102 protein-coding genes, 3 tRNA genes and 3 pseudogenes (1 of these 108 only partly in view) are annotated in these 114633 nt (G+C 67.2%); 58 read left to right on the top strand and 50 right to left on the bottom strand.

The genetic code is table 11. The features are described 5' to 3' along the window. The 5 genes from gyrA to CYU59_RS18725 form a co-directional block, all read left to right on the top strand. Positions 1–1316, top strand: partial view of an intein-containing DNA gyrase subunit A gene (gyrA, locus tag CYU59_RS18745; protein WP_293001396.1) — the 3' portion only. The gene continues 2455 nt to the left of window position 1, outside the view; 1316 of the gene's 3771 nt are visible here — the last part of the coding sequence; its start codon lies off the left edge, out of view; its stop codon occupies positions 1314–1316. Between the two features lie 50 nt (positions 1317–1366). Further along, complete coding sequence (locus CYU59_RS18740; RefSeq protein WP_293001394.1) at positions 1367–2140, top strand: DUF3566 domain-containing protein; 774 nt, start codon at positions 1367–1369, stop codon at positions 2138–2140. A 58-nt stretch (positions 2141–2198) separates the two neighbouring features. Beyond that, a tRNA-Ile gene (locus CYU59_RS18735) sits at positions 2199–2272 on the top strand. 154 nt (positions 2273–2426) lie between these two features. After that, positions 2427–2499 (top strand) — tRNA-Ala (locus CYU59_RS18730). A 104-nt stretch (positions 2500–2603) separates the two neighbouring features. Continuing rightward, a complete protein-coding gene (locus CYU59_RS18725) occupies positions 2604–3767 on the top strand; it encodes a GGDEF domain-containing protein (RefSeq protein ID WP_293001392.1) in 1164 nt (387 codons plus the stop codon). A gap of 39 nt (positions 3768–3806) precedes the next feature. Here the strand turns inward: CYU59_RS18725 and CYU59_RS18720 are convergent, their stop codons facing one another. Next, positions 3807–4016, bottom strand: coding sequence for a hypothetical protein (locus CYU59_RS18720; RefSeq protein ID WP_293001390.1), 210 nt, complete (start codon positions 4014–4016; stop codon positions 3807–3809). A gap of 6 nt (positions 4017–4022) precedes the next feature. Next, positions 4023–4448, bottom strand: coding sequence for a cell wall synthesis protein CwsA (gene cwsA / locus CYU59_RS18715; RefSeq protein WP_293001388.1), 426 nt, complete (start codon positions 4446–4448; stop codon positions 4023–4025). Between the two features lie 76 nt (positions 4449–4524). Here cwsA and CYU59_RS18710 point away from each other — a divergent pair, with 76 nt between their 5' ends. Beyond that, entirely contained in the window at positions 4525–5073 is a 549-nt protein-coding gene (locus CYU59_RS18710) for a peptidylprolyl isomerase (RefSeq protein WP_293001386.1), read from the top strand. A 66-nt stretch (positions 5074–5139) separates the two neighbouring features. On the opposite strand, the gene CYU59_RS18705 is transcribed toward CYU59_RS18710, so the two are convergent. Both CYU59_RS18705 and crgA read right to left on the bottom strand, forming a co-directional pair. Then, on the bottom strand, positions 5140–5553 hold the full coding sequence (locus CYU59_RS18705; protein ID WP_293001384.1) for a PH domain-containing protein: 414 nt from the start codon (positions 5551–5553) through the stop codon (positions 5140–5142). A gap of 143 nt (positions 5554–5696) precedes the next feature. Further along, on the bottom strand, positions 5697–5978 hold the full coding sequence (gene crgA / locus CYU59_RS18700; RefSeq protein WP_293001382.1) for a cell division protein CrgA: 282 nt from the start codon (positions 5976–5978) through the stop codon (positions 5697–5699). 89 nt (positions 5979–6067) lie between these two features. Between crgA and CYU59_RS18695 the strand changes: the two genes are divergently transcribed. Both CYU59_RS18695 and CYU59_RS18690 read left to right on the top strand, forming a co-directional pair. Next, positions 6068–6847: a DUF881 domain-containing protein gene (locus CYU59_RS18695; protein WP_293001380.1), complete on the top strand. Its 780-nt coding sequence runs from the start codon at positions 6068–6070 to the stop codon at positions 6845–6847. A gap of 29 nt (positions 6848–6876) precedes the next feature. Next, positions 6877–7560 (top strand): aminodeoxychorismate/anthranilate synthase component II, encoded by a 684-nt coding sequence (locus CYU59_RS18690; RefSeq protein WP_293001378.1) that lies wholly within the window; start codon positions 6877–6879, stop codon positions 7558–7560. On the opposite strand, the gene pknB is transcribed toward CYU59_RS18690, so the two are convergent. The 7 genes from pknB to CYU59_RS18655 form a co-directional block, all read right to left on the bottom strand. Beyond that, positions 7538–9418: a Stk1 family PASTA domain-containing Ser/Thr kinase gene (gene pknB / locus CYU59_RS18685; RefSeq protein ID WP_293001376.1), complete on the bottom strand. Its 1881-nt coding sequence runs from the start codon at positions 9416–9418 to the stop codon at positions 7538–7540. The genes CYU59_RS18690 and pknB overlap by 23 nt on opposite strands. Beyond that, complete coding sequence (locus CYU59_RS18680; protein ID WP_293001374.1) at positions 9415–10725, bottom strand: serine/threonine-protein kinase; 1311 nt, start codon at positions 10723–10725, stop codon at positions 9415–9417. Before CYU59_RS18680 ends, pknB begins: the two co-directional genes overlap by 4 nt. Further along, on the bottom strand, positions 10722–12197 hold the full coding sequence (gene pbpA / locus CYU59_RS18675) for a D,D-transpeptidase PbpA (RefSeq protein WP_293001372.1): 1476 nt from the start codon (positions 12195–12197) through the stop codon (positions 10722–10724). The genes CYU59_RS18680 and pbpA overlap by 4 nt, the downstream gene beginning before the upstream one ends. Beyond that, positions 12194–13603 carry an FtsW/RodA/SpoVE family cell cycle protein gene (locus CYU59_RS18670; protein WP_293001370.1) on the bottom strand — a complete coding sequence of 470 codons (1410 nt, stop codon included), beginning with the start codon at positions 13601–13603 and terminating at the stop codon, positions 12194–12196. The genes pbpA and CYU59_RS18670 overlap by 4 nt, the downstream gene beginning before the upstream one ends. After that, positions 13600–15066 (bottom strand): PP2C family serine/threonine-protein phosphatase, encoded by a 1467-nt coding sequence (locus CYU59_RS18665; RefSeq protein ID WP_293001368.1) that lies wholly within the window; start codon positions 15064–15066, stop codon positions 13600–13602. Before CYU59_RS18665 ends, CYU59_RS18670 begins: the two co-directional genes overlap by 4 nt. Beyond that, positions 15063–15530, bottom strand: a complete 468-nt coding sequence (locus CYU59_RS18660) for an FHA domain-containing protein (RefSeq protein WP_293001366.1) — start codon at positions 15528–15530, stop codon at positions 15063–15065. The genes CYU59_RS18665 and CYU59_RS18660 overlap by 4 nt, the downstream gene beginning before the upstream one ends. Positions 15531–15647: 117 nt before the next feature. Then, positions 15648–17168, bottom strand: coding sequence for an FhaA domain-containing protein (locus CYU59_RS18655; RefSeq protein WP_293001364.1), 1521 nt, complete (start codon positions 17166–17168; stop codon positions 15648–15650). Positions 17169–17369: 201 nt separating this feature from the next. On the opposite strand from CYU59_RS18655, the gene CYU59_RS18650 reads away from it, so the two are divergent. From CYU59_RS18650 to CYU59_RS18640, 3 genes are all read left to right on the top strand, one after another. Then, positions 17370–17452 (top strand) — tRNA-Leu (locus tag CYU59_RS18650). Positions 17453–17630: 178 nt separating this feature from the next. Then, positions 17631–20390 (top strand): TrlF family AAA-like ATPase, encoded by a 2760-nt coding sequence (locus tag CYU59_RS18645; RefSeq protein ID WP_293001362.1) that lies wholly within the window; start codon positions 17631–17633, stop codon positions 20388–20390. 253 nt (positions 20391–20643) lie between these two features. Next, complete coding sequence (locus CYU59_RS18640) at positions 20644–21402, top strand: DUF6308 family protein (protein WP_293001360.1); 759 nt, start codon at positions 20644–20646, stop codon at positions 21400–21402. Positions 21403–21590: 188 nt separating this feature from the next. Here the strand turns inward: CYU59_RS18640 and fadD32 (CYU59_RS18635) are convergent, their stop codons facing one another. Further along, positions 21591–23483: a long-chain-fatty-acid--AMP ligase FadD32 gene (fadD32, locus tag CYU59_RS18635; protein ID WP_293001358.1), complete on the bottom strand. Its 1893-nt coding sequence runs from the start codon at positions 23481–23483 to the stop codon at positions 21591–21593. Between the two features lie 265 nt (positions 23484–23748). Then, the gene (locus CYU59_RS18630) at positions 23749–24387 is read right to left on the bottom strand and encodes a hypothetical protein (protein ID WP_293001356.1); all 639 of its coding nucleotides are present in this window, start codon (positions 24385–24387) and stop codon (positions 23749–23751) included. Positions 24388–24504: 117 nt separating this feature from the next. Here CYU59_RS18630 and CYU59_RS18625 point away from each other — a divergent pair, with 117 nt between their 5' ends. Beyond that, on the top strand, positions 24505–25386 hold the full coding sequence (locus CYU59_RS18625) for a TIGR03854 family LLM class F420-dependent oxidoreductase (protein WP_293001354.1): 882 nt from the start codon (positions 24505–24507) through the stop codon (positions 25384–25386). Between the two features lies 1 nt (position 25387). On the opposite strand, the gene CYU59_RS18620 is transcribed toward CYU59_RS18625, so the two are convergent. From CYU59_RS18620 to CYU59_RS18610, 3 genes are all read right to left on the bottom strand, one after another. Continuing rightward, positions 25388–25720, bottom strand: coding sequence for a GNAT family N-acetyltransferase (locus CYU59_RS18620; RefSeq protein ID WP_293001352.1), 333 nt, complete (start codon positions 25718–25720; stop codon positions 25388–25390). A gap of 10 nt (positions 25721–25730) precedes the next feature. Next, positions 25731–27113 carry an acyl-CoA dehydrogenase family protein gene (locus CYU59_RS18615; RefSeq protein ID WP_293001350.1) on the bottom strand — a complete coding sequence of 461 codons (1383 nt, stop codon included), beginning with the start codon at positions 27111–27113 and terminating at the stop codon, positions 25731–25733. Positions 27114–27186: 73 nt separating this feature from the next. Beyond that, a complete protein-coding gene (locus CYU59_RS18610) occupies positions 27187–27606 on the bottom strand; it encodes a WhiB family transcriptional regulator (RefSeq protein WP_293001348.1) in 420 nt (139 codons plus the stop codon). 142 nt (positions 27607–27748) lie between these two features. Between CYU59_RS18610 and CYU59_RS18605 the strand changes: the two genes are divergently transcribed. From CYU59_RS18605 to CYU59_RS18580, 6 genes are all read left to right on the top strand, one after another. Then, positions 27749–28516 (top strand): helix-turn-helix domain-containing protein, encoded by a 768-nt coding sequence (locus tag CYU59_RS18605; protein ID WP_293001345.1) that lies wholly within the window; start codon positions 27749–27751, stop codon positions 28514–28516. After that, complete coding sequence (locus CYU59_RS18600; RefSeq protein WP_293001343.1) at positions 28503–29327, top strand: C40 family peptidase; 825 nt, start codon at positions 28503–28505, stop codon at positions 29325–29327. The genes CYU59_RS18605 and CYU59_RS18600 overlap by 14 nt, the downstream gene beginning before the upstream one ends. Positions 29328–29332: 5 nt before the next feature. After that, the gene (locus CYU59_RS18595) at positions 29333–29719 is read left to right on the top strand and encodes a DUF4226 domain-containing protein (protein WP_293001341.1); all 387 of its coding nucleotides are present in this window, start codon (positions 29333–29335) and stop codon (positions 29717–29719) included. A gap of 109 nt (positions 29720–29828) precedes the next feature. After that, positions 29829–30995: a DUF4226 domain-containing protein gene (locus CYU59_RS18590; protein WP_293001339.1), complete on the top strand. Its 1167-nt coding sequence runs from the start codon at positions 29829–29831 to the stop codon at positions 30993–30995. Positions 30996–31038: 43 nt separating this feature from the next. After that, the gene (locus CYU59_RS18585; RefSeq protein WP_293001337.1) at positions 31039–31356 is read left to right on the top strand and encodes an ESX-1 secretion-associated protein; all 318 of its coding nucleotides are present in this window, start codon (positions 31039–31041) and stop codon (positions 31354–31356) included. Beyond that, positions 31353–31670: a DUF2694 family protein gene (locus CYU59_RS18580; protein ID WP_293001335.1), complete on the top strand. Its 318-nt coding sequence runs from the start codon at positions 31353–31355 to the stop codon at positions 31668–31670. The genes CYU59_RS18585 and CYU59_RS18580 overlap by 4 nt, the downstream gene beginning before the upstream one ends. On the opposite strand, the gene CYU59_RS18575 is transcribed toward CYU59_RS18580, so the two are convergent. After that, the gene (locus CYU59_RS18575; protein WP_293001333.1) at positions 31667–31810 is read right to left on the bottom strand and encodes a hypothetical protein; all 144 of its coding nucleotides are present in this window, start codon (positions 31808–31810) and stop codon (positions 31667–31669) included. The two genes, CYU59_RS18580 and CYU59_RS18575, sit on opposite strands and share 4 nt — an antisense overlap. Positions 31811–31912: 102 nt before the next feature. Between CYU59_RS18575 and CYU59_RS29020 the strand changes: the two are divergent. From CYU59_RS29020 to CYU59_RS18560, 4 genes and pseudogenes are all read left to right on the top strand, one after another. After that, positions 31913–32281: pseudogene (locus CYU59_RS29020) on the top strand (hypothetical protein); the annotation flags it as partial. Beyond that, the gene (locus CYU59_RS18570; protein ID WP_363114971.1) at positions 32258–33532 is read left to right on the top strand and encodes a DUF5631 domain-containing protein; all 1275 of its coding nucleotides are present in this window, start codon (positions 32258–32260) and stop codon (positions 33530–33532) included. The pseudogene CYU59_RS29020 and the gene CYU59_RS18570, both read left to right, overlap by 24 nt. A gap of 65 nt (positions 33533–33597) precedes the next feature. Continuing rightward, positions 33598–33684 (top strand): annotated as a pseudogene (locus tag CYU59_RS18565) (DUF2710 domain-containing protein); the annotation flags it as partial. Positions 33685–33690: 6 nt separating this feature from the next. Continuing rightward, a pseudogene (locus CYU59_RS18560) lies at positions 33691–34239 on the top strand (type VII secretion AAA-ATPase EccA); the annotation flags it as partial. On the opposite strand, the gene CYU59_RS18555 reads toward CYU59_RS18560, so the two are convergent. Together CYU59_RS18555 and CYU59_RS18550 are read right to left on the bottom strand one after the other, a co-directional pair. Beyond that, positions 34230–34682, bottom strand: a complete 453-nt coding sequence (locus CYU59_RS18555; RefSeq protein ID WP_293001329.1) for a nitroreductase family deazaflavin-dependent oxidoreductase — start codon at positions 34680–34682, stop codon at positions 34230–34232. The pseudogene CYU59_RS18560 and the gene CYU59_RS18555 sit on opposite strands and share 10 nt — an antisense overlap. A 15-nt stretch (positions 34683–34697) precedes the next feature. Then, the gene (locus tag CYU59_RS18550) at positions 34698–35534 is read right to left on the bottom strand and encodes an NAD(P)H-binding protein (RefSeq protein ID WP_293001327.1); all 837 of its coding nucleotides are present in this window, start codon (positions 35532–35534) and stop codon (positions 34698–34700) included. A gap of 107 nt (positions 35535–35641) precedes the next feature. Here CYU59_RS18550 and sigI point away from each other — a divergent pair, with 107 nt between their 5' ends. After that, positions 35642–36505, top strand: coding sequence for an RNA polymerase sigma factor SigI (sigI, locus tag CYU59_RS18545; protein ID WP_293001325.1), 864 nt, complete (start codon positions 35642–35644; stop codon positions 36503–36505). On the opposite strand, the gene CYU59_RS18540 is transcribed toward sigI, so the two are convergent. Beyond that, positions 36502–37665, bottom strand: a complete 1164-nt coding sequence (locus tag CYU59_RS18540; protein WP_293001323.1) for a MinD/ParA family protein — start codon at positions 37663–37665, stop codon at positions 36502–36504. The two genes, sigI and CYU59_RS18540, sit on opposite strands and share 4 nt — an antisense overlap. Further along, the gene (locus CYU59_RS18535) at positions 37662–37802 is read right to left on the bottom strand and encodes a hypothetical protein (protein WP_293001321.1); all 141 of its coding nucleotides are present in this window, start codon (positions 37800–37802) and stop codon (positions 37662–37664) included. The genes CYU59_RS18540 and CYU59_RS18535 overlap by 4 nt, the downstream gene beginning before the upstream one ends. 666 nt (positions 37803–38468) lie before the next feature. Between CYU59_RS18535 and gltB the strand changes: the two genes are divergently transcribed. From gltB to CYU59_RS18520, 3 genes are all read left to right on the top strand, one after another. Next, positions 38469–43052, top strand: coding sequence for a glutamate synthase large subunit (gene gltB, locus CYU59_RS18530; protein WP_293001319.1), 4584 nt, complete (start codon positions 38469–38471; stop codon positions 43050–43052). Continuing rightward, the gene (locus tag CYU59_RS18525; RefSeq protein WP_293001317.1) at positions 43045–44496 is read left to right on the top strand and encodes a glutamate synthase subunit beta; all 1452 of its coding nucleotides are present in this window, start codon (positions 43045–43047) and stop codon (positions 44494–44496) included. Before gltB ends, CYU59_RS18525 begins: the two co-directional genes overlap by 8 nt. 560 nt (positions 44497–45056) lie before the next feature. Next, positions 45057–45671 carry an RDD family protein gene (locus CYU59_RS18520; RefSeq protein WP_293001315.1) on the top strand — a complete coding sequence of 205 codons (615 nt, stop codon included), beginning with the start codon at positions 45057–45059 and terminating at the stop codon, positions 45669–45671. On the opposite strand, the gene CYU59_RS18515 is transcribed toward CYU59_RS18520, so the two are convergent. Beyond that, positions 45668–46519 (bottom strand): LLM class F420-dependent oxidoreductase, encoded by an 852-nt coding sequence (locus tag CYU59_RS18515; RefSeq protein WP_293001313.1) that lies wholly within the window; start codon positions 46517–46519, stop codon positions 45668–45670. The two genes, CYU59_RS18520 and CYU59_RS18515, sit on opposite strands and share 4 nt — an antisense overlap. Between CYU59_RS18515 and CYU59_RS18510 the strand changes: the two genes are divergently transcribed. From CYU59_RS18510 to CYU59_RS18500, 3 genes are all read left to right on the top strand, one after another. After that, positions 46518–46997 (top strand): hypothetical protein, encoded by a 480-nt coding sequence (locus CYU59_RS18510; RefSeq protein WP_293001311.1) that lies wholly within the window; start codon positions 46518–46520, stop codon positions 46995–46997. The two genes, CYU59_RS18515 and CYU59_RS18510, sit on opposite strands and share 2 nt — an antisense overlap. Positions 46998–47121: 124 nt before the next feature. Continuing rightward, positions 47122–48129: a PHP domain-containing protein gene (locus CYU59_RS18505; RefSeq protein WP_293001309.1), complete on the top strand. Its 1008-nt coding sequence runs from the start codon at positions 47122–47124 to the stop codon at positions 48127–48129. Positions 48130–48167: 38 nt separating this feature from the next. Beyond that, positions 48168–48701 carry a hypothetical protein gene (locus CYU59_RS18500; RefSeq protein ID WP_293001307.1) on the top strand — a complete coding sequence of 178 codons (534 nt, stop codon included), beginning with the start codon at positions 48168–48170 and terminating at the stop codon, positions 48699–48701. 19 nt (positions 48702–48720) lie between these two features. Here the strand turns inward: CYU59_RS18500 and dinB are convergent, their stop codons facing one another. Both dinB and CYU59_RS18490 read right to left on the bottom strand, forming a co-directional pair. Continuing rightward, a complete protein-coding gene (gene dinB / locus CYU59_RS18495; protein WP_293001305.1) occupies positions 48721–49935 on the bottom strand; it encodes a DNA polymerase IV in 1215 nt (404 codons plus the stop codon). A gap of 26 nt (positions 49936–49961) precedes the next feature. Beyond that, the gene (locus CYU59_RS18490) at positions 49962–50600 is read right to left on the bottom strand and encodes a TetR/AcrR family transcriptional regulator (protein WP_293001303.1); all 639 of its coding nucleotides are present in this window, start codon (positions 50598–50600) and stop codon (positions 49962–49964) included. Positions 50601–50676: 76 nt separating this feature from the next. Between CYU59_RS18490 and CYU59_RS18485 the strand changes: the two genes are divergently transcribed. After that, positions 50677–52146: an NAD(P)/FAD-dependent oxidoreductase gene (locus tag CYU59_RS18485; RefSeq protein WP_293001301.1), complete on the top strand. Its 1470-nt coding sequence runs from the start codon at positions 50677–50679 to the stop codon at positions 52144–52146. Here the strand turns inward: CYU59_RS18485 and rraA are convergent. The 8 genes from rraA to CYU59_RS18445 all read right to left on the bottom strand — a co-directional run bounded on the left by rraA (position 52143) and on the right by CYU59_RS18445 (position 57468). Further along, entirely contained in the window at positions 52143–52631 is a 489-nt protein-coding gene (gene rraA / locus CYU59_RS18480) for a ribonuclease E activity regulator RraA (RefSeq protein ID WP_293001299.1), read from the bottom strand. The genes CYU59_RS18485 and rraA overlap by 4 nt on opposite strands. 19 nt (positions 52632–52650) lie before the next feature. After that, on the bottom strand, positions 52651–53160 hold the full coding sequence (locus CYU59_RS18475) for a nucleoid-structuring protein H-NS (RefSeq protein ID WP_293001297.1): 510 nt from the start codon (positions 53158–53160) through the stop codon (positions 52651–52653). 101 nt (positions 53161–53261) lie between these two features. Continuing rightward, positions 53262–53741 (bottom strand): copper resistance CopC family protein, encoded by a 480-nt coding sequence (locus tag CYU59_RS18470; RefSeq protein WP_293001472.1) that lies wholly within the window; start codon positions 53739–53741, stop codon positions 53262–53264. A gap of 32 nt (positions 53742–53773) precedes the next feature. After that, positions 53774–54463 carry a DUF1775 domain-containing protein gene (locus CYU59_RS18465; protein WP_293001295.1) on the bottom strand — a complete coding sequence of 230 codons (690 nt, stop codon included), beginning with the start codon at positions 54461–54463 and terminating at the stop codon, positions 53774–53776. A gap of 36 nt (positions 54464–54499) precedes the next feature. Beyond that, positions 54500–55156 (bottom strand): DUF6474 family protein, encoded by a 657-nt coding sequence (locus CYU59_RS18460; RefSeq protein ID WP_293001293.1) that lies wholly within the window; start codon positions 55154–55156, stop codon positions 54500–54502. A 94-nt stretch (positions 55157–55250) separates the two neighbouring features. Beyond that, on the bottom strand, positions 55251–55649 hold the full coding sequence (locus CYU59_RS18455) for a transcriptional regulator (RefSeq protein WP_293001291.1): 399 nt from the start codon (positions 55647–55649) through the stop codon (positions 55251–55253). A gap of 470 nt (positions 55650–56119) precedes the next feature. Continuing rightward, entirely contained in the window at positions 56120–56653 is a 534-nt protein-coding gene (locus CYU59_RS18450; RefSeq protein ID WP_293001289.1) for a peptidase, read from the bottom strand. 191 nt (positions 56654–56844) lie between these two features. Continuing rightward, positions 56845–57468, bottom strand: a complete 624-nt coding sequence (locus tag CYU59_RS18445) for a superoxide dismutase (protein WP_293001287.1) — start codon at positions 57466–57468, stop codon at positions 56845–56847. A gap of 793 nt (positions 57469–58261) precedes the next feature. Here CYU59_RS18445 and CYU59_RS18440 point away from each other — a divergent pair. The 3 genes from CYU59_RS18440 (at position 58262) to CYU59_RS18430 (ending at position 60695) form a co-directional block, all read left to right on the top strand. Beyond that, the gene (locus CYU59_RS18440) at positions 58262–58606 is read left to right on the top strand and encodes a rhodanese-like domain-containing protein (protein ID WP_293001285.1); all 345 of its coding nucleotides are present in this window, start codon (positions 58262–58264) and stop codon (positions 58604–58606) included. A gap of 123 nt (positions 58607–58729) precedes the next feature. Next, positions 58730–59866 (top strand): DUF4328 domain-containing protein, encoded by a 1137-nt coding sequence (locus CYU59_RS18435; RefSeq protein WP_293001282.1) that lies wholly within the window; start codon positions 58730–58732, stop codon positions 59864–59866. Positions 59867–59870: 4 nt separating this feature from the next. Beyond that, positions 59871–60695, top strand: coding sequence for a glycerophosphodiester phosphodiesterase (locus CYU59_RS18430; RefSeq protein ID WP_293001280.1), 825 nt, complete (start codon positions 59871–59873; stop codon positions 60693–60695). A gap of 15 nt (positions 60696–60710) precedes the next feature. Here the strand turns inward: CYU59_RS18430 and CYU59_RS18425 are convergent, their stop codons facing one another. From CYU59_RS18425 to CYU59_RS18410, 4 genes are all read right to left on the bottom strand, one after another. Further along, positions 60711–61256 carry a ferritin gene (locus CYU59_RS18425; RefSeq protein WP_293001278.1) on the bottom strand — a complete coding sequence of 182 codons (546 nt, stop codon included), beginning with the start codon at positions 61254–61256 and terminating at the stop codon, positions 60711–60713. Positions 61257–61388: 132 nt separating this feature from the next. After that, a complete protein-coding gene (locus CYU59_RS18420; protein ID WP_293001276.1) occupies positions 61389–62516 on the bottom strand; it encodes an LCP family protein in 1128 nt (375 codons plus the stop codon). Continuing rightward, positions 62513–63301: a type II CAAX endopeptidase family protein gene (locus CYU59_RS18415; RefSeq protein WP_293001274.1), complete on the bottom strand. Its 789-nt coding sequence runs from the start codon at positions 63299–63301 to the stop codon at positions 62513–62515. The genes CYU59_RS18420 and CYU59_RS18415 overlap by 4 nt, the downstream gene beginning before the upstream one ends. Before the next feature lie 30 nt (positions 63302–63331). After that, positions 63332–64144, bottom strand: coding sequence for a DUF2470 domain-containing protein (locus CYU59_RS18410; protein ID WP_293001272.1), 813 nt, complete (start codon positions 64142–64144; stop codon positions 63332–63334). An 88-nt stretch (positions 64145–64232) separates the two neighbouring features. Between CYU59_RS18410 and pheA the strand changes: the two genes are divergently transcribed. Together pheA and CYU59_RS18400 are read left to right on the top strand one after the other, a co-directional pair. Continuing rightward, on the top strand, positions 64233–65159 hold the full coding sequence (gene pheA / locus CYU59_RS18405) for a prephenate dehydratase (RefSeq protein ID WP_293001270.1): 927 nt from the start codon (positions 64233–64235) through the stop codon (positions 65157–65159). Next, positions 65156–65827: a histidine phosphatase family protein gene (locus tag CYU59_RS18400; RefSeq protein ID WP_293001268.1), complete on the top strand. Its 672-nt coding sequence runs from the start codon at positions 65156–65158 to the stop codon at positions 65825–65827. Before pheA ends, CYU59_RS18400 begins: the two co-directional genes overlap by 4 nt. 4 nt (positions 65828–65831) lie before the next feature. Here CYU59_RS18400 and CYU59_RS18395 read toward each other — a convergent pair whose 3' ends face one another. From CYU59_RS18395 to CYU59_RS18385, 3 genes are all read right to left on the bottom strand, one after another. Beyond that, complete coding sequence (locus tag CYU59_RS18395; RefSeq protein ID WP_293001484.1) at positions 65832–66134, bottom strand: hypothetical protein; 303 nt, start codon at positions 66132–66134, stop codon at positions 65832–65834. Between the two features lie 62 nt (positions 66135–66196). Beyond that, complete coding sequence (locus tag CYU59_RS18390; protein ID WP_293001266.1) at positions 66197–66547, bottom strand: metallopeptidase family protein; 351 nt, start codon at positions 66545–66547, stop codon at positions 66197–66199. A gap of 4 nt (positions 66548–66551) precedes the next feature. Then, positions 66552–67991: a septum formation family protein gene (locus CYU59_RS18385; RefSeq protein ID WP_293001264.1), complete on the bottom strand. Its 1440-nt coding sequence runs from the start codon at positions 67989–67991 to the stop codon at positions 66552–66554. A 97-nt stretch (positions 67992–68088) separates the two neighbouring features. On the opposite strand from CYU59_RS18385, the gene serS reads away from it, so the two are divergent. Both serS and CYU59_RS18375 read left to right on the top strand, forming a co-directional pair. Further along, entirely contained in the window at positions 68089–69345 is a 1257-nt protein-coding gene (gene serS / locus CYU59_RS18380) for a serine--tRNA ligase (protein ID WP_293001262.1), read from the top strand. A gap of 121 nt (positions 69346–69466) precedes the next feature. After that, positions 69467–70600, top strand: coding sequence for a GGDEF domain-containing protein (locus tag CYU59_RS18375; protein WP_293001259.1), 1134 nt, complete (start codon positions 69467–69469; stop codon positions 70598–70600). Here CYU59_RS18375 and CYU59_RS18370 read toward each other — a convergent pair. After that, positions 70597–71082, bottom strand: coding sequence for a DUF2834 domain-containing protein (locus CYU59_RS18370; RefSeq protein ID WP_293001256.1), 486 nt, complete (start codon positions 71080–71082; stop codon positions 70597–70599). The two genes, CYU59_RS18375 and CYU59_RS18370, sit on opposite strands and share 4 nt — an antisense overlap. A gap of 71 nt (positions 71083–71153) precedes the next feature. Here CYU59_RS18370 and CYU59_RS18365 point away from each other — a divergent pair, with 71 nt between their 5' ends. Both CYU59_RS18365 and CYU59_RS18360 read left to right on the top strand, forming a co-directional pair. Next, positions 71154–71777 carry a TetR/AcrR family transcriptional regulator gene (locus tag CYU59_RS18365; protein ID WP_293001254.1) on the top strand — a complete coding sequence of 208 codons (624 nt, stop codon included), beginning with the start codon at positions 71154–71156 and terminating at the stop codon, positions 71775–71777. Between the two features lie 54 nt (positions 71778–71831). Beyond that, positions 71832–73394, top strand: coding sequence for an NAD(P)/FAD-dependent oxidoreductase (locus CYU59_RS18360; RefSeq protein ID WP_293001252.1), 1563 nt, complete (start codon positions 71832–71834; stop codon positions 73392–73394). Positions 73395–73488: 94 nt separating this feature from the next. On the opposite strand, the gene CYU59_RS18355 is transcribed toward CYU59_RS18360, so the two are convergent. Genes CYU59_RS18355 through CYU59_RS18345 form a run of 3 tightly spaced genes read right to left on the bottom strand, consistent with a single transcriptional unit; the run spans position 73489 to position 76146 of the window. Beyond that, entirely contained in the window at positions 73489–73824 is a 336-nt protein-coding gene (locus CYU59_RS18355; protein WP_293001250.1) for a hypothetical protein, read from the bottom strand. Further along, the gene (locus CYU59_RS18350; RefSeq protein WP_293001248.1) at positions 73821–75371 is read right to left on the bottom strand and encodes a Rieske 2Fe-2S domain-containing protein; all 1551 of its coding nucleotides are present in this window, start codon (positions 75369–75371) and stop codon (positions 73821–73823) included. Before CYU59_RS18350 ends, CYU59_RS18355 begins: the two co-directional genes overlap by 4 nt. Positions 75372–75420: 49 nt before the next feature. After that, a complete protein-coding gene (locus CYU59_RS18345) occupies positions 75421–76146 on the bottom strand; it encodes an aminoglycoside 3'-phosphotransferase (RefSeq protein WP_293001245.1) in 726 nt (241 codons plus the stop codon). Between the two features lie 65 nt (positions 76147–76211). Between CYU59_RS18345 and CYU59_RS18340 the strand changes: the two genes are divergently transcribed. From CYU59_RS18340 to CYU59_RS18325, 4 genes are all read left to right on the top strand, one after another. Further along, positions 76212–76982 carry a 1-acyl-sn-glycerol-3-phosphate acyltransferase gene (locus CYU59_RS18340; RefSeq protein ID WP_293001243.1) on the top strand — a complete coding sequence of 257 codons (771 nt, stop codon included), beginning with the start codon at positions 76212–76214 and terminating at the stop codon, positions 76980–76982. A 204-nt stretch (positions 76983–77186) separates the two neighbouring features. Further along, the gene (locus CYU59_RS18335; protein ID WP_293001241.1) at positions 77187–77972 is read left to right on the top strand and encodes a lysophospholipid acyltransferase family protein; all 786 of its coding nucleotides are present in this window, start codon (positions 77187–77189) and stop codon (positions 77970–77972) included. A 7-nt stretch (positions 77973–77979) separates the two neighbouring features. Next, positions 77980–78795 carry an HAD family hydrolase gene (locus CYU59_RS18330; protein ID WP_293001239.1) on the top strand — a complete coding sequence of 272 codons (816 nt, stop codon included), beginning with the start codon at positions 77980–77982 and terminating at the stop codon, positions 78793–78795. A gap of 222 nt (positions 78796–79017) precedes the next feature. Then, positions 79018–80043 (top strand): hypothetical protein, encoded by a 1026-nt coding sequence (locus CYU59_RS18325; RefSeq protein ID WP_293001237.1) that lies wholly within the window; start codon positions 79018–79020, stop codon positions 80041–80043. Between the two features lie 12 nt (positions 80044–80055). Here CYU59_RS18325 and CYU59_RS18320 read toward each other — a convergent pair whose 3' ends face one another. After that, positions 80056–81675, bottom strand: coding sequence for an N-acetylmuramoyl-L-alanine amidase (locus CYU59_RS18320; RefSeq protein ID WP_293001235.1), 1620 nt, complete (start codon positions 81673–81675; stop codon positions 80056–80058). Positions 81676–81919: 244 nt separating this feature from the next. Continuing rightward, a complete protein-coding gene (locus tag CYU59_RS18315; protein ID WP_293001233.1) occupies positions 81920–82768 on the bottom strand; it encodes a hypothetical protein in 849 nt (282 codons plus the stop codon). Between the two features lie 275 nt (positions 82769–83043). Between CYU59_RS18315 and glf the strand changes: the two genes are divergently transcribed. The 11 genes from glf to CYU59_RS18260 all read left to right on the top strand — a co-directional run bounded on the left by glf (position 83044) and on the right by CYU59_RS18260 (position 102418). Next, positions 83044–84249: a UDP-galactopyranose mutase gene (gene glf / locus CYU59_RS18310; protein WP_293001231.1), complete on the top strand. Its 1206-nt coding sequence runs from the start codon at positions 83044–83046 to the stop codon at positions 84247–84249. Then, positions 84246–86207: a glycosyltransferase gene (locus CYU59_RS18305; RefSeq protein ID WP_293001229.1), complete on the top strand. Its 1962-nt coding sequence runs from the start codon at positions 84246–84248 to the stop codon at positions 86205–86207. The genes glf and CYU59_RS18305 overlap by 4 nt, the downstream gene beginning before the upstream one ends. Continuing rightward, positions 86188–86748, top strand: coding sequence for a phosphatase PAP2 family protein (locus CYU59_RS18300; protein WP_293001227.1), 561 nt, complete (start codon positions 86188–86190; stop codon positions 86746–86748). Before CYU59_RS18305 ends, CYU59_RS18300 begins: the two co-directional genes overlap by 20 nt. Beyond that, positions 86745–87671, top strand: a complete 927-nt coding sequence (locus tag CYU59_RS18295; RefSeq protein ID WP_293001225.1) for a decaprenyl-phosphate phosphoribosyltransferase — start codon at positions 86745–86747, stop codon at positions 87669–87671. Before CYU59_RS18300 ends, CYU59_RS18295 begins: the two co-directional genes overlap by 4 nt. A 25-nt stretch (positions 87672–87696) precedes the next feature. Next, a complete protein-coding gene (zomB, locus tag CYU59_RS18290) occupies positions 87697–89652 on the top strand; it encodes a flagellar motor control protein ZomB (RefSeq protein ID WP_293001470.1) in 1956 nt (651 codons plus the stop codon). 424 nt (positions 89653–90076) lie between these two features. Continuing rightward, a complete protein-coding gene (locus tag CYU59_RS18285; RefSeq protein ID WP_293001223.1) occupies positions 90077–91117 on the top strand; it encodes an alpha/beta hydrolase family protein in 1041 nt (346 codons plus the stop codon). A 157-nt stretch (positions 91118–91274) separates the two neighbouring features. Further along, the gene (locus CYU59_RS18280; RefSeq protein ID WP_293001221.1) at positions 91275–92174 is read left to right on the top strand and encodes an alpha/beta hydrolase family protein; all 900 of its coding nucleotides are present in this window, start codon (positions 91275–91277) and stop codon (positions 92172–92174) included. A gap of 103 nt (positions 92175–92277) precedes the next feature. Continuing rightward, complete coding sequence (locus tag CYU59_RS18275; protein ID WP_293001219.1) at positions 92278–93294, top strand: cutinase family protein; 1017 nt, start codon at positions 92278–92280, stop codon at positions 93292–93294. A 320-nt stretch (positions 93295–93614) separates the two neighbouring features. Then, complete coding sequence (gene fadD32 / locus CYU59_RS18270) at positions 93615–95507, top strand: long-chain-fatty-acid--AMP ligase FadD32 (RefSeq protein ID WP_293001216.1); 1893 nt, start codon at positions 93615–93617, stop codon at positions 95505–95507. Positions 95508–95593: 86 nt separating this feature from the next. Further along, positions 95594–100864, top strand: coding sequence for a polyketide synthase Pks13 (gene pks13 / locus CYU59_RS18265; protein ID WP_293001468.1), 5271 nt, complete (start codon positions 95594–95596; stop codon positions 100862–100864). Next, a complete protein-coding gene (locus CYU59_RS18260; protein ID WP_293001214.1) occupies positions 100865–102418 on the top strand; it encodes an acyl-CoA carboxylase subunit beta in 1554 nt (517 codons plus the stop codon). On the opposite strand, the gene CYU59_RS18255 is transcribed toward CYU59_RS18260, so the two are convergent. Together CYU59_RS18255 and CYU59_RS18250 are read right to left on the bottom strand one after the other, a co-directional pair. Beyond that, on the bottom strand, positions 102415–102903 hold the full coding sequence (locus CYU59_RS18255; protein WP_293001212.1) for a hypothetical protein: 489 nt from the start codon (positions 102901–102903) through the stop codon (positions 102415–102417). The genes CYU59_RS18260 and CYU59_RS18255 overlap by 4 nt on opposite strands. A 100-nt stretch (positions 102904–103003) precedes the next feature. Continuing rightward, positions 103004–103135 carry a hypothetical protein gene (locus CYU59_RS18250; RefSeq protein ID WP_293001210.1) on the bottom strand — a complete coding sequence of 44 codons (132 nt, stop codon included), beginning with the start codon at positions 103133–103135 and terminating at the stop codon, positions 103004–103006. Between the two features lie 121 nt (positions 103136–103256). Between CYU59_RS18250 and CYU59_RS18245 the strand changes: the two genes are divergently transcribed. Next, positions 103257–104549 carry a lipase family protein gene (locus CYU59_RS18245; RefSeq protein ID WP_293001208.1) on the top strand — a complete coding sequence of 431 codons (1293 nt, stop codon included), beginning with the start codon at positions 103257–103259 and terminating at the stop codon, positions 104547–104549. A 69-nt stretch (positions 104550–104618) separates the two neighbouring features. After that, positions 104619–105194, top strand: coding sequence for a TetR family transcriptional regulator (locus tag CYU59_RS18240; protein ID WP_293001206.1), 576 nt, complete (start codon positions 104619–104621; stop codon positions 105192–105194). Between the two features lie 67 nt (positions 105195–105261). On the opposite strand, the gene CYU59_RS18235 is transcribed toward CYU59_RS18240, so the two are convergent. From CYU59_RS18235 to CYU59_RS18225, 3 genes are all read right to left on the bottom strand, one after another. Beyond that, positions 105262–105489, bottom strand: a complete 228-nt coding sequence (locus CYU59_RS18235) for a CsbD family protein (protein ID WP_293001204.1) — start codon at positions 105487–105489, stop codon at positions 105262–105264. A 102-nt stretch (positions 105490–105591) separates the two neighbouring features. Continuing rightward, entirely contained in the window at positions 105592–108807 is a 3216-nt protein-coding gene (locus tag CYU59_RS18230) for an arabinosyltransferase domain-containing protein (RefSeq protein WP_293001202.1), read from the bottom strand. Continuing rightward, positions 108804–112067, bottom strand: coding sequence for an arabinosyltransferase domain-containing protein (locus CYU59_RS18225; protein ID WP_293001200.1), 3264 nt, complete (start codon positions 112065–112067; stop codon positions 108804–108806). The genes CYU59_RS18230 and CYU59_RS18225 overlap by 4 nt, the downstream gene beginning before the upstream one ends. 384 nt (positions 112068–112451) lie before the next feature. On the opposite strand from CYU59_RS18225, the gene CYU59_RS18220 reads away from it, so the two are divergent. After that, the gene (locus CYU59_RS18220; protein WP_293001197.1) at positions 112452–113864 is read left to right on the top strand and encodes an MFS transporter; all 1413 of its coding nucleotides are present in this window, start codon (positions 112452–112454) and stop codon (positions 113862–113864) included. Positions 113865–113939: 75 nt separating this feature from the next. Next, on the top strand, positions 113940–114633 hold a 694-nt coding region (locus tag CYU59_RS18215; protein ID WP_293001195.1), incomplete at its 3' end, for a DUF222 domain-containing protein.

Below are 114633 nucleotides of genomic sequence, written 5' to 3'. Positions count from 1 at the left end.
TTGACGCACTTGACGAAGTGATCGCGTTGATACGCGCGTCGGAGACCGTCGACATCGCCCGCAGCGGCCTGATCGAGTTGCTGGACATCGACGAAATCCAGGCCCAGGCCATCCTGGACATGCAGCTGCGCCGCCTGGCCGCCCTGGAGCGTCAGCGCATCGTCGACGATCTGGCCAAGATCGAGGCCGAGATCGCCGACCTCGAGGACATTCTGGCCAAGCCGGAGCGGCAACGCGCGATCGTGCACGACGAGCTCAAGGAGCTCGCCGACAAGTACGGCGACGACCGCCGGACCCGGATCATCGCCGCCGACGGTGACGTCGCCGACGAAGATTTGATCGCCCGCGAAGACGTCGTGGTCACCATCACCGAGACCGGCTATGCGAAGCGGACCAAGACCGACCTGTACCGCAGCCAGAAGCGCGGCGGTAAGGGAGTTCAGGGCGCCGGGCTGAAGCAGGACGACATCGTGCGGCACTTCTTCGTCTGCTCGACGCACGACTGGATCCTGTTCTTCACCACCCAGGGCCGGGTGTACCGCGCCAAGGCCTACGACCTGCCGGAAGCGTCGCGCACCGCGCGCGGCCAGCACGTCGCGAACCTGCTGGCCTTCCAGCCGGAGGAGCGGATCGCGCAGGTCATCCAGATCAAGAGCTACGAGGACGCGCCCTATCTGGTGCTAGCCACCCGCAAGGGTCTGGTCAAGAAGACCAAGCTGACCGACTTCGACTCCAACCGCTCCGGCGGCATCGTCGCGGTCAACCTGCGCGACGGCGACGAGCTGGTCGGCGCCGTGCTGTGCTCCGCGGAGGAGGATCTGCTGTTGGTCTCGGCCAACGGACAGTCGATCCGGTTCTCCGCCACCGACGAGGCGTTGCGGCCGATGGGCCGGGCCACCTCGGGTGTGCAGGGCATGCGGTTCAACACCGACGACTACCTGTTGTCGCTGAACGTGGTCAGCGAGGGCACATTCCTGCTGGTGGCGACGTCCGGTGGGTACGCCAAGCGGACCGCGATCGAGGAGTACACCGCGCAGGGACGCGGCGGTAAAGGCATTCTGACGATCCAGTACGACACCCGTCGTGGCAAGCTCGTGGGAGCGCTGATCGTCGACGACGACAGCGAGGTGTTCGCGATCACCTCCGGCGGCGGAGTGATCCGGACGAGGGCCCAGCAGGTCCGTAAGGCCGGGCGGCAGACCAAGGGCGTTCGCTTGATGAACTTGGGCGATGGCGACACACTGTTAGCCATCGCACGCAACGCCGAAGAGGCTGATGTCGTCGACGAGGAGTCCGACGGCGAAGCCGAGGAGTAGGCGGTCGCCGGCCGCTAGGGCGGCCGGTGGCACAGTTAGGAGCTGTGGGAGTGACCTCACCGAACGAGCCGGTTCGTCCCGGAGCGGGCGATGGCCCGAACGGGTCCGGCGGTAACGCGGCCGCGGCCCCACGGAAGCGTCCGCCCGCCCGCCCGTCGCCTCCGCAGCAGCGCCAACCGACCCGCGGAGCCGCAGCACCGAGCGCCGAGGCACGGCTGAACCGGTTCATCTCCGGCACCGCCGCGCCCGGCGGCACCAAGACCCCATCGACCGAGGCAGAGCCGGCCCCGGCTCCCCCGCAGAACGAGAGCCGGGATACCGATGCTTACGCCAGCGAACTGCCCGACCTGTCCGGCCCGATTCCCCGTGGCGGACAACGGAAGTCGAGCGTCGACCGGACGGACGAGCCGATGACCGCGCCGGTCCGGTCGGAGGGCCGCATCCAGGTTTCGTCGCGGACGCCGGGTCCGCTTCGGGCCAGCATGCAGATTCGCCGAGTCGATCCGTGGAGCACTTTGAAGGTGTCGGCGGTGTTGTCGGTGGCGCTGTTCTTCGTCTGGATGATCGCGGTCGCATTCCTGTATCTCGTGCTCGGCGGCATGGGCGTGTGGAGCAAGCTGAACAGCAACGTCGGCGACCTCCTCAACAACAGCGGGGGCAGCGCCGAGCTGGTGTCCAGCGGCACGATCTTCGGTGGCGCCATCTTGATCGGCCTGGTGAACATCGTGCTGCTCACCGCCGCGGCGACAATCGGCGCGTTCATCTACAACTTGACCACCGACCTGATCGGCGGAGTAGAGGTGACGCTGGCCGACCGAGACTGACGTTTTGGGCGCAGACGCTCGGGTGCGGTAATCTCGTCGCTCGTCCGTGTGCGCGTGCGGGCCTATAGCTCAGGTGGTTAGAGCGCTTCGCTGATAACGAAGAGGTCGGAGGTTCGAGTCCTCCTAGGCCCACAACCATGTGTTCGCCAAGACGTTTCGTGAGACTGGCGTTGCCGCTGGCAGCGATCGCGTTGCTGGCGGTGGCGATCCGGTCTCGGGACAGCGTCGAGGTCTGGCACGTGGCCGCCGACCAGATCGATGGCCGGTTCCCTACTGATCAACATCAGGGGCCTTAGCTCAGTTGGTAGAGCGCTGCCTTTGCAAGGCAGATGTCAGGAGTTCGAATCTCCTAGGCTCCACAATTCAACCTTCTTCGCAGGAAATGGTGAGCATTCAGCGCCAGACCCCGAATACAGCGGCATCCGGCGTTAGGGTTCCCGTCATGCGAGGTGGGCGCTCGAGCATGACCGCTGCCTTGTACGGACCGCGCGGTTCGCGTACCTGCGGCGCGGCGTCGTCGCGCGGCGAGCCGGCGGATTCGGTGGATCCGCGAAAGCGCCGAGGATGGGGTCGGGCCGAGTACGAGTCGGCCACGTTAGGGATACGCGATACCGGCCATCTCTCAGCGCTCAAAGTCATCATCGGCGCGATGTGCATGTCCCTGGTGGTACTCGGGGTCATCGTGCAGCTCCATCCGCAGGCCCCGCACGGTCTCGCTCGGCGACTGGTCCATGGCGCCGTGCTGCTCTCGGCAGCAGCGGTCGGCATGCACTGGATCCTCCGACCGTGGCCGAGTTACCGTGGCGCACTTGCCTTCGTCATCTGGGCCGACCTGTCGATCGCGACCTGCGCCACCGTGATGGCCGGGCCCGCAGCTCAACTGAACACCACCATCCACATGGGCATGGTGGGGGTGTTCACCGCCTTCCTGTTGGGCTGGCAGGTCTCGGCCGCCCACTGCGCCTTCGCCTCTGCGGTCATAGCAGGTCTCACCGCGTCGGCCGTCATACGCGGGGACGCCACCTTGCTCGATCTCTACATCTACTACGACCCCGCCCTTGCCTCGGTGGTGGTGCTGCCGGTGATCATTCAGGCGGTCATCGAAGGTGGGCGACGATCGATCGGTAGAGCCAACCGACACGCTGTCCGAGACCCCCTCACCGGCCTGTTCAACCGACGAGGTATGCAGATAACAGTGCAGGCCGCCTTGACCACGCTGGTCACCTCGACGGTCATCGCGGTCGCGGTGTTGGACGTCGACCGCTTCAAAGCACTCAACGACTCCCGTGGCCACGACGCCGGCGACGCCGCGCTTCAGGAACTTGCCCGGCAGCTTCGTGGGACTGTGCGTCACGACGGCGATCTCGTCGCCCGCACCGGCGGGGATGAGTTCGCGATCATCGCGTACCTGAACACCCGCGACGAGCTGGATGATTTCATCGACCGCTGCGCCCAGTTGCACGCCGGCAACGCGGTGGTCAGCACCAGCATCGGCATCGCCTGGCAGGCGACCGGGGACGGGCACCTCAACCTCGACGCCTTGCTTCATCAGGCCGACACCGCGATGTATCGCGCGAAGCGCGGTGGGGGCAACAGCGTCGTTGTCCATGAGCCCGCAGCGGGGTAGCCGGCGTCCGCCTCAGCCGCCGCCGATCAGTTGCCGGCGCTAGGCACCTTCGCCGTCGTCGGCCAGGTACGTCACGTCATACCAGCGCCGCGACTCTTCGTAGCTCTCGGTCCCGGCAGCCGCCTCGAGCCGCACGTCGCACAGATGCGAATTGGACAGCCGGATGTAGCTTTCCAGTTCGGTGTCGCGCTCCTCGCCGGTCAGGGCGCGGTTGGCGAGTGCCCGGCCGTCGTAGCGGTGCCAGCTCACGGGCGATCAGGGTCGATGGTCGACGTCGACGCTGGGCGGCAGCGACGAGGTGTCCCGCTGCGACGAGCGGCGGATGACCGAGAACGCCACGGCACCGACCGCGAGCACACCCGCGGCGGCGCCGGCCAGCAGCCACGGCCGCGGCTTGCGCCGCTGGGAGCGACGCGCCTGGGCGAGAGCTTCGGGCAGACCGCTGACGACTTCCTGGGCGGCGGCCAACTCCTGGGCCAACGCCTCCTGCGCGTTGCGGAGGTCGCGGGCCAGCCGGCCTTGCTGGTAGCGGCGGCGCAGGCTGGACGCGCCGGCTTGCGCGGAGTGCACGCTCAGACCGACCACGCCGCGGGTCACGTCGACCGGGCCGACCGCCGTATAGGTCAACCCCCGGCCCAGTCGCTCCCGCGGGGTCAACCGGATGTCGTTCTTGGCGCCCATTTCTCACCCTTTCGCAAGACCCCCTGGGAATACGTCAGAGGCTACCGGCACCGGATGTCCGGCGGGGCGGACGGTGATGGCAGACTGTGATCCCGTGACTTCCAGCCAGATTCAGACCGCCACCGCCACGCTGCACACCAACCGCGGCGACATCAAGATCGCCTTGTTCGGAAACCACGCCCCCAAGACCGTCGCCAACTTCGTCGGCCTGGCCCAGGGCACCAAGGAGTACTCGACCGAGAACGCCTCCGGAGGAAGCTCCGGCCCGTTCTACGACGGGGCCGTGTTCCACCGAGTGATCAACGGCTTCATGATCCAGGGCGGCGACCCGACCGGCACCGGCCGCGGCGGCCCGGGCTACAAGTTCGCCGACGAGTTCCACCCCGAGCTCCAGTTCGACAAGCCGTACCTGTTGGCGATGGCCAACGCCGGACCGGGCACCAACGGCTCGCAGTTCTTCATCACGGTCGGCCAGACCCCGCACCTGAACCGCAAGCACACCATCTTCGGTGAGGTCGTCGACGGGGATTCGCAGGGCGTCGTGGACGCGATCGCCACCACGGCGACCGGCCCGGGCGACCGGCCCAGCGAGCCCGTCGTCATCGAGTCGATCACGATCTCCTAGCCGCAAAACAGAAGCCAGGGTCGTGTCGCGGAGGCGATCACGACCCTGGCTTACGTTTCGCGGACGCTAGCCCGCGTAGCCGCGGGCGGTCAGCGCGTCGAGCACGTCGATCGGGTCGGTGCCGAGATCCCATCGGGAGAACACGAACAGGCGACCGTCGTGGGCGTCCATCTCGAGCAGCCTGGTTTTGCGTCCGATCCGGCGGAACTCGGTGATTCGGATCAGCTTGATGTCGGAGCGTCGCAGCTGCTGCGCTCGTATCCAGCCGCCCACGCGCAGGCCGTCGTCGGTGATTGCCAGCTTCGGGCGGGCGCGCCAGGTCCCGGCAGCAAACAGGATCAGTCCGGCCGCCGAAATACCCAGCAAAAGCCGGCCCGGGGCGTCTGTGACAACGGTCACACACGTGGTAGCCATCACAATTCCGACAAGCCCACACGCTGCGGTTCCCGCCGCAGACGGCGCCCACTGTGTTTGCTGCACGAGGCTCCTAAGAGGTCTACCACCACCGACGCGGTTATCCACAAGCGCTATGCACAATGGGGATGAATCACACGCGTGTGATCTGTTCTCTCATCCGTTGCTGGCATCACGACAGCGCCCGGTGAGAGCACGTTGAGTCAGGCCTACCGCCACCGCATCGTGAGCAACAACCCACTGATCATGAAAGCAAAGGCGACGGCGTAGTTCCACGGCCCGAGGTCGGCCATCCAGTTCAGCATCGACGGTGCGTCGGCGCCGGTGGCCGCCAACTGGAAGACCATCAGCCAGATCAAGCCGATCAGCATCAGGCCGCAGAACAGCACCACGAACCACACGCTGGACGGGCCGGCCTTGACTTTGACCGGGGTGCGGCTCACCGCGTGTGCGGTGAAGTCGGTCTTCTTGCGAACCTTGGACTTGGGCATTTCTACCTCGGGTATACCTCGGAGCTACGGTAGGCAGAGCGTGTGCAACGACGAGCCTAACGCACTCACCAGCGGTGGACGGAGAGCCGATGCCCAGACGGATCCCGCGGCCGCTGCCCGCGCGCGACGGCGGCAAGCGGCCGTCGCCCTGGCGGGTGGGTGTCCCGGTGGTGTGCCTGCTGGCCGGGCTGATGATCGGCGCCACGCACGGGGTGTCGCGCGGCGGTGAGATCCGGCGCAGCGACGCACCCCGGCTGGTCGACCTGGTCCGCAGCGAACAGTCCGCCGTCGACCGACTGACCAGCGAGCGCGATCGGCTGGACAACACCCTCGATTCCACCCACGGCCGATCCGCCGACGCCGCTCTGGCGGCGATGCTGCGACGGTCGGCGGAGTTGGCCGGGGAAGCCGGACTGGAGCCGGTGCACGGACCGGGGCTGACCGTCACGCTCAACGACGCCCAGCGCGACGCCAACGGCCGCTTCCCCCGCGACGCCTCCCCCGACGATCTCGTCGTGCACCAGCAGGACATCCAGGCCGTCATGAACGCGTTGTGGAGCGCGGGCGCGGAGGCCATCCAGATGCAGGATCAGCGGATCATCGCCACCTCAGTGGCCCGCTGCGTGGGCAACACCCTGCTGCTCAACGGGCGGACCTACAGCCCGCCGTACACCATCACCGCGATCGGCGACGCGACCGCGATGCAGGCCGCACTGGCCGCCGCTCCCCTGGTGATCCTCTACAAGCAGTACGTGGTGCGGTTCGGCCTGGGCTACACCGAGCACACCACCGCCGACGCCCACGTCGTCGGGCACAGCGAGCCGGTGCGGATGCACTTCGCCGAGGCCGCCGGCCCGGTCAGTTACTGAGCTCAACTGCGATTCAGTAGCCTGGCACCGTGCAGATCTTGGTCGTCGACAACTACGACAGCTTCGTCTTCAACCTGGTGCAATACCTGGGCCAGTTGGGTGTCGAAGCGACGGTCTGGCGCAATGACGACGCGCGGTTGTCCGACCCGGCGGCAACGGCGGCGGAAGTCGACGGGATCCTGCTGAGCCCCGGCCCGGGCACCCCGGAGCGGGCCGGAGCGTCCATCGATCTGGTCCGGGCCTGCGCGGCGGCGCGCACTCCGCTGCTGGGCGTCTGCCTCGGCCACCAGGCCATCGGGGTGGCGTTCGGCGCGACCGTCGACCGCGCCCCGGAGCTGCTGCACGGCAAGACCAGCAGCGTCCACCACACGAATACCGGTGTGCTGCAAGGGCTTCCAGACCCTTTCACCGCAACCAGGTATCACTCGCTGACGATCATGCCGGAGACGCTGCCCGCCGAACTCGAGGTGACCGCCCGTACCGACAGCGGCGTGATCATGGGCGTGCGGCACGCCGACCTGCCGATCCACGGTGTCCAGTTCCACCCGGAGTCGATCCTGACCGAGGGCGGCCACCGGATGCTGGCCAACTGGCTGGCCGACTGCGGCCAGACCCGTGACGAGGGTCTGGTGGACAAGCTGGAAAGCGAACTGGTGGACAGTCTTGCCACCGTGCGTCAGTACGACCCGGCTACTGACCGAACTTCAGCGTGATGCTGCCGTCCCGGGTGGCACCCTGACCCGCGCTCGGGCTCTGGTACACCACCCGGTTGTGCTGCGAACCGCCGGCGTCGACGTCGGGTCCCCGGTCCAGTACCCCCACCCAGCCCATCGCGCGTAACCGCGGTTCGGCGTCGGTCCAGAACATCCCGGTGATGTCGGGCATCACGAACTGGTTGCCCTTGGAAACCTGCAACTCGATCACCGTGTCGACCGGAACGTTGCTTCCCGCAGGCGGATTGGTGCCGATGACGGCGCCGGCGGGCTTGGGACTGTCGATCGCGGCCTGGGCGAACTTGGAGAAGCCGTAGACGGTCAGGTTCTTCTGGGCCTCGTCGGCGGTCTGCCCGGCGACGTCGGGAATCTGCTTGCTGGACGGGCCCGACCCGATGATGACCGCGATCTCGTTGGTGATCGCCGAGGTCTGGTTGGCCGGCGGATTGGTGCCGACCACCTTGTCCTTGGTCTCCGGGGTCGACGGCGAATGCACCTGCTTGAAGCGGGTGAATCCGGCGGCCTTGAGCTTCTTGATCGCCGCCGAGTAGCTCAGCGACGACACGTCGGGCACCTCACGCTGCTCGGGACCGGTCGACACGTTGACCGTGATCAGCTCGCCGGCACCGACTTTGGTGTTGGCACCCGGGTCGGTGCTGATCACATGGTCCGGCGGAACCGTCGAGTCGGGCTGCTGTTGGGTGCGGGTCTTGAAGCCGTGGTTCTGCAGCGCCGCGATCGCGTCGGCGGATGCCTGGCTGCGGACGTCGGGCACCTGCACGTTGCGCATGCCGCCGCCCAGGGTGTTGATCAGCACGGTGACCACCACGGTCAGCACGGCCAGCGCCGCGACGGCGATCACCCAGCGGCTCACCGACCCGGGATTGCGCGGGCGGACGAAGTCCAGCTGCTGGCGCGGCAACGGATTGGTCTGGGTGCCCGCCGAATCCGACGAGTGCGGCGAGGACATCAGCGACGAGCGATCGGCCTCGGTCAGGATCTTGGGCGCTTCCGGCGGTTCGCCGTTGTGCACCCGGACCAGGTCGGCGCGCATCTCGGCAGCGGTCTGATAGCGGTTCTCGGGGTTCTTGGCCAGTGCCTTGAGCACGACCGCGTCCAAGTCCGCGGAGATGCCCTCGTAGCGCTGCGACGGCGGAACCGGGTCTTCGCGGACATGCTGATAGGCCACCGCGACCGGCGAGTCACCGACGAAAGGTGGTTCGCCGGTGAGCATTTCGTAGAGCACGCAGCCCAGCGAGTACACGTCGGAGCGGGCGTCGACGGTGTCACCGCGGGCCTGCTCGGGCGAAAGGTATTGCGCGGTACCGATCACCGCGGCGGTCTGGGTGACGCTGTTGCCGCTGTCGGACAGCGCCCGTGCGATGCCGAAATCCATCACCTTGACCGCGTTGGTGTGCGAGATCATGATGTTGGCCGGCTTGACGTCGCGGTGGATGATGCCGTGCTGGTGCGAGAAGTTCAGGGCCTGGCAGGCGTCGGCGATCACCTCGATGGCCCGGGTGGGTGTCATCGGCCCGTCGGTGTGGACGATGTCGCGCAGCGTCACGCCGTTGACGTACTCCATCACGATGTAGGGGAGCGGGCCGGCCGCGGTCTCGGCCTCGCCGGTGTCGTACACCGCGACGATCGCCGGATGGTTCAGCGCGGCAGCGTTCTGCGCCTCCCGGCGGAAGCGCAAGTAGAAGCTGGGGTCGCGAGCCAGGTCGGCGCGCAGCACCTTGACCGCCACATCTCGGGAGAGCCGGACATCCCGGGCCAGGTGGACCTCGGACATGCCACCGAAGCCAAGGATCTCACCGAGTTCGTAGCGGTCGGACAGGTGCTGCGGGGTGGTCATCGCGGTTTCTCGTGTTGGGACGTCATCACGCAGGACAACGTCTGCGCGGACGCCCATTGGGGTGTGGGCAGCATGCATTGCCCTCCAGGATTACCCGTATGCACCCGATACGTCCAATTTGTTGGATTCGCCGGCGCCGTTTCGGACTTGCTGGGCGGGGCTCCGGTGTCGGTCACGGTGGGTGCCGAGGGTTGCTGCTGCGAATTGTTGCCGTGCGAGTTCATCACGATGAGGATCGCGATGATGATGGCCAGGGCGCCCAGCACCCCGGCGGCCCACAACAGTGCCCGCTGACCGGAAGAAAACGTCCGCCGCGGCGGCGGGGTGCGATGACCGCCGGTGGCCGGCTTCGTGCGCCGGGCGGCCGGTGCCCGGGTGGTGGCGGCGGTCGAGGCCCGGGTCTGCGTTCCGGACGGGATGGCCGCCGGGGTGGCGCGCCCTCCCCCTGCGGCCTGGTTGGGCCGGGGCGGGCGGCGGCCGGCCCGAACCGCGGCCACGGCGTCGGCGAACGGTCCCCCGCTGCGGTAGCGCATGCCCGGGTTCTTCACCAGGGTGATCTCGATCAGCTCGCGCACGTTGGGCGGCAGATCCGACGGCAGTGGTGGCGGGGCCTCTTTGATGTGCTTCATCGCGACGGTCAGGGCGCCGTCACCGGTGAAGGGGCGCTTGCCCGAAACCGCTTCGTAGCCAACGACTCCCAGCGCGTACACGTCGCTCGACGGCGTCGCGTCGTGACCCAGCGCCTGCTCGGGAGCGATGTACTGGGCGGTGCCCATCACCATGCCGGTCTGCGTCACCGGCGCCGCGTCGACGGCCTTGGCGATACCGAAGTCGGTGATCTTCACCTGACCGGTCGGGGTGATCAGAATGTTCCCCGGTTTGACGTCGCGGTGCACCAGCCCGGCGGCGTGCGCCACCTGCAGCGCCCGGCCGGTCTGCTCGAGCATGTCCAGGGTGTGGCGCAGCGACAGTCGTCCGGTCCGCTTGAGCACCGAGTTGAGCGGCTCACCGTTGACGAGTTCCATCACCAGGTACGCGGTGCGACCCTCGCCGTCCATCTGCGTCTCGCCGTAGTCGTGCACGCTGGCGATGCCGGGGTGGTTGAGCATCGCGGTCGTGCGCGCCTCGACGCGGAACCGCTCGATGAACTCAGAGTCTTGGGAGAACTCCGCCTTCAGCACCTTGACCGCGACGCGCCTGCCCAGGCGGCTGTCGACGGCCTCCCACACCTGCCCCATGCCGCCGGTGGCAATCAGTCGCTGCAGGCGATAGCGGCCAGACAGCGTCACACCTACTCGCGGGCTCATGGTCCTCCCTGGAGCGCGGCCTCGATGACGGCGCGCCCGATGGGTGCGGCAAGAGCACCCCCGGTCGCCGACAACCGGTCCGCGCCGTCTTCCACCAGCACCGCGACGGCCACCTTCGGAGCTTTCGCGGGCGCGAAAGCGATGTACCACGCGTGCGGTGGTGTGTGGCGCGGGTCGGTGCCGTGCTCTGCCGTACCAGTCTTGGATGCGATCTGCACGCCGGGGATCGCCCCTTTCTGCTGTGTCACATTCTCGGCGCCGACCATCAACTCAGTCAGCTTAGCCGCGACCTGCGGGGACACCGCACGGCGCTGTTGGTGCGGCGCAGTCGTGCTGATGTTGGCCAGGTCAGGTCCCTGCAGGCTGTTGACCAGGAAGGGCTGCATGGTGATCCCGGCATTGGCGATGGTAGCGGCAACCACCGCATTTTCCAGCGGCGTCACCGCCACATCCTTCTGCCCGATGCTCGACATCCCCAGCGCCGCGGCGTCGGGGATCGGGCCGATGGTCGATTCGGCGACCTGCAGCGGCGTCGGGTCTGGGACGGAGTCCAAACCGAACGACTGAGCCATCCCGCGGATGGCGTCGGTGCCGGTGAGCAGGCCCAGCTGGACGAAGGCGGTGTTGCAGGAGTGGGCGAACGCTTCACGCAGCGTCACGGTCTCGGCGTTGACGCACGCCTGGCCACCGTAGTTCTCCAGGCTGGCGGTGCTGTCCGGCAGCGGAATCGACGCCGCCGCGGTGAGCTCGTCGTCCTCGGTGGCGCCGTTCTGCAGCGCCGCCGCGGTGGTGATCACCTTGAACGTCGAGCCGGGCGGGTAGGTCTGCGAGATCGCGCGGTTGATCAGCGGCGAGTGCGGATCGTCACGAAGGCTCTGCCACGTCCTGGCCTGTTGCTCCGGGTCGTGCGAGGCCAGCTGGTTGACGTCGAACGACGGCGAGGACACCATCGCCAGGATCCTGCCGGTCGACGGCTCCAGTGCCACGACCGCGCCACGGCACGGCCCGCTGCAGCCCTGCTGCATCGCGTCCCAGCCGGCCTGCTGGATGCGGGGGCTGATGGTGGTGTCGACGGTGCCGCCGCGCGGATCGCGGCCGGTGAAGAAGTCGGCCATGCGCCGGCCGAACAGCCGCTGGTCGGAGCCGTTGAGCAACGGGTCCTCGGCCCGCTCCAGGCCGCTGCTGGAATAGCGCAGCGAGTAGAAGCCGGTCACCGGCGCGTAGACCGCGGCGTTGGGATACACCCGCAGGAAGCGGAAGCGGCTGTCGGTGGCCACCGAATAGGCCAGCAGTTGGCCGTCGGCGGTGATCTGCCCGCGTTGCCGGGAGTACTCGTCGAGCAGCACCCGCTGGTTGCGCGGATCCGACCGCAGGCCGTCGGCGTTCAACACCTGAGTGAGCGTGGCGTTGAGCAACAACAGAACGATCAGCGCCATCACGGTCATCGAGATCCGGCGTAGAGAGGTGTTCATACCCGCTCGATCACCTCGGTGTTGGAGCTGGCGATCGGCGCGGTGCTGCGCTCCGGCGAACGGAACGGGCGACGCGCCGAATGCGAGATGCGCACCAGGATGGCCAGCAGCACATAGTTGGCCACCAGCGAGGAGCCGCCATACGACAGCCACGGGGTGGTCAGCCCGGTCAGCGGAATGAGATTGGTGACGCCGCCGACGACGATGAACAACTGGATGGCCAGCGTGGACGCCAGGCCCGCGGCCAGCAGCTTGCCGAAGCTGTCCCGCACCGCGATCGCGGTGCGCATCCCCCGCACGATCACGATCGTGTAGAGCATCAACAGGCCCGCCAGCCCGACCAAACCGAGCTCCTCGCCGAACGCCGCGGTGATGAAATCCGTTGCCGCAGCGGGCACCGTGTCCGGTTGACCGTTGCCCAGCCCGGTGCCGAACACTCCCCCGGTCGCGAAGCTGAACAACGACTGCACGATCTGATAACCGGCGCCGTCAGGGTCGGCGAACGGGTCCAGCCAGGTCTGGACCCGGACCCGGACATGGCTGAAGGCGAAGTAGGCCAGCACACTTCCGAAGGCGAACAGCGCCAGGCCGAGCACCACCCAGCTGAATCGCTGGGTGGCCAGGTACACCACCACCAGAAACGAGGCGTACAGCAAAAGTGAAGTGCCCAAGTCTTTTTCGAAGACCATGACGCCGATCGACGCCGTCCAGGCCCCGAGCAGCGGTGCAAGGTCGCGTGGCCGGGGCAGGTCCATCCCCAGCACGTGTTTGCCGGCGCTGGTGAACAGACCGCGCTTGGCGACCAGGACGGCCGAGAAGAAGATCAGCAGCAGGATCTTGGAGAACTCCGCGGGCTGAATCGAGAAGCCGGGAAGGCGAATCCAGATCTTTGCGCCGTTCTGCTCGGACAGCGACTTCGGCAGCAGCCCGGGGATGGCCAGGATGATCAACCCGGACAGCCCGCATACGTAGCCGTAGCGCGCGAGTTGGCGGTGGTCCTTGAGCAGGATCACCACCGCGGCGAAGGCGCCGAGGCCGACCAGCGTCCAGAGGATCTGCGGGTTGGTGACGGCGCGGCCACTTCCCTCGGCCAGCCGCTCGTCGAGGTCGAGCCGGTGAATCATCACCAGGCCCAAGCCATTCAGTAGCGCCACGACCGGCAGCAGCAGCGGATCCGCGTAGGGCGCATAGCGTCTGATCGCCAGGTGCGCGACGGCGAACACCGCGAAAAAGCCGGCCGCGTAGTTGAACAGCTGCCAGCTGAGCCCACGTTCCTGATCGGCCTGCACGATGGCGAAAGCCGCGGCGGTGATCACTGTCGCGAAGCCCACCAGCAGCAGCTCGGCATTGCGCCGATTCGGCAACGAGGGTGTGACAGTGACGGGCGCCTGCGGCTGCGTCGTCATTCCGGAGTCCGGCAGTCGGTGCCCGGCTGAGGTGGCGGTGGCGACAACGCTGTGACGGTGGGCGATGCCGGCAGCGCCGTCAGCGGCGGGCCCGGCGAAGGCTCTTGTGTCGCTGAGCTTTCCGCACTCGGCGGAGGTGGAGGCGTCGCGGACGGAGCAGGCGCCGGGGCCGGCGATTGAGCCCGGGCCAGCGGACACAGCGGTAGCAGTGATTCGGTGGCCAGCTGCCGCAGTTGGGCGTTGGCCTGCTCGAGCGTGCCGACCGGCAAGCCGGCAGCCACTTGCGCACGAGGCGACTCGGCGAGATCCGACGGCTTCATCAACCGGCAGCCCTTGTCGGCAGGCGTGCCGATTCGGATCACGGACAGCTGGTTTCGGTTGTTCAAGCAGCCTTGCGAATACGGCTGATGCAACGGCATTCCCAGGATCGACACTTGGATGCCCTGCATGATCGACACCGCGCCGTTGTAGTCGGTGACGTAGTAGTAGCTGCGGATCACCTGCCGTCCGACGGCGAGGGCGGCGAGCACCAACAGAAGGGCCAACACGGCGCCGATCAACAACCGCCGCCGCGACCGTCGCGGCGGTGGGGACGTATCTATCTGCGCCGGAACACGTTTGGCGACATCTTTGCGCGGGTTGAGCGCAGATGCGCGGCCCGCGGAGGTATTCGGCCGGGTCAGCGGGTCGCGGACGTCGGTGTCACCGGACACCGCGCCGGCGATGATCGGCTGGGTGGGGCCGTAGTCGTAGTCGACGACGTCGGCGACCACCACGGTCACGTTGTCGGGGCCGCCGCCGCGCAACGCCAACTCGATGAGCCGGTCGGCGCTGTCGGTGACGTCGGGAATCTTCAGGGCGTCCTGGATCGTCTCGTCGGTGACCGGATCCGACAGCCCATCGGAGCACAGCAGGTATCGGTCGCCGAGGCGCACCTCTCGCATGGTCAGCGTCGGCTCCACCTCGTGGCCGGTCAGCGCGCGCATGATCAGCGACCGCTGCGGGTGACTGTGCGCTTCTTCCTTGGTGATTCGGCCGTCGTCGACCAGCGTCTGGACGAAGGTGTCGTCTTTGGTGATCTGGGTCAGCTCGCCGTCGCGCATCAGGTAACCCCGTGAGTCCCCGATGTGAGCAAGCCCGATCCTGTTGCCGGCGAACAGGATTGCCGTCAGGGTCGTTCCCATGCCTTCGAGATCGGGTTCCATCTCGACCTGCGCGGCGATCGCGGAGTTGCCGGAGTGGATCGCGGCGTCGAGTTTCGCCAGCAGGTCGCCGCCGGGCTCGTCGTCGTCGAGATGGGCCAGGGCGGCAATCACCAACTGCGACGCGACTTCACCGGCGGCATGACCACCCATGCCGTCGGCCAGCGCCAACAGACGCGCGCCGGCGTACACCGAGTCTTCGTTGTTGGATCGGACCAAGCCGACATCGCTGCGCGCTGCGTAGCGCAAGACCAAAGTCACGGACGCAACTCAATCACCGTCTTGCCGACACTCACCGGCGTGCCAATGGGAACCCGTACCGCCGTCGTCACTTTCGCCCTGTCAAGGTATGTACCGTTGGTCGATCCTAGATCCTCGACGTACCATTCCGTGCCGCGCTGGGAAAGTCGCGCGTGCCGCGTAGAGGCGTAGTCGTCGTTGAGTACCAACGTAGAGTCATCGGCCCGGCCGATCAGTACCGGCTGGCCGCTCAAGGTGATGCGCGCACCCGACAAGGCCCCTTCGGTGACAACCAGATAGCGCGCGGCTCCTCCCCGTTGCCGTGCCGGCAACAGGGTGCCGCGCAATGTCAGTCCGCGACGCACCATCACCGCGCCGGTGGGGGCGTAGATGTCGGTACGCAGGATGCGCAACACCGACCAGATGAACAACCACAGCAACATCAGGAAGCCGGCCCGCGTCAGTTGCAGCACGAGTCCCTGCATCTGGCGCCTCCTCCGTCCTGGTTGCCGCGGTCCTCACGTGCCCGGATATAGCAACGTCACGATACTTGGACGGAGGTCGGCGCGCGGTCAAGCTGCATGGCGGGGCGACCGACGAGCTCAATGGATGTGGACGACGATCTCCGAGTGGCCCAACCGGATCACATCGCCGTCGGCCAACTGCCATTCCTGGACGGGCGCGTTGTTGACGGTGGTGCCGTTCGTGGAGTTGAGGTCCGACAGCAGCGCGACGTGTCCGTCCCACCGAATCTCCAGGTGCCGGCGCGACACACCGGTGTCGGGCAGCCGGAACTGAGCGTCCTGACCGCGACCGATGACGTTGGCGCCCTCACGCAGCTGATAGGTGCGCCCGCTGCCGTCATCGAGCTGCAGGGTGACCGCTGAACCGGCGGCCGAGTAGCCGCCGCCCTGGCCGTACCCACCCTGTCCGTAGCCGGCGGATTCCGCCGGCTGACCGTAACCCTGGTCGTAGCCGCCCTGGTCGTAGCCGCCGCTGGGCGCCGCGTACGGCTGCTGCCCGTAGTCCTGGCCCTGGCGACCGTATTCGGGCTGCTGTCCGTACTCCGGCCGGCCGTAGCCGCCGCCTCCGCCGTAGCCCTGGTCGTGTTCGGGGTAGCCGCCGCGCTGCTCGGGTGCGCCGTAGCCGCTGTCGTCCTGGCGAGCCGGGCCCCGACCGTAGTCGGCGTACCCGTCGTAACCCTGGCCGCCGGCGGCCGGTGGCTGGCCGTAGCCACCCTGGCCGTAGCCCGCATCCGGACGCTGCCCACCGCCGTAGCCGCCTTGCTCGGGGTAGCCGCCGCGCTGGCCGTAGCCGCCCTGCTCGGGATAGCCGCCGCGCTGCTCGGGTGCGCCGTAGCCGCGCTGGTCGTAGCCGCCCTGTTCCGGGTAGCCGCCGCGTTGCTCGGGTGCGCCGTAGCCGGCCTGGTCCGGGTACCCGCCGCGCTGGTCGTAACCACCCTGTTCGGGGTAGCCGCCGCGCTGTTCGGGTGCGCCGTAGCCGCCTTGCTCGGGGTAGCCGCCGCGCTGGTCGTAGCCACCGCGCGGTTCCGGCGCCGCATGCGGGTCGTCCTGCGGACGCGCATACGGGTCGTCGTAGTAGTCGTCACCGGGCCGACCCGGTCCCTGGCCACCGCCGTAGCTCGAATTCTCGGTCATCGCTGGTACTCCTGGTTCTGGGTGGAACGCATGGTCTGATTGTGGCGGGGCGAGCTCGCCAGCGCTTAGCCGGGGCTCGGCATCGGGGTTGACAGCGCCGCGGGTGCGGAACTGTCCGGTGTGCAGATTCGCCGAGTGCTCGAACCGGACAACCACGTCACCATATGTTTGCCACCCCTGTTCGCCGATGTATCCCGCCAAATGCCTGGCGAAAGCGTCCGACGTGAGGTCCGGGTCGGCGCCCACTTTCTGGTAGTCGTGCATACCGAGGGTAATGATGTATTCGTTGGGAGCCAAAAGGCGATTGCCTGCGACGGGACGCGTTCCCTCGCCGGCCTCTCGGCGCAGCATCGCCTCGATTTCTTGCGAGACGATGGAACCGCCGAACACGCGGGCAACCGCATCGCCGACAGAGGACTCGAGTTTGCGCTCAATGCGTTGAACGAGCCCCCTTTGGCTGCCCATGTCTGTCGTCCTTGCGGTCGGTGCCCCACGCGGACCTGGTACGGCGTGTCGCGTGACGCGTGTTGTACCAGCATGCTATCCGGCAGGCCCAGCACAGCGGCACCTCCAGAACTCTGAGAATCCCGTTGCGCCAGGTCAATACCGGCGCCAGCCGATTTGGGGGTGCCCGCTAGTTGAGTGATAGGCTCCACCGGTTGTTTAGGGCGAGTGGCGGAATGGCAGACGCGCTGGCTTCAGGTGCCAGTGTCCTTCGGGACGTGGGGGTTCAAGTCCCCCTTCGCCCACATTTGTGAGTTCCACGAACTCCAGGCGCAAAGGCTACGACCTCACTAGAGGCCGTGGCCTTCGTCTTTTGCGGACGCGGTTCGATTGACAGATGTCGGATCGGTGATCCGGGATCTGGTTGGGTGAGTCGCTTTCATTGGGTGACTCCACGTCGGGTCTCTGTGCAAACATCACCGCGTGACGACTTGCTCTGAAACCGAGCGCCCGCCTGACACTCCTACACCTGCGTCCGCCCCAGACCCGCAGCATTCTGGCGCGCGATGGTGGAGCCTCGACATCCATGCCCACTCACCTGCGTCCTTCGACTACGGAGGCATCGATGGCAAGGCCAGTGATGCACCCAGGCCCTCATTCAAAGAATGGGTCCAGGCATACATCGATGCGGGGGTCGACGGCATCGCCATCACGGACCACAACTCCCATGAAGGCATCGATCAAGCCCGCAGGGCGTTAGAAGAGTTGCGTCGAGATAACTCCGAGCTTCCTGACTTCGTGATCTTCCCGGGCGTCGAGATAACGGCAAGCGGGGGCACTCACATCCTAGGAATCTTCGACCCTGCGCGTGAAGCTGAAGTCGTCAATCAAGTGTTGGTGCTCTGCGAGTACAAAGGCACTCGCGGACACAGTGACGAAACCGCCAACAAGACCGTCAGCGATGTGGCCGCGATCATTCAAGGCAATCGCGGCATCTGTATTCCAGCCCATGCCGACAAAGCCCGCGGCGTCTTTGGCATGGATCGCCGGGAGTGCAAAATCCTGGCTAGTTCGGGTTCCATTGCTGCAGTCGAGGTGGTTGACGACGCGGAGGTCAGTACCGCAGATCGACTCGGATGGGTGTCAGTCCTTGGGTCCGACGCACACCACTTGACCACCGACGGGTGCCCTGCGGAACAGGAGGCGAAAGCCCCGGGCACCCATGTGACGCTTGTAAAGGCAGAAACGCTTGACCTTGAAGGGGTTCGGCTGGCTTTAACCGATCCCGCTGAATCCGTGCGGCGGTGCAGGCGCGGCTATAGCGACCCGAACAGCGTAGAACACGGGTACATCAGTCGGATAACGGTCTCGCGTAGTAGCACGACAGAAGTCTATCGATTTAGCCCATGGATGAACTGCCTCATTGGCGGGCGCGGAGTCGGTAAATCGACGGTCATCGAACTGCTCCGGTTGGCGCTCGGACGCAGCCACGAGCTGACAGGTTCTGTGGCGAAGGATCTGGGACGGTTTCAACCGGCCGCGGAGCCCAGCGAGCGTTGGTGGGATAGCCAGACCCGCATCGTTGTGGAATACACGAAAGACAGTAGACAGCTAAGGATTACGTGGTCTGGTGCGGAGCCAGACAAACCAGTGCTAGAGCATCGAGATGGCCCCGACTGGGAGAAGCAATCTGGGTTGCCTGTCGACCGCGCACCGATCCGTGTGTTCAGCCAAAAACAGGTATACGAGCTCGCCACGTCCCCGCAGAGCTTTCTCGCGATCTTGGACGACATGCAAGCAATCCGGAAGCCTGAGTGGGACGAAGAGTACGAACTACTGAGGCTCGAGTTCAAAGGCGAGCGAAACAAGCTGCGTCAACTCCTTGCGGAGACAGATAAAGCTGACCGAATACGCGGCAGATTGGAAGAAGTCCAAGGTCGGTTGCGACACTTCTCCGCGCTTCGGGCAACGGAGCAGTATCAAGAGCTGACGTCAACGGAAACACGCATTAGTGATGCCAACAGTGCCGAACAACAGGCCCAGAGCATCGAACAAAGCCTGGCCACCTGTGCAAGCACGCTTCGCAATCTTCAGTCCGATGCGCTGCAGGTAGACGAATATACCGACAGAGCTGCGTCTTTCATTGCAGCAGCAGATCTCGTTGAGCAGGCTAGCGCTGGCCTGCGGGACGCGCGTGCCTCTTGGGAGACGCGGGCGACTGGTGATGTATGGAAGGAACGTGTAGAGCAGCTGAATGCCTGGCTGGCTGAGCAAGGCAACGTACCTAATATGTCTCCTGAGCAAACTCAGCAGGATCGACAGCTAGAAGTCCAGCTCCAAGCCGAACTACGCGATCTGGCGAACTACGAGCAACGACAAAAGGAGCAGCAGACCAAGATCGATCAAATTCTGGCGCGCCTCCTTTCGAAGCGGGCCGACATCTTCACTAGGCGGCGGAATTACGCACAAGAACTGGGCAGTGCTGGCACGCTAACTCGAGTCGATATCTATCAACAAGGCGACGTCACCAACGTCGGAGATCAACTGCGTGTGCTCCTGAACTGTCCGGATTCGTTCGGTTCGGCATTCGGCAAGGACGGCATCGCTGCGTCCCTACTCCGTGGTCAGCCGAAGAATCCAAACTTTCCGAGAGACGTACAGAGTTTCAAGGAGGCCCTTGTTGAGTTAGTCCAAAAGGGCGCCGAATCCGAGATCGGGCGATCACTCAAGGTTGATGGCAGATTTTACAGCCGCCTATCTAATGCGGACACATTTGATCTATCCACCAACATCATGCTCTGGTTCCCAGAGGATCTTGTCTCCGTTTTATATCGACCGGTCGAAGGAGGCAACCTGACGCCTGTCGACCAAGGTTCTCCAGGGCAGAAGACTGCGGCTCTCCTCACCGTCATTCTTCAGATGGGGACCGATCCGCTCCTGCTCGATCAGCCAGAGGACGATCTTGAGAACAAGCTCATCAGGCGGCTCGCTGTAGAAACTTTGAAGAACATCAAGACTCGGCGACAAATAATCGTCTCCACCCACAACGCCAACATCGTCGTCACGTCGGCTGCCGAGAACATCCTTGTGCTTCAACACGGTGACGTCCTCCCAGGTACGGAAGCCGAAGGGACTCTTCAGAAGAACGACGTAAAGAAGAACGTCTGCGAGATCCTCGAAGGTGGGGAAGATGCCATCAAGATGCGATACCGGCGTCTGATCGACGCCACGTACAGGTCATGACCTCACGGCGCCCAATGGGCAGCGCGTGAATGGATCCGGGCCGCACACCAACTGCCTCACTGAAAAAGCATGCCGCTACCGGCGAGATGGGGCGTGTAGCGGTGACCCGCCTTAGGCGCGGGTCCAATGATGTCGGGTCTGTTGGCCGCCACTCAAAGGCCGTCTGCAGCTGTCGGTACGCTTTGAACCTTGAGCAGGTACAAGCTGCTACGCTCGGCGCGGCCGACGCACATCCCTGATCTACGGTGAGGCGATGAGCGACTTTGACATCGCGCATGAATTCCCGGGTGGCATCCCGTCCATCCCGCTGGAGCACGCCGCAAGGCGGGTCGTCTCTTTCTGTTGTTCGCCGACCAGCGGCTGGCGGACCTACGATCTAGCCGGCGCGGCAGCTAGAGCCGCCGGTCACTTCGACACCGTCGCCCCGTGGTCACTTCTATGGGCAGACGCACTTGCGGGCCAACTATCTGTCGGTGACTTGGGCGGATTCTCCCTTGAGCGGCGAACCTCGTTCGCTCAGCGGATCTCAGCGGTGCCGGCAGACAAGGACCTTGCGGACTTCAACGCGGCCGAACGTGAGGCGGTACACAATTTGTGTACGTTCGGATACACGGGAGTGTGGGCGCCGAAGTCGACGAAGGTGTCATCCCTTTATCGTCCGCGTGCGGTCCCGATTCTAGACGGCTATGTCGCTATGGCGTTTGGCTTCAAGCGCGAAGGCTTCTCCGAGGGCAAGGAACCTCGATGGAACCGGATAGCACGCGTAATCGACGGTATGGCAGGGTTTTTGGACGAGCATCGTGGCCAGATGATCGAACTGCGCGAGATCGTGCGCGCCTCCGTGGAAGACATCGACGTGGCCCCGGATCTCCGCCTGCTCGACATCGTCATCTGGTGCTCTCAGGACGACCTGCTGGAGCGCAGCGGCAAGAAACGCAACGCATGGCTGGACGCCGCTCACCGACCCTACGAAATAGACCCCGTCACATCCGTCCCCGTGACCGCTGGCTGAGCAGCGGCAGATGATCGACAAGCGACTGAGCTGCTGCAAGCTGGTCGTCGGACTACGCGCTGGCCATCGCCAGATCCCCACCATGTCCAGTGACGTGCGCCGCCGAGGCGATCGACCCGGAGCCGTCATCGGCTGACCCGTTCACCACCTCGCTGAGATTTGCGACTACGCGTCCACGACTCGGCTCACTACTTCCCGGCCGCCTCCGCATCCGGGAACGCGTTCTGGACGTGCCCACCGCGCAGGCTGCCATCGATGTAGGCCGCCCGGCAGGCGGCGTGGCCGACCTTGCCGCTGGACGTCCGGGGAATCGAGCCGGCGGGCACCAGCAGCACGTCGCGGGCGGTGACGCCGTGGCGGACCGCGATCGCGGCGCGAATGCCCTCGATCACCGAACTGATGTCGGTCTTGTGCGCGCCCGGCGTTCGTTCGCCGACGATCACCAGTTGTTCGGATGTGTCGTCCGCGTCGCGGTCGGGACCGGTCACCTGGGCCGGCAGCTGGTTGGCCGGCACCGAGAAGGCCGCCACGTAGCCGGCGCGCAGCGCCGGGCTGGTCTCCTGCGCGGTGTACTCCAAATCCTGCGGATAGTGGTTGCGGCCGTCGATGATCACCATGTCCTTGACCCGGCCGGTGACGTAGAGCTCGCCCTCGAAGTAGGTGCCGTAGTCGCCGGTGCGCATCCACGGGCCGTCATCGGCCACCCGCTCGGCGTGCGACGGGGTGGCCCGCGTCTGCAGGATGTTGTTGAAGGTCTGCGCACTGTCGCGCTCGTTGCCCCAGTAGCCGGCCCCGATGTTGTTACCGTGCAGCCAGATCTCGCCGATGTGACCGTCGGGCTGCTCGGTGGCGGTCTCGGAATCGACGATGGCGGCCCACTGGTCGATCGCGACCACGCCGCTGGACACCTGTGCCACCGCCGAGGGCGCATCCGCGGCGACCAGGCGGAAGCGGTCGCGGGCCAGCTCCTCGCGGTCCACGTAAATCGTGGTGGCCTCCTGCTTCATGTCGGTGGTCGAGACGAACAACGTCGCCTCCGCCATGCCGTAGGACGGCTTGATGGCCGTAGCCGGCAGGCCGTACGGGGCGAACGCCTCGTTGAACTTGCGCATCGAGGCGGTGGACACCGGCTCACTACCGTTGAGCAGCGCGAACACGTTGCTGAGGTCGAGTTCGGGGTCGCCGTCCTTCGGTAGGCCGCGCAGGGCGGCGTGCTCGAAGGCGAAGTTCGGGGCCGCTGAGAACGTCGGGCCGTCGTCGTCGGGTTGGACTGCGAGTTCCTTGATCCAGCGCAGCGGCCGTCGTACGAACGCCGTCGGGCTCATGATCGTGATGCAGTGCCCGACCACCGACGGGACCATGGCGGTGACCAGGCCCATGTCGTGGAACAACGGCAGCCACATGACGCCGCGCTGACCCTCCTCGACCTGCAGCGCGGTGATGAGCTGCGCCAGATTGGTGGCGACCGCCCGGTGGGTGATCTTCACTCCCGCCGGCGCGCGGGTGGACCCGGAGGTGTACTGCAGATAGGCGACGGAATCCGGGTCCGCCGACACCGGCTGCCAGGTCTCGGCAACCTCATCGGGAATGGCGTCGACAGCGATCACGCGGGGCCGCTCCCCCGCCGGACGGTGCTGGCGGAAGAACTGGCGAACGCCGTCCGCGGAATCCGAGGTGGTCAGGATGGCCGACGGTGCGCAGTCGCCCAGCACCGAATGCAACCGGCCGGTGTGCCCTGGCTCTGCGGGGTCGAACAACGGGACGGCAATGACGTCGGCGTACAGCGCGCCGTAGAACGCCACCATGTAGTCCAGGCCCTGCGGCGCGAGAATCGCGACCCGGTCACCCGGCTTGGTGACCTGCTGCAGGCGGGCACCGACAGCGCGGTTGCGCGCGCTGAACCGGGCCCAGGACAGGTCGTGGTAGACGCCGTCGCGTTCGGTCGAGAAGTCCAGGTAGCGGTAGGCAAGCCGATCCCCACGCATCTTGGACCAGCGCTCGACATGGCGGACCAGGCTGCCGTTGTCGGGGAACTTGATCCGCCCCGTCTTGGCGTCGACGAACGGGTTGGGCACGGGCATGGCGGGTCTCCTCTGGCGCGTGTGCACCGGCCGCAGCCGGTCTCTCTTCGCTGGCCGGCAGCTCAGATTTTCTGCTGCCTACCGACGGACCGAAGCCGACCAGCCGCCCCTCACCGGAGGACGCCGTGCTCGCCAAAAGGGCAAAACGCTCGAAACTCGCCCGCGATCGCCTACCACCGTCCCACATTCGGCCGCCAGAACCGTCAGCGATACGCCGGATCTTTGCGACGTCACAGGAATTGAGGCGAATTGACCAGCGCCGCTGTCAGCTGACTACCGCGGTCCGCTGGGCGATGAGCTCGGTCAGCGACTCCGAGTCAGGGCTGACCGCGCCGCTCAGGGCCATTCCCAGGGGTGTGCCGCCGACGTCGTCGAAGATCGACACCCGGGCCAGCCGCACCACCCCGTGAAGCGCGGCGATGTCGCGCATGGCGTCGTAGAGGGCCCGCTGCTTCCATCGGGGTGAACCGACACCGTCCAGCGTCTTGGCGCCAGGCGCAGGCGTGCCGAACATCGACACGGTCTTGGGCGTCGACCAGAACTCGCTGCTCCCCTTGGTCCGCAGACAGTCGGCCTCATACACCGCGCAGAACCTCAGATAGTCGGTGCGCCAGGGCAATTGGAGCGCCCACGCCGCGTCGAGGGTGGTCGCGCGGTACCGGTTGAAGTGCTGCAGCTCATCCAGCTCCACCACGAGCCCGTCAGCAAGCGGGCAATCCCAACCGGTCGGGGTCAGCGCGGGCTGGTCCTGGACGCCGCCGAGCGCGCGGTAGAGGTGGAACACCTGCGCCTGCGCCTCGGCCGGCAGCATCTCGATGCGCAGGCTGGCCGGCGGAGCCGCGGACTCGAAGCCCGCCTCACAAAGCGCCTTCACCAGCGCGCGTTGCTGGTCGCCGACAGCCACGGGCCGATGCTCCCACGCAACGCTGCGCAGGCGGCGGCAATGCACAGATCCGCCCAACTGTCGGTTTGGGAGCCGTCGACGGGCATGCGATGCGCCCGTTCCGTGTTTGCATGAGACATGAAGGTTCGCTTCGGGGTCGGGCTCGGCCCCAACACCCCGGTCGATCAGCTGCCACCCATCGTCGACCACCTGGAAAGCAGCGGGGTGGACTCGCTGTGGTTCTCCGAGCTGGTCTACTCGCCCGCAGTCGATCCGATGATCGGGATGGCCTACGCCCTTGCGCGGACTGAGCGGCTGAAGGTGGGCACCTCGGTGGCGGTGCTGCCGGGGCGTCATCCGGTCCTGGTCGCCAAGCAGCTGGCGTCGCTGGCCGCGCTCGCGCCCAAGCGGGTGCTGCCGGTGTTCGGCCTGCAGTCGGCGATACCGGCCGAGCGTGAGGTGTTCCCCGTGCCGAAAGGGAAGCGCGGCGCGGTGTTCGACGAGTCGCTGCGGATCCTGCGCGCCGCTCTGGTCGATGACCCGGCCAGCTACGACGGCGAGTTCATCTCGGTGACTGCGGCCTCGGTGATGCCGAGACCCGCTCCCCCGCTTGATATTTGGCTGGGAGGCTCGGCGCCGGCAGCATTCCGGCGGATCGGGGCGCTGGCCGACGGTTGGCTGGGCAGCTTCCTGACGCCGACGGAGGCTCGCGCGGGAGTCGAGGCGATCCAACGCGCGGCCGCCGAAGCCGGCCGGGAGATCGAGCCAGATCATTTCGGCATCTCGCTGGCTGTCGGCGACGGCGAACTGCCACCTGAGCTGCTTGCGGCGGTGCGGCAACGTCGCCCGGACGTAGACCCCGCCGATCTGGTCGCCGCCGACTGGGGTCAGCTACACCGCCAGATCGACGGCTACTTGGCTGCGGGTCTGACGAAATTCGTTATCCGACAATCGGACACCGGATCGACCGAAGCCTTCATCGACCGCTTCGCTGCTGAGCTGGCTGACCGGCAGAACTGAGCTACAGCGTCTGGACCCAGCGCAGGATGTCAGGTGTGGCCTTGTCGGTGATGTCGCTGAACTCTGGATGCTTCTTGATGAAGGCGGCGACCATCGGGCACGTCGCGACGACGCGCTTGCCGTCGGCACGGGTCGCTTCGAGCGCCTGCTGAACAAGAATGGTGGCCAGGCCACGTCCGCCGAAGCGCGGGTCGACCTCGGTGTGGTAGAAAACCCGCTGCCGGCCGCGGTCCGCGAACGCCGCGAGGCCGACGGTCTCGCCGTCGACCGCGATGGTGTACTTCCCATCGCCGGCGCTGACGACCGTCTCGGCGCCCGTACTGTCCGTGGTCATTTCGCCGTCGTCATTTGCGTGGCGGTTTGATGACTTGCATGGCCAGCTTCATCACTGGTCCGGGGACCCGGTCCTTGGCGGCCAGCGCCGCGTCGGCGACGCGCGAGCGCAGCGGGGTGCCGCGACCGAACGCGCGGTTCAGCGGGCCTCCGCTCGGCTCGAGGTCGACGTGCAACGGCGGGGCACCCTCGGTGGCACCGAGCGCAGTCGAGATGACGATCCGCTGGATCTCGCTAGTGCCTTCAAAGATGGTGTAGAGCTTGGCATCTCGATACCACTTCTCGACCGGGTGGTCGTTGATGTAGCCCCAGCCGCCGAGTGTCTGGATGGCGCGTTCGGTCGCCCGTACGGCGACCTCGCTGGCCGCCATCTTCGACATCGAGCCCTCGCCGCGTTCGAACGGGATGCCTTGGGCGGCCATCCACGACGCCCGCCAGGTCAGCAACCGCGCCGCGTCGATCTGGGTGGCGATCTCGGCGAGCGGGAACGCGATGCCCTGGTTGTCCATGATCGGCCCGCCGAACGCCTCGCGCTGGGTGGCGTAGGTGGTGGCGTACTCCAGCGCCGCCCGCGCGATGCCGATCGCCTGCGCGGCGACCATCGGACGAGTCTGCTCGAAGGTGCCCAATGTTGCTGAGCCGGAGCGCTTTCCACCGGCAACCACTTCGCGGGCCTTGGCGAGTTTGTGCTCCAGCTTCTCCTCGCCACCGAGCAGGTTCTCGCCCGGAACCCGGACGTCGTGGAATTTCAATTCGGCGGTGTGAGATGCCCGGCAGCCGAGTTTGTCGAGCTTGCGCACCAACTCCAGTCCCGGTGTGCCACCGGGAACGATGAACAACGCCTGGCCGCGGTGCCCGAGTTCTTCATCGACGACGGCGTTGACCACGTGTACGTCGGCGATCCCTCCGTTGCCGATCCACATCTTGTGCCCGTTGAGAATCCAGTCGCTGCCATCGCGCTTGGCATGGGTTCGCAGATTGCGAACGTCGCTGCCGCCCTCTGGTTCGGAGATCGCCAGCGCAGCGAGTTTCAGGTCACCGGGGGTGCCGAAACATTGCGGCGCCCAGTCCAGCATCTGCTCGGGAGAGGCTGCCTGCCCGATCGCCGACAACGCCAGCGCCGGCATGACGATGGCCAAGCCGATTCCGGCGCAACCCCAGAACAGTTCTTCCATGAACATCGGCAGTGAGATCCCGGTGGGATCGCCGATCAGATCTCGATAGAACAGCGGGCTGTAGAAGCCGCGCTGGGCGGCTTCTTCGAGCACCGGCCACGGGAATTCTTGCTTCTGGTCGTAGTCCAGTGCGACGGGCCGAATGACATCCTTGGCGAACTCGTGCGCGCGACGGGCCAGGTCGTGTTGCGCACCGGTCGGTGTCAGGTCGAAGCTCACGGGGGTCCTCCAGGTTGGTTGACCCTTTATTACCCCATGCGGACGAATTCAATCCCATCGGGTAAACAACTGTTCACGCTGCAGAACGGGGCCCGATCTGGTGAACAGGCAGGTGAAACACGGTCGCGGGGGTAGGCGGCGCGGTGTCGCTTTCCCGGCGCGCCAGCAGCTCGGCGTTGTCGGCGAGCTGCCTGGGGCTGATCTCCCCGTCGGCGATCCGGCGCAGCACGGCGTGCGCCTCAGCCAACTGCTCGCGCTTGCGGTACTGGCCGCCGGGCAGCTTCACGCCGGCCCAGACACCGTATTCCTCGCGATTCTCGACGGCATACCGCGCGCAGAGCCGCTGTTGCGCGAGCGGGCAGCGCCGCAGGCACTGCAACCGGGCCTCGGTGGCCGACTGCTCGTAGGCGCGAGCCTTCGCGGCGCCGTCACCGCCGTCGTCGTCGGCGTAACCGAACCACATCTCCGGGTTGACCGAGCACGGATGTCCCATCTGCCCGCCTCCTTCATCTCGAAACGTATACAGAATCGTATACACAGAACTCAGCCGACCGCAAGAGAAAGAAGACGAAAACAGATATACGCAGGCGGCGCGGGGTGTCTGTGTAATATCCGGATATGGCCGGAGCGCTACGGTGAGTCGCGAATCGGCAGGGGCGGCCATCCGGGAGTTGCGCGAGTCCCGCAACTGGTCCCTGGCCGACTTCGCCGCCGTGACCGGCGTGAGCATCATGGGGCTGAGCTACCTCGAACGAGGCGCCCGCAAGCCGCATAAAGGCACAGTTCAGAAGGTCGAAAATGGCCTGGGCCTGCCGACCGGCACCTATTCGCGGCTGGTGGTGGCGGCCGACTCCGCCGCTGAACTGGAGCGGTTGACCACGGCTCCCGCCGTCGAGCCGACTGCGGCTCGGACCGACGGCCCGATCGTCGTCGTCCGGCACAACACCGACACCGAAGTGCTGGAGGGATACGCCGAATTTCAGCTCGATTCGATCAAATCGGCGATCGACAGGTCGCCGGCGAAAACATCAAACGAATATGAGTCGTATATTCTCTCTGTGATCGAACAGTGCGTGAAGGCCGAGATGCTGGCCGCCAACTCCTGGCGGGTCGCCGTCAACGCCGACAGCGAATCTGCGGGACGGCTGATGCTTCATCTCGAAGAGCTGGAAGCGACCCGGGGCGCTCTCCTCGAGCGGGTGTCGACGAGTCTGAGCGCCCGACTGGATCGAGCATGCGCCCGGTCGGCGCTGCCCGAGGCGGTGATCGCGACGCTGCTCGGCGTCACCGTCGCGGAGATGTGGGACATCCGAAACCAGGGGGTCATCCCGCCGGGCGCTCTCCCCCGGGTCCGGGCATTCGCCGAGTCGGCCGGCGAAAGGACGACCGATGACGCTCGATGACCTGGCGGCGTTGCGTCGCGCGCACGAGTTGTTCGCCGGCACCACCCACGAAGCAACGTGTGATGCGCGATTGGCGCCGTACGACCGGCTACTTGCTCGCGCTGAGGCACTGAACAGCGTTGGGGGACAGCCCCTCTATCAAGCAGCAGCGGGACGAAGCCGCGACGACATGCGCGCTTCGACCGCCGTCGACGCGACGCTGACGTCGACGGTAAATGACGCCCACCGAGACCGTGCGCACGCCTACGCCCTGACCAAGAGCGTGCTCGACGAGGCCCGCGCCGACACCGCGGTGCCGGATCATCCGATGGCCCAGCGGGAGGCGATCCGTCGGCGGGCTGCCCGGTTGCGGGCGCAGCAGGCGCACGTGCTGGCGGCGCGGCGCAAATCCCGCCGGCATCGGTCGCGGTGGCGGGCGGTGCAGTACCGGATGCGGCATCATCCGGCCGGACTGCGGCTTCCGCCGCCGAACAGCCGGGCCGGCATCGCGGTCCGGGCCGCGTTGTCGCGGCTGGGGCGGCCCTACGTCTGGGGAGCGACCGGGCCCGATCAATTCGATTGCTCCGGGCTGACGCAGTGGTCGTACGCGCGGGCGGGAATTCACCTGGACCGCACCACATATCAGCAGATTTACGACGGCGTTCCGGTTCCGCGTTCGCAGGTCCGCCCGGGCGATCTGGTCTTCCCGACGGCGGGCCACGTTCAGCTGGCGATCGGTAACAACCTGGTCGTCGAAGCGCCCTACTCCGGTGCGAATGTGCGGATCTCTCCGCTGGGCGCCGACGTGCAGATCCGGCGCCCACGGGGGTAGCGACGATGGCTGGTGGACAGGATCACGGAGCGGCGGACCAAGCCGGGGGCACGGTCGAGGCGATCGCGGCGCGGCAGGCCGCGTTGCAGTCGCGCCACACCGCAACCGCCGAAGCCGATCGGGCACTCCTGGACGCGGTCGCCACCGCGCACGCGGCCACCGTCCAAGCGACCCGGCGCCTCGATGCGATCGCCGCCGACATCGACCATGCGGTGGCGAACCAGGCCTCCCTCGCGCTCGACACCGCGATGGGCGCCCGCGAGTTTCAGAAATTCCTGATCGCCAAGCAGCAGGAGATCTCGGCAGTGGTGGCCGAGGCCCGGCAGGTCGACGGCGCATCGCGAGCCGCTTTGGACAAGCTGCGTGAGCACTACAGCGCTTCGGGCACCTAGCCTTTCGGCGCCGCCGCGGCTGTGCACAGCGGTGAGTTGTCGGCGCACCCGCCCCTGGATACTGTCGCGATCATGTTCGGGCAGCAAACCGATGTCGACGGCTGACGATATGCCTCCCGACCATCAGGAAGGCGACGCGGCCGACGCCATCAGAACTGCGGAAGTCGCGCTGGCGCATCAAAATTCGACGGCAGCCCAGGTCGACCTCCAGGTCGTCACAGCGGTGCTGAACGCACATCAGCGGACCGCCGCCAGCCGGGATGCCCTGGACGCCCTGCAGCGCGAGATCGAAGGCGCGGTGGCAACCCGAACCGATCTCGACACTCCTGCGGGGGCGCGTGACTTCCAGCGATACCTGATCGGCAAGCTGCGCGACATCCAGGCGGTGGTCGCCGGGGCAAGCCTGGACGATACGTCGAATTCCGCATTGATGGCCGCGTGGACGTCGCTGTACAACTCGTCTAAAACCGGCCCCGAGAACCCCGACGAGGCACAGCCGACCGCCGCCGCCCCTGCGGCCGCGCCGCAACCACCGGCAGCCCAGAATCCGCAGTCCGCAACGGAATCCGGGTACGACCCGTACCTCGATGCGCTACCGGAGGACGACTTCGGAGCAGCACCCGAGGAGGCGTCGGGACAATATCCGCCCGGGCCGGCGCCCGCGCCCGCCGCCGCGCCCAGCATTCCCTCGTTCGGCGGCGGCGGCATGCCCGGCGGCGGCTTCGGCATGCCCGGGGGACTCCCGCTGTCGGCCGCACTGCCGGAAGGGTTGTCGCCCAACGAAATCGACGACATGCGGCCCGACCCCGACGATCCTGACAACCGCTTGGTGTCCGACGCCGAGGAGCACGAGAAGGCCGCCGAACCGGCGTCCGGCCCGACCACGGTGACACTTCCCAACGGGGAGACGCTGACCGCCGCGACACCGCAACTCGCCGCCGTGATCGAAGCCGCGGCGGGTGGCACTCCCATCGCCGACGCGTTTCGGCACGAGGGCATCGTGATCCCACCGCCGGGAACGGCGGTCCCCGATCCGCTGGACCCCGCCGAGCTCGCGCCCGGCGACATCGGAATGTTCATCGACCGGCACGCCCTGTCGCTCGGTGCGAGCCGAGCGCTGGTGAACGGACAGATCCAGCACATCTCCACCGTGAGCGGCCCCGGCTTCTTAGGCTGGGAGCACCCGCCGGTGCCGGTCAACGCGCCCGCACCGGACACCGCCCACGCCCCGGTACCGACCAGGCCGGCGATCGCCGAGAGAACCGAGACAGCGTAGAAGCGGCCCGGCTCGCGCCGGACCCCGAGAAAGGAGACAGCGGATGGCAGACCGAATCCACGTGGTGCCGGCCAACTTGCGGGAAGCCGCCGGGCACCATCAGGAGACTTCGGAGTACCTGCGCACCCTGCCGTCGTCGCACGAGGCGATTCAGCGCAGCCTCGATTCGCTGGGACCGATCTTCGGCGACTTGAGAGAGGCCGGCCGCGAACTGCTCGAGCAGCGCCGGCTGTGCTACGAACAACAAGCCGACAACCACGCGGAGATCGCGGCCAACCTGACAAAATCGGCCGGCATGTGGGAACAGCACGAAGTCGAGGCCGCCGGAAAGCTTGAACGCATCGTCGACGACGGTCGATGACCGAAGCCGATCCGGCGTTCGACACCGTCCACCCGAGCGGACACATCCTGGTCCGCTCCTGCCGCGGCGGCTACATGCACAGCGTCACGCTGACCGAAGCGGCGATGAAGACCGATGCGCAGAGCCTGACCGAGGGCATCCTGCTGACCGCCGACGTCTCCTACCTCAAGGCCGTCATGGAAGTTCGCGGCGAGATCGTCGCCGCCGGTTACACCCCATCGGCCGAGGTTCCCACCGCCGATGATCTAGAGGTGGCGATCGAACGATTGGTCGCCCACGACCTACCGCGCCGCGACGACGCGGGCCCCGACTAACGAATCCAGGTTTGGACCGCGTCGCGCTCCGGAGCGATATTGGTCGGCGGCTCGACCGGGTTGGCGCCGAACAACTCTCGCGCCCGGCCCAGTAACGCACGCACTTCATTCAGCTGCTGCTGAAGCCCTGAATCAGCCACCCGTTCACGCTACCCAGGCGGCGTTATTCACACAATTCACCCGCCATTTCCGACCGTCAATCGGCGCAGTTATCGGGCCGACGATGACGGTACGCTTGGCCGGTGGCGATCTTCGGACGGAATACGGCGCGTCAGCGCCTCCGGAGAGCTGCCCAGGAATCGCTGAAGGTCCCGGCGTTCAAGTCGCCCGTCGACTGCTCCCCGTGGGTCACAGGAGGCCTCTGGCCTGCGGAGTTGTCCATGGTCACCGCCGAAACCGCTCCCCTGGTGAAATATTTGAAGGCCGACCTGCAGCGGATCGTCAATTCAGCAAACGAGGAACTCAAGAACCTTCGGTGCGCGGGGTTGGTCGATTCGACGCGACAAGCAGAAGAAGCCCGCGTCATCAACGAGGCCCGTGCCTATGCGGCGCGACGTGTCGAGTCGACAGTTCGCCACCTTCACAACATGAAATCGAAATTGCCGGTCGAACATCGGCCGGTCAATGGCGTCGACGAGACCGAGAAAACAACGCGATTCAAAATCGCGCCGCCGCGCACAGATCCAGAGCCGACCGTCGAGATCCCCGTGGTGGATACGTCCACACCGGCACGGCCGGAGCAGCCCGCGGCGCCGGTCGAGCAGCCGGATCCCGACGAGCTCACGAGGTGGTGGGGACCGGACTCCGCCGATTTCGTGCCGCCGGCACCGGAACCCGAGCCTGAACAGCCGCAACTCGAGCCCGAGCAGCGAGCGGCACCCGAGCCTGCGCAGCAAGCGGAACCCGAGCCTGAGTCGCAGCCGCTGCCGGAACCCGAGCCCGAGCAGCAACCCGAGCCCGAGGCCGAGCTACAACCGGTACCCGAGCCTGAGGTAGTAGCACCGGAGCCGGCGCGGCCGGGGCCGAAGCACGCCATCGACACCGACGACACCGACGACACCGAAGTGCTCGAGGAGCTGTCGTCCCTGCTGCAGGAGCTAGGACCGCTGGCGCAGCCCCCGGTCGAACCCCCAGAGCCGGCGCCGCCCGTCACCCCGCCGGCGAACGACGACACTGAGGTCACGCGCCATATCCCGGTGGCCGAGCCGGCCGGTCCGTCCGAGTCGGAGCGTGAACGGCTCGAACGGCTGCTCAAGTTCGTGGCCCGTCAGGAACCCGGCCTGCGGTGGGCGGTCGGCGCCCGCGAAGACGGCAGCACGCTGCTGGTGACCGACCTGGCGCACGGCTGGATACCTCCCGGTCTCAAGCTGCCCTCCGATGTGCAGCTGCTGGCACCCGACCGCCGCAGCGGCACCGCGACAAAGCTGCTCGGCCAGACCACGCTGTCCGCCACCTACGCGCCGGGCGATCCGCTGGGATGGGCGACCGACTACGAGGTCACCGACACCTCGTCGCGCCCCCGCCAGCTACCGGAGGTCGACGACCTGGGCTGGGTGCTCGGCGAGGCGACGCACTGGCGCGACGGCCTGCCGCGGATGGTCAACACGCTGGCCAGGGCGGGTGCGGCCGGCACCGGCATCGTGGACGCCGAGATCGACATCCTGCGGGTCTACCTCGACACGTCGCGGTACCAAATCCTGGCGCAGTACCCCGACGCCGACCCGGGATTGCTGCTGAACTGCCTGCTGCTGGCGGCCACCGAAGCGATCGCCACCAAGGATCGGGTCAGCGCGAACTACCACTTCGCCTGGTTTCAACTGCTCAGCTCGCCACCGGCCAGCGGATGGAAGGCCGGGCCGTGAAAGGCCGCCGTGCGCACGTCGGCAGACAATGAATTGACGCTGGTCGGAGGGGTCGAGATACTGCCATGATGCCGGGACCGAGCAGTCGCGCGCAGCTGAGCGACAAGGAACTCGTCGAGTCGGTTCTGCGTGAGTTGAACGATGCCGCCGACAAGTGGGAGTTCTACAGCCTGGTGGAGCGCCACCACGACGGACGTCCGGACATGATCGGCATGGAGGCCGTCAACCAGCTGCTGGTCGCCCTCGAGGTGCACCGCTTCGACTTCTGCTTCATCGGCGCGGGGTATGAGAAGGAAGTCGACGAATTCCTCACCGTCAACCCGGGTTTGGCGGGCCGGTTCAACCGCAAGCTGCGGTTCGCGTCGTATGCCCCCGACGAGCTGGTCGAGATCGCGGTCCGCTACGGACAGCCCCGCGCGACGGTCATCGAGCCGGCTGCCCGCGAGGCATTGAACATGGCCTGCAAGACATTACGGGCCTACCTGGCGCCGGACGGCACGCACGGGGTTGACGTCATGCAGAACGGACGTTTCGCCCGCAACGTCGTCGAGCGGGCCGAACGGCTACGTGATTCCCGGGTGGCCGCCCAGCACCGCACCGACAGAGGCTCGGTGACGGTCGAGGACCTCGAGACGTTGCGCACCCAGGACATCGTGGCGGCGGTCACCGATGCATGCGCGGAAAAGCATGTGCCCGTTCAGCTTTGATCACTGAACGGATCGAATCGAAATACCGCGACCCGGCCGGCCAGCGCCTCGAACTCCTCAGGTGTGCCGTCGACCACCGTGCCGGCGCTTTTGGCGAACGACACACCGACCGGCACCTCGGCCGGGAAGACCCGGAGTATCGGGCGAGCCTGTGCGGGAGTCAGTTCCACGATCCTGACCGGCCACGACCGGCGGCCCCGGCTGAGGGTTCCGGCGCCGGCGGCACGGGCGTTGGCCGCCCAGTCCGCGCCCGGGTATCCGGCGACGACGTAGAGGGCGCCGTTGCAGCCAAACGGTGTCATCGGCGTACGGCGCGGTTTGCCGGACTTGCGGCCGGGCACCGTCAACACCATGGCGGGCCCGGTGGGGATGCCGAGCTTCTGCGCCGCGATCATCAGCTTGTTCATCGGCTTGAGGTATCGCGGCGGACGGGGATTGGACATGAGTTGTCTCCCTGGCTAGTTGGTGAAGAGCTGGCGGTGGTCGGCCACCCACTGCGCAAACGGCGTGGCAGCTCGGCCGGTGATTTTCTCCACCTCGTGCGTGACCAGCGCCGGCTTGTCGACGGCGTCGGCAAGCATGGCGATGTACGCGTCGGCGAAATCGGCGCCCAGACCGATCGCCACGAATCGCTGCCGGACGATGTGCGGTGGCGCCTCGACATAACGCAGCCGCCGACCCAGCACGGTGCCGATCACGTCGACCAGATCGGCATTGGTGAGCGACTGCGGTCCGGTAAGCGGAATACGCTGTTCCACAACGTCATTAGTGAGTAATGCGTGAGCTGCCACCGCGGCGATGTCGGCCGCCGCGATGGGTGCACTGGATGCCTCGGCATACGGCCCGCCGACGATGTCGCCGGCCCGGATCTGCGCCGACCACATGCCGGCGAAGTTGGTCGCGAACACCGACGGCCGCAGACTGATCCACGCCAGGCCAGAGTCGACGCAGAGTTGCTCGACCTCCTTGTTGCGGTCACCGCGAACGCGCGAAGGCTGCCGCGCGAGGTCGTCGTCGGCGTTGATGGCCGAAAGCGCGACCAGTTTGCCGACCCCGCTGCGTCGGGCCACCGACACCACGTCGGCGAGATCATCGCCGAGCGCGCGGGAATTGACAAAGACCGCCGACGCGCCGGGAAGCGCGTCGACGGCGCTGTGCACCAACTGCACGCCGTCGGGAAAGCCGGCAGCTTGAGCCTGTCGCGTGACGGCCCGCACCCGCTCACCCGCCGCCGCGAGCAGAGTCACCAGCGGGCGTCCGATGTTGCCGGTTGCCCCGGTCACGACAATGGTCATGGTTGCCTCCTTATTGACGACGCGCTTTTCATCAAGGACGGTCCCGGGGATGGGAAAGTTACGGCGCTAGCGTGTAACTTTCCGCCCATCCAGATCGTCGTGAACTCATGAGCAAGCCCGTCGAGGATCAGATCGCCGAGGCGTGGCGACGCCATCGGCCGTACCTGGTGAACCTCGCCTACCAGATGCTGGGTGACGTCGGAGACGCCGAAGACGTTGCGCAGGAGGCGTTTCTACGACTGTCGCGGGCCGAGGTCGACGACATCGACGATGTCCGTGCCTGGCTGACCGTCGTCGCGGGGCGGCTGTGCCTTGATCAGGTCCGGTCCGCCCGAGCCCGCTATGAGCGGCCCGACGACATCGGTTCGGACGCGATCGCGCTCAACTCGACCGACCGGCCGGGGCCGGCCGAACGGGTGACGCTGGACGACGAGGTGCGAGCCGCATTGCTGGAGGTGCTGCGTCGGCTGAGCCCCGGTGAGAGGGTCTCGTTCGTGCTGCACGACGTGTTTGGGGTGCCGTTCGACTCGATTGCCGAGACTGTGGGCCGCCCAGCGGGCACCTGCCGCCAGCTGGCCCGTCGTGCCAGGGCGAAAGTCACTGCGGCGCAGCCGAAGCCGGGTGAGGTGTCGACGGCTGAGCATCAGCAGGTCACCGAGAAGTTCATCACCGCATGCGCCAGCGGCGATCTGCAGGGCCTGGTCGAGGTGTTGGACCCGACGGTCTGGGGCGTCGGCACGATTCTCGCTGACCCCGCGCCGCCTCCGCAGATCAATCACGGGCCGCACGACGTCGCGGAGAATCTGCTGCGCTACCTCGGGCCGGGCGCGACTGTGGTGAGTGGTCCGGCCGGCCAACCGGTGCTGCTGGCATTCGCCGAACGACGGCTGTTCGCCGTCGTCGTGCTGACCATTCGCGCGAATGTGGTGACCAAGATCGAGGCCACCGCCGACCCGTCAGCCCGCGTCTAGCGGGATTCCCGCGGGGGCTCCTGCCGAGCGGCGAAGAACCCGGCGACCGCCGCGGAGATCTCCAGGAAGGTGCGCCGCGTCTTACGGGCCAGTTCGCTGCGGACGTCGATGACGCCGCCGGGACGTAGATGCGGATCGAAGGGCACCTCGACCACCTTCTGACCGCGCTCGAGGAACTGGTGCGCCAACGCCGATCGGTGCCGCTTGTCCGAATGACCGTCGGAGTCGTTGAGCACCACCACGGTTCGACGCAGCAGACTGGTCCGGCCGTGTGCCGCCAGCCACTCCATGGTCTGCGCCGCGGCGCCGGCACCGTCCGCCCACGGCGACGACACCACGATCAGCGCGTCGAGGTCGTTCAGGGCCTCTTGGGTCACCGGAGCATCCATCGTGGACCCGCAGTCGATGATCGCGATCGTGAAATGACGGTCGAGTCGTGAGGTGGCCTCCCTGTACAGCGCGGGGTCGAGCACGCGCCGTGGCCCGGCGGTCGGCTCGCCCGCCAGCACGTAGAGACCCGCCGAGTTGCTTCCGACCCGGCTGCTCACGTCGGCGAACGAGCGGAGGTTCTGGTCGGACGCGATCTCCCAGTACGAGCCGTTGGTGCGCGGGTCGATCCGGCTGCCGAGCCGGCCGAAGGCGGTGTCGGCGTCGATGGCGACCACGCGGTCTTGGCGGCGCAACTCGGCGAAGATGGAGCCGACGCTGGCCGCGACGGTGGTCTTGCCGACCCCGCCTTTGCCCAGCACCCCGACCTTGAAGTTGCCCCGCAGCGCCGACCCGATGGCGGCCTCGTAGGCGGCGTCCTGCCGCTCGGTGGCCGACGGTCCCAGGTTCACCAGCCCGAAGGTCGCTTTGAACACGGCCCGGCGCCATCCGTAGGCCGGGCCGGGCGCAGTGGTCCGCTCACGGGGGGTGAAGTCGATGTCGCCCCACGACGTGGGCGCTGCCGGGCCCGGTTGCGCCGAGCCTGGTGCGGGTGGGGTCGACGCCCACGGGGGTACGGGCCGCTGCTGCGACTGCGTCTGCGGCTGAGGTTGGGACTGTGGCTGCGTCTGCGGCTGAGGCTGAGGCGCCGCGGGACGCGGCGGCGGGCCGGGCGGCTGACTCGGCGGGGCGAATCGCTGCCGGTCCCGCAGGAAGTCGTCCGATTCGGTCATGAGCCCACCCGCTCGGGGATCCAGTACTCGCGCAGGCTGGGCGTGAACACCGTCAGGATCAGGTCGGGATCCCGGGTGGTCCCTGCCCGCGTGTAGGTGTCGATGAGCCTGCGGACGTCGTGTTCGGCCAAGCTCATGGATTCATCGTAGGTCGGTCCGCTTCGGCGCAGCGCCGCGATCGGCGATTGCGCAGGTCACCCCAGCCCGGCCGACCCAGGCGACAAAAAACTTCGGCAACTTTGTCGACGACGTTGCCGCAGAACCCGACGGGAGCGCCGCGGCTCGTCACAGGTGCGCTGTGACGGCCCCTAAATCCCTGCTGCCACGCCTTATGGGTGCGCTGCCACACCGGATGGCCACCCATCCGTGGCCCGACGGCCGATTCCGGTGGTCGGGCGCCTGCCGGCACAGCAAACAACCCTGCCAGCTATTCCGTAGGGGGCGGAACTCGGCGGCCGAGTCACGGCGGCTGCCCGACGCCCAAATGCCTTGTGGCGCAGCACGGCCGGGTACCGCAACGGTGTGCAGGCCGTCACAACGGAGCGGCACCGGGGATCCACGGGTTAAGATGGTCCAAGTTGGCATGTCAGGCGGGTTTTGTCATATCGTTTTACGACTTGTCGAAAACCGGTAATCGGGCCACCGTTCAGCGCCGTACGGATACTCCCCAACCGGAATCGTCGTTATCCGGCGAGCAGCACATCGACGAGCCACGGGGGTTCAGCCCGCAGCCATCAGGGCGCGGCCCCCAACGGAAAGCGTCGTCAATGCTGCGGCGGAAATCGGTGAAGGAGCAGGTGGGAATGGCGCCCAACCGCGTCGGGCTCTACAACCCCGCATTCGAGCATGACTCGTGCGGGGTGGCCATGGTCGTCGACATGCACGGTCGTCGCACCCGCGACATCGTCGACAAGGCCATCACGGCGCTGGTCAACCTGGAGCACCGCGGCGCCCAGGGCGCCGAACCGCACAGTGGTGACGGCGCCGGCATCCTGATCCAGGTGCCGGACGACTTCTTCCGGCAGGTCGTCGACTTCGACCTGCCCGAGGCGGGCAGCTACGCCACCGGCATCGCGTTCCTGCCGCAATCGGCCAAGGACGCCAGCGCGGCGTGCGCGTCGGTGGAAAAGATCGTCGAAGCCGAGGGTCTGCAGGTGCTGGGGTGGCGCAACGTGCCCACCGACGACTCCTCGCTGGGCGCACTGGCCCGCGACGCGATGCCCACCTTCCGTCAGATCTTCATCGCCGGTGCCGAGGGGATGGCGCTCGAGCGCCGCGCCTACGTCATCCGCAAGCGGGCCGAGCACGAGCTGGGCACCAAGGGTCCGGGCCAGGATGGGCCCGGACGCGAAACCGTCTACTTCCCAAGCCTTTCCGGTCAGACCTTCGTCTACAAGGGCATGTTGACCACGCCGCAGCTCAAGGCGTTCTACCTCGACCTGCAAGACCAGCGGCTGACCAGCGCACTGGGTATCGTGCACTCGCGGTTCTCCACCAACACCTTCCCGTCGTGGCCGCTGGCGCACCCGTTCCGGCGCATCGCGCACAACGGTGAGATCAACACCGTCACCGGCAACGAGAACTGGATGCGGGCCCGCGAGGCGCTGATCGACACCGACGTGTTCGGTTCACGCGACGACGTCGACAAGTTGTTCCCGATCTGCACCCCGGGCGCCTCGGACACCGCGCGCTTCGACGAGGCGCTGGAGCTGCTGCACCTGGGTGGGCGCAGCCTGCCGCACGCCGTGCTGATGATGATCCCGGAGGCCTGGGAGCGGCACCCCTCGATGGACCCCGCCCGTCGAGCGTTTTACGAGTACCACGCATCGTTGATGGAGCCGTGGGACGGACCCGCGTCGATGACGTTCACCGACGGCACCGTCGTCGGCGCGGTGCTGGACCGCAACGGCCTGCGCCCGTCCCGCATCTGGGTGACCGAGGACGGCCTGGTCGTGATGGCGTCGGAGGCCGGCGTGCTCGACCTCGACCCGGCCAAGGTGGTGCGCCGGATGCGGCTGCAGCCGGGCCGGATGTTCCTGGTCAACATGACCGAGGGCCGCATCGTCTCCGACGAGGAGATCAAGGCCGAGCTGGCCGCCGAGCAGCCCTATCAGGAGTGGCTCGACAAGGGCCTGATCCCGCTCGCCGAGTTGCCGCAGGGCAACTACGAACGGATGCTCGAGCACCGGGTTGTGTTGCGGCAGTTGGTCTTCGGCTACACCTACGAGGAGCTCAACCTGCTGGTCGCGCCGATGGCACGGGCCGGCGCCGAGCCGATCGGCTCGATGGGCACCGACACGCCCGTCGCGGTGCTCTCGCAGCGTCCCCGGATGCTCTACGACTACTTCCAGCAGCTGTTCGCGCAGGTAACCAACCCGCCGCTGGACGCCATCCGCGAAGAGGTGGTGACCAGCATCCAGGGCACGGTCGGGCCGGAGGGCGACCTGCTCAACCCGAACGAAGACTCGTGCCGCCAGATCATCCTGCCGCAGCCGGTGCTGCGGAACCACGAGCTGGCCAAGCTGATCAACCTCGACCCCGACGTCGAGGTCAACGGTCGCCGGCACGGATTGCGCTCCAAGGTGATTCGCTGTCTGTACCCGGTCGCTGAGAATGGCGCCGGGCTCAAGGCCGCGCTCGACGACGTGCGGCAGCAGACGTCGGCGGCAATCGCCGACGGGGCGCGGATCATCATTCTCTCCGACCGGGAGTCCGACGAGAAGCTGGCGCCGATCCCGTCGCTGCTGGCCGTCTCGGCTGTGCACCACCACCTGGTCCGGGAACGCAGCCGCACCAAGGTCGGCCTGGTCGTCGAGACCGGCGATGCCCGCGAGGTGCACCACATGGCGGCGCTGATCGGGTTCGGCGCGGCCGCGATCAACCCCTACATGGCCTTCGAATCCATCGAGGTCATGCTCGACCGCGGCGACTTCGGCGACCTCGACCGCGAGGCCGTGCTGAACAACTACATCAAGGCGTCCGGCAAGGGCGTGCTGAAAGTGATGTCCAAGATGGGCATCTCGACGCTGGCGTCCTACACCGGCGCCCAGCTGTTCCAGGCCGTCGGTGTCGACGAGGACGTGCTCGGCGAATACTTCACCGGGCTGACCTGCCCGACCGGCGGAATCAACCTGGCCGACATCGCCGCCGACGTCGCGACCCGGCACTCGCTGGCCTTCCTGAGCCGTCCGGACGAGCGGGCCCACCGCGAACTCGAGGTCGGCGGGGACTACCAGTGGCGCCGCGAGGGCGAGTACCATCTGTTCAACCCGGACACCGTGTTCAAGCTCCAGCACGCCACCCGCACCGGGCAGTACAAGATCTTCAAGGAATACAGCCAACTGGTCGACAACCAGAGCGAACGGATGGCATCGCTTCGTGGGCTGCTGCAATTCCGCGAAGGGCTGCGACCGCCGGTCCCGCTCGACGAGGTCGAACCGGCCAGCGAGATCGTCAAGCGCTTCTCGACGGGCGCGATGAGCTACGGCTCGATCTCCGCCGAGGCGCACGAGACGCTGGCCATCGCGATGAACCGGCTCGGGGGCAGGTCGAACTCCGGTGAGGGCGGCGAGAGCGTCACCCGCTTCGACCGCGAGACCAACGGCGACTGGCGCCGCAGTGCGATCAAGCAGGTCGCCTCGGCACGCTTCGGTGTCACCTCGCACTACCTGAGCAACTGCTCCGACATCCAGATCAAGATGGCCCAGGGCGCCAAGCCCGGTGAGGGCGGCCAGCTTCCGGCCGGCAAGGTCTACCCGTGGATCGCCGAGGTGCGGCACTCCACCCCGGGCGTGGGCCTGATCTCGCCGCCACCGCACCACGACATCTATTCGATCGAGGACCTGGCGCAGCTGATCCACGACCTCAAGAACGCCAACCCGCAGGCCCGCATCCACGTGAAGCTGGTCTCGGAGAACGGCGTCGGCACCGTCGCCGCCGGGGTGTCCAAGGCGCACGCGGACGTGGTGCTGATCTCCGGCCACGACGGTGGCACCGGCGCGACCCCGCTGACGTCGATGAAGCACGCCGGGGCGCCCTGGGAGCTCGGCTTGGCCGAGACCCAGCAGACGTTGCTGCTCAACGGATTACGTGACCGGATCGTCGTCCAGGTGGACGGCCAGCTCAAGACGGGCCGCGACGTGATGGTCGCCGCGCTGCTGGGCGCCGAGGAATTCGGCTTCGCCACAGCACCTTTGGTGGTGTCGGGCTGCGTGATGATGCGGGTGTGCCACTTGGACACCTGCCCGGTCGGGGTGGCCACTCAGAACCCGGTGCTGCGCGAGCGGTTCAACGGCAAGCCCGAGTTCGTGGAGAACTTCTTCCTGTTCATCGCCGAAGAGGTCCGCGAGTACCTGGCGCAGCTCGGTTTCCGCACCGTCAACGAGGCGGTGGGCCAGGTCGGCTCGCTGGACACCACGCTGGCCCGCGCGCACTGGAAGGCGCACAAGCTCGACCTCTCGCCGGTGCTGCACGAGCCGGAGTCGGCCTTCATGAACCAGGATCTCTACAACAGCTCCAAGCAGGACCACGGCCTGGACAAGGCGCTCGACCAGCAGCTGATCGTGATGAGCCGCGAGGCGCTGGACTCGCAGAAGCCGGTGAGCTTCGCCACCACCATCGCCAACGTCAACCGCACGGTCGGCACCATGCTCGGCCACGAGGTGACGAAAGCCTATGGCGGCCAAGGCTTGCCGGACGGCACGATCGACATCACCTTCACCGGGTCGGCCGGCAACAGCTTCGGCGCGTTTCTGCCGAGCGGCATCACGCTGCGGGTCTTCGGCGACGCCAACGACTACGTCGGTAAGGGGCTGTCCGGAGGCCGCGTCGTGGTCCGTCCGCCGGAGAACGCGCCGGCGGACTACGTCGCCGAGGACAACATCATCGGCGGCAACGTCATCCTGTTCGGCGCCACCAGCGGCCAGGCGTTCCTGCGCGGTGCGGTGGGCGAGCGGTTCGCCGTGCGCAACTCCGGTGCGCACGCAGTGGTCGAAGGCGTCGGCGATCACGGCTGCGAATACATGACCGGCGGCAAGGTGGCGATACTGGGCAGTACCGGCCGTAACTTCGCGGCCGGCATGTCCGGCGGTATCGCCTACGTCTACGACCCCGAGGACGTTTTGGAAGCCAACCTCAACTCCGAGATGGTCGCACTCGAGAGCCTCGATTCCGAGGACCTCGAGTGGCTGCACGGGATGCTGCAGGCCCACGTCGAGGCGACCGATTCCGCTGTGGGCCAACGTATTCTGGCCGGCTGGGATGCCGAACAGCAGCGCTTCGCCAAGGTGATGCCGCGCGACTACAAACGGGTACTCGAGGCGATCGCCGAGGCTGAGCGCAACGGCACCGATCCCGAAGAAGCGATCATGGCGGCCGCCAGTGCCTGATCCCAAGGGTTTCCTCAAGTACACCCACCGCGAGACGCCCAAGCGCCGGGCGGTGGACCTGCGCCTCAAGGACTGGAACGAGGTCTACGAAGACTTCCCGCACCCCGCCCTGCAGATCCAGGCAAGCCGTTGCATGGACTGCGGAATTCCCTTCTGCCACAACGGTTGTCCGCTGGGGAACCTGATCCCGGAATGGAACGATCTGGTCCGCACCGACCGGTGGCGGGACGCCATCGAGCGGCTGCACGCGACCAACAACTTCCCGGAGTTCACCGGCCGGCTGTGCCCGGCGCCGTGTGAGTCGTCGTGCGTGCTGGGCATCAACCAGGACGCGGTGACGATCAAGCAGATCGAAGTCGAGATCATCGACAACGCCTTCGAGCAGGGCTGGGTGGTTCCGTTGCCGCCCGACAAGCTCACCGGCAAGAAGGTCGCCGTGGTGGGTTCCGGGCCGGCCGGCCTGGCCGCGGCCCAGCAGCTGACCCGCGCCGGTCATTCGGTGACGGTGTTCGAACGCGCCGACAAGATCGGTGGCCTGCTGCGTTACGGCATTCCCGAGTTCAAGATGGAAAAGCGGCACCTGGACCGCCGGCTCGACCAGATGCGGGCCGAGGGAACCGAGTTCCGCGCCGGCGTCGACGTCGGCGTCGACATCAGTGCCGAGGAGTTGAAGTCCGACTTCGACGCGGTGGTGCTGTCCGGCGGGGCGACCGCCTGGCGCGACCTGCCGATCCCCGGCCGCGAGCTCGACGGCATCTACCAGGCAATGGAGTATCTGCCGTGGGGCAACAAGTACGCGGTCGGCGAGTTGGACACTCCGCCGATCACCGCAGAGGGCAAGAAGGTCGTCATCATCGGTGGCGGTGACACCGGTGCTGACTGCCTGGGCACCGCCCACCGGCAACGTGCGGCGAGCATCCACCAGTTCGAGATCATGCCGCGCCCGCCCGAGACCCGCGCGGCATCGACGCCATGGCCGACCTACGCGATGATGTTCCGGGTCTCGTCGGCCCACGAAGAGGGGGGCGAACGGGTCTTCTCGGTCAACACCGAGGAGTTCGTCGGTCGCGACGGCCATGTCACCGCGCTGAAGGTGCACGAAGTCACCCAACAGGACGGCAAGTTCGTCAAGACCGAAGGCAGCGATTTCGAACTCGAGGCCGACCTGGTGTTGCTCGCGATGGGCTTTGTCGGCCCGGAGCAGAAGGGTCTGCTGACCGAGCTGGGTGTCGACCTCACCGAGCGGGGCAACATCGCCCGCGGCAGCAACTTCGAGTCATCGGTGCCCGGGATCTTCGTAGCCGGCGACTCCGGCCGCGGGCAGTCGCTGATCGTCTGGGCGATCGCCGAGGGCAGGGCAGCCGCGGCGGGTGTGGACCGGTTCCTGATGGGTGAGACCGCCCTTCCGGCCCCGATTGCCCCGACGGCGGCACCGCAACGGTAGTCACATTCGTCACATCCGAAACATTTGATAAATTCTTCGGCGCGTCTTACACTATTTGCCAGCAAATGGGTGTCTACTAGTTCGGCATGGGCGCCGCGGGGTGTGGAGCCTGGTTGAGCTAATCGACCGCAGGAGTATGCAGCGTGTATATGAACCCAATGACCCGCTCCCGGGTCGGCCGAATCGCCTGGTCATTCTTTCGATACCCGGTTCGGAGCCGTGAATTCCCCGCCAAGCACGAGCGTCTCGTGACGGCAGACGAATTACTGCGGTTCGGCTTCTGAGCTTTTCCAAATGTCCCGTAGATAACAACGGGCGTTTGCTGGACGTCATCACTTTGTGACTTCCGACCTGACGCAGAGACCCGGTACGCGTGGGCCGGCCGCCCGACTGGGCGCCGCCGCGGGACGGTGGCGCCAACCCCTCTCCAACGCTGAGGTCGGTGAGGCGCGGGCAGGTCCAAGTGATTTCCAACGGGGCGTTGTTAGCGTGCGCCAGCAATTTCGCGCAGCAGTAGGCCGGCCAGCCGCACTGCCGCGACCCCGCAGAAAGGGCGCCCTATGACCGTTCCACCCGGCAACTACCCGCCGCCGCCGAGCGGCTACCCGCCGCCCCCGGGCAACTATCCGCCGCCGCAGAGCAGCTACCCGCCGCCGGCCGGCTACCCGTCGGCCCCGGGCGGCCAGCCCGGCGCCCTGCCCGCCGAGGCCTACACACCGTGGCTCACCCGGGTGCTGGCGTTCCTCGTCGACTACGTGCCCTACGCCGTCATTTTGGGAATCGGCTTCGGCATCGAGGCGGCAACGCAGGAAACCGCGTGCATCACCGATACCTCGGAGCTTCAGATCGGAACCGTGTGCGCGACCGGAAACTCCACCCTGGGCGTCGCCGCGGTCGTCATTTCCGCGCTGGTCGCGCTCGTGTTCGTGTTCTGGAATCTGGGCTACAAGCAGGGCACCACAGGTTCGAGCATCGGTAAGTCAGTGCTGAAGTTCAAGGTCGTCAGCGAAGAGACGGGCCAGCCGCTCGGGTTCGGTATGTCGATCGTGCGCCAGTTCGCCCACGCCATTGACGCGGTCATCTGCTACGTGGGCTTTCTGTTCCCGCTGTGGGATGCCAAGCGCCAGACGATCGCGGACAAGCTCGTGAAGTCGGTCTGCCTGCCGATCACCTAAGAGCTGATCAGCCCGGAGTCGCGGATCGCCTCGGCCAGTGGGTCCAGCACGGCCGGATCGTGTGGCGTCGGGATGTACACGATGCCCAGGTCGAGGCCTTCGGCTGCCAGCCCCGCGGCGTCGTCGATGACCTTCGCGTAGTCGAGGTCGTCCTCCAATCGCAGGTGCGCCGACGTCATGATCTCTTTCGGGTCGCGACCGATGTCGGCGCAGTGCGACGCCAGCACTTCACGCTTGTGGGCGAACTCCTGCGGGGTGCCGCCGACGAAGTTCCAGTGCTGGGCGTACCGCGCGGTGATTCGCAGCGTGCGCTTCTCGCCGCTGCCGCCGATGCAGATCGGCGGGTGCGGGCGCTGCGGGCCTTTGGGTTCGTTGCGGGCGTCCTTGAGTTGGAAGAACGTCCCGTCGAAGTCGGTGGTCTCGTTGCTGAGCAGACTGGTCAGCACCTCGCAGGCCTCTTCGAACCGGTCGAAGCGTTCTCTGATGCTGCCCAGTTCGATGCCGTAGGCGCCGGACTCCTCTTCGTTCCACCCGGCACCGATACCCAGTTCCAGCCGACCGTTGGAGATGATGTCAAGGGAGGCAACCATATTGGCGAGCACCGCCGGATGGCGGTAGTGGATGCCGGTGACCAGGGTGCCGAGCCGCAGTCGGGTGGTTGCCTGGGCCAGTGCGGTGAGCGTCGTCCAGCCCTCCAGACACGGCCCGGTACTGTCGCTGAAGATCGGGTAGAAGTGGTCGAAGGTCCAGCCGGACTCGAAGACGTCGATGTCGTCGGCGGCCTTCCAAACGGCCAGCATCCGGTCCCAGGTGGTGTTTTGGGGTGATGTTTTGAACGCGAATCGCATGAGCCCGACGGTAGTCCAGCTCGGCCGGGAGTGCCCGCGGCGGTACGCCGACGTGGTCGCATTGCCGATCGACGTCAAGCTCACCTTGCTGTCGGCCGGGCTGATCTTCCTGCTCGCCCTGATCCTCGGAGTCTGGAAGTACCGGCAGGTGCTGATCTCCGAGGATCACCGTGCCCACCCCTACGTCGACATCGCGCACCGCGCTGCGCTGCTGTACTCCTTCGCCGCGCTGCTGGTTGCAGAGTTCGTCCACCTCAGCGTGTGGCCCACCTGGGTCAACCTGACCGCGGCGATGGTCCTGGTGTTCTTCTTCGTCGTCGCGATCTGGACCTACATCTTCCATGGCTGGAAGCAGGACACCGACAACCAGTTCGCCAACCCCGACCGGGCGATGCGGCTCGGAATGGTGGCGCTGGTCATCGGCGAGGTGGGCGGCTTCGGGGTGCTGCTGGCCGGATTCATCGCCGGCCAGTTCTGACCGTCAGCTGATGGCGCCGCTCTTCCCCATCGCTGCGCTCTGACCGTCGTCGGCGGGGGCTGACTGTGCCGCTCCTCCCCATCGCTGCGCTCTGCCCGTCGTCGGCACGGGGCACACTGGAAAAATGGATCCCGTAGCCGCTCTGCGACAGATCGCCTACTTCAAGGACCGCGCCCGGGAAGACACCAGGCGGGTGATGGCGTACCGCAACGCCGCCGACATCGTCGAGGGCTTGGATGAGTCGGAGCGGGAGCGGCACGGCCAGGCCAACAGCTGGCAGTCGCTGCCCGGGATCGGTCCCAAGACCGCCAAAGTGATCGCCCAGGCCTGGTCCGGTCGCGAGCCGGACGCGTTGGTCGAATTGCGCTCCGCCGCCGAGGATCTCGGCGGCGGGGAGATACGTGCCGCGCTGCGCGGCGACCTGCACCTGCACTCGAACTGGTCGGACGGCTCGGCGAACATCGACGAGATGATGGCCACGGCGAAGGCGTTGGGGCACGAGTACTGCGCGCTGACTGACCATTCGCCGCGGTTGACCATCGCCAACGGGCTCTCTCCCGAGCGGCTGCGCAAGCAGCTCGACGTCATCGACGGTTTGCGGGATCAGTTCGCGCCCATGCGGATCCTGACCGGGATCGAGGTCGACATCCTCGACGACGGCAGCCTGGACCAGGAGCCGGAGCTGTTGGAACGCCTCGACATCGTGGTGGCCAGCGTGCATTCGAAGCTGTCGATGGACGCCCCGGCGATGACGCGCCGGATGGTCGCCGCCGTCAGCAACCCCCATGCCGATGTGCTGGGGCACTGCACCGGCCGGCTGGTCGCGGGAAACCGCGGCGTCCGCAAGGAGTCGACGTTCGACGCCGAAGCGGTGTTCACCGCCTGCCTCGAGCACGGCACCGCCGTCGAGATCAACTCCCGGCCCGAGCGTCGCGATCCGCCGACCCGGCTGCTGAACCTGGCGCTGGAGATCGGCTGCGATTTCAGCATCGACACCGACGCGCATGCGCCGGGCCAACTCGACTTCCTCGGCTACGGCGCCCAGCGCGCGCTCGAGGCGGGGGTGCCGGTGGACCGCATCGTCAACACCTGGCCGGTGGACAAACTGCTGGCCCGCACCCGCCAGAATTAGCGCCAAGGTCGAGGCGGCGACCGCTCTAGGGTTGGGCCATGGCGCATCGACTGGTGGTTCTGGCGATGGCGCTCACCGCTGTCGCCGTCCCGCCGGCGGCCGCTGATCCCGATCCGCTGCCGGACCTGAGCGGGTACACCCCAGTCGAACCGGAAGACCTCGGGAAGTACTACAACTATCCGACTACCTACGGCGTCAATTTCGGCACCCCGGGCGGTTATCGGTGCCGGATCACTTACACGTGGAAGGCGAACCCCAACGTCAAGACGGCGTCATGCTGGGGCGACCTACCTGGAACGTCGTACAACGCCGTCGGCGTCACAGCAGGCATGGAGACTGCACCGGCTGACTTCAGGAACGTCGATCTTGCGGCCATGGAGCAGTTCCACGGCCCACCACCGGATGTCCCGTCGATACGGACTGTCGACCCGGACTCGTACAAACTGCTGCCCGCGGGAAGCAAACTCACCTTCTCCGGCTCGGCCACCTGCGCGGCGGCCGACGCGATGACCGTGTGCGTGCTGGGCGATCACGGCTTCGTCCTCAAACCCGATGGCAGCCGCGCGTTTTGAGGCCGAGCGGGCCAGCACATCAGTCCGGCAGATGCGGGACCTCCACACCGGCGTCGCGGCCGACCAGCACGCCGCGGGTCAACGCGGCTTTGCCGTAGCGTCGGCGCACGTCGTCGATCGCCGCGTCGACGATTCCGGGGTCGGCGCCGGTGGTGAAGGGCAGCACCAGCTGCTCGGCGCCGTCGCGATCGATTTCCGACACCGCGAAACCGACCAGCGTGAGCCCACGTTCGGCGATCAGCGGCGCGGCGGCCGCGACCAACTGTCGGGCGGCACCCAGCAGGGCTTCGGTGGAGCAGGTCGCCTGCGGCAGGGTGCGCGAGCGGGTGACCCGGCCAAAGTCGTTGAACCGCAACCGCAATGTCACGGTCCGGCCGGTCCGGCCCGATGCCCGCATCCGGCCGGCGATCCGATCGATCAAGCCGATCACCACGGCGTCCACCTCCGCCGCCGACATGCCGTTACCGGCGCGGCCCAGCGCCCGCTGCGCCCCGACCGACCGGCGCCGGACCCCCGTCGTCACCCGCCGACGGTCGATGTTGCGTGACAGCGCGAACAGTTGTCGTCCCATCGCCGGGCCCACCATCGAGGCCAGCATGGACTCGCTGAGCTCAGCCACGTCGGCGACCCGCTCGATGCCGTGCGCCCGCAGCTTGTCCGCGGTGACCGCGCCGACACCCCACAACCGGCGCACCGGCAGCGGGTGCAGGAAGGCCAGCTCGCGCCCGGGCGGGACCAGCAGCAGGCCGTCGGGCTTCGCCTCCTGGCTGGCGACCTTGGCCAGGAACTTCGTCCGCGCGATACCGACCGTGATCGGCAGCCCGACCCGATCGCGGACCTCGTCGCGCAGCCGGGATGCGATCTGCACCGGCGTACCCGAGACCCGCTGCAAGCCTCCGACGTCCAGGAACGCCTCGTCGACCGAGATGGCCTCGACCAGCGGGGAGGTGTCGCGAAAGACCTCGAACACCGCGTCGCTGGCTTGGCTGTACGCCGACATCCGGGGCGCGACCACGACCGCCTGCGGGCACAGTCGCCGGGCCTGGGCGCCGCCCATCGCGGTGCGCACGCCGTACGCCTTGGCCTCGTAGCTGGCGGCCAGCACCACCCCGCCGCCGACGATCACCGGCCGTCCGCGCAGGCCCGGATCGTCACGCTGCTCGACGGATGCGTAGAACGAGTCGAGGTCCGCGTGCAGAATGGTGGCTTCACCGCCGGGAACCCGCACGAACATATGTTCGCATCGACTGCCGACGAGCGCTAGGCCTGTTCGCCGTAGATGCTGGACATCCAGATGTGCACCAGGGTCTCGAGCAGCCGTTCCTTGGGCACCGAGGGGCTGTCGTCGGCGAAGGAGGTCAGCATCAGTTTCTCGTTGAGCAGGTTCAGCGCCGCCGACAGCTCGGCCGCCGGCAGCGTCACCGGCGCCGCGCCGCGGGCCCGTTCGGTCTCGATCACCACCGCGATGTGGCCGACCCACTTCTCCATGAACCGCGACCACAGCTTGCGAACGTCGGCGTTGGTGCGCGCGGAGTCGGCGGCCAACGACACCGCGCGATGCGAGCCGAAAGTCTCGACGAACACGTTGATGCCGATGCGCCACAACGCTTTCAGGTCGGCCGGGGGATTGGCCACCATGCTCTCCAGGGCGGAGTCCGCCTCGATGATGACCCGCTCGAACAGCGTCAGCAGCACCGCGTCTTTCGACGGGTAGTAGAAGTAGAACGTGGGCCGGGAGATGCCGGCACCCTTGGCCAGGTCGTCGACGGAGATGTCGGCCAGCTGCCGGCGTTCGAGCAGCCTCTCGGCGGTGGTGAGGATCGCCAGCTCGCGGTCGTCGCCCGACGGGCGCGCAGAGCGCCGGCCTCGTTGGGTGGGTTTGGATCTGACGGGCGCCACCCGCGTTACTTTACACGGTGTCGAGTTAATCAACAGGGTGTTGACTGATTCGACACGGCGTTGATAGCGTGTCGGCATGACTGAACATCTCGATGTTGTGATCGTCGGCGCCGGCATCTCCGGCATCAGCGCGGCCTGGCACCTGCAGGACCGCTGCCCGTCCAAGAGCTATGCGATTCTCGAGCGCCGCGACGACCTCGGCGGCACCTGGGACCTGTTCAAGTACCCCGGGATTCGTTCCGACTCCGACATGTTCACGCTGGGATTCCGGTTCAAGCCGTGGGAGTCGTCGACGTCGATCGCCGACGGCGCGTCGATCAAGGCCTACATCAGAGAGGCCGCCACCGAGAACGGCATCGACAAGAACATCCGCTACCGCCACCAGGTCCAGGCCGCTGAATGGTCCGACGTGGACAACCGTTGGCACCTGACCGTCGCGAACGACGGGCAGCCGGAAGAACTCACCTGCTCGTTCCTGTTCGCGTGCAGCGGTTACTACAACTACGACAAGGGTTACCTGCCCACGTTCGAGGGTTACGACGACTTCGAGGGCACCACGATCCACCCGCAGCACTGGCCCGAGGACCTGGACTACGCCGGCAAGAAGATCGTTGTCATCGGCTCCGGCGCCACCTCGATCACACTGATCCCGTCGCTGGTGAAGACCGGTGCCGGCCATGTGACGATGCTGCAGCGGTCGCCGAGTTACATCGGCTCGCTGCCGCTGAGCGACCCGTTCGCCGAGCAGGCCAACAAGTGGCTGCCGACCAAACTCGCCCACGCCGCGAACCGGTGGAAGTGGATCGCGTTCAGCACATTCCAGTACCAGTTCTCCCGCAAGTTCCCGAAGCAGATGCGCAAGACGTTGCTGACCATGGCCAAGCACCGGCTGCCGGAGGGCTATGACGTGGAGAAGCACTTCGGCCCGAGCTACAACCCGTGGGACCAGCGCCTGTGTCTGGCGCCCAACGGCGATCTGTTCAAGACCATCCGCAAGGGGCAGGCCGACGTCGTCACCGACACCATCGAACGGTTCACCAAGACCGGAATCAAGCTCGGCTCCGGCAAGGAGATCGAGGCCGACATCATCATCACCGCAACGGGTTTGAACCTGCAGCTGTTCGGTGGCGCCGAGATCCGGCGGAACGGGGAGGCCGTCGACCTCAACGACACGATGGCGTTCAAGGGCATGATGCTGACCGGCCTGCCGAACATGGCATTCACCATCGGCTACACCAACGCATCCTGGACGTTGAAGGCCGACCTGGTGTCGGAGTTCGTCTGCCGAGTGATCAATTACATGGACGAGAAGCACTACGACACCGTGGTTCCGCAGCACCCGGGCAATTCGGTCGACGAGCGCCCACTGATGGACTTCACCCCCGGCTACGTGCTGCGCGCGCTGGACTACCTGCCCAAGGCCGGACACGTGTCACCGTGGCGGCTCAAGCAGAACTACTTCATGGACCTGCAGTTGATCCGCCGCGGGAAGGTCGACGACGAGGCGCTGAGCTTCGCCAAGAAGCCGGCGGCCCTGGCGGTCTAGTCGGGGTCGGCAGCGACGACCACGATGCCGTCGTCGTCGCTGTAGGCGATGTCGCCGGGAACGAACTCCACCCCGCCGAGGTCCACGGTGACGTCGCGGGTGCCGGCGCCGGTCTTGGTGCTCTTGCGCGGATTGGTGCCCAGCGCCTTGATGCCGAGCTCGATGCCACGCAGGGTGGCGGCGTCACGCACGGCGCCGTTCACGATCACGCCGGCCCACCCATTGCTGCGGGCCAGGTCGGCGATCAGGTCGCCGATCAGCGCGGTGTGCAGCGAGCCGCCCCCGTCGATCACCAGGACGCCACCGTCGCCCGGCTCCGACAGCACCGACTTGAGCAGCGCGTTGTCCTGGTGGCAGCGCACGGTGCTGATCGGCCCGGCGAATTCGGTGTTCGCACCGAACTGGCGGAACTGGACGTCGCAGCTGCGGACCTCGGGCCCGATGTCGTCGACGAGGTCGGCCGTCGGCCGGAATATCGAAGTCACCGGGCCATGCTAGCCATCGTCACTCGTCCTGTTGGCGCAGATGCCGCACCAGCAGGACGGCCAGCACGCTGATCGCAATGGCCACCGCGAACGGCAGCGGCGAGCGTCCCGCGGATTCGTTCGCGGGATGAGCGGGCAGCGGATTGCGAGCCGCCTCCACAGTTGACTTCGCTTGTGCCGCGACATCTTTGGCGGCGGCAGCCAGCTGACCGTTGGATTCCGGAGCCCCCGGTGCCAGCTTCTTGGCGGCGGCCTTTTTCGCCGGCGCCTTCTTGGCAGCGGCTTTCTTGGCGGGGGCCTTTTTCGCGACCCCCTTCTTGGCGGCCTGCTTCTTCGCTGCCTTCTCCGGAGCGGTCTTCTTCGCCGTCGCCTTCTTGGCCGGTGCCTTTTTCGCCGGCTTGTCGGCGGCCGGCGCGGCCGGGGCCGGCGGCTCTGCCTCTGCCGGAGGCTGGGGTGGCGGAGGCGTGTTCAGGGAAGGTTCAGGCGCGGGGTCGGGCGTCTCGTGCGGGCGATCCTGCGGGTCTGCCATCCGGGAGGCTCCTTTGCCGTTTCTCGTTGCGTACGCCGGAAAGGTCGAATCCATCATGCCAGTGCTGCGAACGCAGCTCGGCGGTCGACGATTTCAGCCGGTCAGGGTCTATTTCGTAGGGACCACAGTGCGCCGCCGCCGACCAGGATCACCGCGCCCAAGACGAACGGCCAGATCGGTAGGTCGTCCGGCGAATTGTGCGAACCCTGGGCCGATGGTCCGGGGGTGCCCGACCCGGCCGCGGTCAGACGAAATGACCACGACCCGGCGACCACATGCCCGTCCGCCGAGGTCACCCGGTAGTTGACTGTGTAGGTGCCCGCCGGGCCGAGCGGCCGCATGCCGATGCTGACTACCGTGCCGTGCACGCTTGGCTCGCCGGCGGTCCAGAGGTTGCCGTCCGGGCCGACCACCGTCATCGCGGCGAAGGTGGTTTGCAGGTCCTCGTTGAAGGTCGCCCGGACCCGGATCGGACCCGCGCTGATCGAGGAGTTGTCCGCCGGCTCGGCTGCCACCCGGGCGGCGTGCGCGCCGGCCGCACCCGCGGTCAAAGCGGTGCCGAAGGCGAACGCCGCCAGCATCAGGGCCAGCACGACCAGGCGGGCCCGGTGGGTCACGGTCGTCGCACGATCAGCGCCAGACCGACGCCCAGAGCACCGACCAGCAACGCGGCGCCGGCCAGGATCCGGCTGGTGTTGTCGACGACCTTGCGCGGTTGCGGCGCCGTCGGGGCGGCCGAGACGGTCGGCGCGGCCGACGTGGGCGCCGCCGGTTGGTGGGCGGGCTTCTGCGGTGAGCCCACGGCCACCCGCAGAATCGGAGCGGGGTGCTCGGGCTCGGCGCCGCCGGCTGCCGGCGGCTGATCCCACTTCACCACCGCGCCGTCGGCGTAGGTCTGCGTCGTCGGAAAGCTCACCGAGTCAGCGTCGGGAAGCTTCAGCGCGATCCGGAACACGTCGAACTGGTCGACCGGAATGCCGCCGTTGGGTGCTGATGTCCAGGTGACCGAACGGATCTTGTCCCCGTCGCGGTCGATCTTCGCGGCCCAACCCGGCTTGGTCTCGGTGCGCACTGCCGAGCCATCGGGCAGATCGACGGTCAGGACGGTGGTGGCCGCGCCGGTCGTCGATTCGTTGGGCACCTGGAAGCTGACCGTCGCGTAGCCCCCGCGGACGGCGTCGTCGCTGCTGGCCTGCACATGCGCCGACGCTGTCGTGATCGCGGCGGCTGGTCCGAAATAAAGCACCGACGCCGCGGCGGTTCCAATCAGGCTGCGTCGAATGATCTTGCGGTGATCGGTCATTGGGATAGCAGCTCCTGTCTGGGATGGGCCGGGGCGTCAGGTCAATCCGAGGCGAGCCAACAGGTCGGCGTCGATGTCGTCGAGCTGTGCGGAGATCGCGGCGTGCGCGCCACGGCGCCGCGCGGTCGGCATGTTCTCCGCGGCGGTGACGGCTGCGGCAAGATCGGCAAGCCGTTCGGAGATCGCGGCGACGAACTGCTTGGTCTCGAGATCCTTGGGCTTGTTGTCCTGCACGGTCCGCAGCGATTGCTCGGCGCCGGCGATACGGGCCGACAACCGGCCGCCGCTTCCGGAGAACTGGCCGATCTGTGCCAGCGGCACGCCGAGTTGGTCGGCGCGGCGCTGATCGATCAGCCCCCGGGCCGCGATCGCGACGCGGTAGGCGACCGGTACGAGGATCGGTGCGAGAAGCCGCGCCACCGTCAGCAGACGCTTGATCCGGGTCGGTGAGAGCAACGCTCCCTCGCGCACCGCCTTCAAGTTGGCCTCGGCGACCTTCAACGCGGTCTGGTCGCTGCTGCGTTGGGCTTTCAACTTGTCGCGGAGCGCCTTGGTCTCGGCCCGGTGCTCGGCCTTGAACCGGCGCACCTCGTTCTTGGCTGACAGTTTGGCCTCGAGCTTCGCCTTGGCCTTGATCGCGCGCGCCTCGGCGCGGCGGGTAGCGCGGGTTTTTCGCTTACCGAACAGGCTCATTCGCGCGTCGCCTCCCCGGAATCTCGTCGGTTGTCGCGGTGCCGGTGCGGCATCGATGCGCCAACCCTAACCATGCGGGGCGGGCCGATCACCGTCAGGCGTCCAGGTGCTCCTTGCGGCGCAGCTCGTCGACGTGGTGGACGACGTCCTCCCTGGACTCCGGAGACAGCTCGCTGGCGCGTAAGGCGATACGTCGAACTCCCTCGTCGCGCATCACCAGCAACCACGACAGCTCCTTTTCGAGCTTCTCGTAGTACTCGTCGTCGGTGAAGTACGCGGGCTTGATCCGGAAGAAGTTCGCCAGGGCGGCCATGGTGGTGGACGACGGGTTGGTCCGGTTGCCGGAACGTAGCTGCGACAGGTAAGGAGCTGACATCGTCACTCCTTCCGACTTGAGCGCCGCGATGACTTCGGCCGAGGTGTGCGGCCCGCGTCCGGGCGGGTAGACCGTGTCGAACAGGCGGTTCAGGCGGGCGGAAAACGTCGTGCTCATTCGAAAAGACCTCCACCGGGATTGGTAGATCGCGTAGCCGCGTCAAAGTATTTGCTGACCATCGTAGCCAGAGTTCTCGCCGCAACCAAGTGCGAAACCTGGGGGCGAATTGACGCGCGCGCTATTGATTGACACCGAGGCCGCAGCCGTCACAACGCCAAGGCTTTGTGCAGCGGATACACATGAAATTCTAAGGGTTTTGTGTGAAGTTTCATCCCTTCGAGGACTAATGACCGCCCTTGGCCGCCGAGACGGCATGCCCTCGGCAACGTGATCGGGAGCCGGCTGAAATGCAAACCGGCTTTGCTGTAGAGCGGCCTATCGTCGACCGTGAGCCGGTTTTCCGGGCCTGTTCCAGAACTGGCATCAGGCGCGCGTTGGACAGCCCGTCCGAATAGCCGGTCAATCCGTGTGGGCAATCAGAAGGCGCGGCCATACCGGCCGCCATGCTCTTCCGGTCGCGGGAGCAGCTATGCGGCGAGCAGCATCGCCAAGATAGCTGTGTCCGGGTGGCTGATCGGGTCGACCCCGACGCGGCTGACCATCGATGTGATCGTGCCGTCGGCTTCGGCCTCGACCCATGCGGCCCGGTGCTCTAATCCGAGGTACGGCAAACCGGGCAACAACACACAGCCCGACGCTGCGCCGTTGCACTCCGGCAGCGACGGCGTCGTCTCCGAGGGCGGATGCAGCATCAGCAGCGCGGGTGGCTGATGGTCGGCGAAGTATCCGGGCTGGATCGCGCGGTCGCCGACCACCGGTCCTTCGGCCAGAACCAGTCCGACGGTGCCGGGCGCGGGCGCGTCAGGGAGTTCCTCGCGAACACCGAAAACCGTTGTGGTGTGCAGCAATCCGGGCAGCGACGCCACCCTGACCGCGACCATCAACAACTGCGCCCATTCTTTGGTCGAGTCGGGCCATCGGCCTGAGATCACGAAGCCTTTGAGCGCGCCACGAGAATGGAAGGGGGCCACCTCGATGGCCCGGCCGGAACCAGTTTCCATTTCGCCCTCCGCCACAGTCGATTCGGGTATCCGCGATACGCCGGTGGGTCGATCCGATCAGCATGCGGTAGTGCGGCAACGGCCGCAAGCGGACACGGTCGATCAACGCCGACGAAGTCGAAAACACCCGGGTAAAAGCATTCGGGACGCCGCGCCAGTGGCGCGACGCCCCGAATGGGAGGTAGTGGCTGTCAGGCGGAAATCAGACCCTTGGCCTGTGAGGTTGCAGCCGCATAGCGCTTCTGCACCTCTTCCCAGTTGATGACGTTCCAGAACGCCTTGGTGTAGTCGGCCTTGACGTTCTTGTAGTCGAGGTAGAAGGCGTGCTCCCACATGTCGAGCAGCAAGACCGGCACCACGCCCAGCGGGAAGTTGGTCTGGTGGTCGTAGACCTGGAAGGTCAGCAGCCTGTCGCCCAGGCTGTCATAGGCCAGCACTGCCCAGCCTGATCCTTGGATTCCATTGGCGACCGCGCTGAACTGTGCGCGGAACTTGTCGAACGACCCGAAAGCGTCGTCGATGGCCGCGGCCAGATCACCGGTCGGCTTGTCACCGCCGTTGGGGGACAGGATCTTCCACCACACCACGTGGTTGACATGCCCCGCCAGGTTGAACGCCAGGTTCTTCTCGTTGAGCAGGATCGACGAGTGGTCGTCCTTCGACCGAGCCTCTTCCAGCTTGGCGACGGCGTCGTTGGCGCCCTTGACGTAGGTGGCGTGGTGCTTGTCGTGGTGGAGCTCGTTGATCGCACCCGAGATGTGGGGTTCCAGGGCTCCGTAGTCCCAGTCCAAATCGGGCAAGGTGTAATCAGACACGCGGTTCCTTCCTGGTGATGATCGTTTCCGATCTACTCTGACGGGCCGCTCTGAGGCTGTTGACGGCGGGTCGGCCTATCCCAACCAACCCTGCTCCATCGCCGCGAAGGCCGCAAGAACGGGGTGCTCGGGCGAGTACCCGGCAGCTTGACTTCAGAACCAGATGATGAGGGCGAGTACCGCCAGCAAAACCAGAGCGATCAAGCCGGCGCGAAGCCCGGCGAGTAGGTACGAGCGATTGCACGTCGCTGACGTCGCGTACCAATGCGACGACGAAGGCGCCGATTGGGGTCCAAACGGTTGCGTCGTCATCGGGTGGCTCCGGCCTGCGCGTCCAACTATTTCCCCCGTGAGATGAGTCACAAAATGTCTCGGTGATCGCGATCATATCCTCTTCTGTACCGCCTGGAAAATTGCGCCTGCCGGGAGCCGCTGACCAGCAAGTTTTTGCTGGAGTTCTTGTTTTTCGCGTGCCGAATAATCAGCCCCGTGGCCCGGCGGGCCGACAGCGACACGGCTTCGGTCGATGTGACATGCCCCATATGCCGGCGCGGCCAGACACCGTGAGGCTGGCTAAGAATTCGCTGAGTGCTCGACGAGCCTGTCGATCACGAAGCGGTTACGACCCACGGTTATCCACAAACGGTGGGCCGGGTCGGGCGCGCGAACGTGCGGCGATGCCGCAAACGACGGTGGGGGCGCCTGTGGATAAACCTGTGGAAACTGTGGATACCCGGTTTTAGCTGAACGGCGGGCATCGCGTTGTTTCGCTGCGCGTGCCAAGATCGTCACCGTGAGTTCAGAACCGTCCGTGGCACAAACCACCATCGCCGATCTGCCCACCGAATTCGGGCCGTCCACGCTGTTGCTGGATGTCCGCGAGGACGACGAGTGGAATCAAGGACACGCGGCGGCCGCGCAACACATTCCGATGGGAGAGGTGCCCGGCCGGCTCAACGAGATCGACCGGTCCGCCACCCTGTACGTGATCTGCAAGGCGGGCGGGCGCTCCGCAAAGGTCGCCGATTTCCTGGCCCGCGACGGGTTCGAGCCGATCAACGTCGAGGGCGGCATGCTGGCCTGGGCCGCGGCCGGGCGCCCGGTGGTGACCAACGACGGCAGCCCGGGAAGTATCTGAGCTGGCGCGTCGGGCGTCGTCGCTTCGCTACGCTGAACTCATGATTCGTGCCGCCGACGCTGCGAACTGCAGTAACGCAGCGCGCAGCGATGCGGAGTGCAGCGATGGCGAGGAGCACCGCCGATGATCCAAGTGTGCTCCCAGTGCGGCACCCGCTGGAATGTGCGCGACAAGCAACGCTCGTGGTGCCCACGCTGTAACGGAACGCTGCTGGCGCCGGCGGCAACCGAACCCGCCCCACCGACCACTCTCCCCAGCGGCTGGGGCACCGGCCCACGAACCGCGCCTCGGCTGCCACCGGGATACCGGTGGATCGCGGTGCGCCCCGGGCCGCCACCTCCGCCGCGCCGTCCTCGCCGCCCGCTCGGGCCGACTCCGCGCTACCTGGCGATTCCGCGCTGGGGCCTGCGGGATCAGGTCGATCAGGACGGCGGGCCGGGCCGCGAGCAGCGCCAGGCGCCGCCACCCGACCGCGTCCGCAGTGCGTTCCTGGTGTCGGCCGTGGCCCTGGGTGTGGCCGCCCTGGTGCACGTGCTGCGATACCTGCTCCTGGTGATCAACCGCAACACCCTGTTGAACTGGCTGGTCGCCGATGCGGCCGCGCTGCTCAGCGTGCTGGCCAGCCTGGCCGCGGTCGCGGCGGTGATGACGACGGCGTTCCTGCTGACCCGTTGGCTGATCGCCCGCCGCGCCGCGGCGTTCGAACACGCCGGCCTGCCGGAGTCGCGCAGCCGGCGGGCGCTGTGGACGGGCACCTTGCTCCCGCCGTTTGCGGCGATGGCGCTGGCGATCATCTTCGCCGTCGTCGGTGCCACCACGGAACACTTGGCCAGCTGGGCGCTGATGGCGGCCTGCCTGGCGTTCTGTTGCCTGCCGCTGCTCGGATCGGTGTGGGCGCTGGTGTACGTCATCGAGCTGGCCAAGACCGAAGACCACTACAGCCAGATGCGCCCGGTGATCTGGAGCTGGTGGCTGATATGGCTGGTCAGCACGCTGACGTCGGTATTCGCATCGATCACCAGCGGAGCGCCGGACGCCCAGGGGATCGCCAACAACACCGTGGCGATGATCGTGGCGTACCTGGTCGCGTTGGCGGCGACGCTGGTGACCGCGAAGCTCTACGAGGGCTTCGAGCGCAAACCCGTCGAACGGCCCGCCCATCGCTGGGTGGTGGTCAGTGACGCCGACGAGAACTATCCGGTCGGCGGCACGGAATCTGCTGCAGCGGTTGAGTTGCCGGGTGAAGAACCGGCAGCATAGGGACATGACGTTCGCCGAGGAAGTGGTCTCTCGGCACCCGTTCGTAGTAGCCCACCGCGGCGCTTCGGCGTCTCGCCCCGAGCACACGCTGGCCGCCTACGATCTCGCGCTGCGCGAAGGCGCCGACGGCGTCGAGTGCGATGTCCGGCTCACCCGCGACGGGCACCTGGTCTGTGTGCACGATCGCAAGCTGGACCGGACGTCGACCGGCGCCGGTCTGGTCAGCATGATGACGCTGGCCCAGCTGCGGGAACTGGAATTCGGCTCCTGGCACGGCAGTTGGCGCGCCGACGGGACCCACGGCGATACCGGTCTGCTGACCCTGGACGCTCTGGTCTCGCTGGTGCTGGACTGGAAGCGGCCGGTGAAGATCTTCATCGAAACCAAGCACCCCGTCCGGTACGGCGCGCTGGTCGAGAGCAAAGTGCTGGCGCTGCTGCACCGCTTCGGCATCGCATCGCCGGCGTCCGCCGATCTGTCCCGCGCGGTGGTGATGTCCTTCTCCGCTTCCGCGCTGTGGCGGGTCCGGCGGGCAGCGCCGTTGCTGCCGACGGTGCTGCTGGGCCGCAGCCACCGCTTTCTGGGGAGCAGCGCGGCCAGCACCATCGGCGCGACCGCGGTGGGGCCGTCGATCGCCACGCTGCGGGAGCACCCCGAGCTGGTCGACCGCGCGGCCGCACAGGGCCGGGCGCTGTACTGCTGGACGCCCGACGATTACGACGACGTCCGATTCTGTCGCGACATCGGGGTGGCGTGGCTGGCCACCAACTACCCCGGACGCGTCAAAGCCTGGCTGGAAGACGGCCTGACGGGCGTCGACCAGCACTAGCCGGGCCGGCAGGCCTCAGAGGCGACCGCCGGCCGCCGCGGGTGCGTCGGCAGAGTTGCGCTGCAGGCCGATTTCCCGGTCGACGTAGGTTTCCAGGTCGAACAGGTTCGTGCCGGCCCGATCGGCGACCCGCACCAGCGAGGTCATCAGCGCCATCTCTTCCACCTGTTCGCGCAGGAACCACTGCATGAACTGCTCGCCGAGGTAGTCACCTTCGTCGCGGGCGGCTGCCGCGAGCCGACTGACCTGATCGGTGACCGCGCGCTCCTGATCCAACGCCAGCGCCAGCGCTTCACGCGGGGCGTCGAACGTGTTGCGCACGCTGTCGACGCCTGGAATGTCAACGCGCACATCGCGATCCAGCAGGTATTGGACCAACATCATCGCGTGGTTGCGTTCCTCGATGGCCTGCGCGTAGAAGTGCTTGGCGAGCTGCGGGAGGTCGGCGCCGTCGAAGTACACGGCCATGGCGATGTATTGCTGGGAATTGGTGAACTCGTGAAAGACCTGCTCTTGCAGCAACGCATGGAACTTCGTCTTGTGGCTATCGTGATCGCTCATGTCCGCCAACGTACCCAGCTCGAAATGCCTTGTCACCCAAGGTAATACTCACCGAGGCCAGCGTCGCCTAAGTAAACGAAGGCTAGGTTTACGAGGCGCGGCACCAACTGTCGGCCGTGGCCGGCCAATAAATCAGGGCTGTTCGCTCACGGTAGCGGGCACCGGCTTGTCGGCGGCCAGCGCATCGAACAACGCGGCCGCCTTCTGGTGGTCCCACACCACTACGGCGCCCGCGCTGGAACTGGCGAAATCCCCGATCGGCACGGTCATTTCGGTGGTCGAGCCGTGCAGAGACCAGGCCAGCCGGGCGAGGTCCCACACGTGGTCACCGTTGTCGACGGTCAGTGCACCGGCCGCGGCATGCGGCACCGCGTACCACCGCCAGGGGTTGAGCCACACGGCCGGGCTCACCGCTCGATGCAGCAGCGCCGACATGAACTGTCGCTGGTCGATCATCCGATCGAGGTCGGCGCGCGGCGTGGCCCGGCTCCGGACGTAGCCGAGCGCGGTGCGGCCGTCCAGCTCCTGGCACCCGGGAGGCAGATCGATGCCGGCCAGCGGGTCGTTGATCGCTGCGACCGGGCACACCGTGACCCCGCCCAGGCTGTCGACCAGACCGGCGAACCCGCTGAATCCGATTTCCGCGTAGTGGTCGATGCGCAGGCCGGTGGCCTGCTCGACCGTCTGCGCGAGCAGCGGCGCGCCGCCCATCGCGAACGCCGCGTTGATCTTGTCTCGGCCGTAACCCGGAATGGGCACGTACGAGTCGCGAGGTATGGAGACCATCGTCGTCGGGGTGCTCGAACCCAGCGCCGGCACGTGCACCACCAGGATGGTGTCGGTCCGGCCGTTGCCGGTCTCGCCGCCGGTCGCCAGCGCCTGCTGCTGCTCGACGGTCAAGCCCTGGCGGCTGTCGGAGCCGACCAGTAGCCAGGTGCTGCCGGGTCCGGCAGCCGGCCGGTCCGGGTAGTCGGTCAATGCCGCCTGGCGGTGCAGCTCCGACTCCAGCCACAGGGTGCCGCCCAGGATCGCCGCGCAACCCAACAGCGTGGCGATCACCAGGCTCAGCGAAATCACCTGCAGCCAAGCCTTTTTGCGGCGGACCGGTTTCGGCTCGACGGGGGCGCGGCGGACCGGCTTCGGGTCGGCGGGGGCGCGGCGGACCGGTTTCGTCTCGACGGCTGCGCGGCGGGTCGGCGTCAGCGGGCGCGGCGGCGGGATGCCCGGTGGCGGCGGGCGTCGACGGCGCGGGTCGTTCACGTCAACCAACTCAAATGCCCGGCCAGCAGCGCGTATCCGGCAAAAGCGACCGTGTCGATCAACCCGTGCGCGATCACCAGTGGCCACAGCCGGCCGGTCCGCTGCCACGCGTAGCCGAACACCAGGCCCATCACGAAATTGCCGAGCCCGGCCCCGAAGCCCTGGTAGAGGTGGTACCCGGCGCGCAGCAGGCTCGACCACACCAGCGCCGCGCGAGGCCCGACACCCAACTGGCCCAGCCGGGTGAGGAGGTAGCCGACAACGATGACCTCCTCGGCCCAACCGTCGGCAAAGGCGGTGAGCACCAGCATCGGGACCCGCCACCACGAGTTACCCAAGCCGGACGGCACGACCGAGGCATTCAGGTGCAGGGCCCGCGCCGCCAGGTAGAGCCCCAGCCCCGGCAGCCCGATCAACGCGGCCAGGCCCACACCGCCGAGCACATCGGGGCGCCAATTGATTCGCTTCAGCCCGACACCGGCCGGCGCTGATCCGGTGCGCCACAACAGATAAAGGCCGAGCGCACCCCACGCGACCAGTTGCGCGACGACCGCGGCGTCGAGCCCGAGGTCGATCAGGTCGAAGTAGGACCGCTTGGGGTTGAGCGGAATGCGCTGGGAACTCAGGCCGCGCAGCACCGAATCGGCGAGCTGCAACGCCGCCGTGACGGCGCTGAGTCCGAACGTCACACCGAGCACGATCACGAGCTCGACACGCAGCGGCCGTCGCTCGAGAGCCTGATCGTCGCCTAGCCCACCGTCGGCTTCACTGTCGGGTGCGGCCACCCCGACACGGTAACCGGCGCGGGCCGGCGCTCAGTCCTGGCGCGCGCGCAAACCGTTGACGAACGGGCAGCCCAGCAGCACCCGGATGGCTTTGCCCAGCCCGATCACGTCGTCCACCGGCGCCCGGAACGGCAGCCGGATGTCCTGGTCGCCCTCGGCGCTTTCCACCCGCAGCCGCATGCCGTACCGGTCGATGCCGAGCGGGCGGACGTCACCGCGCCGCAACCGGGCCGGCAAGCGTGAGGCGAGCCGCGCGACGACATCGCGGTGGGCGGTGTCGAGGTGACGGATCCAGCATGATTCGAATGCGCAGAACGGGTCGGGACGCGCCGCCAGCAGCGCGGCGGAGTCGACAGCCTCGGCTCCGGTGGCATCGGTGACCACGACCGACTCGATCTCCAGCCGGGCCAGCAGATACTGGGTGTCGGCCGGCCCGTCCGCATCCACCGGTCGCGAGGCCGATGTCCGCACCTGCAGCAGCGCCGGATGCGGGTGCTCGGAGGCGATCAAATCGAGCATCTCGCGCACCTCGGGCAGCGCGATCTGGTGCAGCCGACCGCGGATCCAGACCAGAGAACGAACCGGTTCGCGTAGCGGCAAAGGGGCGTAATCGGCCAGCTCCAGCACGGTCTGGGCGCCCGCCGGCCCGGCGTCGACCAGCTGTGCGGCGACTGGGCCGTCAGCGGGGACGCCGACCGCAAACGAACCGTCGGCGAGCAGGTGATGCAGCGGCGTGGTGAGCGGCTCGGCGCTTTCCACCGCGAGCAGCGCGCCGCCGGCGCGGACACAGGTGCTGCGGATCCGCTCGGCCGTTGTGGGCGCCGGGCAGTGGGCGAGTGTCATCGGTGACCGTCCTAACAAGTGAGGTAAGCCTTACTTAACTAAACACGATCGGACGGCGCAACCCCTACGACCCGATAGGGTTTTGGTCGTGGCCAGCATCGCGTATCTCGGTCCGGCGGGGACCTTCACCGAAGCGGCGCTGTTGCAGATGACCGAAGCCGGCCTGGTTCCACAGGCCACAGCGGATGCCCCGCACCCGCTGCCGGTCGACAGCACGATCGCCGCGCTCGACGCCGTCCGGGACGGCGCGGCCGAATTCGCCTGCGTGCCGATCGAGAACTCGATCGACGGCTCGATCATGCCGACGCTGGACAGCCTGGCGATCGGGACACCGCTGCAGATCTTCGCCGAGCTGACGCTGGACGTCGCGTTCAGCATCGCCGTCCAGCCCGGCCGGACCGCCGCCGACGTCCACACGCTGGCCGCTTTCCCGGTGGCCGCCGCCCAGGTGCGAAACTGGTTGGCCGCCAACCTGCCCGGCGCCGAGTTGCGACCGGCGATCTCCAATGCCGATGCGGCGCAACAGGTTGCCGACGGACTGGTCGACGCCGCGGTCAGCTCACCGCTGGCCGCCGTGCACCGCGGCCTGTCGACCCTGGCGGAGGGCGTTGTCGACGAGGCCAACGCGCGCACCCGGTTCGTTTTGGTCGGCCGGCCTGGTCGGCCGCCGGCCCGCACCGGAGCCGACCGGACCTCGGTGGTGTTGCGGATCGCCAACGCGCCGAGCGCACTGGTGTCGACGCTCACCGAGTTCGGGATCCGGGGTATCGACCTTACCCGAATCGAATCTCGGCCCACCCGAACCGAATTGGGCACCTACGTGTTCTTCCTGGACTGCGTCGGCCACATCGACGACGACGCCGTCGCCGAGGCCCTCAAGGCGCTGCATCAGCGTTGCACCGATGTGCGTTACCTGGGCTCCTGGCCGACGGGCGAGGTAGCCGGCGCGCCGCCGCCTCCGCTGGACAAGGCGACACGTTGGCTCGAGGCGTTACGTGAGGGGACACCGCAATGAGCGGCCGGCTGGTGTTGGTGCGGCACGGCCAGTCCGTCGGCAACGTCGACAAGCGGTTGGACACCCGACCGCCGGGGGCGGAGTTGACGCCGCTGGGCCGTGAACAGGCCCGCGATTTTGCGAAGGCGCTGACGGCGCCGCCCGGTCTGCTGTTGCACTCGGTGGCCACCCGGGCGGTGCAGACCGCGACGGAGATCGGTGGCTTGGTCGAGGTTCCCGCCCGCGAGGTCATCGGTATCCACGAAGTGCAGGTCGGTGACCTGGAAAACCGAAACGACGACGCCGCAGTCGACGAATTCAACGCGGTGTACGAGCGCTGGCTCAAGGGCGAGCGCGACGTCGCGATGCCGGGCGGCGAGAGCGCCGATCAGGTGTTGGACCGCTACCTGCCGGTGCTGGCGGAATTACGGACCCGCTACCTCGACGACGACGGCTGGACCGGCGACATCGTCGTCGTCAGTCACGGCGCGGCGATCCGGCTGACGGCAGCTGTATTGGCAGATGTGCCAAGCACTTTCGCGATCGATCATCACCTGGCCAACACCGAATTCGTGGTGCTCGCGCCGGAAGGCGACGGGGGATGGAGCTGCCGGCAGTGGGGAACGCACACTCCGCCGTTCGCGCCCGAGGTCGAGGAGATCGACTCGGCCGCCGACCCGATGGGCTGACGACTCAGATCGCGAGCGCCGAGCGCGCCTCGATGGACGCGCATTCGCACCCGACCGCGTCGCAGTCGAGGACGAACGTGTGCGGCAGCAATTCCGGTCCGGCGCAATCGTGGTCGGTGCACTCGGATCGATGCAGCCAGTGGTGAATCAGTGTGCCGTGGCAGTGCTCCAAGCCGGCCCGGCAGTCGCGGCAGCCTGAGCTCGCGAGCCGCTTCTCCTCATCGCTTTGCTCTGCATCGTCGCCGGCTGGCCTTATCAGCCGCTTCTCCTCATCGCTTTGCTCTGCATCGTCGCCGGCTGTCTCCATGAGCCGTTTCTAGCACCGATCCCCGACAGATCCGTGCTGCCGCGCCCACGGCGTCGGTTGGCTCAGGCCCAGCCCAGTTCGTGCAGGCGTTCGTCGTCGATGCCGAAATGGTGGGCGATCTCGTGGATCACGGTGATCTTGACCTCCTCGACGACCTCGTCCTCGTCGTCGCAGATCTCCAGTAGCGCGTCCCGGTAGATGGTGATGGTGTCCGGCAGCGAGCCGGCGTAGTGCGAATCCCGCTCGGTCAGTGCCACGCCCTCGTACAGGCCGAGCAGCTCGTCGTCGTCGGGGTGGCGGTCGGCGACCAGTACGACGACGTTGTCCATCACCGCGACCAGCTTCGGCGGAACCAGGTCGAGCGCGTCGGACACCAGCTCCTCGAACCGTTGCGGATCCATCCGAACGGTCACCGGGTTACTGCCCCGGCCCGGGCCCTGGTTCCGCGGCGGGCGGCGCGGGCGCGAACGGGTTCGCCGGTACCTCGGCGGGCGGACCCTCGGGCGCGGGGGCCGGTGCTTGCGGCGCGGGGGAGGCCGGTGCCTGCGGCGCCGGGGAGGCCGGCTGCTGAGCGGGCGAGGGTTGGCCGGGCAGGTGCTGGTTGCCCTGCCGTTGCGGGTTCGTTCCCGACGACCCGTTCGATCCAGAGGACCCGTTGGCTCCCGACGACCCGTTCGTTCCCGCCGACCCGTTGGCTCCGGATCCGTTCGACCTGGTCGAGGAGGCGCCCCCGCTGGGCTCCGGTCCGGTCGGAATCGGCGGCAGGTTGAGCCGCTCCTGCGGGATGTCCGGCGGGGGAACCGGGGCCTGCCCGTTGATCTTCAACGCGCCCTTGGCGCTGTTCAGCAATGTGGCCCAACCGCCGTTGCCCAGGGTTGCGCCGATGCTGCAGGCGACCTGACGGCTGCCCGATGACCAGCTGGGCAACGACAGCGTGCTGTAGATCAGCGTCAGGGTGGTGCTGCGCAGCTGCACCGGCGCCAGAAAGGCGTCGGTCAGCTTGGTGCAGGAGTCCTTGATGAAGCCGTCCTGCTCCGGCTCGGGCGGCACGCCTTCGGGGAACCGGGCCAACAGGTTGACCGTGCCGGTGACCTCCATCGCGTGCGGCGCGACGCAGTCGACCGGAATGTCGGTAGGCTGATTGGTGGCCGGGTCGATGCCCAGGCAGGTGCCGTCCGGCCAGACCTTGCTCTGGTCGACGTCGGCGACCTTGCCCTTGTACGCGACCTGCTGGTTGCCGGAGCCCGGCAGCTGTAGTCCGCACAGCATCCGCCGGTCGCCGAACTGCCGCCACGCTTTGTCGCCCGACCACAACATGCTGATGACGAACTTGCTGTTCGGATCGAACTTGGCGCCCAGATAGCGGCGGACCGCCGACTCGCACTGCTCCTGGCTGATCTGCTCGATACGGGTGGACGAGGGCGGCGGGGCCGACGGCCCGTACTCCGAGCCGGGGAAGGTGCGCATGTCGATGGATTCGGCGACTTCGAAGCGGTGCTCGTCTTTGCAGTCGACGATGTTGGCGGCCTCGGGCATCCGCTCCGGCCACATCAGGCAGTTGCCACCGACCGCGTGCGTGAAGGCGTCGTTGCTCTTGGCGCCGGTCGGCGGCACCGGGTCGATGTAGCCGGCCAGCCGTCCGGGACCACCGCCGATCGGCAGGGCGGTGACCAGGCCGGCGATCAACAAGCCGCCCAGAGCGGTCAGCAGCAGCGCCCGTCGGGTCGCCGATGGCTGCAACGTCGCCTGCGGAGTCGACAGGCGCAGGCGCGGCAGTCGACGCTTGTACGCCGAGGCTCCCGGCGCCACTGAGGCGCCCGAGGCGTCGTCGTCGTCGCGCTCAGATACGTGCCACATCACCTCCATTCTGACAGGCCAGCGCGGCTCTGTGACGGCTGTTACAGAAGTGAAATGATTGCCGGTCGCCCCAGCGGACCGCGTAGGGTTCTAGCCCGTGATCGACCTGAGGTTGCTTCGGGACAATCCTGATTTCGTGCGTGCGTCGCAACAGAAGCGCGGCGAGGATCCGACGCTGGTCGACACCCTGTTGGCGGCCGACACCGCGCGCCGTTCCGCGATCGCGGCCGCGGACTCGCTGCGCGCCGATCAGAAGGCCGCCAGCAAGGCGGTCGGCAAGGCCTCGCCCGACGAGCGGCCGGCGCTGCTGCAGACCGCCAAGGAGTTGGCCGAGCAGGTCAAGGCCGCGGAGTCGCGGCAGGCCGAGGCGGAAGCCACCTTCACCGCCGCCCACATGGCGATCTCCAACGTGACCATCGACGGCGTCCCCGCCGGCGGTGAAGAGGACTTCGCCGTACTCGACGTCGTCGGCCAACCCGCCGCGATCGACAATCCCCGAGACCACCTCGAACTCGGCGAGGCGCTCGGCCTGCTCGACATGGAACGCGGCGCAAAGGTGTCCGGGTCGCGGTTCTATTTCCTGACCGGCCAGGGTGCCCTGCTGCAGCTCGGTCTGCTGAACATGGCGATCCGGCTGGCCGCCGACAACGGTTTCGTGCCGATCATCCCGCCGGTTCTGGTGCGCCCCGAGGTGATGTCCGGCACCGGATTCCTCGGCGCCCACGCCGACGAGATCTACCGGGTGGAGGCCGACGACCTCTACCTGGTCGGTACGTCGGAGGTGCCGCTGGCCGGGTATCACTCCGGCGAGATTCTCGACCTCGCCAACGGCCCGCTGCGCTACGCCGGTTGGTCGTCGTGTTTTCGCCGCGAAGCCGGCAGCTACGGCAAGGACACCCGGGGCATCATCCGGGTGCATCAATTCGACAAGGTGGAGGCGTTCGTCTACTGCGATCCGGCCGACGCCGAAGCCGAGCACCAGCGGCTGTTGGGCTGGCAGCGCGAGATGCTGGCCCGCATCGAGGTGCCGTACCGCGTGATCGACGTGGCCGCGGGCGATCTGGGGTCGTCGGCGGCACGCAAGTTCGACTGCGAAGCCTGGGTGCCCACTCAGCAGGCGTATCGGGAGCTGACCTCGACGTCGAACTGCACCACCTTCCAGGCCCGCCGGCTGGCCACCCGCTACCGCGACGGCAACGGCAAACCGCAGATCGCGGCGACGCTCAACGGCACGCTGGCCACCACCCGCTGGCTGGTCGCCATTCTGGAAAACCACCAGCAGCCCGACGGCAGTGTGCGGGTTCCGGCGGCGCTGGTGCCCTTCGTCGGCACCGAGGTGCTCGAGCCGAGGTAGCGCTCCGGCCGCGGTCGCCGATAGCAAAGCCCAGCCGTTGCCTTATCTGCTCAACTATCATCTCTGACTGGAGTTGTGCATGCGGTGATGAGCAACCGCGTCTGAGGGGTGTTACAGCGCGATGGGTTGGCTCGCTCAGTGGTGGCACCAGTCCGATCACTACGACCGGCTGAGTGCGCATCTGACGGCCCGCGGGATGGACACCCTCACCCGCATCACCGTCTCGGTCATCGCGGGCAGTTTGTCGCTGGTTGCGCTCGGCACCATCTTCACCCCGAGCGGCCCGACCGGTCCGGTGGGTCTCACCTGCGCGATTGCCGCGGCGATCGGCGCGGCCGCCGGCTCGTTGCTCTGGGCGACGCGCTGGCCCAGCCGCCGCACCGCCATCCGGTTCGCCTTGGGGTCCAGCGTCTGCATCGCGCTGATCACGGTGGCCCAGAGCGATCCATTGATCGCCATGCTGACCTGCACCACGTTCGCGACGATGGCCAGCTACATCGCGTTGTTCCACCGTGCGTCGTTGATGGCCTACAACTTCACCGTCGCCAGCTTGATCAGTGGCTTCGAGGGCTATCGCGTTGCCGAACGGCTCAACGGCATGGCGGCGGTGTGCTGTTGCATGCTGCTGTTGCTGCTCAATCTGGCGGTGCCGTTCGGCATCCAGGTGGTCGTGCACGTCCTGGGTGCCGATGCGGTGCGCGCCGAGCGGGATCAGCTGACCGGGTTGTTCACTCGACGTGCTTTCCACCGACGGGCCAAGGCCTGCCTGGAGCATGGCGGCCAGCAGCAGGCCTACGTCGTGGTCTCGGTGATCGACCTGGATCGCTTCAAACAGCTCAACGACAGTTACGGCCACAGCACCGGCGACGACGCACTGGTCTCGGTGTCTCGGGCGCTGCGCGACACCACCGATGACAGCGCGGTGATCGGCCGCTCCGGCGGCGAGGAGTTTGTGATCGCCGACTGCTGGCATCCCGACGAGGTGCATCGCCGCGCGCAGCAGTTGTGTGAGGAGATCGCCGCCCTGCCGTTTGGCATCACCGCCAGTGTCGGCACCGCCGGCGTGCATCCCGCCTACTGCACCGGCAGCCGCAGCGACCTGCTCATCGAGCTGATCGCGGCCGCCGATGCGGCGATGTACGCCGCGAAACGACGTGGCGGAAATCAGGTCGGCCATCACGAATGGCCGCTTCCGCAGCCGCTGACCACCTACTCCGACGACGAGACCGACTACCGCGACGGCGTCAGCGCCTAGGCGGGAACTCGGACCCGCACGGTCGCGTGCCGGTGCTGGCGCTCGATGGTCGCGAAGTAGAACGCGAACGCGAACGCGAAACTGGTGAACAGGCTGGAGACGAAGTACAGCCACGGTCGCCGCAAGCCACGACGGTAGCCGTCGACAATCGTAAACAGGGGCAGCAGAACGACATTGGCGATCGTGTAGTCCTGACTCGCCGAACTGGCCGCCGGGTTGGTGAACATCAGCCGGATGTATTCGGCCCAGCTGCCGTGCTCACCCCACAACGGGTTGGTCGAGCCGTGCGAATACTCCTGCACGAAGCGGATGTTGAAGTACCAGCCGAGCGCGATCGAGGCGATCTCGATTGCGTAGTACAGCGCCTCCAGCGGGGAGAACAGCGCGCCGCCACCGGGACGGGAGAACACCTGGCGGTTCGAGGTGACGATCCACGTGATGACCGCGATGCCGAGGATTGCGTGGGTGAGAAGCGAGACCATCGCCGCAGTCTGACCCCGCCGTCAAAGTTTTGTCAATATTGACACAACGTCTGCTGGGGTAACTTACTCGGATGATCCGTCCCGCGCAGACCGCGCGCAGCGAACGCACTCGCGACGCGCTGCGCCAGGCGGCGCTGGTCCGATTCCTGGCCCAGGGTGTCGAAGACACCTCGGCCGAGCAGATCGCCGCGGACGCCGGCGTGACGCTGCGGACGTTCTATCGCCACTTCTCCTCCAAACACGATCTGCTGTTCGCCGACTACACCGGCCTGAACTGGTTTCGTGCCGCGTTAGGCGACCGGCCGGCGAACGAGGCGATCGTCGATTCGGTGCAGTCGGCGATCTTCGCGTTCCCGTATGACGTTGATGCCGTTGCGAAAATCGCCGCGCTGCGCGATCACGAGATCGACCCGGGCCGCATCGTCCGACACATCCAAGACGTGCAGGCCGACTTCGCCGACGCCATCGCCGCCCAGTTGCAACGACGCAGCGGCGATGCCAAACCCAAGCCGGATGACCGGGTGCGTTTCGCGGTGACGGCACGCTGCATCGCGGCCGGTGTCTTCGGCGCGATGGAGGTCTGGATGCTCGGCGACAATCGCTCACTGGGCGAACTGGCCCGGCTGTGTCATCTCGCCCTGGAGACCCTGCGGGCCGGTATCACCGAACCCTGGCCCGGACATGTTTCGTCATAATTGACAAAACTCTGCATCCCTGCCAGCCTGCTCAGCAGAGCGGAAGGCGAGCAGATGACCGACTACGACGCGATCGTGATTGGCGCCGGACACAACGGCCTGGCCGCCGCGGTGCTCTTGCAGAAGGCCGGTCTGCGCACGCTCTGCCTGGAATCGAAGCTGTACGCGGGCGGGATGGCGTCCACCGTCGAACTGTTCGACGGCTACCACTTCGAGATCGCCGGCTCCGTGCAATTTCCCACCGCGCCGATAGTCCGCGAGCAGCTCGGCCTGGACGCGATTCCGACCGTCGACCTCGAGGTGATGTCGGTGGCGCTGCGTGGGATCGGCGACGATCCGATGGTCCAGTACAGCGACCCGATCAAGCTGTTCACCCACCTCAACGAGGTCCACGGTGCCGACGCGGTAAACGGCATGGCGGGCCTGATGACGTGGGCGCAGGCCCCGTCGCGGGCGCTCGGCAGGTTCGACGCCGGGGCGCCACCCAAGACACTCGACGAGATGTATGCCTGTGCCACCAATGAATTCGAGCGCTCGGCCATTGACGAGATGCTGTTCGGCTCGGTCACCGATGTGCTCGACCGCTATCTGCCGGATCGTGAGAAGCACGGCGCGCTGCGGGGCTCGATGACCGTGCTGGCGGTCAACACGCTCTACCGCGGACCGGCCACCCCGGGCAGCGCGGCCGCGCTGGCGTTCGGCCTGGGGGTTCCCGAGGGCGACACCATGCAGATGAAGAAGCTGCGCGGCGGAATCGGCGCGCTCACCGCACATCTGGTCGACACGCTCAAGCGCGAGGGCGGTGAAGTCCGGCTGCGCACCCCCGTCGCCGAGATCGTGGTGAGCGACGGGACTGTGGGTGGAGTACGCACCGAGGCGGGCGAGACGGTGACCGCGCCGATCGTGATCTCGGCACTGGCGCCCGACCTGACCGTCAACGATCTGATCGACCCGGCGGCCCTTCCCGCCGACATCCGCGCCCGCTACGCGCGAATCGACCACCGCGGCAGCTACATTCAGATGCACTTCGCTCTGGACGAAGCGCCCGAATTCGTCGCCCCCTACGAGATGCTCAACGAGCCGAGCATGCAGGCATCGATCGGTATCTTCAGCACTCCCGAGGAAGTCCAGCAGCAATGGGAGGACTGCCGGCAAGGAATAGTGCCCGCCGACCCGACCGTCGTGTTCCAGGTTCCCTCGCAGAACGACCCCGGCCTGGCGCCGCCCGGCAAGCACGCCGCATCGGCCTTCGCGCTGTGGTTCCCGATCGAAGGCGAGGTGGACTACGGCGCGGCGAAAACCGAGATGGGCCAACGGGTGATCGACAAGATCAACCGGTTGGCGCCCAACTTCGAACGCAGCATCAGCCGGCACGCCACCTTCACGCCCAAACACATGGGCGTGATGTTCGGCGCCCCCGGCGGCGACTACTGCCACGGCCTGTTTCACGCAAACCAGATCGGGCCGAATCGACCTGGGCCCAAAGGCTTTGTCGGCCAGCCACTTCCGATCACCGGGCTCTACCTGGCCAGCACCGGCTGCCACGGCGGGCCGGGCATCACCTTCATCCCTGGGTACAACGCGGCCCAGCAGGCGCTGGCCGACGCGGGGCATTAGGCCCGGTCACCGCACCGACTGTGCACGTTGTGGGTGCCATCCGCGCGATCTCCCGCGCACAACCTGCACAGTCGCCGAAGGGCGACCGATGGCGTCAGCCGCGGGCGTCGAGCAGTCGATCCAGCAGCGCGGTGAATTGGTCCGCATCGGCCGGGGTGAACGCCGGGCTGGGCCGGGTGCCCGGCACGTCCAGCGTGATCAGCGTCGACCGAAACGGCCGACCCACATCCAGCGGCAGCCAGCGCCGCAGGTCGGAACTGCCCCAGACGCGAAACCGGTGCAGCAGCAGCCCCAGCGGCTCGGCCTTGTAACCCCGGACCTGTTGCAGCGCAATGATCTTCGAGGTGCCAGACGGAAAGTGGTAGCGGCGCAGCGTGATCGCCTCGCGGTCCAGCAGGACCAGCCCGTCGTCGTAGGAATCGGCGGTCATTGTCGTGAACTCCGAATCTGGTGGCCCCGCGCGGTCAGGCAGCGGCCGTTGTCCAGGTTCCACTGCCAGCCATGCAGGTTGCAGGTCAAAGTATTGCCCTCGATGATGCCGAACTTGGACAGGTCGGCCTTCAGGTGGGGGCAGCGACGCTGAAGCTCCCAGCCGTCCAGGGTGATCGACGCGGAATCGTCGTGGGTCTCGGCGAACCAGCCGTCGGCGTAGGCGATCCGCTCCCCGGTGAGGCATTTGAAGAAGGTGTAGAGGTATTCGTTGTACCCACCGACCCGCCAGGCCCGAAACCGGGTGGACAGGAAGATGGTGTTGACCCAGTCTGGCTCGTCGTCGCGCAGCACGGTGCGCACCAGCTCCGGCGGGATCGCGAAACCGTACCGGAACTTCTCGTCGGGAATCGGTTCGCGCACAGTCCGTTTCGGGAAGTCGAGGGCTACCCGCTCGGCACCGATGATCAGTTCGACGGGGTAGCCGATGCCGTCGCAGATCTCGTCGCCGGCCAGCATGATCGGTTCGAACTTCGCGCGCAGCGGCTCGAGCAACGAGTCGCCGGTGGCCGGCGCCCAGCGGGCCTTCTCGGCGGCCAGCACCGGCGCCATCCGCGCGGCGTAGTCGGCGATGTAGTCGGCCTTACCGGTGGTGAAGATGGCCTCGACCTGGTCGGTGGGCAGCGGGTGCTGATGCGAGGTCAGTTGTGGGCCGCTGAATTCGGCCGTCGACCCGGGCATCATCAGCAGGCCGTGGTCGTGGCCGTTGCGGCGCAGCTGGTCGAGGAACACCATCTGGTCGGGGAAGATGTTGGCCGGATCGTCGTGGTCGTCGTTGAGGTCACGCAGCTCGGGGTCGAGGAAGCACGGCGGGCCCGCCGACGGGATCACCCAGGTCGCCCCGACTTGCGCGATGTACTGACGGGACCGGTCCATCTGGCGCTGCCGCTTCTGGATGCCGAACGTCTCCTTGGCCCGCTCGGGCATGTCGTAGACCATCGGGTACCAGATGGCACCGGAGTACTGCAGCATGTGCACGTCGACGTGACCGAACTCGGAGTCCACCACGTCGAGGTCGACCGGTCGCGCGTCGTTCATGTTGAACGCCGTGGTGACGCCGTCACTGACCACCAGCCCGGAATCGCCGATCGGCCCATCGGCCGGCGCCCGCAGCGCGATGATCATGATGTCCAGCCCGCCCTTCGGACCGCTGAGCCGGTGCTTCACCGAATCGGTGGTCTCGAAGAACCGGTGGAACCCGAGCAGCTGCAGGGCGTTCTTCAGATCCGGCACCGGATAGTCCGGGAGCAGGATTACGGCGTCCTTGTTGACGTGCTTGGTCAGCAGTTCGGCGTCGAAGTGATCCCGGTGCAGGTGCGAGACGTACAGGTAGTCGCAGTCGCCCAACGCGTCCCAGTCCAGGCGGCTGTTGTCCGGGAACGGGAACCACGACGCGAAGTACGCCGGGTTGACCCACGGGTCGCACAGAATGCTGCCGGCCGGCGAATCTATCCGAAAGCCGGCGTGGCCGATGCTTGTGACCTGCACTTACGCCTTTCGGGGGCCGGGGTTGCAACGCTTGCCTGCGGCACCGAGTTTAGCCGGAAGGCACGTCCCCGGCGTCCCAGAGCCGCCGGTAGTAGTCGATCCGCAGCTCGTCGGGCTCGATCCCGTAGGCGGCGAAGAAGACCGGTTCCGTCGACGCGTCGGGATAGTTCCAGCCCAGTGACAGCGACGCGACGGCCAAGTCCGCCCACCGGTCCGCCGTGCCGAGGTCGCCGAAGTCGACGTGCCCGCGGTACCGGCCGTCGTCGTCGAGGATTGTGTTCGGCGCGCATGCGTCGCCGTGGCAGACGACCAGTTTGTCGACCGGCGGCGGCTCGCTCAGGTCGGCCCGCGCCGACGGCGCCGCCTGGGCCAGCCTCCGGCCGACGGACCAGTCGAACGGGCACGAGGAAACCGGTAGCCGGTCGTGCAGCGTGCGCAGGCCGACGCCGATTGCCCGGGCCGCCACCAGGGGTTGGGTCAGCCAGTGCGGATCGACCGCGGACCTGCCGGGCAGCCCGGCCGTGTGCAGCCACGATCCCCCGGGACCGACGCCGATGACCTGCGGCACGGCAACGTAGCGGCCGGCCCAGCGCAGCCGCTCGGCCTCGTCGGCGAGACTGCCTGGCGACACCTTCACATACGTCGGGCCGGTGTCACCATCGACGCGGAAAGTCGTTCCGCCGAGCTCGTTGACCCAGACCGGCTGCACGTCGTCACCGCCGGCGATCTCGCGAACACTGGCCGGTACCGGAAGCGGGCCGGTCGGAATCGTCATGCCTCGATCCTCCTAAAGGCCGACCCGCTGGAGCCGCCCAGCCGCGAACACTAGGCTTGGCGAGCGTGGAACCGGTATACGGAACGGTCATTGCGCTCGTGCGGACGGTGTGGCGGGTGCAGGGTCTGCGTTTCACGGTCATCGGGCAGGAGAACATCCCTGCCACCGGCGGCGCCGTCATCGCCATCAACCACACCGGCTACATGGACTTCACCCTCGCCGGGCTTCCGGCGTTCCGCGAACACCGGGCACGCAAAGTCCGGTTCATGGCCAAGCAGGAAGTGTTCGACAGCAAGATCACCGGGCCGATCATGCGGGGCTGCCGGCACATCCCGGTCGACCGGGCCAGCGGCGCCGCGTCCTACGCCGCCGCGGTCGATCGGCTCAAGGCCGGCGAGCTCGTCGGCGTCTACCCCGAAGCGACGATCAGCCGCAGCTTCGAGATCAAGGAATTCAAGTCCGGCGCCGCCCGGATGGCGATCGAGGCCGGCGTGCCGATCATCCCGCACATCGTCTGGGGCGCCCAGCGGATCTGGACCAAAGGCCATCCCAAGAAGATGTTCCGCCCCAAGGTGCCGATCGTGGTGCTGGTCGGTGAGCCGATCCAGCCGACACTGCCGGCGGCCGAGCTGACCACGCTGCTGCACTCCCGCATGCAGCATCTGCTGGATCAGGCGCAGGACGCCTACGGCCCACACCCGCCCGGCGAATGGTGGGTGCCGCGCCGGCTCGGCGGCAGCGCCCCAACCCTGGCCGAGGCGGCCCAGATGGATGCCGAAGAGGCCAGCCAGCGAGCGGCGGCCCGCGCTGCCCGCAAAGCAGAAGGCGCCGGATAACGGCCTTCGCGGCCACCGGCGCGGCGCCGGGAATGACGGCGCCCTCTACCGGCGTTCACCCAAGTTGTTTGCACCCGATAAGTGGTCTGTTGGTGCCGTCTGAGCTGGGCATCGGTGTACCTACGGTAGCGGAGGCAAACAATTTTGAGGACACTGTTAAGGCCGCGGTCCGCTGACAGCAAACGGATGAGAGGAGCGACCGCCATGCCGGAGCCCTTCTACCGGTTCGGAGAGTGGGTCGTGCCGCCGGTCGTCGCGATGAACGGGACGAAGTTCACGTTCCGGGGCCTGGAGAACATCCCTCAGCAGGGCGGCGCTCTACTTGCCCAGAACCACACCAGCTATCTGGACTGGCTGCCGCCGCTGTTCGCCGCCCGTGAGCGGGGGCGACGGATGTATTTCATGATCAAGGCAGAGATGGCCGACGTGAAAGCCGTCAACTTCGTCATCAAGCACGCCCGGCTGATCCCGGTGGACCGCCGCGACGGTCACGACGCTTTCGAAATCGCGGTTGAACGGCTGCGGGCCGGTGAACTCATCGGCATGCATCCGGAGGCCACCATCAGCCGCAGCTACGAACTGCGTGAGTTCAAGACCGGCGCGGCCAGGATGGCCCTGCAGGCGCAGGTGCCGATCGTGCCGCTGGTTGTCTGGGGCGCGCAGCGGATCTGGCCCAAGGACCACGAGAAGAAGTTGTTCCGCAACAAGGTTCCGATCACTGTTGCCGCCGGTCGCCCGCTGCCACCGCGCGGAACAATCGAGGAGCTCAATGTCGATCTGCGGCAGGCGATGAACGATCTGCTGTATCAGGTGCAGGAGGAGTACCCGCACCCCGAGGGCGAGTTCTGGGTGCCGCGACGGCTCGGCGGCGCAGCGCCGACACGGGAGGACTCGCAGCAGATCCGGCTGCACGAACTGCAGGCGCGCCTGAACAAGTTCGGCAGCGACGGCGTGACCCCGCCGGGGCAGCGCCAAAGTGGTGCGCATTGATCGCCGGATGACGCTGCCTGCGCTGGTCGCCAGCGACGTCGACGGCACCCTGATCAACGAAGACGAAAAGGTCACTCCGCGTACCCGCTCCGCCGTGCGCGCTGCCGTCGACGCGGGTGCGCTGTTCTTGCTCGCCACCGGCCGGCCGCCGCGCTGGATCCCACCGGTGGTCGACGGGCTCGGCTTCGCCCCGATCGCGGTGTGCGCCAACGGCGGTGTGATCTACGACCCGGCAACCGACCGGGTGCTCTCCGCCAAGACGCTGTCCGTCGACGAGCTGTCCACGCTGGCCGACATCGCCACCCGGGTGATCCCCGGCGCCGGGCTGGCCGTCGAGCGCGTCGGGGCCAGCGCCCACGACAGTGCGACACCGCAATTCGTCAGCTCGCCCGGCTACGAGCACGCCTGGCTGAACCCCGACAACACCGAAGTCTCCCTCGACGACCTGCTCAGCGCACCCGCGATCAAGCTGCTGGTCCGCAAGGCCGGTGCCCGCAGCGCCGACATGGCCGCCGAGCTGATCAAGCATGTCGGCGCCGCGGGCGACCTGACCTACTCGACCAACAACGGGCTGATCGAGATCGTGCCGGTCGGGGTCAGCAAGGCCGCAGGCATCGCGGAAATCGCCGGGCCGCTGGGCATTGTCGACGCCGACTGGGTGGCGTTCGGCGATATGCCCAACGATGTGCCGATGCTGCTGCGCGCCGGTCTCGGGGTCGCGATGGGCAACGCGCACCCCGACGCGCTTGCGGCCGCCGACGAGATAACCGCCACCAACGCCGAGGACGGCGTGGCGCAAGTGCTCGAACGCTGGTGGCTCTAGCGCCGTCGGGCCGCGAGCGTCGTCGGGCCGCGAGCGTAACGCCACGGCGCAGTTGAGCCCGCAATTTCGCGCTGGCGTTACGCTCGCCAGCCGCTGATGGCCCCCAATGTGCCCAAAGTGTAGGGAAAACACTTATAGATAAGCCGACCGGTTTCACTCAGGATGTTCTAAGCATTTGCCTGCGCAGCGCCTATCAAGCGCTTATGTCCCGAGGAGATCGTCATGCCGACCCGCCCGATGAAGACCGTCGCCATCGCAGGAGCCGCGGCGATCAGCGCGGCGAGCCTGATCGGCTTTGCCTCGCTGTCGCAGACGCCGCATCAATCACCCCAAACGCGCCCGGTCACGCTCACCGCGGGTGAGACCGAGATCTTCCAGCCGGATCTGTCGACGTTCACCCCGACGGTGGCAGCGGGGTTCCCGCCGGTTGAGGAGGTGCTGCAGGGCGCGGAAAAGTGGGACCTGAGCAACTCGCCAGGCATCGAGGTCATCCTCAATGGCACTGACACGCAGTCAACGATCGGATCGTTCGTCAACGACGACTTCCTGGAGAGCGGCGGCCTCGCGGGTGGTGCTGGTGCGGGTGCGGTGTTGCCCTACCCAGGCAGCGAGATCGACCTGATGAACTTCGGCGGCGGCTTCGAGAACGAGTGGTTGAGCCTCATTGACAGCGATGGCGGCAAGACCATCACCGACACGTTCATCACCCCGTTCGGTAACTACACGATCCCGCTGGGGTCGACCCCGCCGCCGGAGTCCGGCGACATCTCAGTGGCAGCCGCGGTCCCGGCCGCCGCCTACTCTTTCGCAGACCTGCAGTCGTCCATCGATATCACCACCGCTGCCGCCGACAAGCAGTTCGGCCTCGCCGAAGCCGCATTCACCCAAGGCCAGTACCCGCTGGCGTTGTCCGAGGCGCTGGGCGGGCTCAACAATCAGACGGTCGGAGTGGACAACGACCTGCTGGTGAACGGCTACGCCGCCCTCACCGGCGTCGGGGGCAACGCCGGGTACGCCCTCGAGAACCCACCCCAGCCGCTGGACCTCGCGATCGCGTTGACTGAAGTCCAAACCTCCCTGGCCAACGTCCAGCAAGATTTCTCCGTCGCATTCACCGATTTTGCCTCCGGTGACACCTATTTCGGCCTGGTCAACCTCGGTCAGGCGAGCGTCGATTCGACCAGCGCCACTGACGCGATCATCCTGGGCCTGTTCGACTCGCTGATCGGAGCGGGAGCCAGCGCCTGACCGGCTGAGCCGTCAGACGGCCGGCGCCACCGGTGAGAACCGCTCGAGCTGAACCGGCGGCCCGCTGGCCGGCGGTGGTGGCAGCTCTTCGGCGACGCCGTCGATCACCCGGGTGACCCGTCCGCTGAGCCGGTCGAGGTTCAACGTGCCGTGCTGGAAGTTCTGCTTGACCCATTGCGGCTCTTGGATTTCCGAGCTGGTCGGGAGTCCGAGCGCACCCCGCTCGTAACCGAGTGAGGCCCACGCGTCGTAGATGGCGCCGGTCACGGCCTGCGGGCCGGTCTCCGGCGACCAGTACATCGCGCCGTGGTCGAAGGTGGCGTAGCGGGCGTCCCCGTTACCGGTCGCTTCGGGTGAGGTGGGTGCACCCAGGACGCTGCTGGGCCCGCCGATCGTCTGCCAGCGGTCGAAGATGGCACCGCCCTGCAGCGACAACACCAGGTCCTCGGGCCTCGGAGGTCCGCTGAAATGTGCTGCGGTATCGCGGATCTCGTCGAGCAGTCCGTAGGCGACGTTGCCCGGGCAATCGGTGGCGCCGACGTCGCGGTGGGCGAAGACGGTCGGCAATGTGGCTACGACATTGAGCGGGACGTGGGTGTTCTCCCCGCCCTCCGAAGGCAATCCGACCATGCCCCGGGGGTCAATGTGGTCGATGCCGAGACGCCAGCCGATCAGCCGGCCGATGGTGTGCAACTGGATCGGCGTGGGCGCGATGTCGTCGAAGTTGCCGATCATCGCCACCCCCCAACTGTCACGGTTGAACCCGCCGGTGTGGTCGCCCTGCACCGGTCCGAGCAGCGCGCCGGCCCGGCCTTCGAATACCTGGCCGTACTTGTCGACCAGCGCGTTGTAGGCGATGTCGCACCAGCCCAGGATCTGGGTGTGATACGCGAAGATCGACTGGACGATCGCCGCCGAGTCCTGGGGCTGGTAGTCGTTGCTCTCGGCGGTGTGATGGACCACCGCGGCACGGATGGGTTGATCGAACGGTCGGTTGCCGCAGTGCACCGCGTCGTCGGCGCCCCACTGGGCGCGGGCGATGATCGCCGGAGCCTGGCCGGGGGCCACGATGGCGGTGGGAGGGTTCCACTGGGTGTCGGCCGGCGCCTCCGGCGGCGTGATCAGGATGGCCGAGATGTTCTGTGCGAGAGGCTGTTCCGACGTGGCCGGAATGTAACCGAGGCCGGGTGCGGGGGTGCTTGCCGGCGCCGAGGTGACCGGTGCGCCGGCTGGGCGACTGACCGAGATCTGCACGGTCGTGGTTTTGCCGACGAAGACGGGATCGGTGCCGCGCGGGCCCGCTGCGGCGCCATCGCTGTGACCGGTCAGCGTCTCGGTCTCGTACCAGGGGCTCCACGATCCGTCGGCATGCCTCGCGCGGACCCGGGCGGTGGTTCCGGTCAGGTCGCCACCGGTGAGGGCAACCATGGAAAACGGTGTGGCTTGGCTGATTTCGCGAATCGTGACGCCACCGCCGAGTCCGACCAGCGGCTGCTGCGCGAGGTGGGTGTCGGCCGGGCCGGGCGCGTGGTCGTGCTGCCCGCCGGGGGAACCCACCGACCACGGCAGGATGACGACGGTCGCCGCGATCGCGGTGAACAACATCGTCGGCGCGGGACGGCGGGACGGCACAGCACGATGTTACGTATGTGTCTAGTGGTGCAAATGATTCGACACGCTACTGAAGTGAACAAAGTGATCGGCGACGTCCCGCCGCGAGTGCCAACTGGCGAGCGATTTCGCGGGAAGCGGACCCGGTGGCCGCACTCTCGCGTTGCACGCGGCACGGCACCGCAGAGTTTGGGTTGCCCCGGTCAGACCGGGGTCTCACTTCTGCGGTGCCGTTTCGGGGGGAAATCCGAGGCCGCGCGGGCGATCAGGGGATGGCGGCAGGTGCAGGTGGTGGCACCGGGGCCGCCGCCCCATGGGCCGCGTTCTGCAGCCCCGGCAAAATCATGCCCTTGAGCAGGTCGATCGCCTGGCCGGCGCCCAACTGGTTGGCCGCACTCATCATGTCGCTGACCAGACCGCCGCTGGGAGCAGGCGCGGCGCCCAGCGAGGGGTCACCCAGGATCGGGTAGGTGCCGCTCGAGGGGTCCAGGCCGACCGGGTCGCTGATCGGCAGCTCACCCGGTGCGGTCAGGCCACCGGCCCCGGTCGCGGGGGCGAAGGCATTCGGACTGGTCAGTCCCGGAGTCAGGCCGGGGCTGGTCAGACCGGGTGTGCTCAGACCCGGCGTGGCCGGCGTCAGGCCCGGAGTGGTGAGCCCCGGAGTGGTGCCGGAGGTCAGGCCGGGAGTGCTCAGCCCGGGCGCGGCGCCCGGGGTCAACCCCGGCGACGTCAACCCCGGCGTGGTCAGACCTGGTGAGGTCAGGCCCGGCGTGGTCAGACCGGGCGAGGTCAACCCCGGCGAGGTGAGTCCGGGCGAACCCAGCCCCGGGCTCAGGCCCAGGTCCGGAGAACCCAGGCTGCTCGGGCTGGTGGCACCGGTCAGGCTCGGGATCGGCGGCAGCGAAACCCCGAACTGGGACAAGCCCTGGCTCAACGCGCCCATCAGTTCACCGGGCAGGTCGGTCATGGACGCCGCACGGACGAACTCGTGGTGCTGGGGTGCGGGCTTGGCGGTCAGGTCGCAAACAGCGATGTAAGCAAAAGGACTCGCGACCGCCAGAGCGGCGAACGCGCTCGTGGCTGTCGAGAGCCTGCGTCGACGTCGGTTCGGCACGGAAGTCTCCTCAATCTGGACTACGGTGTCGTGCACGCCGGGGGCGCGCACGGTGTCTGACTAGTGCTTATTCGGACACCTGGCCGATGTTACTTACGTGAATGTTGTTACTGGTGTGACGAGATTCAATCGTGAGCCAATCGCGACTTTCGTCACCAAAAATCGCTCAACCGTTACCCGCCACGCCGGTGATCGGGCTTGCATCGAACCTCGTTGCGGGAAAGCCCACGCGCCAAACGGGCGACGGTCTCGCAGTCCGATACCCTAGGCAACCGATGACTTCTCCTTCCGGTCGCTTTGACCTCTTCGTCGTCGGCTCCGGTTTCTTCGGCCTGACGATTGCTGAGCGCGCGGCTACTCAGCTCGGCAAGCGCGTTCTCGTAGTCGACCGGCGCCCGCACATCGGCGGAAACGCCTACTCCGAAGCCGAGCCGCAGACCGGCATCGAGGTGCACAAATACGGCGCCCACCTGTTCCACACCTCCAACAAGCGGGTGTGGGACTACGTGCGGCAGTTCACCGACTTCACCGGCTACCAGCACCGCGTCTTCGCGATGCATGGCGGCCAGGCCTACCAATTCCCGATGGGACTGGGTTTGGTGTCGCAGTTCTTCGGCCGCTACTTCACTCCCGACGAGGCCCGGGCGCTGATCGCCGAGCAGGCCGGGGAGATCGACACCGACGACGCGCAGAACCTCGAGGAGAAGGCGATCTCGCTGATCGGCCGACCGCTCTACGAGGCGTTCGTCAAGCACTACACCGCCAAGCAGTGGCAGACCGACCCCAAGGAACTGCCCGCGGCCAACATCACCCGGTTGCCGGTGCGTTACACCTTCGACAACCGCTACTTCAACGACACCTACGAGGGCCTGCCGGTCGACGGTTACACGGCCTGGCTGCAGAACATGGCCGCCGACGAGCGCATCGAAGTCAGGCTGGACACCGACTGGTTCGACGTTCGCGACGAACTGCGCGGCGCGAGCCCGGACGCCCCGGTGGTCTACACCGGTCCGCTGGACCGCTACTTCGACTATGTCGAGGGCCGTTTGGGTTGGCGCACACTCGATTTCGAAATGGACGTGTTGCCGACCGGCGACTACCAGGGCACCCCGGTGATGAACTACAACGACGCCGACGTGCCGTACACCCGGATCCACGAGTTCCGGCACTTCCACCCCGAGCGGGACTATCCGGCCGACCAGACCGTGATCATGCGGGAGTACTCCCGGTTCGCCGAGCACGACGACGAGCCGTACTACCCGATCAACACCGAGGCCGACCGCGCGGTTCTGGCCGCCTACCGAGCCCGGGCCGCGAGCGAAACCGACTCGGCCAAGGTGCTTTTCGGCGGGCGCCTGGGCACCTATCAGTATCTCGACATGCACATGGCCATCGCCAGCGCATTGAACATGTACGACAACGTGCTGGCGCCGCACTTGCGTGACGGCGTGGCACTGAATGAGAACAGCAGAGGAAGATGACCAAGCCCACCGTCGCAGATGTGAGCCCAGCCGCTTCCGAAGAGCACAGCAGGGCGGTGAGCTTGCTGGCGCGCGTCATCCTGCCGCGACCAGGCGAGTCGCTCGACGTCCGCAAGCTCTACCTGGAAGAGTCCAAGACCAACGCCCGTCGGGCCCATGCCAACGACCGCACCTCACTGCAGATCGGCGCCGAGTCCCAGGTTTCGTTCGCTACCTACTTCAACGCGTTTCCGGCGAGCTACTGGCGGCGCTGGACGACGGTCAAGACGGTGGTGCTGCGGGCCGAGCTCACCGGCCAGGGCCGGGTCGACGTCTACCGCACCAAGGCCACCGGTGCCCGGATCTTCGTCGAGGGCCGGGACTTCGCCTCGACGGGTGGAGAACCGGCGGTCGTCGAATTCGAGCTGAGCCTGCAGCCTTTCGAGGACGGCGGGTGGATCTGGTTCGACATCACCACCGACTCCGACGTCACACTGCGCAGTGCCGGCTGGTACTCCGACCAGCCCGCGCCGGGCGTCGCCAATGTGGCGATCGGTATCCCGACCTTCAACCGGCCGAACGACTGTGTCAACGCGCTGCGCGAGCTGACCGCAGACCCATTGGTGGACAAGGTGATCGGCGCGGTCATCGTGCCAGACCAGGGCACGTCCAAGGTCCGCGACCATCCGGACTTCGCGGCCGCCGCCGCGCCGCTGGGCGACCGGCTCGTGATCCACGACCAACCCAACCTCGGCGGCTCGGGCGGATACAGCCGGGTGATGTACGAGGCACTGAAAAACACCGACTGCCAACAGATCCTGTTCATGGACGACGACATCGAGTTGCAGTCCGACACCATCCTGCGGATCCTCGCGATGCACCGCTTCGCCAAGGCGCCGATGCTGGTCGGCGGCCAGATGCTGAACCTGCAGGAGCCCTCACACCTGCACATCATGGGTGAGATGGTCGACCGGGCGAACTTCATGTGGACCGCGGCGCCCTACACCGAGTACGACCACGACTTCGCTGAATTCCCGTTGAGCGACAACAACCCTCGCAGCCAACTGCTGCACCGACGGATCGATGTCGACTACAACGGCTGGTGGACCTGCATGATCCCGCGCCACGTCGCCGAGGAACTCGGTCAGCCGCTGCCGCTGTTCATCAAATGGGACGACGCCGACTACGGGCTGCGCGCCGCCGAACACGGCTACCCGACCGCGACGCTGCCCGGTGCGGCGATCTGGCACATGGCCTGGAGCGACAAGGACGACGCCATCGATTGGCAGGCCTACTTCCACCTGCGCAACCGGCTGGTCGTGGCGGCCATCCACTGGGACGGCGACGTCAAGGGCCTGGTCCGCAGCCACTTCAAGGCGACGCTGAAACACCTTTCCTGCCTTGAGTATTCGACCGTCGCGATTCAGAACAAGGCCATCGACGACTTCCTCGCCGGACCGGAGCACATCTTCTCGATTCTGGAATCCGGGCTGCCCGAGGTGCACCGGATGCGCAAGGAATACCCCGACGCGGTGGTGCTGCCGTCGTCGGACGCGCTGCCTCAGCCGTCGCAGCGCAACTACGAGATGAAGCCGCCGGTGCACCCGCTGTCGATCGGCTACCGGCTGGTCCGCGGCACTCTGCATCAGCTGAAAAAGACTGCGCCGCAGCACCATCAGCGTCCACAACTCAACGTGCCGACCCAGGACGCCCGCTGGTTCCGGCTGTCCACCCTGGACGGCGCGACCGTGACGACGGCCGACGGGCGCGGCGCGGTGTATCGCCAGCGTGACCGCGACAAGATGTTCGCGTTGCTGTGGCAGTCGTTGCGCCGGCAGCGTCAACTGCTGAGGCGCTTCGACGAGATGCGCCGCGTCTACCGCGCCGCTCTGCCGGTGCTGTCCAGCAAGGAGAAGTGGGAGACGGTGTTGTTCCCGACCCAGAAAAGCGCGGCTGGCAATGGCCGACATCGCGGCTGAGTCCGCGTCGCCGCGCGGCGAAGTAGCGGTCTTGGTCGCCGTGCAGTCGGCGCTGGCGGGACGACCCGGTGCTCTGGCGATCGCGCGGGGGATGTCGCATTTCGGTGAACACAGCCTCGGCTGGTTGGCGGTGTCGGGAATCGGCGCGGTCGCCCAACCCGCCAAGCGCCGCAGCTGGCTGCTGGCCGGCGCCGGCGCGTTCGCCGCGCACGCCGCCGCCGTGGTGATCAAGCGCATCGTGCGCCGCCCGCGCCCGCACGACCCCGCCGTCGCGGTCAACGTCGGCACTCCCAGCAGCTTGAGCTTCCCGTCGGCGCACGCCACCTCCACCACCGCGGCGGCCATTCTGCTGGCGCGGGCCACCGGTCTACCGCTGCCTGTCATGCTGGTGCCGCCGATGGCGCTCTCCCGGGTGCTGCTCGGCGTGCACTATCCCAGCGACGTGGCCGCCGGTGTGGCCGTCGGTTCAGCCGTGGCGGTTGCCACGGAATGGGCCGCCGCCCAGGTCGACCGTCGGACGACAGGTGGAGCGTGGAGATGAGCAGTGAGGTGGGCGACGTGGAGGAGAAGGTGGCCGGACCGCCGGCCAACTTGATCTCCGGCGTCATCAAAGCGATGCGCCCGCGGCAGTGGGTGAAGAACGTGCTGGTGCTGGCCGCGCCGCTGGCCGCGTGGGGCGCCGACGCCCACTACAACTACCGCGACATGCTGATCCAGATCGCGGTCGCCTTCGTAGTGTTCAGCCTGAGCGCCTCGTCGATCTACCTGGTCAACGACGTCCGCGACGTCGAGGCCGACCGCCAGCACCCCACCAAGCGGTTCCGGCCGATCGCGGCGGGCATCGTCCCCGAGTGGCTGGCCTACACGATGGCGGTGGTGCTCGCCGCCGCGTCGCTGGGCATCGCCTGGCTGCTCACCCCCAACCTGGCTGTGGTGATGGCCGTCTACCTGGTGATGCAGCTGGGCTACTGCTTCGGCCTCAAACACCAAGCGGTGATCGACATCAGCATCGTGTCGTCGGCGTATCTCATCCGGGGCATCGCCGGCGCGGCCGCCACCAGTATCCACCTATCGCAATGGTTTCTCCTGGTGCTGGCTTTCGGTTCGCTGTTCCAGGCGGCCGGTAAGCGCTACGCCGAATTGCAGCTGGCCGAGCGAACCGGGGCCAGCATCCGCAAGTCACTGGAGAACTACACCAGCACCTATCTGCGCTTCGTCTGGACGATGTCGGCCACCGCGGTGGTGGTCTGTTACGGGCTCTGGGCGTTCGAGCGCGACCACGGCAAGGCCGGCTGGTTCGCGGTGTCGATGGTGCCGTTCACCATCGCAATCCTGCGGTACGCGGTGGACGTCGACGGCGGGGTGGCCGGTGAGCCGGAGGAGATCGCGCTGCGCGACCGGGTGCTGCAGGTGTTGTTCCTGGCCTGGATCGGAACCATAGGTGTCGCAGTCATCCTCGGCTGACGCGACCGGCCAGGCCCCAGCCCCGATCCTGCGCTGGCCGGCACTGAAGTCCGTCGTCAAGCCGTCGTTTCCCTACGACCTCACGGTTCGGGCCAGCCTCTGGGTGAGCGTGGCCGTGGTCACGGTGTTGTTCGGCTGGGGCGCCTGGCAGCGCCGCTGGATCGCCGACGACGGGCTGATCGTGTTGCGAACCGTGCGAAACCTGTTGGCGGGCAACGGCCCGGTGTTCAACCAGGGCGAGCGGGTCGAGGCGAACACCTCGGTGGTGTGGACGTATCTGGTGTACGTCGCCAGCGCGGTCACCCGGCCGCTGCAGTTGGAATACGTGGCGCTGGCGCTGGCGCTCGGGTTGAGCCTGCTGGGTCTGGCGATGCTGATGTTGGGCACCGGCCGGTTGTTCGCCCCCAGCCTGGTGGGCCGTCGCGCGATCATGCTGCCGGCCGGGGCGCTGGCCTACATCGCGGTGCCGCCGGCGCGCGACTTCGCCACCTCCGGCCTCGAAAGTGGTTTGGTGATGGCCTATCTCGGGCTGCTCTGGTGGATGATGGTCGGCTGGTCGCAAGCCAAGCGGGGTCGCCCGCCGACTCGCGCGTTCGTCCTCGCGCTGGCCTTCGTCGCCGGCTGCAGCGTCCTGGTACGTCCGGAGCTGGCGCTGATCGGGGGCGGGGCGCTGATCATGATGCTGATCGCCACCCGGGACGGACGGCGCAGGCTGGAGATCGTGCTGGCCGGGGGGCTGTTGCCGGTGGGCTACCAGATCTTCCGAATGGGCTACTACGGCTTGCTGTTTCCCGGCACCGCACTGGCCAAGGACGCCGGTGGCGACAAGTGGTCGCAGGGCTTGATCTATCTGACGAATTTCAACGGGCCATACGCGTTGTGGGTGCCGCTGTTCCTGCTGGCCGGCTTGGGGCTGGTGCTGTGGGCCTCCACGCGGCGCAACAAACCGGCCGGTGCGCCGTCGGCGACCGGCGGGCCGCTGGCCCGCACCACCCAGAGCCCGGCTGCCGTCGTGATCTTCATCCTGGTCAGCGGGCTGCTGCAGGCGGTGTACTGGATCCGCCAGGGCGGCGACTTCATGCACGGCCGGGTGTTGCTGGCCCCGTTGCTGTGCCTGCTCGCACCGGTCGCGGTGGTGCCGGTGGTGTTCCCCGAGGGCACCCGGCTGTCGCGAGAGGCCGGTTACTGGTCGGCCGGCGTGGTCAGCGCGCTGTGGATGTCGGTGGCGGGATGGGCGCTGTGGGCGGCCAATTCGCACGGCCTGGGTGACGACGCCACCCGCGTCACCTACAGCGGCATCGTCGACGAGCGCCGGTTCTACGCGCAGGCAACGGGTCACGCGCATCCGCTGACTGCCGCCGACTATCTCGACTACCCGCGGATGCGGGCAGTTCTGGTGGCGCTCAACAACACTCCCGAAGGCGCCCTGCTGCTGCCGTCCGGCAACTACGACCAGTGGGACCTGGTGCCGCCCATCCCGCCGAAGTCGCCGCCCGGCGCCCCGCCCCCGGCTCCCCAAAAAGGCCCGCACGCAGTCTTTTTCACCAACCTCGGGATGGTGGGCATGAACGTCGGCCTGGACGTGCGGGTGATCGACCAGATCGGCCTGGCCAATCCGCTGGCGGCCCACACCGCCCGGCTGCAGCACGGCCGCATCGGCCACGACAAGAACCTCTTCCCGGACTGGGTGATCGCCGACGGGCCGTGGGTGAAGTGGTACCCCGGCGTGCCCGGCTATCTCGACCAGAAGTTCGTCCAGCAGGCCGAGGCGGCGCTGAAATGCCAGGGCACCCAACAGGTGCTGAACTCGGTGCGCAGCCCGATGGGCTTCCACCGGTTCTTGTCGAACCTGCTGCACTCGGTGAAATTCACCCGCTATCGCATCGACCGCGTCCCGCGCTACGAGCTGATCAGGTGCGGCTTGGCCATCCCGGAGTCCGGTGCCCCCGAATACACCGGCCTGCCGGCCACCGGTCCCTGACCCGGGTCGGTTATCGACAGGCGAATTTCTGGCCGCCATCGCCCGTGCGCGCCAGGGGCATTGCGACCCGCGTCGATTGGCGTCCAGCAACCCCGAATGTGTACCCTCACCGGTGAACAACCGCTCGTCGGCACATTCACAGCGTGGTGATCCGCGGCCGAATCGAGCGGGTCCGGCCACAGCGCGAGGCCCGGTTGCGGGCCAACGCCGATGTCAGTCCACCGCAAGAGATGTGGTTGACTACGGAAGCACAGCTGCGCCGTCCGACATCGATGCGGGTCCGAATGACTTGCTGAGAACCGGACACTCAGGCCGGCGAGCTCAGCAACGACGCGGGCCAAGAAGCGGCACCCTGAGAAGCTGAGTAATAGGGCATGCAGTCCGACCCACAATGTTGGGCCCGACAATGAATGAGGAAGCAAGAATGAGGCTTGTTGACAGGTTTCGCGGTGTGGCAAGCAAGTTGCCACGCCGGCTCGCGATCGGGGCCGCTGCTGCGGCTCTGCTGCCGGGCCTGATCGGCGCGGTGGGCCAGACCGCCGACGCCAGTGCATTCTCCCGGCCGGGTCTGCCCGTCGAGTACCTGCAGGTGCCTTCTGCAGCGATGGGCCGCGACATCAAGGTCCAGTTCCAGAGCGGTGGCGCCAACTCGCCCGCCGTCTACCTGCTCGACGGTCTTCGTGCGCAGGACGACTTCAACGGCTGGGACATCAACACCCCCGCCTTCGAGTGGTACCTGCAGTCCGGGCTGTCGCTCGTCATGCCTGTCGGCGGACAGTCCAGCTGGTACACCGACTGGTACAAGCCGGCCTGCGGCAAGGCCGGTTGCTCGACCTACAAGTGGGAGACCTTCCTCACCAGCGAGCTCCCCGCCTTCCTCGCCTCCAAGGGCGTCAAGCAGAACGGTGGCGCTGCCGTCGGTCTGTCGATGGCCGGCGCCTCGGCGCTGAACCTGGCCAACTACCACCCGGCGCAGTTCATCGAGGTCGGTGCGTTCTCCGGTCTACTCGACCCGTCGCAGGGCATGGGCCCGTCGCTGATCGGCCTCGCCATGGGTGACGCCGGTGGCTACAAGCCCGCCGACATGTGGGGCCCGAAGGAAGACCCGGCCTGGGCTCGTAACGACCCGCTCCTGAACGTCGGCAAGACCGTCGCCAACAACACGCGTCTGTGGCTCTACTGCGGTAACGGCAAGCCGTCCGACCTGGGTGGCGACAACCTGCCGGCCAAGTTCCTCGAGGGCTTCGTGCGGACCAGCAACATCAAGTACCAGGACGCGTACAACGCCGCCGGCGGTCACAACGCGCAGTTCCACTTCGACGCCAACGGCACGCACGACTGGCCGTACTGGGGAGCGCAGCTGCACGCCATGCTGCCCGACCTGCAGGCGACTCTCGGTGCTACCCCGGGCGCAGGCCCAGGGGTGGGTGCTCCGGCCGCTGCGGCGACCGGCCAGCACACCTGATCTGACAACAGCACGGCAGACGGCGACGACCTTGCGGGGTCGTCGCCGTTCGCCGTTTCTGGCGTCGGCGTCCAACCGGGTGTGATTAGCTACCTTGCGGAACCGGGGGCGATCCGCAGCCCTCCAATCGGCGGTTGAGCGACAAGTGAGGTCTGGGATGAGAAGTCTGTCAGTGCAGTTCAGGCTGCTACGGCTGCTGTGCGCGGCCGTGTTGACGGTCGGCGGCCTCATCGGGACGCACATGAGCGCGGCACGCGCCGCCGGCTACGAGACGCTGATGGTGCCCTCCGCGGCGATGGGCCGCGATATCCCGGTTCAGTTCATGGCCGGTGGACCGCACGCGGTCTACCTACTGGACGCCTTCAACGCCGCGCCCGACGTCAGCAACTGGGCGACTGCCGGAAACGCCTTCAACACGCTCGCCGGAAAGGGTGTCTCGGTGGCCGCGCCGGCCGGTGGCGCCTTCAGCATGTACACCAACTGGGAGCGCGACGGCAGCAAGCAGTGGGACACCTTCCTGTCGCAGGAGTTGCCGGACTGGCTGGCCGCTAACAAGGGCCTGGCCCCCGGCGGCCACGGCGTCGTCGGCGCGTCGCAGGGCGGATACGCCGCGATGGCACTGGCCTGCTTCCACCCCGACCGGTTCGGCTTCGCCGGCTCGTTGTCGGGCTTCCTCTACCCGTCCAACACGACCTCGAACGGAGCGATTCTGGCCGGCCTGCAGCAGTTCGGCGGTGTCGACGGCAACGGCATGTGGGGCGCCCCGCAGCTGGGTCGCTGGAAGTGGCACGACCCCGAGGTGCACGCGATGCTGCTGGCACAGAACAACTCCCGCATCTGGGTCTGGAGCCCGACCAACATGGGTGGCGACGCCGCCGCGATGATCGGCCAGGCCGGTGAGGCGATGGCCGGCGCGCGATTCTTCTACCAGGAGTACCGCAACGTCGGCGGACACAACGGCCACTTCGACTTCCCCGGCGGCGGCAGCAACGACTGGGGCTCGTGGAGCGGGCAGCTGGGCGCCATGTCCGGCGACATCGTCGGGGCCATCCGCTAGCTGGTCAGCCGGTCACCGGGTCGCGACCCGGTACCGTGAACGAAAGCTCGACGGCCCCGGGTCTGTCGGCTGTGCCACCGACCGACTCTGCTAGCAGGAGACCATGGCTGTGAACTCACGGCGGAAACGCCGTCGTCGAATCCTGGCGTTGACCGCCGCCGCCGCGGTGGCACTGGTGGTGGGGCTGGTCATCCTGGTCGTGGTCGGCATGCTTCGGCAGCGGCAGGCCGTGCCCACCGCGGTGCCCCCCAGCATCGTGCCCCCGACCAGCAGCGGGTCCGCCCGCCCGCACAAGCCGCGGCCGGCGTCGCAGGACTCCAGCTGCCCCGACGTGCAGCTGATCTCGATTCCCGGCACCTGGGAGTCGTCGTTGCAGGACGACCCGCTCAACCCGGTCCAGTTCCCGAAGGCGTTGCTGCTCAACGTCACCCGCCCGATCCGCGAGCAGTTCAACTCCGCCCGCGTCGAGACCTACACCGTGCCCTACACCGCCCAGTTCCGGAACCCGCTCGGTGGCGACCCGCAGATGTCCTACAACGACAGCCGGGCCGAGGGCACCCGCGCGGCGGTCAAGGCGATGACGGACATGAACGTCAAATGCCCGCTGACCAGCTACGTGCTGGTGGGGTTCTCGCAGGGGGCGGTCATCGCCGGTGACATCGCCAGCGACGTCGGCAACGGCCGCGGGCCGGTGGACGACGACCTGGTGCTCGGTGTGACGTTGATCGCCGATGGTCGGCGCCAGCAAGGGGTGGGGCAGGAGATCGGACCCAATCCGCCCGGCGAAGGCGCCGAGATCATCCTGCACGAGGTGCCGGTGCTGTCCACCCTCGGTCTGACGATGACGGGCCCGCGGCCGGGCGGTTTCGGCGCGCTCAACGACAGGACCAACGAGATCTGCGGTGCGGGCGACCTGATCTGCGCCGCCCCGCCGGAAGCGTTCAGCCTGGCGAACCTGCCCAGGACACTCGACATCCTGGCCGGCGGAGCCGGCGCCCCGGTGCACGCGCTCTACGGAACCACCCAGTTCTGGAGTCTGGACGGTCTGCCGTCGACGGAGTGGACGCTGAATTGGGCGCACGGCACGATCGAGAACGCCCCCCATCCAAAACATGGCTGAGTCCAAACACAGCTGAAGCGGGCCGGCTGAAACTTCTTCGGCACGGCGTCACAGGTCACAGTTCCGACAAGGCGTACCTTCAGATTTGGTTGGCGGCGCGCCGCCCTCTAACATTAAGAGGAATTTAAGAGCAACTGTGGTCGTCCTGTCGTGTCCATGCTGTTCGAGATGCTCAGCATGCTTCGGTAGCCTCTGGGAGGTTTGCCGTCCGCGACCGCCCCACGAGGGTGAGAGCGCGGTGTTCGCGCAGGTCGACCCGAGCCTTTCGACGGGGCTCACACGCACTTAACCCGAGCAAACGTGGTGAAAGAGAGAGCGGCATGGCTTACCACAATCCGTTCGTCGTGAACGGCAGGATCACGTTCCCCGACAACGCCAACCTGGTGCGCCACGTCGAGAAGTGGGCGAAAGTTCGCGGCGAGAAGCTCGCCTACCGGTTCCTGGACTACTCGGTCGAGCGCGACGGGGTCACCCGCGACATCGCCTGGTCGGAGTTCGCCGCGCGCAACCGCGCCGTCGGCGCCCGCCTGCAGCAGGTCACCAAGCCGGGTGACCGGGTCGCCATCCTCTGCCCGCAGAACCTCGACTACGTCGTCGGCTTCTTCGGCATCCTCTACGCCGGCCGGATCGGTGTGCCACTGTTCGACCCGTCGGAGCCCGGCCACGTCGGCCGGTTGCACTCGGTTCTCGACGACTGCGAGCCGACCGCGATCCTGACCACCAGCGACTCCGCCGAAGGTGTCCGCAAGTTCTTCCGCAGCCGACCGGCCAAGGAACGCCCACGGGTGATCGCCGTCGACGCGGTGCCCAAGGAGGTCGAGTCCACCTGGGACCCGAGCCAGGTCGACGCCACCGCGATCGCCTACCTGCAGTACACCTCCGGTTCGACCCGCACCCCGACCGGCGTCGAGGTCACCCAGGCGAACCTGGCCACCAACTGCGTTCAGGTGCTGCAGGCATTGGAGGGCAACGAAGGCGATCGCGGTGTCACCTGGTTGCCGTTCTTCCACGACATGGGCCTGATCACGATCATGCTCGGGCCGATGCTCGGCCAGCACAACACCTTCATGACGCCCGCGGCGTTCGTGCGCCGGCCCAGCCGCTGGCTGCGCGCGCTGGCCGGTGTCGCCGGTGACGACGGCCCCACCTACTCGCTGGCCCCGAACTTCGCGTTCGAGCATGCCGCGCTGCGCGGCCTGCCCCGCGACGACGAGCCGCCACTGGATCTGTCCAACGTCAAGGCCCTGCTCAACGGCAGCGAGCCGATCTCGGTGGCGTCGATGCGCAAATTCACCGACGCGTTCGCCCCGTACGGGATGGACACCAACGTGATCAAGCCCTGCTACGGATTGGCCGAGGCGACGCTGTTCGTCTCGATCACACCGATGGACGAGGGCCCGACCGTCGTCTACGTCGACCGGGACAAGCTGAACAGCCACACCTTCGTCGAGGTGGACGCCGATTCGCCCACTGCGGTCACCCAGGTGTCCGCCGGCCAGGTCGGTGTCGACGAGTGGGCGGTCATCGTGGACGCCGAGACGGCCACCGAGTTGCCCGACGGTCAGATCGGTGAGATCTGGCTGCACGGCCCGAACATGGGCCAGGGCTACTGGCGGCGCGAGGCGGAGTCGACCGAGGTCTTCCGCAACATCCTGAAATCGCGTATCGACCAGTCGCACGCCGAGGGCGCCGCCGACGACGGCACCTGGGTCCAGACCGGCGACTACGGCACCTATTACAAGGGCAACCTCTACATCACCGGTCGCGTCAAAGACCTGGTGATCATCGACGGACGTAACCACTACCCGCAGGATCTGGAGTACTCCGCGCAGGAGGCCAGCCGGGCCCTGCGTACCGGTTACGTTGCCGCGTTCTCGGTACCGACCAACCAGTTGCCGGCGTCGGTCTTCGAAAACCCGCACGCCGGGCTGAAATTCGACAAGGACGACACCTCCGAGCAGTTGGTGATCGTCGCCGAGCGGGCACCGGGCGCGCACAAGCTGGACTACCAGCCGATCGCCGACGACATCCGGGCGGCCATCGCCGTGCGGCACGGTGTGACCGTGCGCGACGTGCTGCTGGTGCAGTCCGGATCGGTTCCGCGGACCTCCAGCGGGAAGATCGGCCGCCGCGCTTGCCGCGCCGCCTACATCGACGGCAGCCTGCGCAGCGGCACCACCGGCCCGAACGCCTACCCCGACCAAACTGACTGAGCGACAACATGACTGAGCTCGATACCGAAAACGCACCCGCCGGCGACGAAGCACCTGGTGCCGGAGCCGCCCCGGCTCGCACCGAGATGTCCATCACGGAGGTGCGGCAGTGGCTGCGCAACTGGGTGGCCACTGCCACCGGTCAGTCACCCGACGCGGTCCACGAGGCGACGCCGATGGTCGAGCTCGGTCTGTCGTCGCGTGACGCGGTCGCGATGGCCGCCGACATCGAGGACGCCACCGGTGTCACGGTGTCGATCGCGGCGGCGTTCGAGCATCCCACCATCGAGTCGCTGGCCACCTGGATCGTCGAAGGCGACCCCGAACTCGACCAGACCGGCACCGCCGACGACGACTGGACGCGCACCGGGCCGGTCGAACGCGTCGACATCGCGGTGGTCGGACTGGCCACCCGGCTGCCCGGCGACATGAACACCCCCGACCAGACCTGGGCCGCGCTGCTCGAGGGCCGCGACGCGATCACCGAGCTGCCCGAGGGCCGCTGGTCGGAGTTCATGGGCGAACCCCGGCTGGCCGAGGCGATCAAGAAGGCCCGCACCCGCGGCGGCTACCTCAGCGACATCAAGGGCTTCGACTCCGAGTTCTTCGCGTTGTCCAAGACCGAAGCCGACAACATCGACCCACAGCAGCGGATGACGCTGGAGCTCACCTGGGAAGCCCTCGAGCACGCCCGCATCCCGGCTTCCAGCCTGCGCGGCGAATCCGTCGGCGTCTACGTCGGCACTTCGGTGATGGACTACAGCTATCTGGCGATGTCCGACCCGACCGTCGCGCACCCGTACGCCATCACAGGCACCGCGAGTTCCATTGTCGCGAACCGGGTTTCGTACTTCTTCGACTTCCACGGCCCGTCGGTCGCGGTGGACACCGCCTGCTCGAGTTCGCTGGTCGCCACGCACCAGGCGGTGCAGGCGCTGCGCAACGGCGAATGCGACGTGGCGATGGCCGGTGGAGTCAACGCGCTGATCACTCCCGCCGTGACACTCGGTTTCGACGAGATCGGCCAGGTGCTCTCACCCGACGGCCGGATCAAGTCCTTCTCCTCGGACGCCGACGGCTACGTCCGCTCCGAGGGCGGGGCGATGCTGGTGCTCAAGCGGGTCGACGACGCCCGCCGCGACGGCGACCAGATTCTCGCGGTGATCGCCGGAAGCGCCACCAACCACGACGGTCGCTCCAACGGACTGATCGCGCCCAACCCGGACGCGCAGGCCGACGTGCTGCGCCGGGCCTACAAGGACGCCGGTATCAACCCCCGCACCATCGACTACGTCGAAGCGCACGGCACCGGTACCGTGCTCGGCGATCCGATCGAGGCACAGGCCCTGGGCCGGGTGATCGGTCGTGGCCGTTCCGCCGACAAGCCGGTACTGCTCGGCGCGGTGAAAACCAATGTCGGACACATGGAGTCGGCCGCCGGCGCGGCCAGCCTGGCCAAGATGGTGCTGTCGCTGCACCACGACAAGCTGCCACCGTCGATCAACTACGCCGGCCCCAACCCCTTCATCGATTTCGATGCCGCGCATCTGAAAGTCCTTGACACCGTGTCCGACTGGCCTCGCTACAGCGGGTACGCCGTCGCGGGTGTCTCCGGCTTCGGCTTCGGTGGCGCCAACGCACACCTGGTGCTGCGCGAGGTGCTGCCCCGCGACGTCGTCGAACGCGAGCCCGAGCCGGAACTGGAGAAGACGCCCGAGGCGCCGGCCGCCGACGAGCACGTCGAACTGATCGGCGGCATGCGCTTCGACGAGTACGGCGAGTTCATCGAAGACGACCACAAGCCGCTCGAGGACTCCTACGAGCTGCCCGGCATCACTGACGAGGCCCTGCGTCTCAGGGAGATCGCGCGGGAAGAGCTTGCGGCGGAAGAGGTCCCGACCCCGGTCGTGCCGCTGGCGGTGTCGGCGTTCCTGACCTCGCGTAAGCGGGCCGCCGCGGCCGAGCTCGCCGACTGGATCGAATCGCCTGAGGGACAGGCGTCGTCGCTGGAGTCGATCGGGCGGGCGCTGTCGCGCCGCAACCACGGCCGCTCACGCGCGGTGGTGCTGGCCCACGACCACGAAGAGGCCGTCAAGGGCCTGCGCGCGATCGCCGAAGGCAAGCAGAAGCCGTACGTCTTCAGCACCGACGGTCCGGTCACCAACGGACCGGTCTGGGCGATGGCCGGTTTCGGTGCACAGCACCGCAAGATGGGCAAGAACCTCTACCTGCGCAACGAGATCTTCGCCGAGTGGATCGAGAAGGTCGACGCTCTGATCCAGGACGAGCGGGGCTACTCGATCCTCGAGTTGATCCTCGACGATTCGATCGACTACGGCATCGAGACCAGCAACGTCGTGATCTTCGCGATTCAGATCGCGCTGGGTGAGGTGCTCAAGCACCACGGCGCCAAACCCGCTGCCGTGGTTGGTCAGTCGCTGGGTGAACCCGCATCCGCCTACTTTGCCGGTGGCCTCTCGCTGGCCGACGCCACGCGGGTGATCTGTTCCCGCTCGCACCTGATGGGTGAGGGCGAGGCGATGCTGTTCGGTGAGTACATCCGGTTCATGGCGCTCGTCGAGTATTCCGCGGACGAACTCAAGACCGTCTTCGCCGACTTCCCCGCTCTCGAGGTGTGCGTCTATGCCGCGCCCAGCCAGACGGTCATCGGCGGACCGCCGGATCAGATCGACGCGATCGTCGCCCGGGCGGAGGCCGAGGGCCGCTTCGCGCGCAAACTGCAGACCAAGGGCGCCGGCCACACCTCGCAGATGGACCCGTTGCTCGGCGAGTTCTCCGCTGAGCTGCAAGGTATCTCGCCCAACAGCCCGAACGTCGGCATCTTCTCGACCGTGCACGAGGGCACCTACGTCCGGCCGAACGGTGAGCCGATCCACGACGTCGCCTACTGGATCAAGGGCATGCGCCACTCGGTGTACTTCACCCACGGCGTCCGCAACGCCGTCGACAACGGTTACACCACGTTCCTGGAACTCGCGCCCAACCCGGTCGCCCTGATGCAGATCGGCCTGACCACCGCGGCCGCGGGATTGCCTGATGCGCAACTCATTCCGACGCTCGCTCGCAAGCAGGACGACGTCGAGTCGATGATCTCGGCGATGGCACAGCTGTTCGTCTACGGCCACGACCTCGACATCCGCACGCTGTTCACCCGCGCTTCGGGACCTGAGGATTTTGCGGACGTCCCGCCCACGCGGTTCAAGCGCAAGGAGCACTGGCTCGACGCGCACTTCTCCGGCGACGGCTCGGTGCTGATGCCCGGCACGCACGTGGCCCTACCCGACAGCCGGCACGTGTGGGAGTACGCGCCGCGCGGCGAGACCGACCTTGCTGCCCTGGTGAAAGCCGCTGCGACACAGGTTCTTCCGGATGCAGTGCTGACGGCTTCCGAGCAGCGCGCGGTCGCGGCCGACGGTGCCCGCCTGGTCACCACGCTGACCCGCCATCCCGGTGGCGCCGCGGTGCAGATCCACGCGCGGATCGACGAGTCCTTCACGCTGGTCTACGACGCGCTGGTGTCACGAGCCGGCCAGGCGTCGGTGCTGCCGACGGCCGTGGGCGCCGGTGCGGCGATCGCGCCGACCGTCACCGCCGCGCCAACCCCCGCGGCTGCCCCGGTTGCCGAGCCGGTCGAGGAGGATTCGGACAAAGCGGGCACGGTGACCGACAGCCTGACCGCGCGACAGCTCGGCGCGATCAAGCGCTGGTCGCCGGATTCCGGTGAGACGATTCGTGATCGGCTGGCCTCCATCGTGTCGATGGCGATGGGTTACGAGCCGGAGGACCTGCCCTGGGAGGTCCCGCTGGTCGAGCTCGGCCTGGACTCCATGATGGCCGTCCGGATCAAGAACCGCGTCGAGTACGACTTCGACATGCCGCCGATCCAACTGCAGGCAGTACGCGACGCCAACCTCTACAACGTCGAGAAGCTGATCGAGTACGCGGTGGAGCACCGCGACGAGGTGCAGGAGCTGCACGAGCGCCAGAAGACGCAGACCGCCGACGAGATCGCCGCCGAGCAGGCCGCGATACTGTCCGGCGCGACCCCGGCGTCGCTGGCCGCACCGGCGCCGGATCCGCAGGCCGAACCGGAGACCCAGGCCGAACCGGAGACCCAGGCCGAGCCCAGCCCGGAGCCCGCGTCGACCATCCCGCCGCCGCCGACCGATCCGTCCGGCCCGAGCAGCGCAGCACCGCCCAACCTGGCCGGTGCCGCTCAGGCGCTCAACTCCGAAGCGGTTGCCGCAGCGCTCAATTCGGATATCCCACCCCGGGACGCCGCGGAGCGGGTCACCTTTGCGACGTGGGCCATCGTCACCGGCAAGTCGCCGGGCGGCATCTTCAACGCGCTGCCTGAGCTCGACGACGCCGCCGCCACCAAGCTGGCGGATCGGCTCTCGGAGCGCGCGGAGGGCACCATCACCGTCGACGACGTCAGGGCCGCCGGCACCATCGAGGAACTCGCGAGCACGGTGCGCGAATTCCTGGAGGCCGGCCAGATCGACGGGTTCGTCCGCACGATCCGGCCCAGGCCCGAAGGTTCCACCAAGCCTGCGGTTTTCGTGTTCCACGCCGCGGGCGGGTCGACGGTGGTCTACGAGCCGCTGCTCAACCGCCTGCCGGCAGACATCCCGATGTACGGCTTCGAGCGTGTCGAAGGCACCATCGAAGAGCGTGCGGCGCAATACGTTCCGAAGCTTCGTGAGCTCGGTGGCGACGGGCCGTTCATCCTGGCCGGGTGGTCGCTCGGTGGCGCACTGGCCTACGCCTGCGCGATCGGTCTCAAGCAGCAGGGCTGCGACGTGCCGTTCGTCGGGCTGATCGACGCGGTCATGCCGGGCGAGCCGATCCTGCAGACCAAGGAAGAGACCCGCAAGCGCTGGGACCGCTACGCGAAGTTCGCCGAGCGGACCTTCAACGTCGAGGTGCCGCCGATCCCGTACGAGACGCTGGAATCGCTCGACGACGAGGGACAGGTCAGGTTCGTCCTGGAAGCCGTCCAGCAGGCCGGCGTGCAGATCCCCGGCGGGATCATCGAGCACCAGCGCACGTCGTATCTGGACCAGCGGGCGATCGACACCGCCGAGTACCAGCCCTACGACGGCCACGTGACGCTGTACATGGCCGACCGCTATCACGACGACGCGATCACGTTCGAGCCCGCGTACGCCATCCGCAAGCCGGACGGCGGTTGGGGCGACTACGTGGCCGACCTCGAGGTGGTGCCGATCGGCGGCGAGCACATCCAAGCCATCGACGAGCCGATCATCGCCAAAGTCGGTGCGCATATGACCCAGGCGCTCAACAAGATTCACGCCGAGCAGAAAGAGGGCTAAGTGACCACCAAGACCACCGCCGAGCTGCTGACCGAACTACGCGAGAAGCTGGAACTGGCGAAGGAACCTGGTGATCCGAAGGCGATCGCCCGGCGTGACAAAAAGGGCATCCCGAGCGCCCGCGCCCGGATCCACGCTCTGGTCGACCCGGGCAGCTTCCTGGAGATCGGGGCCCTGGCTCGCACGCCCGGCGACCCGAACGCGCTGTACGGCGACGGTGTGGTCACCGGTCACGCCCGGATCAACGGCCGCCCGGTCGCGGTGTTCAGCCACGACCAGACGGTGTTCCAGGGTTCGGTCGGCGAGATGTTCGGCCGCAAGGTGGCCAAGCTGATGGATTGGGTCGCGATGGTCGGCTGCCCGATCGTCGGTATCAACGACTCCGCCGGTGCCCGGATCCAGGACGCAGTGACCTCGCTGGCGTGGTACGCCGAGTTGGGCCGCCGGCACGAGATGCTGCGTGGCATGGTGCCCGAGGTCTCTATCATCTTGGGCAAATGTGCTGGCGGGGCGGTCTATTCGCCAATCCAGACCGACCTGTTGGTGGCGGTGCGCGACCAGGGCTACATGTTCATCACCGGGCCCGACGTGATCAAGGACGTCACCGGTGAGGACGTGACGTTCGACGAGCTGGGTGGCGCCGACGTGCAGGCGCAGCGCGGCAACATCCACAAGGTGGTCGAAGACGAGGCCGCGGCATTCCAGTATGTGCGCGATTACCTTTCGTTCCTGCCGGACAACACATTTGGCGACGGGCCGATCGTCAACCCTGGTCTGGAGCCGGAGATCACCCCGACCGACCTCGAGCTGGACACCATCGTCCCGGATGCGGACAACACCGCCTACGACATGCACGAGATCCTGCTGCGCATCTTCGACGACGGTGACGTCTTCGAGATCGCCGACCAGCGTGGCCCGGCGATCATCACCGCCTTTGCCCGGGTCGACGGCCGATCGGTCGGTGTGATCGCCAATCAGCCGATGTTCATGTCCGGTGCGGTCGACAGCGAGGCCTCGGACAAGGCGTCGAGCTTCATCCGGTTCTGCGACTCTTACAATCTGCCACTGGTTTTCGTGGTCGACACCCCAGGTGCCATGCCGGGTGTCACCGAGGAGAAGAACGGGATCATCAAACGCGGTGGTCGCTTCTTCAACGCGATCGTGGAGGCCGAGGTGCCGAAGGTGACGATCGTCGTCCGCAAGGCCTACGGCGGTGGCTACGCGGTGATGGGTTCCAAGCAGCTGTCCGCCGACCTGAACTTCGCCTGGCCCACCGCGCGCATTGCGGTGATCGGAGCGGACGGCGCCGCGCAGTTGCTGGTGAAGCGCTTCCCCGACCCGACCGCGCCCGAGGTGCAGCAGATCAAGAAGGACTTCATCGAGGGGTACAACCTCAACATGGCGATCCCGTGGATCGCAGCCGAGCGCGGCTACATCGACGGCGTGATCGAGCCGCACGAAACCCGGCTGCTGCTGCGCAAATCGCTACACCTGTTGCGGGAGAAGCAGATTCACTGGCGCACGCAGCGCAAGCACGGCCTGACGCCGATCTAGACCTTGACCACGAAGTCCGAGGTGTAGAACTCGGCCGGGCTCTGCGACCGCGGGCTCGGCCGCCGGATGAACACCCACGCGCCGGTGGCCCCGGAAGAGAGCCGACCGCTCACGCTGGTGTTGCCGACGCCTGCGCCGTCAGTGTCCAGCGTGCCCACCGACACACCAGGTCCGGATCCGTCGCAGGGTGCATTCGCGGGGCGCGGCAGCTGAATGAGTTGGACGTCGAAGTGGGCGCCGGGCTCGCCGGCTTCGGCGAAGTGGATGTCAGCCGTCACCGCGCCGCCACCGGCGTGGACGAGCGCCGAGGCCGTACCGCTGTTGGTCGACGCAAAGTCGGGGATGGGGCTGAAGTCGCACGAGCGCAGGATGCCGCGCAAAGGGACCAGCGTGCCGGCTTCGGCACCGGCGAGACCCGCCGAGGCACCCAGCGCAAGGACGGTGGGCAGCGCGCAGCATGCCAGGGCAGAAATCCTTAGTGACATTTTGTCAATTATCCGTTCGACGAGGTGAACACACCACGTCGGACGAGGGAGAGTTCGCTTACATGGGATGCGGTGATGTGACGGGGGACACCGTCAGGTGCTAGTTTTCGGCACCCTCTTGATGCTTTTGCACCTTCTCACCGATTTTGGTGGAATCCCGAAGTTCTTTCTTCGCTTTGGCCGCTTCGTCGGCCATTTCGCCGATCGACTCGTCGCCTTCTTCAGCGCGCATGGTGACCTCTTTCCATTCGCCTGTGCGTACCCCTGATGACGGAAGCCGAACCAGTCAGCAATCTTCTACAAATATAGAAAAAGTGGTCACGACGAGATAACGACGCTGTTAGCGTGCGCGCATGCATCGCTGGAGGGTGTTGACCCTGGCTGTCCTGTTGCTCGCGCCGCTGCTGCTGTGGGGTGCGCGCCCGGCCGCGGCCGACACCGGCGACGAGCCGCGATATGCGGACTTTTACCTGCCCCCGGATCCGCTGCCGGCCGGCAAGCCGGGCGACCTGATCCGCACCGAGCCGTCGCGTCTGGTGCTCGAACCGTCCGGCCAGTTGGGCGCCATCATGGCGACCGGTACGCGAATCATGTACCGCAGCACCGATACTCGTGGCAATCCGATCGCGGTGACCGGCACCTACTTCGAGCCGTACAACGACTGGCCGGGCAAAGGACCGCGGCCGCTGATCAGCTACGCACCCGGCACGCAAGGCCAGGGCAACCAGTGCGCCCCGTCGCGGATGTTCAACCAGGGCATCCATTACTCGGGCGGCTGGGACATCATGTTCAACTACGAGGAGCTGTTCGTCGCGACGATGGTTGCTCGTGGATTCGCGATCGTGATGACCGACTACCAGGGCCTGGGCACCTCGACCATGCACACCTATGTCGGCCGGGTCGCCGAGGGCCAAGCGGTGCTCGATGCTGCCCGCGCGGCGCAGCGGCTTCCCGGAACATCACTGGAACCGCATGGGCCAGTCGCACTTTGGGGATACTCGCAGGGCGGTGGAGCGACGGCGTCGGCGGCCGAGCTGGCATCGCGTTACGCGCCGGAGCTACACCTGGTCGGCACCTACGCCGGGGCCCCGCCCGCCGACCTCAAGGAGCTCTTCCCCTACGCCGACGGCAGCGTCCTTGTCGGCGTCGTCGGCTACGCGCTGAACAGCGTGATGGCGGCCTACCCGGAAGCGGCTGATGCCATCCGGTCGAAGATGACACCGCGCGGGCTGGCCATGCTCGAGTCGGTGTCGCGCCAGTGTGTCAGCCAGACGCTGATCGACTTCATGTTCCGGCATCTGCAGCCCTACTTCACCGAGGACATCTACCAGCTGGTCGAGCAGGAGCCGTTCAAGACGCTGTTCGACGAGCAGAAACTCGGGCGGTACAAACCCAACGCACCGGTGCTGATCAACAGCAACCGGTACGACCCGCTGGTCCCGTGGACGGCCGCGAATCAGCTGGGGCGGGACTGGTGCGCCAAGAGCGCCGACGTGGAATTTCGCACCAACGAGGAACCGCCGTTCTTGAACAAGCTGATCATCAACCATGCGCTACCCATGCTCGTCGACGGTGAGCCGGCCATGCAGTGGATCGCGGCACGGTTCAACGGCGAGCCAACCGGACCGAACTGCGGGACGTTCTGAACCGCCGCGCCGTTTAATAGGTGCATCACCACATCCCGCCGGTCCGGTCCGCAGCAGCGCCGCAATGATTTGTGCGACGCGGCGCTCGACGTGCTGGGCCGCGGCGGGGCGCGCAGCCTGACTCACCTCGAGGTCGACCGCCGCGCGGGGATGCCGCCCGGTACCACCTCGGCGTACTACCGGACGCGCGAGGCGCTGCTGCATGCGATCGCGGCCCGCATCACCGAACTCGACCTGGCCGACCTGACCACGATGACCGAGAAGGTAGGCCGCGAAGCCGGCGCCACGCCCAGGATCAGTGAGTTGGCAAAGATCGTCATGAAGGCATCGCACGATCCGTGGCTCACCCGTACCCGGGCTCGGTTCGAGCTGGCGCTGCAGTCGAGTCGCGACCCGGTGCTGAGCGAAACGCTGCAGCAGACGATCGCTTTCTTCACCGCCCTTGCGCGGCAGGCGGTTACGAGTTGGCAGGATCTCGGCGAAGTCCTCGACCCGGATCTCGTCGAGGATCAGACCCTGGCCCTACTGACCTTCATGGACGGCGTGATGATGGGCTTCGTCCGCGGCGTCAGCGCGTTCGACGACCATCGCCACCTCGCCCGGGTGCTGCAGGGGCTGATCGAGGCGGTCGGTGATCCGGCGTGACGGGTCCGCTCATGAAAAAACTGGGCGACAAGAACCGAAGTCCTTGCCGCCCAGCCTGGTTCGTGGGTTATTCGGCAGCCTTCTGGCGGGCCTCGGCCGCCTTCTCGGCGGCGCGTGAGGCCTCGGCCTCGGCCTCTTTCTTGGCGACGTCGCGCTGGGCCTTGGCCTTGTCCTGCTGGGCCCGGCCTTCCTCACGGAGGCCGTCGCGGTTTGTCACGATGCCGACGATCTCTTTTGCCTTACCGACGACGTCCTCGACGACGCCCAGAACGGCAGCTTGGGGTCCGCTGGTCACGACTGTTCCTCTCTGCTCGGGAATGGGGATGAGGAATCCCTACCCGGTGCCGCAGAAGACTCAACGTGATGTGACTGTCCTCACCGAATCACGCTTTTGTGGTTAGGGTTTGATCCTGATCTTGCCCGGTGACCACCAGCCGAAGTGCGTGGCGGTGCCGAGATCCAGCTGTGCGGGCTGGGCGTCGACCAGGGTGTCGAACTTGCGTAGCGAGCCCCAGTCGCGGGCCCAGTCGTGGGACAGGTAGGTAGCCATCACGTGGGCGCGAAGCAACAGGTCGGTGATGCCCAGCAGACCGCCGTTGACGCCGTCCTCCCAGGTGTCGGTGTCCATCTTCTTCGCCGTGTAATCCGGCGTGATGCGGAACTTGGGAATGTCGGTGACACCGTTGGAATGCAGCATCGGCTGTTGGCACGGGAACGCCAGCCCGACCGCCCAGTCCAGCAGCACCGGCTGCGTCGACCCGACGTATTCCTGCACCGATCGCAACTCGGGCACCCGCGGCGGCGTCACCGCGATCCAGTCCTCCGGCGTCAGGGACAGGTCTTCGGCGACCACCCGGACGGCAACGGCGTCCGCGGGGATCTCGGAACGTGGGAACCGCAGGTTCCGCCACGCTTTCGGCTGCTCGCCGTAGAGGTCGTCGGGCACCAGTCGTCCGGCGGGCACCACGTCGCCACCGGCGCCGGCCCGGCCGTATTCCAGCACCACCGTCTGCCCCTCGGTGTGGTGGTGCAGCACGCTGTTGCCCTCGATCTTGCCCGCGGCGGTCACCACCACCAGTGGATGCCCGTCGTCGGCGGGCGGCAGCTGATACCAGGCCGAGGCCAGCTTGCTCTGCTGCTGCGCCTCGGTGGTGTAGCTGCCCAGAACCGGAATTCGTTGCGGGTCAAGTCCATACGGCAGCAGCACGGTCGAACCGTTGACGCCGGCCGTCTTGAGTTTGGTCGGTGCGTCCCAGTCGTAGTCGGTGCCGGGCTGGTTCGGGTGCATCACCACCGCCTCGGCGACGGTGTGGTCCGGCACGCCGTCGGGTGTGAAGCCGACCGGGTTGGTGCCGCCCAGGGGGCCGAGGTCGCCGAAAGCACCGGGCTTGGGCTGCATGAATCCGGCGTTGGTGTCCGGTTCGACCAGAACGTCGTCAGCCAGGCCGCAGCCACCGGCGAAGGCCCGGATGTTCGACGAGCCGTTGGAGAAGGTGGGGTACTGCCGGACGATCCCGATCGTCATCGAAGCAATGAAGACCAGAGCCATGAACCCGGCGGCCAGTGGGACCGGGGCCGCCGTCAGCGCGCGGGCCACCCGTCCCTCACCGCGGTCGCGGGAAGCGAAGTGCAGCCAGGCAGCGTAGATCGCGACCGCGACGAACAGCGCGAAAAACATTGCATGGACGCTGATTCCGGCGATCTTCGGCATCGCCGCGTTGAACGGGACGCCGTAGCTGGACACGTACCACCAGCCGTTGGTGGTGGCGAAGCAGAGCGCCACCACGAACACCGTCGCGGCCAGGAACGCCATCCGGTTGCGCGACCAGCGCAGCACCGCAGGCGACACCAGCGCCGTCGTCAACGCCGCCATCGCCGCACCCACCGCGGCGAACAGGCCGAAGTGGTGCACCCACTTGGTGGGGGTGAACATCAGGAAGAACATCGTGCCGAAGATGACGCCCATCAGCCGCCACGCCGGGCCGCGGGCCACGCCGGGAACCCGCTTGCGCCGCAACAGGATGAACACGGCGGTGAACAGGCACAGCGCGGTGATCAGGAAACCGAACCGGCGCGACAGCGAACCGTCGACGGTCGGCAGGAACAGGTAGTAGTAGCGCAGGTTCTCGGTGTACCAGGCCTGGCTGGGCCCGATCGCGGTGCGAATCCTGGTGGCCTCCAACACCGTTGCCAATGTCTGGTCGGCGAACACCACGGGCAGGATGACCGTGCCTGCGGCCAGCATCGGCGCCACCAGTGGCCAGGTGCCGACCACCCGGTGGCGTCGCACCAGGATTCGCAGGATCGGGCGGCCACCGGCCACCAACGCGGCGACCGCGATCAGCCCGGTCGGCTGCACGCCGAGGGTGAACGCCGCGGTCACCACGGCCAGCGCGGCGGGCGTCAGCCGGCTGTAGCGCATGGCCCGTTCGATCAGCACGTAGGTGATCAGTGAGCCGACCGCGATGATCGGCTCCGGCCGCAGGCCGTTGTCGAAGGGCATCCACGCGGTCAGCAGTACCAGCCCGGCGGCCCAGTTCGCGGCCTTGCTCTTGGTCACCGCCGGTCCCAACCGGGGCAGCACCTCGCGGGACAGCAGCAGCCAGCACACCAGCCCGGCGACCAAGTCCGGCAACCGAATCCACAGACTCGAATCGCTGACATGGGTCATCAGCGCCAGCAGGTTGTAGTACCAGCCGAACGGGTCCTCGGGGCTGCCGAACCAGCGGAAGTAGTTCGACATGTAGCCGGCGCGGTCGGCGACCCGGGCCATGCCGAGGATGTAGCCGTCGTCCGAGGAGTTGGCGCCGATCACCCACCAGAGCACGAATCCGGACGTGATCGTCGCGTCGGCCAGCGTGAAGGTGCGCCAGTTCGCCGGGATCCACCGGCGCATCCGATGGCCGTCCAACTGGTCGAGCCGCCACAGCGCGATCAGCGCGACGATGGTCGCCAGGATCGCCCCGACCATCGCGGCGAGCTTCAATGTGGTTGGCGTGGTGGAGAAGCGGGTGTCGATGGTGGCCGACATCGTCAGGCCCGGAGGCGCGGGCCCGGTCAGGTCGGTGAACACTCCGACGATCTGCGGCCGCAGGTTCGGGTCCGGGTAACCGCTGCGCAACTCCTTGCCACCGGGGTCCTTGAGCCCGACGAACGTGGCGTACGTCCCGGCGGTGGTCGAGGTGACATCGATGCGGGAGCACCCGGGGGCGCCAGCGGTTCCAACCACCTGCTCGCGTGGCACCGAGAGGATCACCACATTGCGGTCGGTGACATCCACCCGTTGCTTGCCGACGACGACGAACAGCGCTTGGAGGTTGGCGTCCTTGCCTTTTCGTGGCGCGGTGCCCAGCACCACGCCGCCGTTCGGCGGCATGCCCCGCACCACTTCGCAGGGCACCTGCGCGTGGAAATCGACCGGTGTCAACGAGATCAGCGGCGCGGTGACGCTGGTGAGCTGACCGTTCTGCGGCCAGTTCAGGTCGGCGGTGGTCTGCACGACCGGCAGCAGCGGGGTGGCCACCGACAGCAGGAAGCCGATCAGCCCCGCGATGGTGGCGACCCAGCGGGTCGCTTTGACGTTGTCGCCGTTGGGCGCGTTGAAGGTGCTCACGGCAGTGCTCGAATCGGTCCTTGTCGGCTCCAGCCGTAGACAGTGCTACTGCCTTGCTGGACGGCGGCGATCGGCGCCACGTCGTCGGGCAGCCACCGGTGGTACTGCTCCACCTGGCCCCAGTCGCGGTACCAGTCGCCGTTCAGGTAGGTCGGCACCGTCGACGTCCACATCAGCGCCTGGGTGAACAGGAACGGTCCGCCGGACTTCGACGCCTGCCACAGGTTAGACGACGCCGACGTCTGCTTGTGGTCGGGCTGGATGCGGTACTGCGGAAGTTCGGCGACACCCAGGTGTTCTGAAAACGGGCGCTGGCACGGGAAATTCGCGGCCGTGGCGACGTCCATCAGCACCGGCTGCTGCGGCCCGATCAACTGCTGCAGGGTCTTGGTCACCGGCGCCCGCGGCGGGGTGAACGCAAACCACTGGTCCTCGCTGAGGTTGGGGTCGTAGGCGACGATGCGGGCCACATTGGCCTCCGGCGGCGCCCAGCTCATCGGGAAGCGCAGGTTTCGCCAGGCCGGCTGCGGGCCGATGTCGATCGGGAACATCAGCCCGAGGGGTGCAACGCTGCCGTCGGGTTTGGCTGTGCCCCACTGCAATCGGAGCGACTGGCCGTACATGAAGTCACCGTCCTCTTTGTACGACCAGATGGCGCCCGATGCGGCGACGACGATCAACGGCCGGTCCGGCGTGCGCGGGGGCATCTGGTACCAGGACGAGGTAGCGGTGGCGGCACGGGAGTTTTCGCCGTAGCTGCCCATCACCGGTGTGCGGGCCGGGTCGAGGCCGAACGGCAGCGCCGCCTGCGAGCCGTTGACCCCGGTCGGGCCCTTGCCGCCCGCGGTGCCGGCCGAGTCGGTGATCGACGCGTTCGGCTTGTTCGGTGATGCGTCGGAGTTGACCACACCGGGCTTGGTGACAACCGGGTCGGACTGCAGGTTGTCGCCGACCCCCTGCGGGGTGAAGCCGATCGGGTTGTCGCCACCGAGTGGACCGTCGGGGCCGAACTTTTGGCCGGGAAGTGGTTGCAGCACACCCTCATTGGGGTCCGGCTCGGCCAGCACGTCGTCCGCCATCGCGCAGCTGGACGACGAGAGCCCCGAAGTGATAGCCGAGAAGTTGGCCTTGCCGGTGGTGTACATCGGATAGCGCAGCACCGCGCCCTTGCCCAGCGACGCGACTTCACCGAAGACCATGATCACCGAGACCACCAGCAGGGGCGTCGACGCCAGCACCCGGTTACGTCGGGTCGCGGCGACCTCGGTGTGCCCGGCGTAGTCCATCCGGAAGTGCTGCCAGGCGGCCAGCAGTCCGGTCGCGATCGACAGCGCCAAGAACATCGACGTCACCGGGTGGCTGGCGATCACCGGTTGGATGTCGTACCAGGGGACGCCGTAGTTGTTCACGGAGAACCAGCCGTTGATCCCCGACGTCGCCCAGGCCAGCATGAACAGCAGCGCGGTCACATACAGCGTCAGGTTGCGGCGGTTGTGCAGACCGATGCGGGCCATCGCGAACGCGGTGACGGCGCCGAGCGCGCCGGCCAACCCGGCGAAGGCGCCGAACTGGATCGCCCACTTCGTCGGCGTGAAGTGCAGCAGCAGCAGGCCGATCGCCGTCGTCCCGATCAACCGCCAGGCCGGGCCGCCGGCCACACCGGGCACCTTGCCGCGCCGCAACAGGATGACCAGCACCCCGAACAGGCACAGCATCATGATCAGCACCGCGAACCGCCGCGACATCGAGCCCTCGGCGTTGCTCTCCACGGTCAGGAAGTAGTAGCGCAGAAACTCCTGGTACCAGGCGATCGTCGGGCCGACCTTGTACTTGATCCGCGCCGCCTCGGCGACCCCGGCCAGCGTCTGCGACCGGAACACCACGACGACGATCAGGGTCAGCGACCCGGTCAGTACCGCCAGCGGCGCCAGTAAACCGTCAGTTGCCCTGCGCCGCATGATGATCAGTGCGATCGGCCGGGCGGCGGCCAGCAGTGCCGCGACGGCGATCAGACCCTGCGGCGCCAGTGTCGCGGTGAGCGTGGCGACGATGATCGCGAAGGCCGCGGGCACCAGCCGCCGGGTCGCGATCGAGGTCTCGGCGAGCACCCAGGTGACCACGGTGCCCAGGGCGATCAACGGCTCGGGGCGCAGGCCGTTGTTGAACGGCAGCCAGGCCGCCAGGAACACCGCGCCCGCCGTCCACACCGCCACCCGGTTACCGGCCAGACCACCGCGCCCCGGACCCAGTCGGCGCAGCATGTAGCGGCTGATGATCAGCCAGGTGCCGATCGCGGCCAGGGTCGCGGGCAGTCGCATCCAGACACCCGCGGTGCTCACCGTCGAAAGGTGGGCCAGCACCGACTGATACCAGTCGAACGGAGCCTCGCTGGTACCGAAGTAGCGGTAGTAGTTGGCCACGTATCCGGCCTTGCCGGCGACCCGGGCCATGGTCAGGTTGTAACCGTCGTCCGACGAGGTCGCGCCGATGACGTGCCAGAGCAGCAGCGTGCCGATCACCGCGGCGTCGGCGAGCCAGGTGGTGAACCCGGCCTGCAGGAGGTGGCGCCAGGTGCGGGGCGTTCGCCGTCCCGACTGCCGGTCCAGCACGGCCAGCGCGGCGATCGCGACCAGTACGGCGAGCACGCCCAGCGTCATGACCGCGGCCTTGAGCGGCGTGGGGGCGACGATGAATCGGGTGTCGACGTCGACGCGGGCCGACAACCCCGGCTGCGCGGGGACCGTCAGGTCGGTGAAGATGCCGCCGACCGCCGGCTTCTTCTCCGGGGCCAGCCGGCCGGCCGCTCCCGGTATTCCGGCGAAGTCCGCGCCGGCGCCGGTCGCGTCCGCCCAGATGTGCAGCGTGCTGCACTTGCCGTCGGCGATGGCCGAGCGGGGGGCCGCCGCGGCGACCGAGTCGCGGAACGCGACGGTGACGGTGTCCTTGTTGGCGCGGACGAACAGCCCGTTCTTGCCGGTCTCGAAACCGGCGACCGGCAGCGTCGACACCACCAGGCCGCCGTCGGCGGGCAGCGTCGCGATCGCGGCGCACGGAATGGAGACGTCCATGGCCCGCGGCGCTCCGGAGACCAACGGCGCGGTGATGTCGGTGACGTGGCCGTCTTTCAGGCCCTGCGGCCACAGCACGGTCGCCGTCGTCTGTCGGACCGGCAGCAGCGGGACCACCGCGCACAGCAGGGCGCCGACGATCCCCGCGACGATGGCGATCAGCCGGGCGATCGATCTGGCGTCGGGGGACACGAGGGACGATGTTAGGCGACCCCTTCCGCTGACGATGCAGCGCGCGCCGCGCGCTGAGCACGCGACTCCGTATTCGACGCTGGACACCGACCGGCCGTGTTTGCCGTGTCGCCGCCTCGAGCGCGTAACCGCCCGTTAATACCGGGTCCGGGTGCCGCCCTTGCATGGCCGCGAAAGTGGGGTTGGCCGACCCTGGTTTGGACCCGGCCGAGGGCGGGCACAGGCATTTGTCCTCCCCTGATCCAAATGAAGTTCATAGGAAGTCGGCCAATGACGGTCCAGGTCAATGCCTCGCGAAACCCGAATAGTCCTGCTCAACGCACCTCTCCCCACCCCTCAGGCCCGTTCGACTCGCCGAACGAAACATGGTTTAGTGAGTCAGCGGTGGTGAATTTAACGGAGCAGCAACAAAACACCACCGGCCATTGGCGTGAGTTGTGGAGTTCCCCCTATTCGCGAACGACCGCGGTGGTCGCCGGGGGCGTGGTGCTGTATTCCACCAACGAGTTCCTGACGATCAGCATGCTGCCGAGCACGATCAACGAGATCGGCGGCGAGCGGATTTATGCGTGGGTGACGACGCTGTACCTCGTCGGGTCGGTGGTCGCCGCGGCGACGGTCAATGCGCTGCTGCACCGTCTCGGTGCCGGCCTCGCGTACCTCGGTGGTTATAGCGTCCTGGCTACCGGCAGCCTGGTCTGCGCGGCGGCCCCCAACATGGAAATCCTGCTGGTGGGCCGATTCCTGCAGGGGCTCGCCGGTGGTCTGCTGTGCGGCTTGAGTTTCGCGGTGATCAACGCGGTACTGCCGCGCCGATTGTGGAGTCGAGGTTCCGCGTTGGCGGCGTCGACCTGGGGAATCGGCGCTCTTCTCGGCCCCGCGCTGGGTGGGCTGTTCGCGCAGTTCGGCGCATGGCGGTGGGCGTTCGGCCTGTTGGCCATGCTGAGCATCGCGATCGGCATCGCCACGCCGGGCCTGTTGACCGTGGACGGCTCTGAGCAGCCTGACCGCGACTCGGCCCGGGTCCCGATACCGTCCGTGGTGCTGTTGGGCGCGGCCGCACTGGCGGTCAGCGTGGCCTCGGTGCCGCACAACACTCTCGCGACGGCCGGACTGCTGGTCTTCGGCGCCCTGCTGATCGGCGCGTTCCTGGTCGTCGACCGCCGGATGGACACCGCTGTGCTACCCGCCAGCGTCTACGGCTTCGGCCCGCTGAAGTGGGTCTACCTGACGCTGGGACTACTGGTGGCCGCCACCAAGGTCGACCTCTACGTGCCGTTGTTCGGCCAGCGGCTGGCGCACCTCGGGCCCATCGTGGCGGGCCTGCTGGGCGCGGCGTTGTCGCTGGGCTGGACGATCAGTGGCTTGGGCAGCGGTTCGCTGAACAAGACACGCACGATCGTCGGCGTGGTGATCGCGGCTCCGCTGGTGATGGCCGGTGGTCTGGCGTTGGCCGGAATCATGCACGTACAGGGCGCGACCGCCGGAATCGTCGTCGTCTGCGCGGTCGCTCTGCTGGGTGTCGGGATCGGCATCGGCGCGGCGTGGCCGCACCTGTCGGCATGGGCGATGAGCGACGTCGACGACCCCGCCGAGGGTGGGGCTGCCGCTACTGCGATCAACTCGGTACAGCTGATATTCGGTGCCTTCGGCGCCGGGCTGGCCGGCGTGGTGGTGAACCTGGTCGACGGCGGGGGAGCTTCGGCGGCGAGGTGGGCCTTCGCCGTTTTCGCCCTGCTGGCGTTGACCGCCTGCGCTACCGCGTTCCGCGCGGGTCGCCGGCAGATCGCTTTCTGACCGGTCGGCGGCGGGAGCCGTCTCGTAGAAATCAGGCTGCCGAAAGTTGTCGGACCCGATTGCGATGATTGCGTCATGTCCGTGACCATGTCGCCTGTTGCGGCGGTCAGCCCCGCTGAGCGTCTCGATGTGTTGTTCGAGGAGTTGGCGGAGCTGGCCGGGCAGCGCAACGCGGTGGACGGGCGGATCGTGGAGATCGTCGCCGAGTTGGATCGCGATGAGCTGTGCGGTGCTACCGGTGCGCGGTCGGTGGCGGCGTTGGTGGCCTGGAAGCTGGGCTCGACATCGGCAAACGCCGCGACCATCACCACTGTGGCGCGGCGGCTCGAGGAGTTTCCCCGGTGTGCGGCCGGTCTGCGGGAGGGGCGGCTGTCGTTGGATCAGGTGGGCGTCATCGCCGTGCACGCGGGCGAGGGGTCAGATGAGCATTACGCCGAGCTGGCCCAGGTCGCGACGGTCCATCAGCTGCGCACCGCGGTGAAGTTGGAACCGCAACCCGAATCCGATTCCGCTCGGCCAGAACCCGAGCGCTCGATCAGCAAGACCTCGCGTGAGCAGTCCACGTGTTGGCGGATCACGCTTCCGCACGACGAAGCGGCGAAGTTCGACGCGGCGCTGGCGTCGCATCGTGAGGCGTTGATGGCCCAGTGGAAGCAGGATCGTGGCAGCGGCGAGGGCGTCGAGCACCTCACGCCGCCGCTGCCGAGCACGGTGGAGGCGTTTATGCGTCTGGTCGAGGCCGGCTGGGACGCCGAGGCAGCTCGCCGGC

Source organism: Mycobacterium sp. (assembly GCF_002863225.1).
Lineage (GTDB): Bacteria > Actinomycetota > Actinomycetes > Mycobacteriales > Mycobacteriaceae > Mycobacterium.
This window is presented reverse-complemented; position numbering and strand designations above follow the sequence as displayed.

What these genes read in the sequence shown, in the direction of transcription:
- CYU59_RS18590 (WP_293001339.1), top strand. Translation starts at nt 29,829, where the DNA reads ATGCCTCCCGACCATCAGGAAGGCGACGCGGCCGACGCCATCAGAACT.
- CYU59_RS18580 (WP_293001335.1), top strand. Translation starts at nt 31,353, where the DNA reads ATGACCGAAGCCGATCCGGCGTTCGACACCGTCCACCCGAGCGGACAC.
- CYU59_RS18640 (WP_293001360.1), top strand. Translation starts at nt 20,644, where the DNA reads ATGAGCGACTTTGACATCGCGCATGAATTCCCGGGTGGCATCCCGTCC.
- CYU59_RS18470 (WP_293001472.1), bottom strand. Translation starts at nt 53,741, where the DNA reads ATGCTGGCGGCGTTCGCCTTCGGCACCGCTTTGACCGCGGGTGCGGCC.
- pknB (WP_293001376.1), bottom strand. Translation starts at nt 9,418, where the DNA reads ATGACCACCCCGCAGCACCTGTCCGACCGCTACGAACTCGGTGAGATC.
- CYU59_RS18435 (WP_293001282.1), top strand. Translation starts at nt 58,730, where the DNA reads ATGATCCAAGTGTGCTCCCAGTGCGGCACCCGCTGGAATGTGCGCGAC.
- CYU59_RS18680 (WP_293001374.1), bottom strand. Translation starts at nt 10,725, where the DNA reads ATGAGCCCGCGAGTAGGTGTGACGCTGTCTGGCCGCTATCGCCTGCAG.
- CYU59_RS18385 (WP_293001264.1), bottom strand. Translation starts at nt 67,991, where the DNA reads ATGTGGCACGTATCTGAGCGCGACGACGACGACGCCTCGGGCGCCTCA.
- CYU59_RS18395 (WP_293001484.1), bottom strand. Translation starts at nt 66,134, where the DNA reads ATGGAGACAGCCGGCGACGATGCAGAGCAAAGCGATGAGGAGAAGCGG.
- CYU59_RS18465 (WP_293001295.1), bottom strand. Translation starts at nt 54,463, where the DNA reads ATGACCGATCACCGCAAGATCATTCGACGCAGCCTGATTGGAACCGCC.
- CYU59_RS18625 (WP_293001354.1), top strand. Translation starts at nt 24,505, where the DNA reads ATGAAGGTTCGCTTCGGGGTCGGGCTCGGCCCCAACACCCCGGTCGAT.
- sigI (WP_293001325.1), top strand. Translation starts at nt 35,642, where the DNA reads ATGAGCAAGCCCGTCGAGGATCAGATCGCCGAGGCGTGGCGACGCCAT.
- CYU59_RS18660 (WP_293001366.1), bottom strand. Translation starts at nt 15,530, where the DNA reads ATGCAGGGACTCGTGCTGCAACTGACGCGGGCCGGCTTCCTGATGTTG.
- CYU59_RS18725 (WP_293001392.1), top strand. Translation starts at nt 2,604, where the DNA reads ATGACCGCTGCCTTGTACGGACCGCGCGGTTCGCGTACCTGCGGCGCG.
- CYU59_RS18710 (WP_293001386.1), top strand. Translation starts at nt 4,525, where the DNA reads ATGGCAGACTGTGATCCCGTGACTTCCAGCCAGATTCAGACCGCCACC.
- CYU59_RS18450 (WP_293001289.1), bottom strand. Translation starts at nt 56,653, where the DNA reads ATGGAAACTGGTTCCGGCCGGGCCATCGAGGTGGCCCCCTTCCATTCT.
- CYU59_RS18460 (WP_293001293.1), bottom strand. Translation starts at nt 55,156, where the DNA reads ATGAGCCTGTTCGGTAAGCGAAAAACCCGCGCTACCCGCCGCGCCGAG.
- CYU59_RS18535 (WP_293001321.1), bottom strand. Translation starts at nt 37,802, where the DNA reads ATGAGCTTGGCCGAACACGACGTCCGCAGGCTCATCGACACCTACACG.
- CYU59_RS18540 (WP_293001323.1), bottom strand. Translation starts at nt 37,665, where the DNA reads ATGACCGAATCGGACGACTTCCTGCGGGACCGGCAGCGATTCGCCCCG.
- CYU59_RS18275 (WP_293001219.1), top strand. Translation starts at nt 92,278, where the DNA reads ATGGCTGTGAACTCACGGCGGAAACGCCGTCGTCGAATCCTGGCGTTG.
- CYU59_RS18455 (WP_293001291.1), bottom strand. Translation starts at nt 55,649, where the DNA reads ATGAGCACGACGTTTTCCGCCCGCCTGAACCGCCTGTTCGACACGGTC.
- CYU59_RS18245 (WP_293001208.1), top strand. Translation starts at nt 103,257, where the DNA reads ATGCATCGCTGGAGGGTGTTGACCCTGGCTGTCCTGTTGCTCGCGCCG.
- CYU59_RS18505 (WP_293001309.1), top strand. Translation starts at nt 47,122, where the DNA reads ATGGATCCCGTAGCCGCTCTGCGACAGATCGCCTACTTCAAGGACCGC.
- CYU59_RS18475 (WP_293001297.1), bottom strand. Translation starts at nt 53,160, where the DNA reads ATGGCAGACCCGCAGGATCGCCCGCACGAGACGCCCGACCCCGCGCCT.
- CYU59_RS18255 (WP_293001212.1), bottom strand. Translation starts at nt 102,903, where the DNA reads ATGTCACTAAGGATTTCTGCCCTGGCATGCTGCGCGCTGCCCACCGTC.
- crgA (WP_293001382.1), bottom strand. Translation starts at nt 5,978, where the DNA reads ATGCCCAAGTCCAAGGTTCGCAAGAAGACCGACTTCACCGCACACGCG.
- CYU59_RS18370 (WP_293001256.1), bottom strand. Translation starts at nt 71,082, where the DNA reads ATGGTCTCGCTTCTCACCCACGCAATCCTCGGCATCGCGGTCATCACG.
- CYU59_RS18355 (WP_293001250.1), bottom strand. Translation starts at nt 73,824, where the DNA reads ATGACCGCCGATTCCTACGACGACGGGCTGGTCCTGCTGGACCGCGAG.
- gltB (WP_293001319.1), top strand. Translation starts at nt 38,469, where the DNA reads ATGGCGCCCAACCGCGTCGGGCTCTACAACCCCGCATTCGAGCATGAC.
- CYU59_RS18600 (WP_293001343.1), top strand. Translation starts at nt 28,503, where the DNA reads ATGACGCTCGATGACCTGGCGGCGTTGCGTCGCGCGCACGAGTTGTTC.
- CYU59_RS18410 (WP_293001272.1), bottom strand. Translation starts at nt 64,144, where the DNA reads ATGACACTCGCCCACTGCCCGGCGCCCACAACGGCCGAGCGGATCCGC.
- CYU59_RS18280 (WP_293001221.1), top strand. Translation starts at nt 91,275, where the DNA reads ATGAGAAGTCTGTCAGTGCAGTTCAGGCTGCTACGGCTGCTGTGCGCG.
- CYU59_RS18595 (WP_293001341.1), top strand. Translation starts at nt 29,333, where the DNA reads ATGGCTGGTGGACAGGATCACGGAGCGGCGGACCAAGCCGGGGGCACG.
- CYU59_RS18670 (WP_293001370.1), bottom strand. Translation starts at nt 13,603, where the DNA reads ATGACGACGCAGCCGCAGGCGCCCGTCACTGTCACACCCTCGTTGCCG.
- dinB (WP_293001305.1), bottom strand. Translation starts at nt 49,935, where the DNA reads ATGTTCGTGCGGGTTCCCGGCGGTGAAGCCACCATTCTGCACGCGGAC.
- CYU59_RS18500 (WP_293001307.1), top strand. Translation starts at nt 48,168, where the DNA reads ATGGCGCATCGACTGGTGGTTCTGGCGATGGCGCTCACCGCTGTCGCC.
- CYU59_RS18430 (WP_293001280.1), top strand. Translation starts at nt 59,871, where the DNA reads ATGACGTTCGCCGAGGAAGTGGTCTCTCGGCACCCGTTCGTAGTAGCC.
- pks13 (WP_293001468.1), top strand. Translation starts at nt 95,594, where the DNA reads ATGTCCATCACGGAGGTGCGGCAGTGGCTGCGCAACTGGGTGGCCACT.
- CYU59_RS18305 (WP_293001229.1), top strand. Translation starts at nt 84,246, where the DNA reads ATGACCAAGCCCACCGTCGCAGATGTGAGCCCAGCCGCTTCCGAAGAG.
- CYU59_RS18375 (WP_293001259.1), top strand. Translation starts at nt 69,467, where the DNA reads ATGGGTTGGCTCGCTCAGTGGTGGCACCAGTCCGATCACTACGACCGG.
- CYU59_RS18335 (WP_293001241.1), top strand. Translation starts at nt 77,187, where the DNA reads ATGCCGGAGCCCTTCTACCGGTTCGGAGAGTGGGTCGTGCCGCCGGTC.
- CYU59_RS18325 (WP_293001237.1), top strand. Translation starts at nt 79,018, where the DNA reads ATGCCGACCCGCCCGATGAAGACCGTCGCCATCGCAGGAGCCGCGGCG.
- CYU59_RS18365 (WP_293001254.1), top strand. Translation starts at nt 71,154, where the DNA reads ATGATCCGTCCCGCGCAGACCGCGCGCAGCGAACGCACTCGCGACGCG.
- cwsA (WP_293001388.1), bottom strand. Translation starts at nt 4,448, where the DNA reads ATGGGCGCCAAGAACGACATCCGGTTGACCCCGCGGGAGCGACTGGGC.
- CYU59_RS18655 (WP_293001364.1), bottom strand. Translation starts at nt 17,168, where the DNA reads ATGGGCAGCCAAAGGGGGCTCGTTCAACGCATTGAGCGCAAACTCGAG.
- CYU59_RS18695 (WP_293001380.1), top strand. Translation starts at nt 6,068, where the DNA reads ATGCCCAGACGGATCCCGCGGCCGCTGCCCGCGCGCGACGGCGGCAAG.
- CYU59_RS18345 (WP_293001245.1), bottom strand. Translation starts at nt 76,146, where the DNA reads ATGACGATTCCGACCGGCCCGCTTCCGGTACCGGCCAGTGTTCGCGAG.
- CYU59_RS18285 (WP_293001223.1), top strand. Translation starts at nt 90,077, where the DNA reads ATGAGGCTTGTTGACAGGTTTCGCGGTGTGGCAAGCAAGTTGCCACGC.
- glf (WP_293001231.1), top strand. Translation starts at nt 83,044, where the DNA reads ATGACTTCTCCTTCCGGTCGCTTTGACCTCTTCGTCGTCGGCTCCGGT.
- CYU59_RS18485 (WP_293001301.1), top strand. Translation starts at nt 50,677, where the DNA reads ATGACTGAACATCTCGATGTTGTGATCGTCGGCGCCGGCATCTCCGGC.
- CYU59_RS18515 (WP_293001313.1), bottom strand. Translation starts at nt 46,519, where the DNA reads ATGCGATTCGCGTTCAAAACATCACCCCAAAACACCACCTGGGACCGG.
- CYU59_RS18620 (WP_293001352.1), bottom strand. Translation starts at nt 25,720, where the DNA reads ATGACCACGGACAGTACGGGCGCCGAGACGGTCGTCAGCGCCGGCGAT.
- CYU59_RS18555 (WP_293001329.1), bottom strand. Translation starts at nt 34,682, where the DNA reads ATGTCCAATCCCCGTCCGCCGCGATACCTCAAGCCGATGAACAAGCTG.
- CYU59_RS18585 (WP_293001337.1), top strand. Translation starts at nt 31,039, where the DNA reads ATGGCAGACCGAATCCACGTGGTGCCGGCCAACTTGCGGGAAGCCGCC.
- pbpA (WP_293001372.1), bottom strand. Translation starts at nt 12,197, where the DNA reads ATGAACACCTCTCTACGCCGGATCTCGATGACCGTGATGGCGCTGATC.
- CYU59_RS18610 (WP_293001348.1), bottom strand. Translation starts at nt 27,606, where the DNA reads ATGGGACATCCGTGCTCGGTCAACCCGGAGATGTGGTTCGGTTACGCC.
- CYU59_RS18295 (WP_293001225.1), top strand. Translation starts at nt 86,745, where the DNA reads ATGAGCAGTGAGGTGGGCGACGTGGAGGAGAAGGTGGCCGGACCGCCG.
- CYU59_RS18300 (WP_293001227.1), top strand. Translation starts at nt 86,188, where the DNA reads ATGGCCGACATCGCGGCTGAGTCCGCGTCGCCGCGCGGCGAAGTAGCG.
- CYU59_RS18250 (WP_293001210.1), bottom strand. Translation starts at nt 103,135, where the DNA reads ATGCGCGCTGAAGAAGGCGACGAGTCGATCGGCGAAATGGCCGACGAA.
- CYU59_RS18520 (WP_293001315.1), top strand. Translation starts at nt 45,057, where the DNA reads ATGACCGTTCCACCCGGCAACTACCCGCCGCCGCCGAGCGGCTACCCG.
- CYU59_RS18330 (WP_293001239.1), top strand. Translation starts at nt 77,980, where the DNA reads ATGACGCTGCCTGCGCTGGTCGCCAGCGACGTCGACGGCACCCTGATC.
- CYU59_RS18550 (WP_293001327.1), bottom strand. Translation starts at nt 35,534, where the DNA reads ATGACCATTGTCGTGACCGGGGCAACCGGCAACATCGGACGCCCGCTG.
- CYU59_RS18510 (WP_293001311.1), top strand. Translation starts at nt 46,518, where the DNA reads ATGAGCCCGACGGTAGTCCAGCTCGGCCGGGAGTGCCCGCGGCGGTAC.
- fadD32 (WP_293001358.1), bottom strand. Translation starts at nt 23,483, where the DNA reads ATGCCCGTGCCCAACCCGTTCGTCGACGCCAAGACGGGGCGGATCAAG.
- CYU59_RS18425 (WP_293001278.1), bottom strand. Translation starts at nt 61,256, where the DNA reads ATGAGCGATCACGATAGCCACAAGACGAAGTTCCATGCGTTGCTGCAA.
- CYU59_RS18400 (WP_293001268.1), top strand. Translation starts at nt 65,156, where the DNA reads ATGAGCGGCCGGCTGGTGTTGGTGCGGCACGGCCAGTCCGTCGGCAAC.
- fadD32 (WP_293001216.1), top strand. Translation starts at nt 93,615, where the DNA reads ATGGCTTACCACAATCCGTTCGTCGTGAACGGCAGGATCACGTTCCCC.
- CYU59_RS18570 (WP_363114971.1), top strand. Translation starts at nt 32,258, where the DNA reads ATGAAATCGAAATTGCCGGTCGAACATCGGCCGGTCAATGGCGTCGAC.
- CYU59_RS18360 (WP_293001252.1), top strand. Translation starts at nt 71,832, where the DNA reads ATGACCGACTACGACGCGATCGTGATTGGCGCCGGACACAACGGCCTG.